The organism is Halorubrum marinum, from assembly GCF_048381195.1.
Classification (GTDB): domain Archaea; phylum Halobacteriota; class Halobacteria; order Halobacteriales; family Haloferacaceae; genus Halorubrum.
Genome location: NZ_JBLWMM010000001.1, coordinates 335577 through 447303, shown reverse-complemented (window position 1 = coordinate 447303; position 111727 = coordinate 335577). Strand labels below are relative to the sequence as shown.

General features: G+C 67.4%; 108 protein-coding genes, 2 tRNA genes and 3 pseudogenes (2 of these 113 only partly in view). 55 read left to right on the top strand and 58 right to left on the bottom strand.

The window, feature by feature from the left end; genetic code table 11:
* The 3 genes from ACNSN4_RS02225 to ACNSN4_RS02215 form a co-directional block, all read right to left on the bottom strand.
* Nucleotides 1-178, bottom strand: the 5' portion of a protein-coding gene (locus tag ACNSN4_RS02225) for an AbrB/MazE/SpoVT family DNA-binding domain-containing protein (RefSeq protein WP_418284129.1). It extends 95 nt beyond the left edge of the window; the window shows 178 of its 273 coding nt (coding positions 1-178); it begins with the start codon at nt 176-178; its stop codon lies beyond the left edge, outside the window.
* Between the two features lie 895 nt (nt 179-1073).
* Nucleotides 1074-3923: a BGTF surface domain-containing protein gene (locus ACNSN4_RS02220; protein WP_418284128.1), complete on the bottom strand. Its 2850-nt coding sequence runs from the start codon at nt 3921-3923 to the stop codon at nt 1074-1076.
* A 435-nt stretch (nt 3924-4358) separates the two neighbouring features.
* Nucleotides 4359-8942, bottom strand: a complete 4584-nt coding sequence (locus tag ACNSN4_RS02215; RefSeq protein ID WP_496923280.1) for an Ig-like domain-containing protein — start codon at nt 8940-8942, stop codon at nt 4359-4361.
* A 1052-nt stretch (nt 8943-9994) separates the two neighbouring features.
* On the opposite strand from ACNSN4_RS02215, the gene ACNSN4_RS02210 reads away from it, so the two are divergent.
* The gene (locus ACNSN4_RS02210; RefSeq protein ID WP_418284126.1) at nt 9995-10195 is read left to right on the top strand and encodes a ribbon-helix-helix domain-containing protein; all 201 of its coding nucleotides are present in this window, start codon (nt 9995-9997) and stop codon (nt 10193-10195) included.
* Nucleotides 10188-10907, top strand: coding sequence for a queuosine precursor transporter (locus ACNSN4_RS02205; protein WP_418284125.1), 720 nt, complete (start codon nt 10188-10190; stop codon nt 10905-10907). Before ACNSN4_RS02210 ends, ACNSN4_RS02205 begins: the two co-directional genes overlap by 8 nt.
* 61 nt (nt 10908-10968) lie before the next feature.
* Here ACNSN4_RS02205 and ACNSN4_RS02200 read toward each other — a convergent pair whose 3' ends face one another.
* Nucleotides 10969-12060 carry a beta propeller repeat protein gene (locus tag ACNSN4_RS02200; protein ID WP_418284124.1) on the bottom strand — a complete coding sequence of 364 codons (1092 nt, stop codon included), beginning with the start codon at nt 12058-12060 and terminating at the stop codon, nt 10969-10971.
* An 81-nt stretch (nt 12061-12141) separates the two neighbouring features.
* Here ACNSN4_RS02200 and ACNSN4_RS02195 point away from each other — a divergent pair, with 81 nt between their 5' ends.
* Nucleotides 12142-12873 carry a DUF5781 family protein gene (locus ACNSN4_RS02195; protein ID WP_418284123.1) on the top strand — a complete coding sequence of 244 codons (732 nt, stop codon included), beginning with the start codon at nt 12142-12144 and terminating at the stop codon, nt 12871-12873.
* Nucleotides 12874-13240: 367 nt separating this feature from the next.
* On the opposite strand, the pseudogene ACNSN4_RS02190 reads toward ACNSN4_RS02195, so the two are convergent.
* The 7 genes and pseudogenes from ACNSN4_RS02190 to ACNSN4_RS02160 all read right to left on the bottom strand — a co-directional run.
* Nucleotides 13241-13852: pseudogene (locus tag ACNSN4_RS02190) on the bottom strand (replication factor C small subunit); the annotation flags it as partial.
* A 3-nt stretch (nt 13853-13855) separates the two neighbouring features.
* Nucleotides 13856-15106: pseudogene (locus ACNSN4_RS02185) on the bottom strand (replication factor C small subunit); the annotation flags it as partial.
* Nucleotides 15107-15157: 51 nt separating this feature from the next.
* Nucleotides 15158-15529 (bottom strand): annotated as a pseudogene (locus ACNSN4_RS02180) (AAA family ATPase); the annotation flags it as partial.
* A gap of 119 nt (nt 15530-15648) precedes the next feature.
* Nucleotides 15649-16593: a DUF5995 family protein gene (locus ACNSN4_RS02175; protein WP_418284122.1), complete on the bottom strand. Its 945-nt coding sequence runs from the start codon at nt 16591-16593 to the stop codon at nt 15649-15651.
* 193 nt (nt 16594-16786) lie between these two features.
* Nucleotides 16787-17734 (bottom strand): electron transfer flavoprotein subunit alpha/FixB family protein, encoded by a 948-nt coding sequence (locus tag ACNSN4_RS02170; RefSeq protein ID WP_418284121.1) that lies wholly within the window; start codon nt 17732-17734, stop codon nt 16787-16789.
* Nucleotides 17734-18522: an electron transfer flavoprotein subunit beta/FixA family protein gene (locus tag ACNSN4_RS02165; protein ID WP_418284120.1), complete on the bottom strand. Its 789-nt coding sequence runs from the start codon at nt 18520-18522 to the stop codon at nt 17734-17736. Before ACNSN4_RS02165 ends, ACNSN4_RS02170 begins: the two co-directional genes overlap by 1 nt.
* Nucleotides 18523-18660: 138 nt before the next feature.
* Nucleotides 18661-19971, bottom strand: coding sequence for a helix-turn-helix transcriptional regulator (locus ACNSN4_RS02160; RefSeq protein ID WP_418284119.1), 1311 nt, complete (start codon nt 19969-19971; stop codon nt 18661-18663).
* Nucleotides 19972-20144: 173 nt separating this feature from the next.
* On the opposite strand from ACNSN4_RS02160, the gene ACNSN4_RS02155 reads away from it, so the two are divergent.
* Both ACNSN4_RS02155 and ACNSN4_RS02150 read left to right on the top strand, forming a co-directional pair.
* Nucleotides 20145-21521, top strand: coding sequence for a DUF7094 domain-containing protein (locus ACNSN4_RS02155; RefSeq protein ID WP_418284118.1), 1377 nt, complete (start codon nt 20145-20147; stop codon nt 21519-21521).
* 129 nt (nt 21522-21650) lie between these two features.
* Entirely contained in the window at nt 21651-22094 is a 444-nt protein-coding gene (locus ACNSN4_RS02150) for a type IV pilin domain-containing protein (protein WP_418284355.1), read from the top strand.
* A gap of 66 nt (nt 22095-22160) precedes the next feature.
* Here the strand turns inward: ACNSN4_RS02150 and ACNSN4_RS02145 are convergent, their stop codons facing one another.
* On the bottom strand, nt 22161-22784 hold the full coding sequence (locus ACNSN4_RS02145; RefSeq protein ID WP_418284117.1) for a methyltransferase domain-containing protein: 624 nt from the start codon (nt 22782-22784) through the stop codon (nt 22161-22163).
* A gap of 112 nt (nt 22785-22896) precedes the next feature.
* On the opposite strand from ACNSN4_RS02145, the gene ACNSN4_RS02140 reads away from it, so the two are divergent.
* Nucleotides 22897-23709, top strand: coding sequence for a DUF6663 family protein (locus tag ACNSN4_RS02140; protein ID WP_418284116.1), 813 nt, complete (start codon nt 22897-22899; stop codon nt 23707-23709).
* A 54-nt stretch (nt 23710-23763) separates the two neighbouring features.
* On the opposite strand, the gene ACNSN4_RS02135 is transcribed toward ACNSN4_RS02140, so the two are convergent.
* Nucleotides 23764-24738 (bottom strand): C-terminal binding protein, encoded by a 975-nt coding sequence (locus tag ACNSN4_RS02135; RefSeq protein ID WP_418284115.1) that lies wholly within the window; start codon nt 24736-24738, stop codon nt 23764-23766.
* A 75-nt stretch (nt 24739-24813) separates the two neighbouring features.
* On the opposite strand from ACNSN4_RS02135, the gene ACNSN4_RS02130 reads away from it, so the two are divergent.
* On the top strand, nt 24814-25254 hold the full coding sequence (locus ACNSN4_RS02130) for a DUF7536 family protein (protein ID WP_418284114.1): 441 nt from the start codon (nt 24814-24816) through the stop codon (nt 25252-25254).
* A gap of 56 nt (nt 25255-25310) precedes the next feature.
* Here the strand turns inward: ACNSN4_RS02130 and ACNSN4_RS02125 are convergent, their stop codons facing one another.
* Nucleotides 25311-25592, bottom strand: a complete 282-nt coding sequence (locus ACNSN4_RS02125) for an ArsR family transcriptional regulator (protein ID WP_418284113.1) — start codon at nt 25590-25592, stop codon at nt 25311-25313.
* A gap of 263 nt (nt 25593-25855) precedes the next feature.
* Here ACNSN4_RS02125 and ACNSN4_RS02120 point away from each other — a divergent pair, with 263 nt between their 5' ends.
* The 6 genes from ACNSN4_RS02120 (at nt 25856) to ACNSN4_RS02095 (ending at nt 32055) form a co-directional block, all read left to right on the top strand.
* The gene (locus ACNSN4_RS02120) at nt 25856-26164 is read left to right on the top strand and encodes an EMC6-like membrane protein (protein WP_418284112.1); all 309 of its coding nucleotides are present in this window, start codon (nt 25856-25858) and stop codon (nt 26162-26164) included.
* Nucleotide 26165: 1 nt separating this feature from the next.
* Nucleotides 26166-27986 (top strand): ribosome biogenesis/translation initiation ATPase RLI, encoded by a 1821-nt coding sequence (locus ACNSN4_RS02115; protein WP_418284111.1) that lies wholly within the window; start codon nt 26166-26168, stop codon nt 27984-27986.
* A gap of 214 nt (nt 27987-28200) precedes the next feature.
* Complete coding sequence (locus tag ACNSN4_RS02110) at nt 28201-28986, top strand: DUF4129 domain-containing protein (protein WP_418284110.1); 786 nt, start codon at nt 28201-28203, stop codon at nt 28984-28986.
* Nucleotides 28983-29795, top strand: a complete 813-nt coding sequence (locus tag ACNSN4_RS02105) for a DUF7269 family protein (RefSeq protein ID WP_418284109.1) — start codon at nt 28983-28985, stop codon at nt 29793-29795. Before ACNSN4_RS02110 ends, ACNSN4_RS02105 begins: the two co-directional genes overlap by 4 nt.
* Nucleotides 29792-31309, top strand: a complete 1518-nt coding sequence (locus ACNSN4_RS02100; protein ID WP_418284108.1) for a DUF58 domain-containing protein — start codon at nt 29792-29794, stop codon at nt 31307-31309. The genes ACNSN4_RS02105 and ACNSN4_RS02100 overlap by 4 nt, the downstream gene beginning before the upstream one ends.
* Nucleotides 31306-32055, top strand: coding sequence for a DUF7519 family protein (locus tag ACNSN4_RS02095; protein ID WP_418284107.1), 750 nt, complete (start codon nt 31306-31308; stop codon nt 32053-32055). Before ACNSN4_RS02100 ends, ACNSN4_RS02095 begins: the two co-directional genes overlap by 4 nt.
* 49 nt (nt 32056-32104) lie before the next feature.
* Here the strand turns inward: ACNSN4_RS02095 and ACNSN4_RS02090 are convergent, their stop codons facing one another.
* Nucleotides 32105-33058 carry an AAA family ATPase gene (locus ACNSN4_RS02090; RefSeq protein ID WP_418284106.1) on the bottom strand — a complete coding sequence of 318 codons (954 nt, stop codon included), beginning with the start codon at nt 33056-33058 and terminating at the stop codon, nt 32105-32107.
* Between the two features lie 201 nt (nt 33059-33259).
* Between ACNSN4_RS02090 and ACNSN4_RS02085 the strand changes: the two genes are divergently transcribed.
* On the top strand, nt 33260-33526 hold the full coding sequence (locus tag ACNSN4_RS02085; RefSeq protein WP_418284105.1) for an HAH_0734 family protein: 267 nt from the start codon (nt 33260-33262) through the stop codon (nt 33524-33526).
* A gap of 336 nt (nt 33527-33862) precedes the next feature.
* Nucleotides 33863-34093: a UPF0058 family protein gene (locus tag ACNSN4_RS02080; RefSeq protein ID WP_418284104.1), complete on the top strand. Its 231-nt coding sequence runs from the start codon at nt 33863-33865 to the stop codon at nt 34091-34093.
* A gap of 220 nt (nt 34094-34313) precedes the next feature.
* Here ACNSN4_RS02080 and ACNSN4_RS02075 read toward each other — a convergent pair whose 3' ends face one another.
* From ACNSN4_RS02075 to ACNSN4_RS02065, 3 genes are all read right to left on the bottom strand, one after another.
* Nucleotides 34314-34952, bottom strand: a complete 639-nt coding sequence (locus tag ACNSN4_RS02075) for an L-threonylcarbamoyladenylate synthase (RefSeq protein ID WP_418284103.1) — start codon at nt 34950-34952, stop codon at nt 34314-34316.
* A gap of 108 nt (nt 34953-35060) precedes the next feature.
* Nucleotides 35061-35570, bottom strand: coding sequence for a redoxin domain-containing protein (locus tag ACNSN4_RS02070; RefSeq protein ID WP_418284102.1), 510 nt, complete (start codon nt 35568-35570; stop codon nt 35061-35063).
* Between the two features lies 1 nt (nt 35571).
* A complete protein-coding gene (locus tag ACNSN4_RS02065; RefSeq protein WP_418284101.1) occupies nt 35572-35868 on the bottom strand; it encodes a glutathione S-transferase N-terminal domain-containing protein in 297 nt (98 codons plus the stop codon).
* A gap of 236 nt (nt 35869-36104) precedes the next feature.
* Between ACNSN4_RS02065 and ACNSN4_RS02060 the strand changes: the two genes are divergently transcribed.
* The 4 genes from ACNSN4_RS02060 to ACNSN4_RS02045 all read left to right on the top strand — a co-directional run bounded on the left by ACNSN4_RS02060 (nt 36105) and on the right by ACNSN4_RS02045 (nt 39640).
* Nucleotides 36105-37475: a hemolysin family protein gene (locus tag ACNSN4_RS02060; protein WP_418284100.1), complete on the top strand. Its 1371-nt coding sequence runs from the start codon at nt 36105-36107 to the stop codon at nt 37473-37475.
* A 64-nt stretch (nt 37476-37539) separates the two neighbouring features.
* A complete protein-coding gene (locus ACNSN4_RS02055) occupies nt 37540-38052 on the top strand; it encodes a metallophosphoesterase (protein ID WP_418284099.1) in 513 nt (170 codons plus the stop codon).
* A gap of 270 nt (nt 38053-38322) precedes the next feature.
* On the top strand, nt 38323-38451 hold the full coding sequence (locus ACNSN4_RS02050; RefSeq protein ID WP_008002631.1) for a DUF7859 family protein: 129 nt from the start codon (nt 38323-38325) through the stop codon (nt 38449-38451).
* Between the two features lies 1 nt (nt 38452).
* Nucleotides 38453-39640, top strand: a complete 1188-nt coding sequence (locus ACNSN4_RS02045; RefSeq protein WP_418284098.1) for an inorganic phosphate transporter — start codon at nt 38453-38455, stop codon at nt 39638-39640.
* 23 nt (nt 39641-39663) lie between these two features.
* Here ACNSN4_RS02045 and ygfZ read toward each other — a convergent pair whose 3' ends face one another.
* From ygfZ to ACNSN4_RS02030, 3 genes are all read right to left on the bottom strand, one after another.
* Nucleotides 39664-40815 (bottom strand): CAF17-like 4Fe-4S cluster assembly/insertion protein YgfZ, encoded by a 1152-nt coding sequence (gene ygfZ, locus ACNSN4_RS02040; protein ID WP_418284097.1) that lies wholly within the window; start codon nt 40813-40815, stop codon nt 39664-39666.
* A gap of 100 nt (nt 40816-40915) precedes the next feature.
* Nucleotides 40916-41215 carry a DUF6432 family protein gene (locus ACNSN4_RS02035; protein ID WP_418284096.1) on the bottom strand — a complete coding sequence of 100 codons (300 nt, stop codon included), beginning with the start codon at nt 41213-41215 and terminating at the stop codon, nt 40916-40918.
* An 80-nt stretch (nt 41216-41295) separates the two neighbouring features.
* Complete coding sequence (locus tag ACNSN4_RS02030) at nt 41296-41817, bottom strand: archaemetzincin family Zn-dependent metalloprotease (RefSeq protein WP_418284095.1); 522 nt, start codon at nt 41815-41817, stop codon at nt 41296-41298.
* 39 nt (nt 41818-41856) lie between these two features.
* Here ACNSN4_RS02030 and ACNSN4_RS02025 point away from each other — a divergent pair, with 39 nt between their 5' ends.
* Together ACNSN4_RS02025 and ACNSN4_RS02020 are read left to right on the top strand one after the other, a co-directional pair.
* On the top strand, nt 41857-42357 hold the full coding sequence (locus ACNSN4_RS02025; RefSeq protein WP_418284094.1) for a UPF0146 family protein: 501 nt from the start codon (nt 41857-41859) through the stop codon (nt 42355-42357).
* A 79-nt stretch (nt 42358-42436) separates the two neighbouring features.
* Entirely contained in the window at nt 42437-43300 is an 864-nt protein-coding gene (locus ACNSN4_RS02020) for a TIGR01548 family HAD-type hydrolase (RefSeq protein ID WP_418284093.1), read from the top strand.
* Nucleotides 43301-43305: 5 nt separating this feature from the next.
* On the opposite strand, the gene ACNSN4_RS02015 is transcribed toward ACNSN4_RS02020, so the two are convergent.
* Nucleotides 43306-43380: transfer RNA gene (locus ACNSN4_RS02015), tRNA-Ile, on the bottom strand.
* A 117-nt stretch (nt 43381-43497) separates the two neighbouring features.
* Nucleotides 43498-43570, bottom strand: a tRNA-Asn gene (locus ACNSN4_RS02010).
* Nucleotides 43571-43812: 242 nt separating this feature from the next.
* Here ACNSN4_RS02010 and cca point away from each other — a divergent pair.
* A complete protein-coding gene (gene cca / locus ACNSN4_RS02005) occupies nt 43813-45180 on the top strand; it encodes a CCA tRNA nucleotidyltransferase (RefSeq protein ID WP_418284092.1) in 1368 nt (455 codons plus the stop codon).
* 40 nt (nt 45181-45220) lie between these two features.
* Here cca and ACNSN4_RS02000 read toward each other — a convergent pair whose 3' ends face one another.
* The 4 genes from ACNSN4_RS02000 to ACNSN4_RS01985 all read right to left on the bottom strand — a co-directional run bounded on the left by ACNSN4_RS02000 (nt 45221) and on the right by ACNSN4_RS01985 (nt 47632).
* The gene (locus ACNSN4_RS02000) at nt 45221-45559 is read right to left on the bottom strand and encodes a hypothetical protein (RefSeq protein WP_418284091.1); all 339 of its coding nucleotides are present in this window, start codon (nt 45557-45559) and stop codon (nt 45221-45223) included.
* Between the two features lie 65 nt (nt 45560-45624).
* Nucleotides 45625-45981, bottom strand: coding sequence for a fluoride efflux transporter FluC (locus ACNSN4_RS01995; RefSeq protein ID WP_418284090.1), 357 nt, complete (start codon nt 45979-45981; stop codon nt 45625-45627).
* Nucleotides 45978-46325, bottom strand: coding sequence for a fluoride efflux transporter FluC (locus tag ACNSN4_RS01990; RefSeq protein WP_418284089.1), 348 nt, complete (start codon nt 46323-46325; stop codon nt 45978-45980). Before ACNSN4_RS01990 ends, ACNSN4_RS01995 begins: the two co-directional genes overlap by 4 nt.
* Before the next feature lie 20 nt (nt 46326-46345).
* Nucleotides 46346-47632: an ATP-binding protein gene (locus ACNSN4_RS01985; protein ID WP_418284088.1), complete on the bottom strand. Its 1287-nt coding sequence runs from the start codon at nt 47630-47632 to the stop codon at nt 46346-46348.
* Nucleotides 47633-47717: 85 nt separating this feature from the next.
* Here ACNSN4_RS01985 and ACNSN4_RS01980 point away from each other — a divergent pair, with 85 nt between their 5' ends.
* Nucleotides 47718-48194 (top strand): DUF7382 domain-containing protein, encoded by a 477-nt coding sequence (locus ACNSN4_RS01980; protein WP_418284087.1) that lies wholly within the window; start codon nt 47718-47720, stop codon nt 48192-48194.
* Here the strand turns inward: ACNSN4_RS01980 and ACNSN4_RS01975 are convergent, their stop codons facing one another.
* The 6 genes from ACNSN4_RS01975 to ACNSN4_RS01950 all read right to left on the bottom strand — a co-directional run bounded on the left by ACNSN4_RS01975 (nt 48195) and on the right by ACNSN4_RS01950 (nt 53989).
* Complete coding sequence (locus ACNSN4_RS01975; protein WP_418284086.1) at nt 48195-48980, bottom strand: protein-L-isoaspartate O-methyltransferase family protein; 786 nt, start codon at nt 48978-48980, stop codon at nt 48195-48197.
* A gap of 48 nt (nt 48981-49028) precedes the next feature.
* Nucleotides 49029-49664 carry a protein-L-isoaspartate(D-aspartate) O-methyltransferase gene (locus tag ACNSN4_RS01970; protein ID WP_418284085.1) on the bottom strand — a complete coding sequence of 212 codons (636 nt, stop codon included), beginning with the start codon at nt 49662-49664 and terminating at the stop codon, nt 49029-49031.
* A gap of 196 nt (nt 49665-49860) precedes the next feature.
* The gene (hsp14, locus tag ACNSN4_RS01965; RefSeq protein WP_418284084.1) at nt 49861-50277 is read right to left on the bottom strand and encodes an archaeal heat shock protein Hsp14; all 417 of its coding nucleotides are present in this window, start codon (nt 50275-50277) and stop codon (nt 49861-49863) included.
* A gap of 92 nt (nt 50278-50369) precedes the next feature.
* Nucleotides 50370-50900: an Hsp20/alpha crystallin family protein gene (locus tag ACNSN4_RS01960; RefSeq protein ID WP_418284083.1), complete on the bottom strand. Its 531-nt coding sequence runs from the start codon at nt 50898-50900 to the stop codon at nt 50370-50372.
* 81 nt (nt 50901-50981) lie between these two features.
* Nucleotides 50982-52490, bottom strand: coding sequence for a stage II sporulation protein M (locus ACNSN4_RS01955; RefSeq protein ID WP_418284082.1), 1509 nt, complete (start codon nt 52488-52490; stop codon nt 50982-50984).
* An 80-nt stretch (nt 52491-52570) separates the two neighbouring features.
* Nucleotides 52571-53989, bottom strand: a complete 1419-nt coding sequence (locus tag ACNSN4_RS01950; RefSeq protein WP_418284081.1) for an MATE family efflux transporter — start codon at nt 53987-53989, stop codon at nt 52571-52573.
* 144 nt (nt 53990-54133) lie between these two features.
* Here ACNSN4_RS01950 and ACNSN4_RS01945 point away from each other — a divergent pair, with 144 nt between their 5' ends.
* Together ACNSN4_RS01945 and ilvA are read left to right on the top strand one after the other, a co-directional pair.
* Nucleotides 54134-54610: a gamma-glutamylcyclotransferase family protein gene (locus ACNSN4_RS01945; RefSeq protein WP_418284080.1), complete on the top strand. Its 477-nt coding sequence runs from the start codon at nt 54134-54136 to the stop codon at nt 54608-54610.
* Nucleotides 54611-54865: 255 nt separating this feature from the next.
* Nucleotides 54866-56077 (top strand): threonine ammonia-lyase, encoded by a 1212-nt coding sequence (gene ilvA / locus ACNSN4_RS01940; RefSeq protein ID WP_418284079.1) that lies wholly within the window; start codon nt 54866-54868, stop codon nt 56075-56077.
* A gap of 343 nt (nt 56078-56420) precedes the next feature.
* On the opposite strand, the gene ACNSN4_RS01935 is transcribed toward ilvA, so the two are convergent.
* From ACNSN4_RS01935 to folP, 3 genes are all read right to left on the bottom strand, one after another.
* The gene (locus tag ACNSN4_RS01935) at nt 56421-57491 is read right to left on the bottom strand and encodes an NAD(P)/FAD-dependent oxidoreductase (RefSeq protein WP_418284078.1); all 1071 of its coding nucleotides are present in this window, start codon (nt 57489-57491) and stop codon (nt 56421-56423) included.
* 84 nt (nt 57492-57575) lie between these two features.
* Complete coding sequence (locus tag ACNSN4_RS01930) at nt 57576-59012, bottom strand: DHH family phosphoesterase (RefSeq protein WP_418284077.1); 1437 nt, start codon at nt 59010-59012, stop codon at nt 57576-57578.
* 36 nt (nt 59013-59048) lie between these two features.
* A complete protein-coding gene (gene folP, locus ACNSN4_RS01925; protein WP_418284076.1) occupies nt 59049-61679 on the bottom strand; it encodes a dihydropteroate synthase in 2631 nt (876 codons plus the stop codon).
* 138 nt (nt 61680-61817) lie between these two features.
* Between folP and ACNSN4_RS01920 the strand changes: the two genes are divergently transcribed.
* The 4 genes from ACNSN4_RS01920 (at nt 61818) to ACNSN4_RS01905 (ending at nt 64705) form a co-directional block, all read left to right on the top strand.
* The gene (locus ACNSN4_RS01920) at nt 61818-62885 is read left to right on the top strand and encodes an ABC transporter ATP-binding protein (protein ID WP_418284075.1); all 1068 of its coding nucleotides are present in this window, start codon (nt 61818-61820) and stop codon (nt 62883-62885) included.
* Nucleotides 62882-63637: an ABC transporter permease gene (locus ACNSN4_RS01915; protein ID WP_418284074.1), complete on the top strand. Its 756-nt coding sequence runs from the start codon at nt 62882-62884 to the stop codon at nt 63635-63637. Before ACNSN4_RS01920 ends, ACNSN4_RS01915 begins: the two co-directional genes overlap by 4 nt.
* 82 nt (nt 63638-63719) lie before the next feature.
* Nucleotides 63720-63860: a DUF7560 family zinc ribbon protein gene (locus tag ACNSN4_RS01910; protein WP_418284354.1), complete on the top strand. Its 141-nt coding sequence runs from the start codon at nt 63720-63722 to the stop codon at nt 63858-63860.
* Nucleotides 63861-63913: 53 nt separating this feature from the next.
* Entirely contained in the window at nt 63914-64705 is a 792-nt protein-coding gene (locus ACNSN4_RS01905; protein WP_418284073.1) for a creatininase family protein, read from the top strand.
* Nucleotides 64706-64734: 29 nt separating this feature from the next.
* Here ACNSN4_RS01905 and ACNSN4_RS01900 read toward each other — a convergent pair whose 3' ends face one another.
* The 3 genes from ACNSN4_RS01900 to ACNSN4_RS01890 form a co-directional block, all read right to left on the bottom strand.
* Nucleotides 64735-65190 carry a pyridoxamine 5'-phosphate oxidase family protein gene (locus ACNSN4_RS01900; protein ID WP_418284072.1) on the bottom strand — a complete coding sequence of 152 codons (456 nt, stop codon included), beginning with the start codon at nt 65188-65190 and terminating at the stop codon, nt 64735-64737.
* A gap of 180 nt (nt 65191-65370) precedes the next feature.
* Entirely contained in the window at nt 65371-65526 is a 156-nt protein-coding gene (locus tag ACNSN4_RS01895) for a DUF7560 family zinc ribbon protein (protein WP_418284071.1), read from the bottom strand.
* 131 nt (nt 65527-65657) lie between these two features.
* Nucleotides 65658-66293, bottom strand: coding sequence for a helix-turn-helix domain-containing protein (locus tag ACNSN4_RS01890; RefSeq protein WP_418284070.1), 636 nt, complete (start codon nt 66291-66293; stop codon nt 65658-65660).
* Nucleotides 66294-66463: 170 nt separating this feature from the next.
* Between ACNSN4_RS01890 and ACNSN4_RS01885 the strand changes: the two genes are divergently transcribed.
* The 5 genes from ACNSN4_RS01885 (at nt 66464) to ACNSN4_RS01865 (ending at nt 72985) form a co-directional block, all read left to right on the top strand.
* Nucleotides 66464-66850 carry a helix-turn-helix domain-containing protein gene (locus ACNSN4_RS01885; protein WP_418284069.1) on the top strand — a complete coding sequence of 129 codons (387 nt, stop codon included), beginning with the start codon at nt 66464-66466 and terminating at the stop codon, nt 66848-66850.
* Nucleotides 66851-66921: 71 nt separating this feature from the next.
* Nucleotides 66922-68451: a PAS domain-containing sensor histidine kinase gene (locus ACNSN4_RS01880; RefSeq protein ID WP_418284068.1), complete on the top strand. Its 1530-nt coding sequence runs from the start codon at nt 66922-66924 to the stop codon at nt 68449-68451.
* A 185-nt stretch (nt 68452-68636) separates the two neighbouring features.
* Nucleotides 68637-70751, top strand: coding sequence for an acetate--CoA ligase family protein (locus ACNSN4_RS01875; RefSeq protein ID WP_418284067.1), 2115 nt, complete (start codon nt 68637-68639; stop codon nt 70749-70751).
* On the top strand, nt 70748-71809 hold the full coding sequence (locus ACNSN4_RS01870) for a phosphotransacetylase family protein (RefSeq protein ID WP_418284066.1): 1062 nt from the start codon (nt 70748-70750) through the stop codon (nt 71807-71809). The genes ACNSN4_RS01875 and ACNSN4_RS01870 overlap by 4 nt, the downstream gene beginning before the upstream one ends.
* Before the next feature lie 153 nt (nt 71810-71962).
* Entirely contained in the window at nt 71963-72985 is a 1023-nt protein-coding gene (locus tag ACNSN4_RS01865) for a cell division protein CdpA domain-containing protein (protein ID WP_418284065.1), read from the top strand.
* 53 nt (nt 72986-73038) lie between these two features.
* On the opposite strand, the gene ACNSN4_RS01860 is transcribed toward ACNSN4_RS01865, so the two are convergent.
* The gene (locus tag ACNSN4_RS01860) at nt 73039-74142 is read right to left on the bottom strand and encodes a DUF373 family protein (protein ID WP_418284064.1); all 1104 of its coding nucleotides are present in this window, start codon (nt 74140-74142) and stop codon (nt 73039-73041) included.
* 118 nt (nt 74143-74260) lie between these two features.
* Nucleotides 74261-74959 carry a DUF6517 family protein gene (locus ACNSN4_RS01855; RefSeq protein ID WP_418284353.1) on the bottom strand — a complete coding sequence of 233 codons (699 nt, stop codon included), beginning with the start codon at nt 74957-74959 and terminating at the stop codon, nt 74261-74263.
* Between the two features lie 132 nt (nt 74960-75091).
* On the opposite strand from ACNSN4_RS01855, the gene ACNSN4_RS01850 reads away from it, so the two are divergent.
* Both ACNSN4_RS01850 and ACNSN4_RS01845 read left to right on the top strand, forming a co-directional pair.
* Nucleotides 75092-76090 carry a radical SAM protein gene (locus ACNSN4_RS01850; RefSeq protein ID WP_418284063.1) on the top strand — a complete coding sequence of 333 codons (999 nt, stop codon included), beginning with the start codon at nt 75092-75094 and terminating at the stop codon, nt 76088-76090.
* A 179-nt stretch (nt 76091-76269) separates the two neighbouring features.
* The gene (locus tag ACNSN4_RS01845) at nt 76270-76566 is read left to right on the top strand and encodes a DUF7130 family rubredoxin-like protein (RefSeq protein ID WP_418284062.1); all 297 of its coding nucleotides are present in this window, start codon (nt 76270-76272) and stop codon (nt 76564-76566) included.
* A gap of 127 nt (nt 76567-76693) precedes the next feature.
* Here ACNSN4_RS01845 and ACNSN4_RS01840 read toward each other — a convergent pair whose 3' ends face one another.
* The 3 genes from ACNSN4_RS01840 to ACNSN4_RS01830 form a co-directional block, all read right to left on the bottom strand.
* Entirely contained in the window at nt 76694-76957 is a 264-nt protein-coding gene (locus ACNSN4_RS01840; protein ID WP_418284061.1) for a preprotein translocase subunit TatA, read from the bottom strand.
* Between the two features lie 54 nt (nt 76958-77011).
* On the bottom strand, nt 77012-78334 hold the full coding sequence (gene nreA, locus ACNSN4_RS01835) for a DNA repair protein NreA (RefSeq protein ID WP_418284060.1): 1323 nt from the start codon (nt 78332-78334) through the stop codon (nt 77012-77014).
* Between the two features lie 67 nt (nt 78335-78401).
* Complete coding sequence (locus ACNSN4_RS01830; RefSeq protein WP_418284352.1) at nt 78402-79367, bottom strand: transcription initiation factor IIB; 966 nt, start codon at nt 79365-79367, stop codon at nt 78402-78404.
* A gap of 143 nt (nt 79368-79510) precedes the next feature.
* Between ACNSN4_RS01830 and ACNSN4_RS01825 the strand changes: the two genes are divergently transcribed.
* Genes ACNSN4_RS01825 through ACNSN4_RS01815 form a run of 3 tightly spaced genes read left to right on the top strand, consistent with a single transcriptional unit; the run spans nt 79511 to nt 81145 of the window.
* The gene (locus tag ACNSN4_RS01825; RefSeq protein WP_418284059.1) at nt 79511-79867 is read left to right on the top strand and encodes a hypothetical protein; all 357 of its coding nucleotides are present in this window, start codon (nt 79511-79513) and stop codon (nt 79865-79867) included.
* Between the two features lie 17 nt (nt 79868-79884).
* Complete coding sequence (rnhA, locus tag ACNSN4_RS01820; protein WP_418284058.1) at nt 79885-80481, top strand: ribonuclease HI; 597 nt, start codon at nt 79885-79887, stop codon at nt 80479-80481.
* Nucleotides 80468-81145: a DUF7108 domain-containing protein gene (locus ACNSN4_RS01815; RefSeq protein WP_418284057.1), complete on the top strand. Its 678-nt coding sequence runs from the start codon at nt 80468-80470 to the stop codon at nt 81143-81145. The genes rnhA and ACNSN4_RS01815 overlap by 14 nt, the downstream gene beginning before the upstream one ends.
* Before the next feature lie 124 nt (nt 81146-81269).
* On the opposite strand, the gene ACNSN4_RS01810 is transcribed toward ACNSN4_RS01815, so the two are convergent.
* Nucleotides 81270-81629, bottom strand: a complete 360-nt coding sequence (locus ACNSN4_RS01810; RefSeq protein WP_418284056.1) for a PadR family transcriptional regulator — start codon at nt 81627-81629, stop codon at nt 81270-81272.
* A 331-nt stretch (nt 81630-81960) separates the two neighbouring features.
* Here ACNSN4_RS01810 and ACNSN4_RS01805 point away from each other — a divergent pair, with 331 nt between their 5' ends.
* Together ACNSN4_RS01805 and ACNSN4_RS01800 are read left to right on the top strand one after the other, a co-directional pair.
* On the top strand, nt 81961-82494 hold the full coding sequence (locus tag ACNSN4_RS01805; RefSeq protein ID WP_418284055.1) for an inorganic diphosphatase: 534 nt from the start codon (nt 81961-81963) through the stop codon (nt 82492-82494).
* Between the two features lie 116 nt (nt 82495-82610).
* Complete coding sequence (locus ACNSN4_RS01800; protein ID WP_418284054.1) at nt 82611-82790, top strand: hypothetical protein; 180 nt, start codon at nt 82611-82613, stop codon at nt 82788-82790.
* 15 nt (nt 82791-82805) lie between these two features.
* Here the strand turns inward: ACNSN4_RS01800 and ACNSN4_RS01795 are convergent, their stop codons facing one another.
* The 3 genes from ACNSN4_RS01795 to ACNSN4_RS01785 all read right to left on the bottom strand — a co-directional run bounded on the left by ACNSN4_RS01795 (nt 82806) and on the right by ACNSN4_RS01785 (nt 85377).
* Complete coding sequence (locus ACNSN4_RS01795) at nt 82806-83603, bottom strand: helix-turn-helix transcriptional regulator (protein WP_418284053.1); 798 nt, start codon at nt 83601-83603, stop codon at nt 82806-82808.
* 103 nt (nt 83604-83706) lie between these two features.
* On the bottom strand, nt 83707-83955 hold the full coding sequence (locus tag ACNSN4_RS01790) for a hypothetical protein (RefSeq protein ID WP_418284052.1): 249 nt from the start codon (nt 83953-83955) through the stop codon (nt 83707-83709).
* Nucleotides 83956-84030: 75 nt separating this feature from the next.
* Entirely contained in the window at nt 84031-85377 is a 1347-nt protein-coding gene (locus tag ACNSN4_RS01785) for an MFS transporter (RefSeq protein WP_418284051.1), read from the bottom strand.
* A gap of 176 nt (nt 85378-85553) precedes the next feature.
* Here ACNSN4_RS01785 and ACNSN4_RS01780 point away from each other — a divergent pair, with 176 nt between their 5' ends.
* Nucleotides 85554-85685, top strand: coding sequence for a DUF7503 family protein (locus ACNSN4_RS01780; protein WP_418284050.1), 132 nt, complete (start codon nt 85554-85556; stop codon nt 85683-85685).
* Here ACNSN4_RS01780 and ACNSN4_RS01775 read toward each other — a convergent pair.
* Nucleotides 85682-87841: a caspase family protein gene (locus tag ACNSN4_RS01775; protein WP_418284049.1), complete on the bottom strand. Its 2160-nt coding sequence runs from the start codon at nt 87839-87841 to the stop codon at nt 85682-85684. The genes ACNSN4_RS01780 and ACNSN4_RS01775 overlap by 4 nt on opposite strands.
* Before the next feature lie 421 nt (nt 87842-88262).
* Here ACNSN4_RS01775 and ACNSN4_RS01770 point away from each other — a divergent pair, with 421 nt between their 5' ends.
* From ACNSN4_RS01770 to ACNSN4_RS01755, 4 genes are all read left to right on the top strand, one after another.
* On the top strand, nt 88263-89231 hold the full coding sequence (locus tag ACNSN4_RS01770; protein ID WP_418284048.1) for an alkaline phosphatase family protein: 969 nt from the start codon (nt 88263-88265) through the stop codon (nt 89229-89231).
* A gap of 158 nt (nt 89232-89389) precedes the next feature.
* Nucleotides 89390-90346, top strand: a complete 957-nt coding sequence (locus ACNSN4_RS01765; RefSeq protein WP_418284047.1) for a succinylglutamate desuccinylase/aspartoacylase family protein — start codon at nt 89390-89392, stop codon at nt 90344-90346.
* Complete coding sequence (locus ACNSN4_RS01760) at nt 90346-91599, top strand: pyridoxal-phosphate dependent enzyme (RefSeq protein ID WP_418284046.1); 1254 nt, start codon at nt 90346-90348, stop codon at nt 91597-91599. Before ACNSN4_RS01765 ends, ACNSN4_RS01760 begins: the two co-directional genes overlap by 1 nt.
* 88 nt (nt 91600-91687) lie before the next feature.
* A complete protein-coding gene (locus ACNSN4_RS01755) occupies nt 91688-92587 on the top strand; it encodes a ketopantoate reductase family protein (protein WP_418284045.1) in 900 nt (299 codons plus the stop codon).
* Nucleotides 92588-92676: 89 nt separating this feature from the next.
* Here ACNSN4_RS01755 and ACNSN4_RS01750 read toward each other — a convergent pair whose 3' ends face one another.
* A complete protein-coding gene (locus ACNSN4_RS01750) occupies nt 92677-92898 on the bottom strand; it encodes a DUF7556 family protein (protein ID WP_418284044.1) in 222 nt (73 codons plus the stop codon).
* A gap of 303 nt (nt 92899-93201) precedes the next feature.
* Here ACNSN4_RS01750 and ACNSN4_RS01745 point away from each other — a divergent pair, with 303 nt between their 5' ends.
* The 3 genes from ACNSN4_RS01745 to ACNSN4_RS01735 are packed head-to-tail and all read left to right on the top strand — an operon-like array spanning nt 93202 to nt 96471.
* Complete coding sequence (locus tag ACNSN4_RS01745; protein WP_418284043.1) at nt 93202-94050, top strand: CBS domain-containing protein; 849 nt, start codon at nt 93202-93204, stop codon at nt 94048-94050.
* On the top strand, nt 94051-95841 hold the full coding sequence (glyS, locus tag ACNSN4_RS01740) for a glycine--tRNA ligase (protein WP_418284042.1): 1791 nt from the start codon (nt 94051-94053) through the stop codon (nt 95839-95841). It begins immediately after the preceding gene.
* 6 nt (nt 95842-95847) lie between these two features.
* A complete protein-coding gene (locus tag ACNSN4_RS01735; RefSeq protein ID WP_418284041.1) occupies nt 95848-96471 on the top strand; it encodes a dolichol kinase in 624 nt (207 codons plus the stop codon).
* A gap of 273 nt (nt 96472-96744) precedes the next feature.
* Here the strand turns inward: ACNSN4_RS01735 and ACNSN4_RS01730 are convergent, their stop codons facing one another.
* The 4 genes from ACNSN4_RS01730 to ACNSN4_RS01715 form a co-directional block, all read right to left on the bottom strand.
* Complete coding sequence (locus tag ACNSN4_RS01730) at nt 96745-99669, bottom strand: DEAD/DEAH box helicase (RefSeq protein ID WP_418284040.1); 2925 nt, start codon at nt 99667-99669, stop codon at nt 96745-96747.
* 121 nt (nt 99670-99790) lie between these two features.
* Nucleotides 99791-101230 (bottom strand): kynureninase, encoded by a 1440-nt coding sequence (kynU, locus tag ACNSN4_RS01725; RefSeq protein WP_418284039.1) that lies wholly within the window; start codon nt 101228-101230, stop codon nt 99791-99793.
* Between the two features lie 73 nt (nt 101231-101303).
* On the bottom strand, nt 101304-104024 hold the full coding sequence (gene leuS / locus ACNSN4_RS01720) for a leucine--tRNA ligase (protein WP_418284038.1): 2721 nt from the start codon (nt 104022-104024) through the stop codon (nt 101304-101306).
* A 106-nt stretch (nt 104025-104130) separates the two neighbouring features.
* A complete protein-coding gene (locus ACNSN4_RS01715) occupies nt 104131-106368 on the bottom strand; it encodes a hypothetical protein (RefSeq protein ID WP_418284037.1) in 2238 nt (745 codons plus the stop codon).
* A 223-nt stretch (nt 106369-106591) separates the two neighbouring features.
* Between ACNSN4_RS01715 and ACNSN4_RS01710 the strand changes: the two genes are divergently transcribed.
* Entirely contained in the window at nt 106592-106972 is a 381-nt protein-coding gene (locus ACNSN4_RS01710; protein WP_418284036.1) for an SHOCT domain-containing protein, read from the top strand.
* Nucleotides 106973-107008: 36 nt separating this feature from the next.
* On the opposite strand, the gene hisE is transcribed toward ACNSN4_RS01710, so the two are convergent.
* The 3 genes from hisE to ACNSN4_RS01695 form a co-directional block, all read right to left on the bottom strand.
* Complete coding sequence (gene hisE / locus ACNSN4_RS01705) at nt 107009-107422, bottom strand: phosphoribosyl-ATP diphosphatase (protein WP_418284035.1); 414 nt, start codon at nt 107420-107422, stop codon at nt 107009-107011.
* On the bottom strand, nt 107419-108012 hold the full coding sequence (gene pdxT, locus ACNSN4_RS01700) for a pyridoxal 5'-phosphate synthase glutaminase subunit PdxT (RefSeq protein WP_418284034.1): 594 nt from the start codon (nt 108010-108012) through the stop codon (nt 107419-107421). Before pdxT ends, hisE begins: the two co-directional genes overlap by 4 nt.
* A 78-nt stretch (nt 108013-108090) precedes the next feature.
* Entirely contained in the window at nt 108091-108255 is a 165-nt protein-coding gene (locus tag ACNSN4_RS01695) for a preprotein translocase subunit Sec61beta (protein ID WP_418284033.1), read from the bottom strand.
* Nucleotides 108256-108448: 193 nt separating this feature from the next.
* Here ACNSN4_RS01695 and trxA point away from each other — a divergent pair, with 193 nt between their 5' ends.
* A complete protein-coding gene (gene trxA / locus ACNSN4_RS01690) occupies nt 108449-108718 on the top strand; it encodes a thioredoxin (RefSeq protein ID WP_418284032.1) in 270 nt (89 codons plus the stop codon).
* Nucleotides 108719-108816: 98 nt separating this feature from the next.
* A complete protein-coding gene (locus ACNSN4_RS01685; protein ID WP_418284031.1) occupies nt 108817-108966 on the top strand; it encodes a 50S ribosomal protein L40e in 150 nt (49 codons plus the stop codon).
* 89 nt (nt 108967-109055) lie between these two features.
* Here the strand turns inward: ACNSN4_RS01685 and ACNSN4_RS01680 are convergent, their stop codons facing one another.
* The gene (locus tag ACNSN4_RS01680; RefSeq protein WP_418284030.1) at nt 109056-109697 is read right to left on the bottom strand and encodes an MBL fold metallo-hydrolase; all 642 of its coding nucleotides are present in this window, start codon (nt 109695-109697) and stop codon (nt 109056-109058) included.
* A 123-nt stretch (nt 109698-109820) separates the two neighbouring features.
* On the opposite strand from ACNSN4_RS01680, the gene ACNSN4_RS01675 reads away from it, so the two are divergent.
* The 3 genes from ACNSN4_RS01675 to ACNSN4_RS01665 form a co-directional block, all read left to right on the top strand.
* On the top strand, nt 109821-110003 hold the full coding sequence (locus ACNSN4_RS01675; protein ID WP_418284029.1) for a DUF5786 family protein: 183 nt from the start codon (nt 109821-109823) through the stop codon (nt 110001-110003).
* Nucleotides 110004-110054: 51 nt separating this feature from the next.
* Nucleotides 110055-110705 carry an endonuclease dU gene (locus tag ACNSN4_RS01670; RefSeq protein WP_418284028.1) on the top strand — a complete coding sequence of 217 codons (651 nt, stop codon included), beginning with the start codon at nt 110055-110057 and terminating at the stop codon, nt 110703-110705.
* 109 nt (nt 110706-110814) lie between these two features.
* Nucleotides 110815-111727, top strand: partial view of a glycerate kinase type-2 family protein gene (locus tag ACNSN4_RS01665; RefSeq protein ID WP_418284027.1) — the 5' portion only. 503 nt of this gene lie beyond the right edge of the window; only the first 913 of its 1416 coding nucleotides appear in the window; the start codon lies at nt 110815-110817; its stop codon lies beyond the right edge, outside the window.

Sequence of the window (111727 nt, the reverse complement as noted above, 5' to 3'; positions counted from 1 at the left end):
CGTCGAACGCGCCGTATCGCTGCTTGACGACCTCCACGGAGAGGGTGCCCGCTTCATCGGTGTTCCACCGGAGTTTGTCGCCGGGCTCGATGTCGAGGCGTCGACGGAGCTCCGCCGGGATCGTGACCATACCCCGGTCGCTGACTGTGGTTTCTTGGGAGGTATCCTCAGTTGCCATACGCAGCGGTACACGCTCGCATGCAATACATGTTGCGCCGCATGTGTGAATACGGAAGACCAGTCAGTCCTCGATTCCCAACCGCTCACAGGCACCTTCAACGCCCATCCGAACGGGTTCGAGGCTGCGCTCACGAACAAACTCCTCCCTCAAAGCGTCGAAGGCGCTCGGGGTGAGGTAGTTGACACGAGATACGGAGCAGGTGATCGACCGAGTTTTTCCGTAGATCGATTCGAAGGCCCGCCGAGCCGTATCGAACGATCGCGGTCGCATTCGCGGTAATCGGTGACTGCAGCCGTCACCGTCTCCGTTTTCAGTCGTCGGAATCACGCGCGTCGTGGACCAGCCGTGTCACGTCGTCCAACGAGAGTGCGGTGTCGTCGGCTCGCTCGGAAATACACGTTCTCGGAACTCCGTGACAGATGAAAGCTCGGTTGTTTTCAACACGAGTCCGTACTCGATCGGTATCACCAGTGGTTTCGTGCCCCGTTCGAGGCCGAGCCGCGCGCGGAGGCGGCTCGGGGTCGTGATATGTTCGTACGTGACCGGTCGAAACGACCGGAGTCCCACCGAGCGGGCCGCACGGCTCACGGGCGCGGCACGGCGCAAAAACGTGGGGTCCTCTGTCGTCGGGCGGGCGGCGCACCGGTCTCGATGCCAAGTCGGGATAGTGGCGCGCTCGCGACTCCACCGTCCAACGACAGATCATGAACCGCGAGCAACCGGCTAATAGTTTCCGGGCGTGGCAAGCGTTACTGTCTGTAGTCATGTGGGTGACAGTACCTCGGAGCGCGGCGCCGTCGCTGGCCGAGCAGCCCGATAAAGAAAAACCGCAAGGAGTCGGCCCGTGAGGGCCGATGGTTAGTCGACGCGTGTCGCGTCCGTAGTAGCGACGTTAGTCGTTACGGCGGGTCGCGAGCAGCGCGGCGGCGATGAGCGCGACGAGTGCGACGATGGCACCGAAGCCAGGCGTCGTGTCGTCCGTCTCATCGTCGTCGGCCGTGTCGTCGTCCGCTGCGGTGTCGTCGTCGTCCGCGGCGGAGTCGTCATCGGTTGCGTCGTCATCGTCTGCTGCGTCGTCGTCGTCCGCTGCGTCATCGTCATCGGCAGCGTCGTCGTCGTCCACAGCGTCGTCGTCGTCGACGTCGTCATCGTCGTCGACGGTCGACTCGATGACAAGGCCGTCTTCTTCAGCGTCGAAGTTGGCTCCACGGACGCGGACCGTGAACGTGTCGTCCACGGAGGCGTCACTGAAGTCCATCTCGCCCGCGAACGTACCGTCACTGTCGACGGTCACGTCCTCAGCCGTGATGGTGAAGCGCGGCGAGACTCCGGTGTCGGAGCGGACGCGCAGGTTGAACTCGTTGCCGGGCGCAACGTTCGTGGTGCCCGAGATGACCTGACCCTCCTCAGGTGCGACTTCGACCGGCGTGTCGAATTCGCCGTCAGCCTCTTCGTACGTGAAGGTTGTCTCGATCGACTCGTAGAAGTCCGAGACATCGTTGTCTTCGAGTTCGTCCTCGTCAACGTTGAGGAGCTTCTCGTCCTTCAGGCGGAGGCGCACTTCGAATTCGTCACCGTCTTCGATGTCGCGGTCCGCAGCGTCACGGTTGTTGTCTGCGATGTTGGCCGTGAAGGCGTCAACGTCGAAGGCGATGAAGTACGCGTCCTCGCCCTCAACAACGGTCAGCTCGTCGGCGTTAGCCGAGACGTTGAACGTCTTGCGCGGCTGGTTCGGCGATGCGGAGGCAGACGTCTCGCGGATGCGGACGTCGATACCTTCCTCATCAACATTAAGGTTCGTGAGTGCACCAGCGAGGCCGTCATTGGCGCTCGAGATGCCCTCAAGACCGGACGCGTCAAGCTCGTGGATGATGACGTCACCGTCAGTGACGGTGTCCGTCTGAGTCACCGCACCAGCGTCGACGGCGTCGAGAACGGCGTCAGCCTGTTCATCTTCGTCTTCATCAGTAACGTCACTGAAGTTGTCGGACGAAGCGGTCCAGATGTTGAACTCGTTGAACGAGCGCTCTTCGAGCTCGAAGTCGCCGATGGCGTCACCGCGATCGTTCGCGATCGCCTCGTGGCTTTCAGAGTCGACTTCCATCGGGTAGTCACCAGTCGCGAGGAGCTGACCACCGAGGTCAGTCTGCGCATCTTGGTTACCACCGTCAGTGAAGAGTTCGACGCTCGGATCGATGTCGTCGTCGTCGTGCTCGCTCTCAACGGTCACGAGATCGTCTTCGTTGTCAACGTCGCCAGCAAGGTACGTGTTGAAGCCAATCGTGACTTCCTCAGCACCGTCGGATTCGACTGTGGCGTTGGCCTCGTAGCCAACCTCGTCAAATTCACCGAGGCGCAGGTACGCAGTCTCCTGTGCTTCGGAGAAGGTGATTGTAATCTCGACAACGTCACCCTGCTGGTCAGCGACGAAGCTGTCAGCGAAGCCGACGTCGCCTTCGCCAACGTCGATCACTTCGATCGAGTCAGTGTCCTCGCCGGTCGAGTCGAAGGCCGTCACTTCGAACTCGTAGTCGTCAGCATCGATGTCGTCGAAGTCAGCCTCTTCGAGGTTCTCCGCGTTGGAGAGGATGATGGACTCATCGTCCTCGTTGAGGATGTACTCGTTGTCGTTGGAGCGGAAGTTCTGGTGGATAGCGAAGCGGTCGAGGTCGCCCTCGGACGTTTCGAAGTCACCAGTGCGGTCCGTGTGGCTGACGTTGAAGATGCTTTCGAGATCTTCTTCGTCGAGGCCGTCCGCGGTTACCTCAACCGCGTACGTGTTACGGATGTCGGAGTTAACGTCGAACTCAACGGTGGTGTCGCCCTGGTTGTCGACACTGCTTTCGTCGAAGCTGAACTCAAGGTCCTGAACAACGTGCTCGAAGACGAGTTCGCTGTTAGTGTCCGCATCGTCGCCCCGCGTACCGTCCGTAATGGCCAGCTGGCCTTCCGCACGGTTCGTGGTGTCAACGAGGACGTGATCTTCGCCCTGGTAGGTCTCAATCGATAGGACCGGACCGGGGCCTTCAAGGTCACCGTCTTCGTCGACATTACGGATCTGAAGGTCGTCATCGTCGTAGGCCGAACCATCAACATTCAGAATGAACGACTGTCCCTGATAGACAGTCGGGTCCGACGCAGTGCTCAGATCGCGATCGAAGTCGCTCTCGTCGATCGTGTCACCAGACGTGTCTGCTCCGAGAGTGTATGCGTTGGTCAGCGTATCAGACGTCTTGGCAGCGGCAGGGGCACTGCTGCCATCGTCCTCGTGGAGTCCGAGAGTGACGTCGTAGTCACCAGCGGTGTCACCGTTTGTGACATCCTGGATGATCACGTCAAGGCTATTGGTACTCTCGAACGTCTGCGTACCGTCCAGTGCAACGATTACCGTATCACCAGCGGTGTCGTAGAGTGCGTTCGAGTCTGCCTCAACGTTCGTTCCATCGATATTGACTGAGACATCATCGTCATTGATGTTGCTCAGGTCGATGTTAGGCTGATCGCTAAGATCAACCGAAACGAACGCAACGTCACTTGTTGTCGAGTCTACACTAAATTCGGTTGTGTAGTCGACGTTGTCAGCATTTGCAGTATCATCACTGATGCTGACATCGTCGACAGACACGTTACCGGCTGCTGCGACAGGCGCAGCTGCGAAGCCGACTGCGACCATGGAGACGACCATGACCGCAGCGAAGAAGACCGCATTGGCCTTCTTGCGTGTTGTATTGTCGTTTGTCATTGTTGTTGTGTGTTGTCTGCATCGACCACAGCAGCTTTCCCGTCACCTTCGAGTCGCGCCCGATCGTCGTCGCCGCCAACATCATCATCAGAGTGCGACCGGACTCGGTTCTCGGTACTTAGTACTGCAGTCATTTGGGTAGGGGTTGCAAGCGAAACATGAGGCGGTCGATATAAATGCTTTGTGGGGTGTTCGGCGTGTGTGAACCCGTCTCAAAGCAGCGTTGCGGGCTGAGACGCCCGATCTGCGTCTGTCGGATGTCAGACGTACTCTCGAAGACGGATATATAAGTCGACAATCGTCGACAATGTAGGTCGACATGGAGGTCACGAGGTAACCTGGGGGTCGCGCGCGGATTGAATACTAACGTTAATACTGAAAGAAATTCAGGGAGTTATAGGAAACCCAAGCCGTACCGAGCCCCCGCCCTCCTACTCAGGGCCGACGGAGCAGTACGACTGCGGCCAGCAGTGCGATCACCGCGACGGGAACGCCGAAGCCCGGAATGTCCAGTCCGGTATCCCTGTCCTCAGACGCGGTGACCGTCTGAGATTCGGTGCCATTCGTCTCTTCATCGCTCGACTCTTCGCTCCCGTCTCCTGGAGCCTCCGCGGCGAGCGCGATCTGCTCGGCCGTCGTCGTCTCGAGCGTGGCGACGACCACATCCCCTTCCACCGCGGTGTCGAGCGTGATCCACTCACCATCGACGCGCTGATACGCCACAAATTCATCCACGGACGCACCTTCGGGGAAGGCGTCGTCACGAACCGAAAAGGAAACCCGCATCTCCGCGACCTTCCGCTCCTCGACGCCGATCACGTCCGCAGTGAGATACCCCACCGGAGTACCAGCGTCACTCGGCAGGGCAGACCCGGGCGCGTCGACCCGTGGATCAGTCGTCTCGATGCGGAAATCAGAAGGATCGAACAGGAAATCCATCCAAATCCCCGACACTTCGAAGGGCGTACCGCTGACGACCCCGTCGGTGTCGATGTCCGCCTCACTGCTCCGCGGGATATCCGACAACCGAATCGTAGCTCCGCCGTCGGACTCGAACATGTCGACCGTCAAAGACGCGTCGTCGCCACTCTGTCCACCACCGCCACCACCTCCGTCACCTCCACCGCTGGCGTGGGCCAGCGGCTCAGTGACGGTAACCGTCCACGTCTCATTCCGCTCGTTCCCGTACGCGTCGGAGACGCGCAACGAGATCGTGCGATTACCCGGGTCAACTGGCGTCGAGACGTCGAGTGAGGCGTTAGTGAGCGTCTCCGCGTCGTTCAGATCAACTGACTCTCCGTCTATCGTAAGCACCGTCGCGTTGGGATCGACGCCGATTCCCTCGTCCTCGAACGACGCGCGGATCCGAAGCTCGTTCGCTTCGACCTCGCCCGTGGTAGACGGCGAGTCGATGGTGACGTTGGGAGCCGTGTCGTCCACGTCCGAGCTGACGGCGAACGTCGAGTAGTGCGGCGTCTGAACGCGATACGCGAGCTCCCCGTCAGAACCGTTAAGCGCCTCGCCATCGATCGACCGCCACCCGTCCGTTGTCTCGTTGAACACCCAGAACTCGACCGACTCGGGGATCCCTCTCGCTTCGCGTAGGTCGGCAAGCGAGACGGTCGCGTTGAAGTTGCCCCCCTCGGTCTGATCACTAGAGACGTTGAAATCATGTTGCGGATAGTACACGACGTGATCATCGGGTACGGGCGTATCTTCCGGATTCTCCGTCGTGACTGCCGAGGTGAGTTCGATATGTGAACCGTTGATCGCTGTGCCGTTCTCGTCGGTCGCGATCTGGATCGTCACGTCGTCGACCGCATCGTCGGGCGATTCTCCAGTCGCGAGCCCGGACTCAGTGACTGGGACCGTCTGTTGAAGCCCGACGTACACCGACAGATTCTGCTGTTGGACATTGCCAGCCGCGTCGATAGCTCGGATCTCTATTGTCCTATTCCCAATGCGTAGGGGGGCAGACGTACTTCCGGTCCAGCTATCGCCGTCGGCCGCGAGTGTTGAATCCCGCGCGAGGACACTACCGACACCCGTTCGGTCGTCGGTGGCGTTGACGGTCACCGGGACCGGATCGGTTGGGAGCACAGTCCGGTTGTTGGCATCGTGGAGGTCGACGTCGTCTATCTCTGGGGAAACCGTGTCTACGACGAACGATTCGGTCACCTCCCGCGAGTTGCCCGCGCGATCCACCAATTCGACTGTGAGTTCGTGGGAGCCGTCGGCGAGACTTTCACCCTTGACGGAGAGTGTTCCGTCATCGTGATCTCCGTCTGCGGGTACCGATTGACCGTCGATCCGGGCCGTCGACGCGGTCGCCGTCTCGTTCATACCCGCGAGATTATCGGAGACGCTGAGAACGAGCATCGGATCCGTTTGGTTCGTCGCGCCCGGACCGTCACCTCCACCGACTCGCCCGGGCTCTGCGAGGCTACCGTTCGGAGGCATCTCGTCCCGTCCGATCGAAACGGCGAACTCCGCGGTGTTCCCGGCACGGTCCGTAGCCTCGATAATGATGCGGTTCGATCCGAGACTCAGATCGACCGTTTCGTCGTAGTTACCAGATGCGCTGAGCAGGTGCAATTGCCCGCTCTGGCTCGATCGGTTGGTCGTTAACGTTGCTGCGGTGAGGTTTCGGTCCGTGACCGTCCCGGAGACGTTGACCGCAGATGCGTTCGTGTACCGCGGTGCGATCGCGTTGACCGAGGGTGGTTGATTATCGACATCGTACGAAATGCTGGTCTGATTCACGTTGCCAGCGGCATCAGTGACAGTTATCAAGGCAGTGTGCGTGCCGTCGCTCGTGTCGGGATCGAAGGTCCCGTCCCACTCGTCGGAGTCGGCCGAGAGGGCGGCAGTACGGTCGGTATCGGCAGCGTCAACGACCTCTACATCAGCGACGCCGGACTGTATCGTACCAGTGTCCTCCGCGGCCACCGAGACCTCCAGTGGCGTCGAAGCGTTGACATACGTGTCCGCTACGGTCACGTCGTTGATATTCGGGAGAGTCGTGTCGACCACGATCTCCGCGTTAGTGCTCGTGTCCGCGCGACCAGACTCGTCCTCGACCGTGACCTGGATGTCGTACTCTCCGTCAGTGATGTCATTTGGAAGTCCGATCGAAACCGACTCTGACTGCGTCAGCTGTCCGCCCTGGACGTTCGACACTGTGCGGGAGGCGACCTCGGATCCGCCCTGATCGAGGACTGTCACGGTCGCCGATTCGGGGAAGCGGGTTTCGTGAGTGAATCCGACCACGATCTCCGTGCCGGGCGCACCGTACTCCGGTACCTGTGAGTTGTCCGTGTCGACGACCGGAGCCTCCGAACTGACGCGGACTTCGTGTTCGGTCTCGTTCGTGTTACCGTGGATGTCCTTCGTCCGGACCTGCACTATGTGCGTGCCGTCCTGAATCGTCCGTGTAGTCGACCAAGTCCCGTCCCCGGATGCGATGGTCTCGTAGGAAGAGCCGCCGACGCTGATCTCGACCGACTCCGTCTCCGTTTCGTCGTCAACGACGGATCCGTCCAGCGTGACCGAGTTCGACGTGTACGGCGTGGGGCCGAACGAGGTCTTCACTTTGGGTGGAAGTTTGTCGATTCCAAACTCGGTGTAGACGACGTCGAGTTCGGCTTCACCGCTGTCGTCCCACATCTGGTAGAAGTCGTCTATTCCCTGCGGGTTCCGTTCGATGATATCCGCGATTTTACTGAAGGAGTACGGAAGCGGCTCCTCGCCGTCACTGATCGCCCAGAGGATACTCGCGACGGATCCCTCGACCTGAAGTCCGTCGTAAGATCCGTCGCCGGGATTGTTCGCACATCGACCGTCGTAGTGTGTGTCATAGAATTCGTTCGATTCGATATTCTGTCCGCCCCAGTAGACGGCGTTTGGATTACCGGAGACCGCGGCTTCGTAGTAAGCAGCAAATCCCTCCATCAGTGCGTAAGATCTATCTGTTTTACTCACATAGGTGTGACATTCATACGTACCTGTGCTTAGGACACGGTAATTTATTAATTGGAAGTGGACGCTGTGCCCGTACTCGTGGTAGACCGTATGATCGTCCCAGTAGTAGTACGAGTGGTCCGGTAGGTCGATTCTCTCGTTACCGCTGGTGGTGTACCGGTAGTATGCCCAATCTCCAGTTGGGTATCTAATGGGAAGTTGTGTCTTCTGAACGCCGTTCGTGGACGTGAATTCGTATGCGTCGTACGCCCAGTCGGCCGCTTGATACGGCGCGTTATCACCGGCGGAGATGAGCTCTTTTGTCCCGTCGCCGTTCTGGTCCGAGCCAAGAGTGACTTCATCACCTGCGGTCAGGGTTCCGCTATCAGCGTAAAAGCTATACACTCCTGAGTTGGTCACGTAGACGGCATCATTCTCCGCGTATATGACGACTCTCGCAGTGATCTCTCCGTTACCGCTTGACGCTTCACTCGGATCAACCGAAAAAGAAAACGTGCCGTCGTCGTTGGTAGTCGATTCACGGAGAAGCTTCGTGGATCCGTCGATGTCGTAGAGCTCTATTCTTGCACTCGATAATTCGTGCACCGTACCCTCGTGGTCGTACGCGGCTTGACCGTTCACGAAGATGGTCGAATCCGCTGTTCCGATCGATTTATTCGTTGAATCGGAGTCCTCCGAGTCGCTCGTGTCATCGGAGTCCACGTCTGCGGGCGCGGAGGTCGTAGTTTCGTCATCGCTTCCGGTCGTCGGTATTTCAGAGCCCTCCGGCAAAGCGTCCACGGTGAATCCGATTCGTTGCGTCCGGATCGTGTCCTGACGCGTGCCCTCAACGACAACGGTTACTGTCCGAGTCACGGCTCGCTCAGCGGTTATCGTGACGTCGTACTCGATCGTTTCTCCGGGATGTATAGTATCGGCTTCGAACGATCTCGCGTCAACCGTTACTCCCGACGCACCGATTGCAGAGACTGTGACGTTTGAGACGTTCTTCTCCCCAGTAAGTTCAAACGTCACAGTTTTTCTCTCGCCAACGGACATATTCCCATCAAATGACGTGTTCGCGGTCACGAGCTCCGGAGGCCGCGACGCATCGATCTTCTGGCTTTGGGGGGAGTTATCTCCGCTACTCGTACTGCCAAGAGGTTCGCTTACCGTCGGGGGTTCATGTTGTAGGTCTTGAGAGTTCTGTGACACGGACGCGCCTCCCTCTGAGAGTTGAATTCCCGCTCCGAGAATGGCTACAGACAGTACGACAATGGCAAGCAGAAAACGGCCACGTTTTCCTACGGTCGACATGAAATATCGCTCACATAGGACATTCAAAAATGATTGGGATCATTACATTATCGAAAGACAAAATTACAACTTTGAGAAACATTCACGAATATATTAATGTTAGGATTTTTGTCTTTTGATACAAAATATCAATATTCATGTTTCATAATGCAGAACTTATTAAATTCCTGAGATTATTGGTACGGTTGAGGAATATTCAGTGGCGTTTTACAGTATCTGTCGACAACGACCTCGGCCCCCGGTCGGTCACACGCGGGTAGCGTGAGAGTGACGAGCGCGTCCCGAGACGCGCGATCGGTGACGAGCACCCCTCGACCAGTCCGGTGGCGTCGCCGACCACCGGCACCCGTTCGTACCGCCACGATCCCGATACCGATCGTCCCCTGGCAGCGCGGGCCTTTTTGCGTGCCCCCGGGCCCTGTGCGTCCGACTCGCCCACCCGCCGACGGTTTAGGCCGCTGGAGCGCGTACACTCGTCCGGCGCGAGGGCACGTCCACCGCCTCGGGTAGGGGGTCGTGCCCGCCCGCGCCTCCCCCGACCGGTCCCCGCTCCGCGCGCCGCCGCGCACTCGGATTGCCGCTGGCCCGTCGTCTACTCAGAGGCACACTCGCGTGCACCCGCACGCGACCCGCCAGACGACGCGGTCGAGGCGGGGCGGGACCGCGGAGCCGACCTCCGACCGGCGACGAATTCTCGACGGAGCCCCCGCACATCCGCTCCGGATGGAACCCGATACTCTTCGGCGAATACTCGGATATTAACGCTCTTATACGACCGTCGTCCACGGAGCGATATGCCAAAGATCAGCGTCGAGATCCCCGGCGAGCTCTTAGACGACCTCGACGAGCACGTCGGCGACGACGGGAAGTTCGTGAACCGCAGCGACGCCGTCCGCGCGTCCATCCGCAAGACCCTCGACGTGCTCGACGAGATCGACGCCCGCCACGACCGCCTCGACGACGAGTCCGACCGCGACGACACGAACGATGAGTAGCGGGTCCGAGACCGCCGACGGCCCCTTCGCCACCGACCCGCTTGACCGCACCGCGCTGGCCGCCGTCGGGCTCGTCACCCTGTTCGTCGTCGCGCTGGCGACCGCGCAGGTGACCGCCGCGAAGGTGATCGCCCTCCCGCTCCCGGTCGGCCTCCCCGTCGTCGGCCCCGAGATCGTCCTCCCGGGCGCGGCGCTCGCATACGCGCTCACGTTCCTTGCGTCCGACGCCTACGCCGAGCTGTACGGCCGCCGCGCCGCGCAGGTCGTCGTCAACGTCGCCTTCCTCGCGAACTTCCTCGTGCTCGCCCTCGTCTGGTCGACGCTCGCCGCCCCCGGGATCGACCCCGAGATCAGCGCCGCGTTCGACACCGCTCTCGGCCCCGCGACCAACATTGTCGCCGGGAGCCTGCTCGCGTACCTCGTGAGTCAGAACTGGGACGTGTTCGTCTTCCACGCGATCCGCGACCGCACCGGCCCCCAGATGCTCTGGCTGCGCAACCTCGCGTCCACCGCGACAAGCCAAGCGCTCGACACCGTGATCTTCGTCGGCGTCGCCTTCTTCCTCGCGCCGACCCTCTTCGGCGTCGGCGACCCCCTGCCGCCCGCCGTCCTCGTCTCGCTCGCGCTCGGCCAGTACCTCCTCAAGCTCGCGATCGCCGTCCTCGACACTCCCGTCGTCTACCTCATCGTGGGCGCGGTCCGCCGCGAGTAGACGGCCCGCCGCGAGTGGGCGGAACGGTCCGATCCAACCGTCGGCGCGGCCCGATTCAACCTTAGCGCGGCCCGACGGCCAGCGCTCGCGCGGACTCCGCGGGCAGGCTCGCGGGCACGCGCTCGAACGACTCAGCTCCGTCCCGAGTCCGGTACAGCCCTCGGTCGTTGAGCACCCACAACTCTCCACCGGTCTGCCCGCTCGCGAGGGCCGCCCGGTACGTCCCCTCGCCGGTGGGGATCCCCCTGTCGTCGAGCCGCTCGAAGCGCGCCCCGGGAGACCCCGCCGACGCCGACTCCGCCGAGACCGATCCCGAACCGTCGTCTTCCGCGTCGCCGCCCGCGTCGCCGCCCGCGACCCGTCGGTAGAGGTACGCCTCGCCGCGTCGATGCGCCGCGCTCGCGCCCGACGCCGCGCTGACGATCGCCCGCTCCGGGTCGCCGGGATCGACGGCGAGCCCCCAGACGTAGCCGTGGTCGAGCCCCTCGCGGACGACCCGCCACGAGGCCCCCCGGTCGTCGCTCTCCGCGAATCCGTCGCCCGCGGCCGCGTACACCCGATCGGACGCGTCCGGGTGCGTCGCGAGCGCGTGGGTGTCCCGCCGGGAGCCCTCCGGGCGGTCGATCCACGTCGCCCCGTCGTCGGGCGTGACCACCAGCGCGCCCGCCTCGATTCCGACGAACCACCGCGCGGGGTCCGCCGGACACGGCTCGATCCACCGGACGTGGTGCGTCTCCGGCCGCGGCGGAAACGACCACGACGACGCCGAGGGAACGTCGGTGAGCCCCGGGACGCGCTCGACGGTTCGGCCGCCGTCCGTCGACCGGTACACCCGCGAGGGCTCCGTGCCGACCCAGACGACCGACGGGTCGTGCGGGCTCGTCGCGACCGCGGTGACCGCGTCCGGCCCCGAGCCGCCCGGTCCGAGCGTGTCGCCGGCGACCCGCTCGAACGTCTCTCCGCCGTCGACGGAACGGAACAGCCCCGCGTCGAACGTCCCGGCGAGGACTCGGACGCCGACGGAGCCCCCGACCTCCGAGGAGACCGAGAGACACTCGACCGGGCGGTCCGCCAGCCGAATCGCGACGTCGCCGCTCCGCGGGTCGACGGTCCGGAGGCCGTCGTCGTACGCCGCAAAGACACGTGGACACATGCCACACGGTTCGACGCGCGGCGACAAAAGCCTTCGACGGGCGCAAGAGACTTACCGACCGCACCCGTGTGAGATGTACGCATGGATCTTCGCGTGCAGGGGGACGTTCCCCCCGACCCGTTTCTCGGCGCCGCCGACCTGTTCGAAACTGAGTGCTCTCTCGCCGACCCCGTCTACGTCAAGGTGCGCGAGGACCCCGACGAGCGAACGTGGGCCGGCCACTACGAGGGGTATCACGTCCTGAACGTCTCGAAGCGCGCCGCCACGAGCGCGATGGCCCGCGAGCTGGCCGTCCACGAGCTCTCGCACATGGCTCGCTACGAGGAGGGCCACGCCTCTCACATTCAGTCGACAGAAGAGGCGCTGTACCTCGGCCTCGCGGGCGAGCAGGTCGAGCGCCGCAAGCTCGCGCACTGTTACCAGATCGCGAATCACATGAAAGACATCTACGCCGACGACATCACCCTCTCCGTCGCGCCCGCCGACAAGCTGCTGGGCTTTCTCGAGTCCACGCTCGCGGCCGCCGTCGCCGACCGCCCCGCGATCTCCCGGGACGGCTCCCCGCCCGTCACCGCGGGCGCCGACCCGGAGATCACCGCGGTCAACGCCGCCTTCGCGCTCGCCCTCGTCGAACGACACGACATCGCCGGTACGGACCACCGCATCTACGACCTCGCGCGCGCGGCCGGAAGCGACACCGACGCGGTCGACGTCGACGCGTTCAAGGAGCGCTTCCTCGCGCTCGGCCCCGACCCCACGGAGAGCGACTACCGGAAGGCGCTCGTCGACGCCGCTCGCGCGTACGCCGTTTAAAAAGCTCAAAAGAAACCCGCGCGGAGTGTCGGCTATCGGACCCAACTTGGTGGAAGAGTAACCGATAGACAGCAGTAGGCACTTATAAGCTGAATTGCGGTGGCGCGCGCCTCCGAGCGCCCAAAGGGCGCGAGGAGCGTCGCGCGAGGTCGCCGGCGCTACGCGCCGGCTGCCAGAGAATCTTCGATTCTCGCTGGACGCGGCGACCGGAGGGAGCCGCGAGGCTGGGGAGGTGTGAGGCTGTGGTCGCGGCTGGGGCTTTGGAAGTGTTCACCGTCGATCCGCTATCAACAGCTTATAAGAATCCGATCGCAACCTCACAGCACCTATTCCTCCGATCCAACCGAAACTCCGAACCCTAACCGACTCACTCCTCCAGCGACAGCGCGGCCAACAGCGCCTCCAGCTGCACCTGCTCGTTCGCCCCCTCGGCGATCCGGTAGTCGGCCTCGCCGATCCGCTCCATCAGCTTCACCGCCTCGCGCTCGCTCAGGTCGAACTCCCAGACGGAGCGGTGCAGCTGGTCGATGACGTCGCCGCCGGCCATCCCCGTCTCCGTCAAGAGCGTGTCGAGCGTCGCCCGCGCCTTCGCGAAGTCGCCCGCGAGCGCGTCCGTCACCATCGACTCGATCTCCTCCGGGCGCGCGGTCGCCGTGATGGCGTACACCGCCTCCTCGTCGACGATCTCGCCGGTCGTCGCCGCCGCCTGCAGGGAGTTGATCGCGCGGCGCATGTCGCCGTCGGCCGCGTACACGAGCGCGTCCACGCCCGCGTCGGTCACCTCGATCCCCTCCGCGGCCGCGATCTCGCGGGTCTGTGCCGCGACCGCCTCGTCCGAGAGCGGCGCGAACCGGAAGACGGCACACCGCGACTGGATCGGATCGATGATCTTCGACGAGTAGTTACACGAGAGAATAAACCGGGTGTTGTCGGAGAACTGCTCCATCGTTCGGCGTAATGCTGACTGAGCGTCATCCGTGTTGTGCGTCAACACTCCGTTCGCGAGCATGAAGTTTGGAGTGTCCTCCATAGTAATGTTGTACGCCTTGCCGCGATGGCTGTACTCGATGCTGTCGATCGCGACCGTCTGAACGCTTTGCAGCCCACCGTCCGTGACGACCGCCGGTTCGAACTCCTCTTTCTCGTAGTGCTCGTGGTGAGGCATGGCGCCGTCGCCGACGACGACGTAGGTGTACTCGTCCCCGTACGTTTCGAGGAACTCCTCGACTTTCTCGGTCTGCCCCCACAGCTCCGCGACTCCCTTGACCTCAATTACCGTGTCTCCGAGTAGGAAATCGGGGTGGTATACGGAGTCAGACAGCTCGAATGCCGGTTCGTACTCGTACTCGATGCCCGCCTCCTGCAGCGCCTTCGCGACATCGTACTCCCAGTCGGATCGAACCAGGTGTCCGAGTTCGTCGCTGTGTCTGATGTTACCGCCGGTCGGTTCGTGGCCTTTTAGCGCTTCGGACACCTTCTGTGCGACTTCCGGATCACGCATCGGGTTATTGTCGCCGCTGATGTCGCAAACAGGGTAGTCACAGTTTTCGACGCTCTTTTCGATTACCGCTTGTCGCTCCTCGTCGTCCAAGCTTTCCCACCACTCGACCGTGGCCGCACCGATGTCTGCTTTCACCTCGTCGGGATCCGCGTCGACGACCCACTCCTCCCACGACGTTCCCGACCGCATCTCGCTGATCGTCTCGCGAAATTGTTCGACCGTCTCTTCGTCCATTTCCATGACGTGGACTCCGTGGAAATCCCCGCCGTAGTTCGGGTTGTTACGTCCGGCAAAGCGACCGTCTGAGAGCTTTTCGACGATCTGTTTCCGTCGCTCGTCGGACCACTCGGTCCCATACATCGGATTCCCGTCCCCGCGCATCTCCTGACTGTGGCCCTCATTTTTGCACTCAATGGAACAGAAGCGTCCCGCCGTCCACGACTCACAGATTTCGCACTGAGACACCGCTATCTCGTCTTTGAAGTCCGCGATTTCGTCCCCCGGCGACAATTCTCTGAGTTCCTTCTCTACGAGCCTCCCGTCTTCGCCGACCACGAAGAACGGGTGGGTTGGACTTGCGATCGTGGTTCGACCGTCCTGCAGTTCCAGTTCGAGGAAGTCCGCGGTACCAGAGTCGACGAGTTTCCCCTTGTCGGACTGTATCTCGTTGGTCTCGAAATCGACGGACGGAATCGGTTCGCCCTCCGCGCTCACTTCCTCGATGGGTTTCACTTCGGGCTTCGACGGATACCCCGTCACAACCTCGGTTCCCGGAGGCACGCACAACGAGTCTGCCTCATCAAGAAACACGATCCGGAAGTCGCCGCCGAACGACGACCGCGCGAACCCCTTGATCCGATCGCGCACCACGTCGATGCCGCGCTGATCGGAGGCGTTGAGTTCGAGGAAGTTCCCCCGCCAGTTGTCCTCGCCGTACACCTGGCGAGCGATGGCGGTGGCCGCGGTCGTCTTTCCTACTCCCGCAGGCCCACTGAAAAGAAGGTGCGGAATGTCGTCTTGCTCGATGTAGCTCTGGAGCCGTTCGACGATCGCCTCCTGGCCGTGGATGTCGTCGAGCGACTGCGGTCGGTACTTCTCGATCCAGATCTCCCGACCGGTCGCGGTCGCAGCCGTCTGCTCGTCGGCCTCGCTCATGTAACGATGGGAGGTGCGGCGGGGTCATAAACGCCCCGAGAACGGGCGGACGCACCCCTCGAGAACGGGACGAACGTGGACCCCGAGAACGAGGCGGACGCGGGGCGAACAGGAGACGTCTATTCGTGGCGGAGCTTCACCGCGCTCCGTCGGCGAAGCGTGTCGCGGAACAGCGACAGGATCGCTTCCTCGGCCTCCACCCGCCGGATGCGACGACGGGTCCGCTCGTCGATCCGCGGGGCTAACACCAGCGCGGCGGCACCGGTCGAAAGGGTCCGCACGCGCCAGCCGACGTATCGCTCGCCCGCCCACGCCGGCAGGTCGGCGAGCAGCACGGCGTTCCGCCACGCGAACTCCCGACTCCCCGCCAGCCCGAGGAGCGCGAGTCGGTCGTCCAGCGGGTCGACGAGCGCGTCGATCCCGCGCACGCCGATCGCGTCGTACACCTCGATCAGCGTCTCCTGAACGACCGCGGTGAGCCGTGCGAGAATCGCGTTGACGCGGTCGTGGTCCGCTCGCTTTACGTCGCGGTCGGGGTCGATTCGCACGTCCCGGAGCGTGTGCGTCAGGTCGTCGTTGATGTGCGCGTTGATCCCGAGCAGCGCGTCCTGCGCGACGAGCGTCTCGCCGCGCTCGGCGGCCCCGAACGCGAGCAGCCACGCCTGCGGCACCGACGCGAACGCCCGTCGCTCGAACGCGAGCAGCGCCCGTCGGTAGTACTCGGCGAACGTGACGAGGTACGCGGTCACCCACGCCGGGTCGTCGAAACCGCCCTCGTCGAGCGTCGCTGAGACGGCCGTGGTCATCCGGGCGTACACCGTGAGGAACACGGACCGACGGTCTCCGTCTCCTCGGAGGTGCGCCTCGATACGAGTCAGTCGGTCGGCGACGTCGGCGACCGAGTCGAACGGGGTGGACGCGAGGTCGATCAGGGTCGCGTCCGGCTCGTCGTCGGCCAGTTCGGCCGCGAGTACCGCCGTGTCGACCCGCGTTCGTCGTCGGTACGCGGCCAGCAGCGCTCTGGTCTCTGCGGGCGTCGGTGCGGCGAAACGAATCGGGATCATGGGTAATCGACAGTGCGTCGACCGTCAGATTCGGTCGGACGACAAGAAGGTATCGCGTCCGGCGGTTCGGCTCGCGGGGTCACCGGTCCGGATCGTTGGATCGCTAGGTCGATGGGTCGCTAGGTCGCTAGGTCGATGGGTCGCTAGGTCGCTGGATCGCCGATTCGGCTCACCAGCCAGTTCGACCGGCGACCTACGCGAACTCGTCGATGAGTTCGGGCACCACGTCGAAGAGGTCGCCGACGATCCCGTAGTCGGCGATGTCGAATATCGGCGCGTTCGGGTCGGTGTTGATAGCGACGATGATGTCCGACCCCTTCATCCCGGCGACGTGCTGAACCGCGCCCGAGATACCGACCGCGATGTACACGTCGGGAGTGACGACCTTCCCGCTCTGTCCGACCTGCCGGTTCTTCGGCAGCCAGCCGTTGTCGACGATCGGCCGCGACGCGGAGAGGGTCGCACCCAGCGCGTCCGCGAGCTCCTCGACCAGCTCTAGGTTCTCCTCCTCTTCGATCCCGCGACCGACCGAGACGAGCACGTCGGCGTCACCGATGTCGACGTCGCCGCCGCCGACCTCTTCGAAGCCGGTCACGCGTGCGCCGGACTCGGGGACGTCGATGTCGACGGTCTCGACCGGCGCGTCGCCCATCCCCCCCGCTGGCGACCACTCGCCGCCGCGGACCGTGAGGACGAAGCGGTCGCCCTCGACGTCGACGGTCGTCTCCACCTTCGAGCCGTACATCTCCCGAGTGACGGTCAGCCCGTCGTCGTACGCGAATCCGACGGCGTCGGTCACCAGCGGGAACCCCTGCGCCTCGGCGACGGCCGGGGCGTAGTCGAGCCCGTTGACCGAGTTCGGGATCAGGACCGTTCCCGCGTCCGTCCGGTCGAGCAGCGCCGCGACCGCCGCCTGGTAGACGTTGTGGTCGAACTCCTCGCCGTCGCCGACGGTGTAGAGCGCGTCGACGCCCTCGCGGTTCAGGTCCTCCGCGAACCGCTCGACGTTCCCGGCTATCACCGCGACGTGGAGGTCGCCGTCGCGCGCGTCGGCCAGCTCGCGGCCGGCCGTGATCGCCTCGTGAGACACGTCGCGCAGCTCTCCCCGGCGGTGTTCGGCGACGACGAGCACGTCGGACATCACGCGCCCACCCCCTTCTCCCGCAGGACCTCCGCAAGGCGACCCGCGGCCTCGCCCGCGTCGCCCTCGATGAGCTCCGCGTCCGACTCGCTCTCCGGCTCGTACATCGAGGTGATTGTGAGCGCGCTTGCGACGTCCTCGGGAGCGAGGCCCAAGTCGGAGAGGTCCATCGCGGCGATCTCCTTGCGCTGGGCCTGCCGAATGCCGCGCAGACTCGCGTATCGCGGCTCGTTGAGCCCCGTCTGGACGGTCAACACGGCCGGGAGGTCGACCTCGGTCAGCTCCTCGACGCCGCCCTCCAGCTCGCGGTGGACGTTCGCGATTCCGGCGTCCGCGTCGACCTCCAGGTCGTTGACGACGGCGGCGTGCTCGAACCCGATCCGCTCGGCGAGCGCGACCCCGGTCGCGCCGAACCCGGTGTCGGCCGCTTGGACGCCGCCGAGGATCAGGTCCGGGTCCTCGTCGTCGACGACCGCCTCGAACGTCGACACCTTCGCGGCGACGTCGGCGAACCCGTCCTCGAAGGCGTCGTCCCAGACGCGGACGGCTCGGTCGGCGCCCTTCGCGAGCGCCATCCGGATCGTCTCCTCGGTGCGCTCCGGACCGATGGTGACGGCCACGACCTCGTCGGCGACACCGGCCTCGGCCAGTTGGACGGCCGCCTCGATCGCGTAGTCGTCCCACTCGTTGAGATCGTACTCGAGGTCAGACGCCGCGATGTCGGTCCCTTCTATCGCGAAGTCGTCGTCGACTTCGCCGACTTCCTTGACGGTCACCAAAATCTTCATGATCGATACTCCGTCTCACCACCTGTAATGATTTTCGGAACGCGTCACCGCGAGCGCGCGGTTTCCTCGCTCGCTTCCGGCCGTGCGATCGCCGGTTCGGTCCACCGGCTCCCCGCCGCGGTCGATCCAGTTCGCCGACTATCGATCCGCGGTTGCGTTGTCGGCTTTCCCGCCATCTGGGCCTGAGCCGTCCGAGTCGTCCGATCCGCTAGAGTCGCCCGAGTCGCTCGCGTCGTCGGGCAGCGAGATGAGGTTCTCGCGGCCGAGTCGGAGCTTCTCGACGCGCCCCGCGTCCGCCATCGCCGAGAGGAGCTGTGAGACCTTCGCGTCGGACCAGCCGGTCTCCGAAACGATGTCTGCCTGCCGCATTCGGCCGCCGTTATCGACCAGCAGTCGCTCGACGCGCTCCTCATCAGAGAGCAGCGAGAGGTCTGGCTCCGTTTCCGGCTCCGAGCTGCCACCGTCGTCTGGACTCGCCCCGGTCGGCGCGTCGCCGTCGGCGTTCGCGCCGACGGCAGCGGCGCCGCCGACGCCCGCGCCACCGCCACCGCCCCCGTCGACGCCCCCGCCGTTCGTCGGCGCCCCGTCGTCATCCATGCGACGGTATCCGACGATGCTCCCGGCGATGAGCAGTGCCGCGAGCACGATGGCGGCGGTGAGCATCGTCCACGGCGGCCCCACGGCGCCCGTCGGCGCGTACACGACCGCGACTCGCTCGTCGTCACCGAAGGCGCGCGGCCCCTCGATGATCACGGCGTTGTCCCGAAGCGGGACCGTCGCACCGGGGGTTCCGGTGACGGTGTACCCATCCGGCGTCGCCACCTCGAGCGTCTGCCCCTCCTCCAGCGAGCGAAGCCAAGTCCCGTCGTTCGGCGTCGTCAGCGCGTCACCGAGCACGAGATTCTCGCCGTCCTCGGCGAGGAACCCCGTCCAGACGAACGTGAGTCGGAGTTCGCCGACGGCGACGGCCTCGTCGCCCGCGACGTCGAACGCCGAGGGGTTCTCGTGGACCGTCGTATCGCGGTCGACGGACTCGATCCGCATCGTTCGGTCGACGTTCCGGCTCGCCTCACGGGCGAATCCCTCGAACAGCGACGCGTCGGGACCGATTTCTCCCGCGAGGAACTGGTCGGCCGCCGTCTCGAACGCGGTGCGCTCATCCGAGTCGGTGAGCTCGTACCGAACCGAGACCTCCCATCGTGCGTCGCGGTCGGGTGACGGCTCGATCCGGATCCGCGTCTCCGTGTTCGGATCGAACCCGTCGTCGAGCTGTGGGGTCTCGGTCATCTGTGCGGCGAGCGACGGCGTTGCCGACGCGTCGGCCGTCGCTCCGTCGGGGGAGGAGAGCAGCGTCGAAACCGCGTCTCCAGCGACGGGTGCGCCGGCTCCGGCGACGAGCGCGACGGCGATCACCGCGACGAGGAGAACGCGGAGAGCGGGGTTCCGCATACAAACCACGCCTCTCGTGCGCCGCTCAAAACGCTTTCCATAGCCGGTTTCGACGGTGTCGTGGAACTGTATTGTCACTCCGGCCCGTCGTTGGGCGCTGCGTGGACGGCGGGTCGCTCGCGCACGTGGTCATTGAGGTGGATTTTTTATATCGGGAGGCGAACCGATGAGTGATGAGAGCCCTCCCGGTCGTCATCGTCGTGGTGCTGTTGATCGCGCCGATCGCCGGTGCGATCGGTCCCGTCGCCGCCGGTGGGGTTGGTACGGCGTCTACCGATGCCGGCGCACAGGACACGCACACGGCGACCGAGGACACCCCGACCGTCGTCTCCGCTGTCGGCGCTACCGCCACCGAGCGTGGCGCACTCGGCGAGCCGGACGAGTCGGCCGATCGACCGCAGGTCGACGAGGCGAACCTCACCTTCCGGACCCTGTCGACACCGGCTGACGCTGAGGCGCGCGTCGGCATCAGCCGCCACGGCGCGAACCTCGGATCGTCGGTCTCCTTCGCGGTCGACGAGACCGACGCGGCGATGGAGACCGCGGCGGTCGTCCGGCGGATCGAGAACGCCGAGACGAGCACCGCGCGCCAACAGGAGATACTCGCCGCGGTCAACCGCGTCGAGCGCAACGAGGTGAGCCTCAACAGCCGACAGACCGCGGCCTTTGACGCTCACGCAGCCGGCGACATTTCCGACCGGGAGCTGCTCGACGAGCTCGTACGCATCGCGGCGACCGCTCGGGAGTACGACGAGCGACTCGACGCCCTGAGCGAGCTCGCCGACGAGACGGACGGATTCAGCTCGCCGACCCGACTTGACGAGTTGCAGGTCGCACTCCAAGTGTACGAGGGCCCGGTCCGTGACCGCGCGCTCGCGGCCGCCCGCGGCGAGATTCCGGCCACCGACGTCCACGTCGAATCGAGCCGAGGCGCGCTCGTGCTCGCGACGATCGTCGACGACGAGTACGTCCGCGAGGCCTTCCGCACGGACCGATGGGACCGCGGCGGCGGCGCGATCAGCAACGACGAGGCGATCGAGTCGACGGCGGCCGCGTACCCGGAGACGGCGGCGCTCCGCGAGCCCGACGCGTTCGGTGCCGGGTCGGTCCAGCGGATCACCATCCCGCACGAGTTCGGCACGCTCCGGACGTTCGTCAGCGGCGGGACCGACCAAGTGTTCGTCGAACACCAGCGGATCGACCTCGACGCGTTCCCCGACACGGAGCCCGTCAACGCCAGCGGAGACGGATTCAACGTCACCGTCGACCGGAGCTATCCGGGGGGTCCGGTGACCGTCACCGTCCTCGACGAGGAGGAGCGCGAGCCGGTCGGTGGCGTCACCGTCACGAAGAGCGTCGGCGGCGACGACAGCGAGTTCATCGGCACCACCGACGGCGACGGGGTCGTCCGGACTCTCTCACCGGCCGAGACCTACCGGATCACGGTCGTGGACGAGCCGAACGTCGTCGTCGTCACGGGTCTGGAGCCGATCGCCACCCCGCGGCTCGCTGACGACGAGCAGGCCTCGCAGCCCGACGACGACGGGTAAGCCTCACAGCCCGACGGTTTCCGTCCGAGACCCTTTATTCGATAGCGCCGCAGTCGGCCCGTGCGCATCGACACGTTCGTTCGGCCGCAGCCGTCGCAGCTTTCCGCCTCCGAGCACTCAGCCCGCGCTATCGCCCCCGTTGCCGGCGTGCTGCTGCTCGCGATCACGGTCGTCCTCGCAGGCGGCGTGGTCACCGCGGCGCTCGACCGGCCAGCGGAGCCCGCGCCGTCGGCGTCGCTGTCGCTGTCCGCGGTCGACGACCGCATCGCGATCGACCACCGCGGCGGCGACGCACTCGACGCGGATGAGCTGACGGTCCGCGTCCGGGTCGACGGCGAGCCGCTCGCTCGACAGCCGTCGGTACCGTTCTTCTCGACGGCGGGGTTCCGTCCCGGACCCACCGGGCCGTTCAACGCCGCGAGTGACGACCGCTGGCGAGTCGGTGAGACGGCCTCGTTCCGCGTGGCGGGGACGAACGACCCGACGCTCGCACCGGGACGAACGGTCACGGTGTCGATTTCGGTGGACGATCGCCCGGTCGCGACGCTGGAGACGGTCGTCGAACCGGGGTGACGGTCGGGGATCGGCCCGGCTTTTGGGCGCTGAATTCCGCCCTCGACGTTCGACCCTCGGCGGTGACTACTCCTCGGGGACCTGTGCGACCGTCGTGATCGCGCGAGCGCTTCGCGGGCTCGCCTGCTGGATGTGGTGTTCGAACGTCTCGTAGCCGGCCGCCTCGAACATCCGATCGGCCTCGTCCTTGTCGTAGAAGAGCATGATCGCGTCCGCGACCCGCTGGAGGACGCGGTTGTGCGGGTAGTCGGGGCCGACGACGAGCACCTGCCCGCCGGGTTTCGCGACGCGACGGATCTCCCGGAGTCCCTCAACGGGGTTCGGCCAGTACTCGATCGAGCCGGACGACCAGACGATGTCAAAGGTGTCGTCGCGGAACGGGAGCCGCTCCGCGTCGCCCCGGTAGAAGTTCACTCGGTCGCGCTTCCCGAACTTCCCGAAGGCCTTCTCCATCTGATGGATGCTCTGGTCGAGGCCGTGCACGTCGTCGGCGTGGTCGAGCAGTCCCTCGGTACCGAATCCGGTGCCACAGCCCACGTCGAGCACTTTCGGGTCGTCGCCGAACTCCAGCCACGAGAGCGCCTCCGTGCGCATCTCCTCGGTCCAGGTGAACCGATTGACCTGGTCGTACACCTTCGAGAGGTACTTGTAGAACAGGCGGGCGTTCGACTTATTCTCGAGGATCCCCATTTACCGTTCCGTTGGGTCGCCCGCCCCATAACGACACGGATCCGCCGATGGCTTGGTCACGACGGGCGCCCGGTTCCGACCCGCTTATCCGCCCGCCGACCGATCTGCCGGTATGGATCCGACGACGAGCGGCCGGTTCCGCGTGCACGACCGCCGCCCGCGCCCGGATATCGGCGGGGACGGCGCGGACGGCGACGACGGTTCACGCAACGCCGCCGACGCGGACGGCAACACGCCCGAGGAGTTCGTTCTCGTCGAGCTCCCGGACGGTCCGGTCGACCCGACCGATCCGGACGCGGCGGATCAGTTCGATCCGCTGTACGCGACCGCCGAGGGATACGCGGACGACTCCGCGCTGGCCGAGCGCGTGGCCGGGCTAGAGCCCGGAAACGTCGTCGAGGCGACGCTCGCGTGGGCGGACGGATCGGCTCGGTTCGTCGACTTCGACGTGGTTCGCGAGAGCCGATTTCGCTTCGCGGACGACGTGGAAGGGATGTTCGAGGCGGCCGTCGAGACGTGGGACCAGATCCGCGCGTCGGGGGAAGCGGTCGGCTCGATCACGACCCGGTCGAACGACGGCGAGCCGAACGGGGCGCTGTACCTGTTCGCCGACGCGCCCGGCAACGACACCTTCGCGGAACTCCGCGCGGGCCGACTCCCGATCGAACCGCTCGTCGCCCGTGTGAACGACTCGCACGACGGCGACGAGCCGCGCGAGGTGTTCGTGCTCCGCCCCGCCGCCCACGAGTTCGTCGCCGTCTACGTGGTCTTCGATCGAGACGGCGTCCTCGCGCAGACGGTGCGGGACACGTACGGGCTCGGCCCCGGGCTCGCCGCGGGGCTGGAGACGGGAGCGTTCGAGGCAGGGGAGGACACGGCGAACGACGACTCACCCGACGACTTCGACCCCCTCGACCGGCTGTAGCCGTCCCCGGCTTGACCTCGCACGGTGGCCTCCTCCCACCTCGCGCGCGCCGGTTCAGAGCCAGTCCGCGTCGGGGTCGACGCGCCCCGCGGGCGTCTCGCCGTTCAACACGGCGGCGACGTCGGCGGCGCCGCTCCGGTTTAAGTCGTCGCGCGCCTCCTCGCTGTACCACGCCGCGTGCGGCGTGACGAGCGTGTCGTCGCGGCCGACGAGCGGGTCGTCCTCGGGCGGCTCCTCCGCGAGCACGTCCAGCCCGGCGCCCTTGATCGACCCCGACTCCAGCGCGTCGAGCAGCGCGTCGGCGTCGACGACCGGTCCGCGACTCACGTTGACGACCACCGAGTCCTCGTCGAGCCGGTCGAGCGCGTCCGCGTCGACCATCCCTCGGGTCGCGTCCGTCAGCGGCGCGTAGACGCCGACGTGGTCGGCGCGGTCGAACAGCTCGTCGAACTCGGCCTTCTCGACGCCGTACTCGGCCATCTGTTCGGCCTCGACGAACGGGTCGTAGGCGACGAGGTCCGCGTCGAACCCGGCGACCTGCTCGGCCGCGCGCCGCGCGATCGGGCCGAACGAGACGAAGCCGATCGTCGACGCGCTCACGCGGCGGATCGGTCGCCCGGCCTCCCAGCTCCAGCCGCCGTCGGCGACGTCGTCGTCGTACCCCTTCAGCGACCGGAGACAGGCGAGGAGCAGCGAGACGGAGTGGATCGCCACCTCGTCGGTGCAGTAGTCGGGGACGCGGGTCACGGTGACGCCGTTGTCGGCGGCGGCCCCGACGTCGACGTTGTCCACGCCGACCGCCGACCGAACGACCACCTGAAGGTCCAGTTCGTCGAGCGCCTCGGCCGTGACCGGCGTGTTGATGTCGGTCACGACGGCGTCGGCGCCGTCGGCCGCTTCGATCAGGTTCTCGGTCGAACCGAGCTCGGCGACCGCGATCTCGACGGGTTCGTCGACCGCCTCGTCGAGGACCTCGCGGTACGTCTCCGGGTCGATCATCGGGAACGCCGACAGCACGACTCTGTGCATGTCTCCCAGTTCGTTCTCTCACCACTTGATGGCTGGTACTAACACAGTTAGGGCCTGAAACAGTCATTTTCGATCGTGGAGATCGCTCTGAGTGCTGCCGATCCCGACCGACCCGACCGATCCCGATCGGTCCCGACCGACCCGACCGACCCGACCGATCCCGACCGATTCGATGGCTCTTTGCTCGCTCGCCCGCTACGCGGGGGCGTGAGCGACGACAGTTCGACGAAGCCGCCGATGCTCGTTCTCCTAGAGTCGCTGGCGTTCTACCGGAACGTGCGGATCGGCCTCGTCGCCGGCGCGGTGCTCGCCGTCTTCCTGTATCTCGTGCGGGTGCTGGAGCTGCTCGGCCCCGTGATCGACGCCCGGGAGTATCCGCTGTTCGGTCCCGACGTGTGGTTCCTGTTTCTCGCGTTCGTGCTGGCGGCGACGTTCGCGCTGTTGGTGGCGATCGGGCTCACGGTCGCCGAAGCGATTCGCGGGGCCCGCAGCGTCGCGCCCGAGCGGACGAAGTAGAAGCGGAACGTCGGAGAGCGGAAAATCGAAGACAGCCGTCAGTCAGCAGTCAGCAGTCAGTCGGCCGTACAGGAGGCGTCCTGCTCGTCGCTGGTGAACTCCTGTGCGGGCTCGGTGAGCTTGTAGAGGTTCTGACGAGCGTCAGCGAAGTAGACGTCCTCGTCGACGACGCCGATCCCTTCGAGGCGTTCGAGCGCGTATCGGACGGTCCGCGCGGACAGCATCGACTCTTGGACGATCCCCTTCTGCGTCAGTGGGCCGTTGTATTCGAGCACCTTGAAAACGAGTTTGGCGCTCGGCGGGAGGTCGTCGAGTCCCTCCGTTTGGGTTGCTTCCATCAGTACGAATCGAAACCGTACATCGCCATAAATGTTGATGGACGACCGGTCGTTTTCGGCCCATTTGTCGCGCTTACCGGTGATTTGTGCCGGTTGTCCCGGCATGTACCGGCAAGAATATCCTATTTTTGGCCGACAGACTGACCAGTCAGTCAGCGCCGCGGCTCGCGCGCGCTCCCCGAGCGGATTTCGCTCGCGAATCGATCGTCCCGCGTTGCGACCGGAACGAACGGCTTTTCACGGGCGCTCGCGGATCCGATGGTATGAGCGACGACTCGGGGATAACGGGTCATACCCGAAGCGTAGTCGTCACGACGATCACCTGTCTCGCAGGGATCGCCGCCGGCGTCGTGTCGGCCGTCTACGTCGGGACTGACCCGGTCGACACCGGGAGCACCACCGCCGTCCTCGTGATGGGCGCCTTCGTGCTCGCGCAGTACCCCCTATACAAGGTCATCGGCGTCGACGACTTCGGCGTCAAAGACAACCTCTACGTGGCGTTTCTGACGTTCACGCTTTGGTTCATCAGCTACACGATTCTGGCGACGTCCGCCGTCCAGCTGGGGGTCTAACATGGCGGATGACAGCATCGCCGTCGTCGACCTCGATCGATGTCAGCCCGACCGGTGTAACTACGAGTGTGCGAACTACTGCCCGCCGAACCGAACGGGCAAGGAGTGCATCACCAAGCGCGGCGAGGACACGGTCGAGGGCGACCCGGACCAGATCCACATCTCCGAGGAGATCTGTCTCGGCGAGACGTGTGGTATCTGCGTCGAGAAGTGCCCGTTCGACGCGATAGAGATCATCAACCTCCCCTCCGAGCTCGACGAGGAACCGGTCCACCGCTACGGGGAGAACGCCTTCTCGCTGTACGGGCTCCCGACGCCCGAGCCGGGCAACGTCACCGGGATCTTGGGACCGAACGGGATCGGGAAGTCGACGGCCGTTCACGGACTCGCCGGCGAGATGATCCCCAACCTCGGCGACCACGAGACCGAGGCCGACTGGGAACGCGTGCTCGACCGCTTCCGCGGGACCGGGCTACAGAACTACCTCAAATCGCTGAAAGACGGCGACGTCTCCGTCGCCCGCAAGCCGCAGTACGTCGATCAGATCCCCAAGCAGTTCGACGGCAACACCCGAGAGCTCTTGGAACGGACCGACGAGCGCGGCGCGCTCGACGAGCTGATCGACCGGCTCAACATCAGGCCGGTGATGGATCAGGACATCGACTCCATCTCCGGCGGCGAGCTGCAGCGCGTCGCCATCGCGGCGTGTCTCGCCCGCGACGCCGACTTCTACTTCCTCGACGAGATCACGCCGTACCTCGACATCGGCCAGCGGATGATCGTCGCGCGGCTCATCCGCGAGCTCGCGGACGACGACGACGCCGAGCGCTCGATGCTCGTCGTCGAGCACGACCTCGCCATTCTGGACCTGTTGGCCGACACCCTTCACGTCGCGTACGGAGAGCCGGGCGCGTACGGGGTCATCACCGATCCCAAGTCGGTCCGAAACGGGATCAACGAGTACCTGAAAGGGTACCTCAACAACGAGAACATGCGGATCCGCCCGTCGGCGATCACGTTCGAGGAACACGCGCCGCGGGTCACCTCGCGGAGCGAGACGCTGGTCGAGTACCCGGACCTCTCGAAGTCGTACGGCGAGGGGGAGTTCGAGCTGCACGTCGAGGGCGGCGCGATCAACCGCTCGGAGGTGCTCGGTATCGTCGGCCCGAACGGGATCGGGAAGTCCACGCTCGCGAAGCTGTTCGCGGGCTCGCTGGAGCCGGACGAGGGCGAGCTCGACTTCGCGCTCGACATCGCGTACAAGCCGCAGTACATCGAGATCGACCAGCCGATGCGGGTCGACGCGTTCCTCGCGTCGATCACCGACGAGTTCGGGAGCTCCTACTGGAACACGGAGATCGCCCAGCCGCTCCAGCTCGACCGGATCATGGAACAGAACCTCACCGACCTGTCGGGCGGGGAGCGCCAGCGCGTCGCCATCGCCGCGTGTCTCTCCGAGGACGCCGACCTGTACCTGCTCGACGAGCCCTCGGCGCACCTCGACGTCGAACAGCGGGTCCGCGCGACGACCGCTATCCGCCGGTACGCCGAGAACCACGACGCGACCGTGATGGTGATCGACCACGACATCTACATGATCGACCTCTTGGCCGACCGCCTGATGGTGTTCGACGGCGAACCGGCCAAGCGCGGCCGCGCGGCTCCGCCCCAGGACATGCGCGACGGCATGAACGAGTTCCTCGCGGACCTGGACATCACGTTCCGCCGCGACGAGCGGACCGGTCGCCCGCGGATCAACAAGCCGGAGTCGCAGCTCGACAGCCAACAGAAGCGGGACGGCGAGTACTACTACTCCGGCTAGTCGTTCGGATCGACCGGCTCCGATTGCGGCGGGTCGCTCACCGCTCAGCTCGTTATCTCGTCGTGCGGTCTAATCCCCGGATAGCGAGTGCCTCGCGGTCGTTACGGTGCGTATACTAAACCCACTCTAGCGTGTCCTATCCGCGAATGCAGTTGGTCCTCATCGAGTCGTTGCCGAGTAGCGGCTGTCAGTCCGTCGCGTCGTCCCTCGCGTTATGAATCGGTCACGACTCCTGCCGGCGCTGATAGCGCTGTTGGCTATCACGTCGTTGAGCGTCGCGTCGACGACGCTGGAGACGAGCCTGACGACCGATCCGGACGACGAGATAAACCCGGACTGGGACAGCCTGCCGATAGACCCGGGTGAGGCGGCCGCGATTCAGGAGTCTATCGAGGGCGGGGGCGAGGAGCGCGACGATCACGGAGACCCAACTACGGGAGACCCCGACGACGGAGACCCTGACGGTGAGGCCGGGGGCGACGACGGCGCCGCGGCCGGTGGCCCGGGAGGCGATGATTGGGCCGGTAGCGGTTCCGCCGACGGCACGGGCTCCGCGGGCGACGAACGCTCGCTCTTCGACCGCCTGATCGCGCTGTTGGGTCTGCTCTTGCGTTACCTCCTCCCGATCGTGGCGGTTCTGGCGGTGGCCGCGCTGGCGTATCGGTACCGAGCAGTTCTGGCCGACTTCTTCGGGCGCGACTCCCGAACGACCCCCGCCACCGAACCGCGATCGGCGGCCGGACGCTGGCCCGGGACGGCTCCCGAACACGACGTGGACCGGGCGTGGGTGGAGATGATACAACGGCTGGACCCGGATCGGCCCGAGACGACGACCCCGGACGAGGCCCGGGCGCTCGCTCGCGTTCGAGGCGTCGACCACGACGCCGTCGAGTCGATCGCCTCCGCGTTCGAGCGCGTGCACTACGGCGGACGCTCGGTCGACGCGGAGATCGACCGGGCTCGCGACGGGCTCCGCGCGCTGGAGGGTGGCGTGAGATGACCGACCCGAGCGACGCGGGGAGCGAGACGGAGACACGCCGAGTCGGCGGCGGAGGGCTGCTCTCTCGCCTCGGTCGGGTGGCTCGCGTCCTGCTCCTCCTGGTGGGGGTCACGACGCTCGGCCTCGGACTGCTCGTCGTCTTCGATCCGGAGACGGAGGACGTGCTCCGGGTCGACGCGGCGATCGAAGCCCTCGGGAGCGACTACGTGGTGCTGGCAGTGCTCGGCCTCGTGGCGGTCGGCCTCGCGTTGCTCCTCGTGGCGGCCCGACGCGTCCGCGGCGTCAGTGAGGCGACACCGCCGGCCGTCGAGGGCGTCCTGACGGCGACGTATCCCGGCGCGTCGTTCGACCGCGCCGGTGGTGGACGACTGAGTCGGTTCCGCTTCACTCGGGCGGCGACGGACCGTCGCGATCGGCTCCGAGAGGCGGCGGTCCGGGCGACGATGCGCGCGGAGGGCTGCTCGCGGACCGACGCCGGACGCCGTGTCGACGAGGGCGCCTGGACGAGCGACCCCGTCGCCGCGCCCTACCTGTCCGCCTCCCGACGCGGAGTCCTGAGCGGTACCCGCAGCGGCGATCCGGCCGACCGAACCGTCGACGCCATCCTGGCGAAGACGACCGGCGAGCGATCGGTGGTCCGGGACGGTGAGCGGGCCGGAGACGAGGGCCTGAATACGGCGACCGTTCGGAACTCGGATCGGGACGCGAACACCAACCCGGACACCGACCGGAACTCGAATCCGGGCACCGGCCGAGCGTCGGGCCGCCACTCGGACGGGCGGTCGGCGACTCAGGAGGGAGTCCGGTGACGCCCGGTCTCGCCGCGCTCCGTCGCTGGCTCGATCGCTCAGCGCGTCCCGAACGGACCGCGGTCGACGGGGGACTCCAACGGGGCTCCGTGGCCAGAACCGACGGCGGGATCGCGGCCGAACCGGCCTCTCGGACGGCCCGACCCTCGTCGGTTCGGTGGACCGGTCGCTGGCGAGGGATCGCCGCCGTCGCGCTGCTCGCGGTGGCGGTCGGCGTCCTCGCGAAACGACCCTCGCTGTTGCTGGTCGGCGCTCTCGCCGGCGCGTACGCCGCCTACCCGCGTCTCACCGCGGTTCCCGACCCCGACCTGTCCGTCCGACGGGACATCGATCCGGCGTCGCCGGCGGACGGGGAGCGGGTGTCCGTGCGGACGACGATCACGAACGAGGGGGACGGGGCGCTCGCCGACGTCCGGATCGTCGACGGAACCCCCGCGATGCTCTCGGTTTCGGACGGATCGCCGCGACGTGCGACGGCGTTGCTCCCGGGCGGCGAGGTGACGATACGCTACGAGCTCCGGGCGCGCCCGGGTCGCCACGTGTTCCAGCCGACGACCGTGCTCTGTCGCGATGCGAGCGGGTCGGTGGAGGTCGAGAGCTCACTCGCCGCGGCGGACTCCTTCGAGTGTGAAGCGGAGGTCCCGACCGTCCCGCTGCGGGCACAGAGCGGCCACCACCCGGGTCCCCTGGTCACCGACGACGGGGGCGAGGGGATCGAGTTCCACTCCGTCGAAAAATACCGACGCGGGGACCCCGCGAACCGGATCGACTGGCGCCGATACGCGCGGACGGGCGAACTCACCTCGATGACGTTCCGCACCGAACGGCTCGCGGAGGTGGTGGTGTGCGTGGACGCGCGACCGGAGTCGTATCGGGCCGCGGACGCGACCGAACCCCACGCGGTCGCGCTCGCCGTCGACGCCGCCGACCGCATCGGCGACGCGCTCTTCGACGCGAACCATCGGGTCGGTCTGGCCGGGTTCGGACGGCAGGTCAGCGTGCTTCCGACCCGAAGCGGCCGCGATCACGCCAGCCGGTACCACCGTCTGCTGGCGACGGATCCGGCCTTCGGTCTGAACCCACCGGAAACGGCGCTCACGGCCGGGCGTGAGGGCGGGGCGGCCCCGTCCCGACTCAGCACTGGAGACGCCTCGAACAGCGGTTGGGCACCGAGTGACGACGCGGGCGGCGCCGCCGACGGGGCCGTCCCGATCGACACCCAGCTGTCCAGGATTCGGACCGAGTTCGGGTCGAACACGCAGGTCGTGTTGATCACGCCGCTGTGTGACGACGAGGCCTCCCGCATCGCCCAGCGGTTCGAGAGCGGCGGGACCGCCGTCACGGTCGTGAGTCCGGACGTCACCACGGCGGAGACCGCGGGCGGGCGGCTCGCCCGACTGGAGCGGGCACATCGGCTGAGCGTGCTCCGGAACGCGGGTATCCCCGTCGTCGACTGGACGCCCACCCAGCCGCTGGGTGCGGCGATGACGGCCATCGAGAGGAGGGGCCGATGACGACGCCGGACGCGACGGAACCGAAGACGGTACCCGACGGGGCGGCCGCTCGGTTCGTTCGCCGACCGACGGTCGCGAGCGGCGTGGTCGCCCTCGCCGCTGGCAGCGTCGCCGTGGCGCTCGTCGCCGACGCGACCCTCCAGCGGGAGATCCTTCGGCTGGCCGTCGTCGGCGTCCTCGCCTTTGGGATCGGCGGGCGACTCGTTCGTCGCGGCGGGACGGCCCTCGGGGCGCTGGGCGCGCTGGTCGCGCTCGGCGGGGGTGTCGTCGTTCTCGTCGCGATGGGACAGGCGGCCACGCGGCCCCCGCAGGTCACCCACCGGATCGAGTTACTGCCCGGGATAGCGGGTCTGTGGACGCTCTCCGCGGCGCTTGCGCCGGTTCGGTTCCGGTGGAGCCGGGCCCTGATAGACGTCGGCGCCGGCTTCGTGTTCCTCGGCGTGCTCGTGACGGGAGTGACACAGGGAGCGGGCACCACCGCGCTCCTGCTCGCGACGCTCGCGACGATCCTCGCGTGGGACGCGGCCGAGAACGCGGTGTCCGTCGGCGGGCAGATCGGCGTTCAGCGCGGCGCGAGGACCGTTCGGGCCGAGCTCGCTCACGCGGGGGTCGCCGCGAGCGTCGGCGCGGGTGCCATCGCCGTCGTGATCGGGGTGGCTCGTCTCGGCATCGACGGCCTCCCGTTCGGCGCGCTCGTCGCGCTCATCGTCGGCAGCGTAATCCTCGTCCTCGGCTCCAACCGGTAGCCCGCGTTCGGCGGTCGGTGTCACGGTAGGGAGTGTCGGGTCGCGAAACTCAGGCACGCAGCTGCGGCACCGGCAGCTCCGAGAGGATATCGTCGACGATCTCCCTCGTCGAGACGCCCGAAACGCGCGCGTCGGGGGTCACCACTATGCGGTGGGACAACACGGGCGGCGCCATCGCCTTCACGTCGTCCGGCGTCGCGTAGGGCCGACCCATGAGCGCGGCGTGGGTTCGCACGACCTCGAAGAACCGCTGGATACCCCGCGGTGACACGCCCGTGTTCACGCGCTCGTCCGTTCGCGTCGCGCGGGCGACGTCGACGAGGTACTCTCGAACGCCGGTCCCCACGCGGATCGACTCCGGAACGCGTCGGAGCTGCGTGAGCGTGTCGAGCGAGCAGACCGTGCGGACCGACGGCGATGAGGCCTGGCGACCCGCGCGGCGGTCGATAAGTTCGAGCTCGCCGGCTCGGTCGGGGTAGCCGAGGCTGGTCTTGACTATGAACCGGTCCTTCTGGGCGGCCGGGAGCTCGAAGGTCCCGTCCATCTCGACGGGGTTCTGCGTGGCGATGACGACGAACGGGTCGGGAAGCGGGTAGGTCTCGCCGTCGACGGTGACTTGCCCCTCCTCCATCGCCTCCAAGAGCGCCGCCTGGGTCTTCGGCGGGGCCCGGTTGATCTCGTCCGCGAGCACGACGTTCGCGAACACCGGCCCGGGCTGGAACTCGAAGCTCCGAGTCTTCTCGTCGAAGACGTTCGAGCCGATGACGTCGGACGGCAGCAGGTCGGGGGTGAACTGGACGCGTGAAAAGGAGACGTCGACCGCGTCCGCGAACGACCGGGCGGTGAGCGTCTTTCCGGTTCCCGGAACGTCCTCGAGGAGCACGTGGCCGTCGGAGAGCAACCCGACGAGAACCGTCTTCAGCGTCGACCGCTCGGTGACCACGGCCGCGGCGATCCCGTCGAGGATCTCGTCGCTTCGTCGCTGCACAGTCGCAGGATCCATACCGGCCGAATGGGCGTCGACCCGTTGGTTATAGCCCTGATAAACGCGGGTTTGGTCAGCGTAACTCGCCGTGTCCGTCGAGCGCGTGGTCTCACACGGCCTCGCCTCGGACGGCGAGTCGGCGCGTAGTCTCAGCAGTTTCCACGGCCACGGATCCGCCGTACCGAAGCGATTAAGCACGGAACCCGCAAACGACGGAGTATGCAACACCTCATCATTCGCGGCGACCCCGGAATCCGGCGGGATGCGGTGATCGAGCACGACGGCGAGGAACTGGTGTGTTTCGGCATCAACGTCCAGGGCGGCTGGCACGGCCCGGACGAGCCCCAACTCTGGTGTACCGTCGGCACCGAAGACGAGCGCGAGGCGTACGACAAACGCGAGTACGTCCCCCACTGGCTCGACGTCGAGTCGGTCGACGCCGAGGCGGTCACCGTACTCAGCGAAAAGGGCGACCTCGCGGTCTGATTCCGTCGGAGTCGGCTCTGTTGAACCCCGCTTCTCCAGACAGATCAGCGTCCGAAATAGCTGGTCGCTGAAGCGTGCTTACTGAAGAAAAGGCTCGAGATCGTTGATGTTAGCGCTGTTTGTGATTATTAGAAGTATCGTGTGGATTGATACCAATCAACGTGCATAGGGGTCGTGGGTGGAAGTCGTCTCGTTCGCTACGACACTCGCTACCGACGAACGCCACCCGATCATCCCTCATACACACACCGATCACGAACGGTCGACGTCGGTACTGCTCGTTTTGAGCACCCGGACTGGAGTTTCAGGTATCCACCGTCCAGTGGCGTGAGTTCGATGCGAAAGAAAGAACTCATTCAGATGCACGCCCTGCTACTGGAAGTCACTCGGTATGTGATCGAGACTGAAAGCGTGCCAGTTGAGGAGATGTCCGCGTATTACGCACTTGGCGTGACTCCGTTGGGCGTTCACAAGTCGAAATCGGACCATTACGAAGCGATCACCGTTCTCTTCGACGTACTCGAAGGGGAGTTCGAACGGACGCAGATGCCTCCCGTTTCCCCTTGAGCTCCCTCCCGCGGATTCGGCTCACGACTAACGCCGGGGATTTTCGCCTCGCGTCTTCGGAATTCGCCAGACGTGGGGGTAAGCCGAGTCTCTCGGAGAACACGTCGGTCTCTTACCCCATCTGATGGCGCTGAGCCGATAGCTTCTCCGTCGGCAGTTCACCTGTGACGACTCAGACGGGTGACGACTCAGACGGGTGACGACTCAGACGGGTGACGGCTCAAACGGGTGAGTCCTCGAGCCACGCCTCGATCGCGCCCGCCATCGCGCCGCGGCGGTGGATCGTTCGCTGTTCGGGGTCGACCACGGTGCTCTCCGTGCCCGGCGTCTCGCCCCCGTCGACGATCGCGGCGACCCCGTCGCGGATCCGCCCGTCGAGGTCGGCGACGCGAGTGACGCTGCCCGACCCGGAGACGTTCGCGCTCGTCGCGGTGAGCGGGCCGGTCTCCGCGAGCAGCGCCCGGGCCACGGCGTGGTCCGGAACCCGGATCCCGACGCGGTCGCTGCCGGCGGTCAACGCGTCCGGGACCGCGTCGCCTCGCTCGACGATGACGGTCACCGGGCCGGGGAGGAACGCGCGGGCGAACGCGAGCGCGAACTCGGTCGGGCGGGTGTAGCGCAACGCGGCGTCGACGCTCGCGACGCCGAGGGAGAGCGGATTCTCTCGCGACCGGCGTTTCAGCTCGAACACGCGCTCGACGGTGTCGGAGTCGAGGGCGTCGCCGCCGAGCCCGTAGACGGTCTCCGTCGGATAGACGACGAGGCCGCCGCCGGCGACGGCCGCGGCGGCTCGGCGGACGTCGTCGCGGTCGGCGAGCGCATCGAACCCGCCGGACCGCTCGTCGCTGTCGTTCGTCACGCCTCCACCTTTGGAGTCAGTCTGAAAAAGGGTGACGAGTGGGTGCGTCGCGTGAGCCCACCCGTCGAATGGAGTCGAGCGGAGCGGAGAAGCGAATTCGGAGACGCGTCAGTCGACGAGCCGGTCGATCGCCGTGTTGATCGCTTCGGCGTCGGGGAACTCGGGGTGTTCGCTCGCGACCCACGCGAACTCGACGGTGCGATCGGCGTCGAGGAGGAACACGGCGGGACGGCTCTCCGTGATCCCGGTCATGCCGTCGATGTCGTGTGCGAGGCCGTACTCCTCGACGACGCCCGCGCCGGGGTCCGAGAAGAGTCGGACGCCCTCGCCGCGCTCGGCGAGCAGGCGCTTGTGGGCGTACGGCGAGGAGATCGAGAGGCCGAGCACCTGGACGTCGTCGGCCCAGCCGTGGTCGTCGACGGTGTTGTACAGGTACGTCGCCTGAAACGCGCCGTCCATCGGGTGGAACAGCAGGAGCGTGGGCTCGTCGACGACGTCGTCGAGCGCGCGGTCCTCCCAGAACTCCTCGTTGACGAGCGGGCGGGTGAAGTCGGGGGCGGTGTCGCCCTCGGCGACGTGGTCGGTCTCGGGCAGCGAGACGACGTCGAAGTCGACCATGTCAGGCACCTCCTTCCGCGTCAACTGCGCGGCCCCCATCGGTCGCCGCGTCGCCGTACGTCCCTTTTAAGTATTCGACGATGTTCGCGCTCTCGGACATCGTCACGCCGGTCTCGCGGTCGACGATGGCGGGGACGCTCCGGGCACCGGAGACGCGCTTAACCACGTTGCGCTCGGAGTGCATCGGCTCGACGTACCGCGACTGGTACTCGAGGTCGAACTCGTTCAGCGTTCGGACGACCCGCTCGCAGTACGGACACGCCTGGAGTCGATACAGGGTGATCTGTGGCTCGGCCATAGCGTTCGTTGTGTCGGGTGCCTCGTAACCGTGTCGCCGGCGGCGGTAGCCGCCGACAGCGTCCAGCAGTGTCCCGCGCCGCGCCAGTCGCTCACAGTGATCGTGCCGTGCCAGTCGCTCGCGGGTCTCGCGACGCGGTCGCCGCCCGTCGTACCGGACCTCGTCGCGGCCCGCACCACGCGCGGCCGCGAGCGGAGAGTAACGCTTTAACAGCCACCCGACAGAGACTGAAGGGTATGGGCTTGTGGTCGATCGCGTTGACAGCCGGGATTCCGCAGCTGCCGCCGATGGACGACCCGCTGGTCACAGTGCTCGGGATCGCGACGATAGTCGTGTTGATCGGACTGTCCGCGTTCTTCTCCTCGTCGGAGATCGCGATGTTCTCGATCCCGAAACACCGGGTCGACAGCCTCGTCGAGGAGGGCGCTCACGGCGCGACCCTTATCCGCCGGCTGAAAGAGAACCCGCACCGGCTGCTGGTGACGATCCTCGTCGGGAACAACCTCGTGAACATCGGGATGACCGCGATCGCGACGGCGCTTATCGGCGTGTACGTCGAGAGCGCGCTCGCGACCATCTTCCTCACCACGTTCGGGATCACGGCGATCGTGCTCCTGTTCGCGGAGACGGCACCGAAGTCGTACGCCGTCGAGAACACGGAGTCGTGGGCGCTGCGTATCGCCCGCCCGCTGAAGCTCTCCGAGAGCGTCCTCTACCCGCTCGTCGTCGTCTTCGATTACCTCACGCGCGCGGTGAACAAGGTCACCGGCGGCCGAGCGGCCATCGAGTCGACGTACGTCACCCGCGAAGAGATCCAGAACATCATCGAGACGGGCGAGCGCGAGGGCGTCATCGAAGAGGAGGAACGCGAGATGCTCGACCGCATCTTCCGGTTCAACAACACCATCGCGAAGGAGGTGATGACGCCTCGCCTCGACGTCACCGCCGTCGCGAAGGAGTCGTCGGTCGAGGAGGCGATCGAGACGTGCATTCAAGCTGACCACGAGCGCGTTCCCATCTATGAGGGGAACCTCGACAACATTATCGGCATCGTGACGGTCCGAGACCTGGTCCGCGAGCTTCGCTACTCCGAGGGCGAGCCGTCCTTGGAGCGCGTGGTCAAGCCGACCCTGCACGTTCCCGAGTCGAAGAACGCCGACGAGCTGCTCGCGGAGATGCAGGACAACCGCCTGCAGATGGTCACCGTCATCGACGAGTTCGGAACGACCGAGGGGATCATCACCCTCGAAGACATGGTCGAGGAGATCGTCGGCGAGATCTTAGAGGGCGACGAGTCCGCGCCCGTCGAGTTCATCGAGGAGAACATCGCCGTCGTGCAGGGCGAGGTGAACATCGACGAGGTCAACGAGATGCTCGACATCGACCTCCCCGAAGGCGAGGAGTTCGAGACGCTCGCCGGCTTCGTGTTCAACCGAGCCGGTCGACTGGTCTCCGAGGGCGAGGAGATCGAGTTCGACGGCGTCCGGATCCGGATCGAACGCGTCGACAACACGCGGATCATGTCGGCGCGGGTGACGGTCCTCGACGCCGAGGAGCTGGGCGACGAGAGCGGCGAGCCCGAGACGCCGACGGACGACGCGACGTGAGGCGGTCGGCGACGACGAGGGTCCGGAGCGCGGTTTTTAAGCCCAGTGCGTGCCGACGGCGGGTATGCTCGTCGTCGTCTCCGACACCCACTCGCGCGAGGAGTCGAAGCTACAGGGGCGGACCGCGGAGGCGGTCCGCGAGGCCGACCTCGTCGTCCACGTCGGCGATTTTTATCAGGAGCCCGTCTTGGACGCGTTCGAATCCGCCGCGCGGACGCTCCGCGCCGTGTACGGCAACAACGATGACGCCGCGATCCGCGATCGGCTCCCCGAGGTCCGGACGGTCGAGTACGAGGGCGTCCGGTTCGCGGTCACCCACCGCCACCGCAGCGGCGACACGGGCCTCGTGATGCTCGGTCGCGGACGCGACGCGGACGCCGTGATCTGCGGCCACAGCCATCGCCCCCGATTCGATGACTCGGCGGGGCTTCCCATCCTGAACCCCGGCAGCCACGCGCAGCCTCGGGGGAACCGACCGGCGCATGCAGAGCTGAAGCCGGCGGGAGACGGGAGTCTCGACGGCCGCCTCGTCACCCCGGACGGCGCGGCCTTCGAGGAGTTTCGGATCGACGCCTGAAAAATCGCGATGCCCCATACACCCCGCGTCGGTGCTCGGAAGCGCCGGTTAAGCGATGAGAAGGCCGTCGATGAGGTGATCGACACTGAGAGGGCCGAAGCGGGGACGCATCGAGACGTTGCGTCCGTGATAGCTTATATTCGACTTACGGACAAACGCCCGTTTTAGTTATCGAGCGGCGACGGTCTGATCGGGAAGTGAGTGAGGACACGAACCGGACGCGCGCCGTGCTGCCGAAACGCATAACCCCGTTCCGACGGATTCGAGTGTATGCTCCCGGTCCAGCCGCTGTTCGTCGTTCTCCTCGTCGGCCTACTTGGGCTGTTCTTCTTCGGATTTCTCCTCGTCCGTCGCACCCTGACTGGGCTGCGTGAAGGATACGAGGACGGACAGCAGTAACATGGTCGTCGTCACGGTCGCCACCCTCGTCGTCGCCGGCGTCGCGAGCCTCTTCATGGCGTGGTCGATCGGCGCCGGCTCCTCGGGATCGACTCCGTTCGCCCCGGCCGTCGGCGCGAACGCGATCTCCGTGATGCGCGCCGGGCTCGTCGTCGGCGTCCTCGGCCTGCTCGGCGCGGTGCTCCAAGGCGCGAACGTGACGGAGGCAGTCGGGACGGAGCTGATCGGCGGCGTCACCCTCACGGCCGGCGCGGCCATCGTCGCGTTGATCACCGCGGCCGTGCTCGTCGCGATCGGCGTGTTCGCCGGGTATCCGATCGCGACCGCGTTCACCGTCACCGGGGCGGTCGTCGGCGTCGGTATCGCGATGGGCGGCGACCCCGCGTGGGCGAAGTACACCGAGATACTCACGCTGTGGGTACTCACGCCCTTCGTCGGCGGCGGGATCGCCTACGTCGTCGCGCGCAGCCTGATCGGGGAGCGGTTTCCGGAACGGGCGCTCACTGCGGGGTTGGCGGGCGTCGTCGGCGCCATCATCGCGAACGTCGGGTTCGCGCTGCTCGGGCCGGACGGCGAGCAGGCGTCACTGGCGACGGCGATCGGGCCGGAGCTCGGCGTCGGAACCGCCGGTTCGGTCGCCGTCACGCTCGCTCTCGCCGGGGTCGTCGCCGTCGCGGTATACGCCGACCTCGGCCGGAATCGGGAGGGCGCTCAGCGGCGGTTCCTCCTCGCGATGGGCGGGCTCGTCGCGTTCTCCGCCGGGGGGTCACAGGTCGGCCTCGCGATCGGGCCGCTGGTGCCGATCTTCAGCGACGTCGGCGTCCCGCTGTGGGCGCTGCTCGTGGGCGGCGGCGTCGGGCTCTTGGCCGGCTCCTGGACCGGCGCGCCCCGCATGATAAAAGCGATCGCGCAGGACTACGCCTCGATGGGGCCGCGGCGCTCGATCGCCGCGCTCATCCCGTCGTTCGCGATCGCACAGACCGCCGTCGCGTTCGGGATCCCCGTCTCGTTCAACGAGATCATCGTCTCGGCGATCGTCGGGGCCGGGTACGCCGCCGGGGACGCGGGCGTGAGCCGAGCGAAGATGGGGTACACCGTCTTCGCGTGGATCGCGTCGCTCGTCGGTTCGTTCGTGCTCGGGTTCGGGGTGTACTCGGCGGTTCAGCTGGCGGTACAGTCGGCGACGTAGCTGTCCGGTCCAGAACCGGACGGCTAGCGCTCGGGGTACGTCGGAAGCCGCGCGGACCGCGCGCTCCCGTCGACGAACGGGAGCGCTTCGTGAGACGCGGCGACCTCCGCGCCGTCGACGCGCACGGAGACCGCGTCGAGGGCGGCGTCGAACCGAACGAGCGCTAAGGCGATCGGATCGCCGGACGCGGGACCGACCGCCGCACGCGTCACCTCGCCGACCGCCGCGTCGCCGTCGAACACGGCCGCGCCCGGCGTCGGGAGGACATCGTCGTATCGATCCGGCTCGGCGTCGCCGTCGATCTCTCCGATCGCGTCCGCGAGTCCGTCGAGTGCGAGCCCAACGAGTCGGCGGCTCGGTCGGCCCTGATTCTCGACGCGGGAGACGACCTCTTGACCGACGTAACAGCCCTTCTCGAAGTCCAGCGCGTTGCGGAGCCCGAGCACGTTCGGGACCGTTCCCGCCAGTTCGTACTCGAAGAGCGGCGTGCCGGCCTCGGCGGAGAGCGCGTCCCACGTCCGGTAGCCGAAGGTGGCCGCGTTGAGCCCGCGGTTGATCAGGGTGTCGAACACCTGCTCGGCGTCGTCAGCGGTACAGACGACCTCGTACCCCTCCTCGCCGAGCGGCGCGTCGGTCGCGATCACCGTGACCCCGGCGTCGACCATCGAGCCGCGGACGAACGAGAGCGGCTCCTCGGGGGCGCCGGGGCCGCCGAGTACTGAGGCGACCTTTTCGGTCGATTTCGGGCCGTGAACGCCGAACACGCCGAACTCGTCGGAGACGTCCTCGATTTCGACGTCTTGGATGAACACTTTGCTCGACCAGTCGTCGGCGACCGACTCGGTGCGCTCGGGCGGGAGGAAAACGAGCAGGCGCTCGTCGGCGTGGTACACGTACATGTCCGTCTCGATGCCGCCTTGCGGGTCGAGGAGGAGGGCGTACACGCCTCGTCCGTCGTCCGCGGGGATGCGGTTAGAGACGGCGTTGTCGACGAACGCGACCCGGTCGTCACCGGTCACCGACAGGATACCGTACCCCATCTCGATCGTGCCGACGACGTTGCGGACCGCCTTTCCGACGCGCTCTGGCTTGCCGTAGTGATCGACGACCTGTCGACCGCCGCGGTCGCGGTACGTCGCGCCGTGCGCGCCGTGGGTGCCGGAGACGAGCGTCATACCCGAACGGAGTCGGGGCAGCGGCAAAAGGTCGCTGGGTTCCGTCGGTCCGCGGACGGGGTCGGTCGCGAACGTCAAAGCTCGACTCAGTCGCGAACGGCTACAGTCCGAGTCGATCGCGAACGGCGTCGACGAGACTCTCCGGACCGGTATCCGTCTGTTCGTCGGGGTCGGGAACCACTCGGTCATGCGGGTAGACGCGAACCCGCTCGGTGCTCTCGACGGTGATGAGCGAGTCGGCCTTCAACGACGAGAGCGCCTCCTCGATGGCGTCGATATCGGCGTCGACGGCCGCCCGGAGTTCCAAGACGGTCATTCCTTCGTCGCCGCGGTCAACGAGCGCGTCGAGCAGCGCGACCTCAACATCGGGCCGGTCGCGGTATTCCGCCTTTGCGGCCATACTCGCTACTTGGACAGGCCGGGGTTTACTTCTACCGGCAGTTGAAGCGGTAAGGGGTCCGATCGCGGTGAAAAGCCGAGTCAGCGAACGAGACGAGAACAGGAGCCACAGAGGTTCTCTTCTTTCACGTCGACTTCGCGGACAGTGGGTGAAAAGGACATCACGCACTTGCTGTTGTCGCAGTGTTCGAGCCCGAGCGTGTGACCGATTTCGTGGACGACTTCCTTGCGGACGCGGTCGGCGAACACGTCGACCGCGGGCTTGGTGGAAACGCCTCCATCGGAGGAGGTACGAAGCCGATTCGTCGAGATGACGGAGCCGTTTCCGTTGAGGTACGCGAGGCCGAACACGTAGTTCCGACGGCGGTAGTACAGGTCTTTCGGCGTGATACCGATGTTTTTCTCGCCGCTGCCGACGCGGCTGACGGTCTCGATGAGGTCCTCGGCGCGGTACTGGTCACGCCCTTCGTCGTAAGCGGTTGCGGGGATCGGCTGGTCGTCGTGGACCGCGACATCGCAGTCGTATACCGATCGGAGCGCAGCGGAGGCCTCCCGTTTTACGCGGGGGGTGACCTCCCCGACGGGAACGATGTCCACGAGCATGAAACGGCTTTTGAACGCCGCGGTCATAAAGCCCGCGCCGTGGTATCATCCGTCCGTCGTGTCCTCGTCCCGGAACTTGCCCGCTACGATCGACTGCTCGAAGTCGGGGTCGGCGATCGACCGGGGGTTGCGAGCGCGCTCGCCGCGCGCGGCTGCGACGCGACCGCGATCGATGTCGACGTCGGCGAGCGCACGCGAGAGGCGGCAGACGAGACTGTCGCGTGCGAGACCGCCGAGTACGAACCCGCCACCGCCTCGGAGGCAGGTGTCGGCTCGCTTCGAGCGATCGAAGGGGACGTGTTCGACACCGACCTCGTCGAGCGGTTCGAGGATCGGTTCGACGCGGTGTACGGGTTGAACCTCCCGGCGGAGCTCCAGCGTCCGACGGTCGAACTCGCCGCGCGGCTCGACGCCGCCTGTCTGTTCACGACGCTCGGCTTCGAGGAGCCGATCGTGGCGGTTGAACGACGGTTTCTGGACGGCACGACGCTGTACGTCGCCCGCACACGAGGCGAGAGGGGAGGCGGCGGTCATCGGTGATCGCCGCTGGTTCGGAGCGGTGACGGCCGAAGCGGCGAGAAACCCGAACGTTCTTTCCCGCTGCCGTCGGGCTACGAGTATGCAGGTCGACGCAGTCGTTCTCGACATCGACGGGGTGGTAGTCGACGTCGCGGACTCGTACCGACGGGCGATCATCGAATCCGTCGACAGCGTGTGCGGGAAGACGATCGACCGCGAAGCCGTTCAGGCGTTCAAAAACGCCGGCGGGTTCAACAACGACTGGGAGCTGACCGACGCGGCCGCCCTCTTCGTGTTGGCGCGCCGCGAGGGGCTCCGGATGGACGTCGACGAGTTCACCGACCGTGTCGCCGAGGGCGGGGGCGGGCTCGACGCGGCGAAGGACGTCGTCGGTGACCTCCCCCGAGTCGCACAGGCGCGGGTGCGCGATCAGTGGGACACGGAGCGGCTCCGCGACACCTTTCAAGCCCTCTATCTCGGCGCGGAGCTGTACCGCGAACTGGAGGGCGGCGAGCCCCCGTTCGACGCCCCGGGGTATATCCACGACGAACCGACGCTCGTCACCCCCGAGACCATCACCGACCTGACCGAGCGGTTCGACGTCGGAGTGTTGACGGGGCGGCCCGCGGGCGAGGCCGAAATCGCGCTCGAGCGCGTCGGGCTCGACGTTCCCGACGAACATCGGTTCACGATGGACGACTGGGAGGAGGGGAAACCGCATCCGCGGGCGCTCGTGACGCTCGCCGAGCGGTTCGGCGCCGAGCGCGTCGCGTTCGCCGGCGACACCCTCGACGACGTGCGGACCGCGCGCAACGCCGACGACGAGGACGAGAGCCGCGTCTACTACGGAATCGGCGTGCTCACTGGCGGCCTGACCGGCGACGAGGGGCGCCAGAAGTTCGCCGAGAACGGCGCCGACGCGGTCATCGAGGACGTGAACGAGCTGGTCGACCTCCTGGAGTGAGAAGATGGGCCTTACCGGATTCGAACCGGTGATCAACTCGTTATGAGCGAGTCGCTTTAACCAGACTAAGCTAAAGGCCCGTACTTCGGGGTAGTCGAGACGAACCCTTTAGCGTACCGGATTCACGCGATCCGTCGAAGCGATTGACAGACGCTGTGACCCCGGCGGCAACGCTACGGAGCGTTAGAACGGAGAGGCGCCGAAGCCAGGACTCGAACCTGGGACCGCCTCGTTAACAGCGAGGCGCTCTACCAACTGAGCTACTTCGGCTCGATTCAGCGTACTCGATTCGTTTTGATAGGGCTTTCGTTTCCGCCCGACTCGGATGCGATCGGTTGGCGCGGTACACCGATCGTCTCGGCTCGCCACATCGCCAAGTTCGTGACGACGTCGAATTCGTCGCGCTTGACCGCAACGCAGGACCGCTGCGCTGGACCGCGCCGCCGCGTCCGGTGTCCGCCGGACGACGGGGGTACCGACACGTTTTCGGCCGGACCGCGAGAAGGGCGGCCATGGACGATCTCGAGGCCGTGTTGGCGCGCGTCCGCGACCGGTTCCTCCCGGAGCCGGACGAGCGCGACCGCCTGCGGACCGTCGCCGCGGAGCTCACGGCGCGGACCCGCGAGGCGATCGGCGACCTCCCCGTCGACGCCGACGTGGTACAGGTGGGCTCGACGGCCCGCGGCACCTGGGTCGCCGGCGACCGCGACATCGACCTGTTCGTCCGATTCGACGCCGACCTCGACAGGGAGGAACTGGAGGAGTACGGCTTGGCGGTCGGCCACGCGGTGCTCCCGGACGGCCACGAGGAGTACGCGGAACACCCGTACGTGAAGGGGACTCACGAGGGGTTCGACGTCGATCTCGTCCCCTGTCACGACGTCGAGACCGCGGGCGCATTGGTCTCCGCGGTCGACCGTACCCCGTTCCACGATGCGTACCTCTCCGCGCGGCTCGACGACGAGCTCGCCGACGACGTCGTGCTCGCGAAGGCCTTTCTGAAGGGGATCGGGGCGTACGGCAGCGATCTCCGAACCGAGGGCTTTTCGGGATATCTGACGGAGCTGCTCGTCTTGGAGCTCGGCGGCTTCGTCCCGCTCGTCGAGTCGGCTCGGAGCTGGCACCCGCCGGTCGAGTTCGACCTCGAGGGCCACGCCGAGCGGACCTTCGACGACCCGCTCGTCGTTATCGATCCCACCGACCCGACGCGGAACGTGGCCGCCGTCCTCTCGGCGGCGAACCTCGCACGCTTTCAGCACTACGCCCGGGAGCTGCTCGCCGCACCGAGCGAATCCCTGTTCGACCTCGCCGAGAGGGATCCCCTCGACGCCGACGACGTCCGGGACCACCTCGAACGGCGCGCGGCGACGCCGGTGGCCGTGGTGTTCGAGGCGCCCGACCTCGTCGATGACCAGCTGTGGCCGCAGCTCCGCCGCTCGCTGGACGGTATCGTCCGCGGGCTCGACGGCCACGGGTTCGACGTGCTCCGCGCGCAATCGATGATCGGGGGCGATGAGCCCGAACGCGCGGCGCTGTACGCCGAGCTGGAGGTCGCGGAGCGACCGGCCGTCGAGCGCCACGAGGGTCCACCGGTCGCCGTTCGGAAACACGCCGCGAGCTTCTACGAGTCGTACGCCGACGACGTCAGCCCCGACACGTACGGGCCGTTCATCGACGGCGACCGATACGTCGTCGAGCGAGAGCGTGAGTTCACGACCGTGCGAGCGTATCTCGAAAGCGACGCCGCGACCGACGTCGCGCTCGGAGCGCAGGTCGAGCGCGAGTTCGGCGAGCGCGACGTGCTGGTCGGCGACGCCGTCGCGACGCTCGCAGACGAGTTCGGACGGCCGCTTCGAGAGTTCTACGAGCCGTATCCCTGACCGGCAGTCGCTGCCCGTTCGCGCGATTGTACTCCCGTGCTCACCGCGAGAGCCGAGCCGAGAGAGCGTAGACGAGCGCGACGAGTGCGGCGAGAACCACGCCGATCACCGACAGAAACGCCGCAACCCGAGGAAAAACCATCCAGAGGGCCACGTAAAACGAGAACGCGAACGCGAACAGACCGACGATCACGACGCCGCGAGTGGGGTTTTGTACCGCCGCAACGAAGACGCGCTGCGGGAGCGAGAGATCACCGAACTCGGCGCGGGCGTCGACGTTCGAGGGAGATCCCGCCTCCGGATCGGGCGAGGCGTCCGAATCGACTGCCGCGTCGCCCTCGGTGCCGCCTTCGACCCGAGAGTCAGCTTCGTCCGTCACGGAGATACGTACGCCCCGGAGGTGCCTGTACCTGTCGTTCACGCGACGGGCGGCGGCGCCGTCGGTCACACGAGACGGCCGATGAGAACCGACCCGAGAAGGAACGCGCCCAGCGCGGTCACCAGGTTCGTCACCGCGAAAGCGATCGCGGGACCGGTCTCGCCGTCGAGCGCGGTCGAAACGGTTTCGACGGCGAACGAGGAGAACGTCGTGAACGCTCCACAGAGACCCACGGCGGCGAACAGGGTCACCTCCGTACTCATCGGAGCGGCGACGACCCCGCCGAGCGCGAGGCTTCCGAGGGCGTTAACCGCGACGACCGATCGGCGCCCGGCCACGCGGAGCCCCACCGCGTGACGAGCCGTCGCGCCGACCGCTCCGCCGAGGCCGACGAGGACGGCCGCGAGCAGCGGGTCGGTCACAGCCGCCTCCCGAGGAGGATCCCAACGAAGGCCGCGGCGAAGCCGACGAGGTAGCTCACGCCGACGTACGCGGTTCCGGCCGCCGTGCCGAGCGCGACCGCGTCAGCGGCGAACGTGCTGTACGTCGTGAACGACGAGAGCGCGCCCGTGCCGACGAACAGCTGCGTGCGGGTGGTCGTCGCCCGCGTGAGCAACACGCCGAGTGCGAACGAGCCGACGACGTTGACAGCGAACGTGCCCACGCCGGTCGCGTCCCCGAGCGCGACGTCGATTCCGTATCGCGCGACCGCCCCGACGACACCGCCGAGCGCCACGAGCAGGAATCCGAGCGGAGTCCGTTCCATGACCGAGCGGAACACCCGCGCTACGTTGTATCTTCGGGATCGGTCTCATCGGGGCCGGGAGCGCGACGGGCGGCGGGGGTCTCGCTCGCACGCGGACTTCCCCCCTCGTGCGGCGTCCGTCGCTCTCGGATCCGAACCGTGTGAGCCGTCTCGGTCGCGTCGTCGGCGACGAGCGCCTCGCCCGTGCCGGTCGGGAGTCGGGAGGCGAGGTCGCCCGCGAGATACGTGGCTTCGGCTTCGGCCAATCGGTCGACGTCGCGCTCGGCGGTGAGCCGGTGGGCTATCAGCAGGTCCGACTGCGAGACCGCCACGCTCGGAACCGCGCCGGGACGCTGAGTGGCGCAGACGAGCGAGACCCCCGGTGCCCGTCCGCGCGTGAGCAGCGTCCGGAGCGCCGGGTCGGCGACGGTGTCGAAGAACGCGTGCGCCTCGTCGACGAGCAGCCACGGCAACCGGTCGAGTTCGTCGGCGACGCAGGCGTCGTAGAGCCCCCGAGCGACGGCTTTGACAACGGCAGCCGCGGCGGATTCGGGCGCTTCCGCGAGATCGAGCACCGTCGGCGTTCCGTCCGAAGCGAGCGCCGAGACGGGCGTCGCGTCCGCCTCGAAGACGCCCCAGGAGCTCGCGAGTCGGAGGTGGTTCGCGACCGCTCGCTTGTCCTCGGTCGGCGCGTCGCTCTCCTCGACGCGATCCAGAAGCCCGGCGATCGAAGGCGAGTTCGTGGTGGCATCGGCGTCCGGAGACCTACCGGCCGTCAGCCCATCTGTCGCGTCGGTCGCGTCGGTCGCGTCGGTCGCATCTGTCGCGTCGGTCGCATCTGTCGCGTCGGTCGCATCTGTCGCGTCGGTCGCATCTGTCGCGTCGGTCGCATCTGTCGCGTCGGTCGCATCTGTCGCGTCGGCGACGATCCGCCAGAGCAGCCCTCCCGGCCCGTTCGTCGGGTCGAGACCGAGGAGGTCGGGCCACGCGGCGGGCGGGATAGCCGCCGGACGGACCGTCGGTTCGACCACGCGTCCGCCCGCGTCACGGAGCCCGTCGAACACACCCATCGGGTCCACCACGACGGGTGCGACTCCGGGGGCGCGAGCGAGTCCCTCCGCGATGACGCCGAGCGTGTACGACTTGCCGGTCCCCCGCTTGCCGAAGACGACGCCGGCGTGCGGCCCGTCGGCGTCGACGCCGACCGCGGCTCCGTCGCTCCCGTCACGGGCGAGAAACGAGCCGAGCCGGACGGTCGGAAACCGGTCCGCTGGCCTCGTGGTGCCAGAATCGTCCGCGCGCTCGCGACCGCGTCCGAGGACGTGCATGCCGGTCGTGGCCGCGGTATCGTACAAAAGGCTCGGGGGAGAAAGCGTCCGACTCTTTATCAGTGATACCGCGGCCAGGAGGCGTATGTTCGAGTCGACACGGGACGGACGCACCGCGAACCGCCGGTCCTTCCGCGCGGACCGCCGCGCGATCGAAGGGCTGCCGGTCAGACTAGTGATCGCCTTGGTCGTCGGCGTCGCGAGCCTCAGCGTGATGATGGGGATGATCGGCGATATCGAGGGGCTCGCGTCGACGGAGCTCGACGCGCAGCCGCAGCCCGAGGTGACGACGCCGGGACAGCAGTCGATCGACGTCGCCGTCGTCGATCCCGACGGGAGCCGCGTCGCGGACGCGACCGTGATCGTTCGGAGCGGCTCCGCACAGATCGACGGCGTCGCCACGGCGCGGACGAACGCGGACGGCGTCGCGAGCGTCGATGTCGCGCCCGAATTAGGGCCGAATCAGCCGGACGGGACGCTCTCGATCGACGTGAAACCGCCGGCGAGCGGCGACTACGTTGACGACCGCGAGAACACCGACGTGCTGGTCGTCGCGGAGTGATCAGATCCGGTCGTCCCAGTCGATCCACTCCTGCTCCCAACCGTGCCCGGCGAAGCGACCCTGTTCGGCGTACTCGGCCTCCTCTCTGCGCGTCCGATTCCGCTCGACACCGGCCTGCTCGCCGTCGACGAGCATCGGTCGGAGCGCAGCCGGTCCGGCCTTCTCCACGGTGACGAAGCCCGGCGGCGCGTCGTCGTCTCCATCGGCATCCAACGGAGACGCCCGGTCGTCGTCGGGCTCGATCGCGACGATCGTCTGCGTCGTCGTCCCGCGGGGGTAGACGATCCGGCCGTCGTCCGCGAGCTGTGTGCCGAGCGCTCGCGGCGGTTCGAGAACGGCGGCCTCGATCAGGATCCGATCGTACGGCGCGTACTCGGGGAGACCGTTGGCCCCGTCGCGCCGGTCGACGAGAGCCGCGTCGTAGCCGGCCGTCGAGAGGTTCGACCGCGCGATTGACACCGCCTCTCGGTCGATATCGACGGCGTGAACGTGCCGTGCCCCCGCGATTTCGGCGAGCATGGCGACCGAGTAGCCGACGCCCGCGCCGACGACGAGGACGTCGTCGCCCTCGTCGACGTCCAGCGCCGTGATCAGTCGCACGACCGTCTCCGGCGCGAGGACCCGCGTACCGGCGTCTTCGCTCGCGCCGTTCGCGTGCGGAGCGTCATCGACGAACGCGTCTCGCGGGACGCGCTGAAGGGCGGTGAGCACCGACGCACCCAAGGGCTCGCCGAGTTGGTGTTCGAGCCCCTCGATCATGTCCACTTGAATCGATGCCTCGTCCATGTCCACGTTCAGTGGTCGGACCTCTAAAACCGCGCGGTCGGTCGAGGGTCATCGCATTGGAACGAATCGAACGCCGCCGTGGTCCTCGCGTTCGATTCCGTCCTCGCGGAGCGTCAGCCTGACCAGCCGCTGTCGACCGCTACCGTCGTCGACCGGTGCGACGATCCGTCCCCCGGTTCGGACGCGCTCGACGACCGGCTTCGGGATTTCGCCGTCCGCCGCACACGTCAGGTAGGCGGCGTCGAACGGCGCCTCGCTGCGATACGCCGTTCGGCCATCCCCGGCGCGAACGGTGACATCGTAGCCGAGGCGGTCGAGGCGCTCGCGCGCGACATCGGCAAGCGCGGGGACGTACTCGACCGAGTACACGTTTCCGGGGCCGACGATCTCGGCGGCGACAGCGGCGTGGTACCCGCAGCCGGTGCCGACTTCGAACACGCGGTCGCCGTCCTCCAGGTCCAGAAGGTCGATCATGATCGCGACCATGTGCGGGGCACTGATCGTTTGGCCGTGCCCGATCGGCAGCGGACGGTCCGCGTACGCCTGCTCGCGACGAGCTTCGGGGACAAACTCGTGACGGGGCACCGAACCGATCGCCGACAGCGTCTGCTCGGTGACGTCGAGTCGTCGGCGGAGCGTCGCCACGAGATCGCGTCGGGCCGTCGCGTAGTCACGATCAGTCATGTGAAGTGCTAACAGGCGGGTGGTGGAGAAGGTATCGGCGGTCGAAAAATGGAGTATGTGAGAAGTCGGCGAATAACCTCATCAGACGGAGAGTCAGTAGGCTGAGACATGATAATATAAAACTAGGAGGGAGCGGACCGGCAGCTCGGGCGGCGTCCGCCTGATGTCGATCCGGTCTACTCGATGTCGATCCGGTCTACTCGATGTCGATCCGGTGGCCGTCGTCGTCCTCGCCGTCCGTTTCTTTGGGAAGCGTGACGGTCAGCACGCCGTTCTGGAACGTCGCGCTGGCGTCGGCTTCGACGACGGACGCGGGGAGGTCGACGGATCGGGTGACCGACTCGTGGCGGCGCTCGCGGCGGAGGTACCGTCGGTCGGCGTCCTCGTGTTCGGTGTCGTGTTCCGCGCTGATCGTGAGTCGGCCATCGGTGGTCCGCACGTCGATGTCGGCTCGGTCGTATCCGGGGAGGTCGGCCATCACGACGAGCTCGTCGTCGTACTCGGCGACATCGACGTCGGTCGTCCGCATGTCACGACCCCACGCGCGGTCGCCGCCGAAGGGAGTGCGGCCGAAAAACTGCTCGATCTCGTCGAATGGGTTCGATCTGTTCATAATACTCAGCCACTAGACGCTCGCTGAGCTATTAAATACAGTAGAATAGTTGTTATCTCGCGGCACGCTGGCTGTGGTGGCGCAGCGATCGATCAGCTCACGTCGATACGGTGACCGTCGTCGCCGGAGGATCGCTTCGGGAGGGTCACCGTGAGTACGCCGCCGTCGTACGACGCGCTCGCGCCCTCCGGATCGACGGGTGCGGGGAGCGGGACGCGCCGGGACACCGACCGGGTGCGTCGCTCGCGGCGGTGGTAGCGGACGTCGTCGTCGTTCACGGTTGCCACCTCGTGACCGGCGTCGTCGCTGTCAGCCTCCGCGGTGTCACCGTCGTCCGCCTCTTCGCCACCAACGCGCACGTCGGTCGTTTCCTCGCGAGTCGCCGCGATCGACAGCGCGTCGTCGTGGAGTTCGACCTCGATCTCGTCGTCGTCGAAGCCGGGGAGGTCCGCGAGCACCGTGATCGTCTCGTCGTCCTCGATCAGATCGACGGCGACATCGCGGCCGCCCGGGAGCGTCGGCGGCGTTCCGGGCGTGTCGAGCGTTCCGCCGAGCTCCTCGAACTCTCGGCCCATTCGTTCGATCAGCTCCTCGATCTCGGTGAAGGGATCGCGTCGGGTCATACGGGTCAGGATTCGCGGCGGAGCAACTTGAACGTACGGGCGGAAAACGGGAAGATCGTGGGGGCTACAGCGCGCTCAACCCTAGACGAACGGGCGCCAGTAGTACGGACTGACGAACCCCTCGATGAGTCCGGCGACCGCGAGCAGGACGCCGATCCCCATCAGTACCCAGAAGGCGGTTTCCAGGGCGTCGGCGAACGCCTCACGCGAGCGGCGACCGCGGAACGCCCCCCACGAAACGAGACCGAGGTGGACGCCGAGCGCTCCGGAGATAAACAACGCGGGAATCTCGAGGATCCCGTGGGGCGCGACGAACGCGAGCAGCGCGAGGAGGTTCTCTTCGAGGGCGGCGGTGGCGCCGAGTGCGAACCCGTTGAACGCGATCGACGACAGGGCCGGGATCACGAGGGCGACGCCGCTGAGTGACGTCGCGATCGCCACCGACCAGTTGTTTCCGAAGAAGTTCAGCGCGGCGGTGGGCGCGATGTGTCCGACCAGCCGCGATTCGATCGACGTGGTAACTGCGCCGACGAACGGCTCGACCGCGAGCCAGCCGAGTGCGCCGAAGCCGACGCCGATGACGACCGTGAGCGCGTGGAGCCCCGGCGCGCGGCGGACGAACGCGAGCAACTCGCGCCACCCGCGCCGGATCCCGCCGGTGAACTGGTCGCGAAGCCGGATCGACGGCGGATCGACCGGATCGACCGTACCACGGTAATCGCCGTACAGCACGGTCTTCAGGAGGTCGAGCGCGGGCGCGACGACGACCGCGCTCACGAGCGCCACGGCCGCGCCGCCGCCGAGGAACGCGAGCGCGGAGGCCGCGGAGGAGATGCCGACGAGCACGCCGACGGAGACGACGAGGTACGCGGCGGCGTCGGCGGGATTCGAACGAACGAACCCGACGGCACCGGAGAGCGATCCGGCCACGCCCGAGTCGTCGACGACGACCGCCGACGGCGCGAACGCGAAGAGGATCCGTACGGCGAGTAGCACGACGAAGCCGACGAGGAGCGTGACGAGCGCGACCGCGGCCCCGGCGAACGGATTGACGAGGAACGCGAGCGCGACGGCGACGGAGGCGAACACGAGCACGGCGATCCACAGCAGGAACTCGGCGAGGTACAGCCCGAGGAACGTGAGCCATCGTCGGCGGACGCCGGCTATCCCCGCCGTGAGGCCCCGCTCGTCTCGGAGGCGGGCGACGACGGCGGACATCTGACCGGCGGAGACGGCGGCGTACGCCAGCAGCGCGATGACGACGGTCGCGGCCGTCCCCGCGGTGATCAACAGCAGCGCGGTCGGCGACGCGAGGGGTTCGAGCGCCGGGGCCAGGCTCTCGCCCCACGCCTGTACCGCCTCGGGATCCTCGACGTCCGGAGGCGTCAGGTCCAGTTCAGCGAGGGCCTCGCGCGCGGTCGCGAGGCGGCCGGTCACCTCGAAGTGGAGGTACACGCCGGCGAGCGCGACGAGGAGTCCGAGGCGGGCGATAACGGGGACGGCCGTGCCGAGGAGGTAAAACGGGATCAGGTCGGCGGGACGCCGCCGGAGGGTCGACACCGTGGCGGTGACGGCGGATGACAGATCCATGCGAATCGGTTCGGTCGTCCGATACTTAATCGGTCCGAGTCATCGAGCGAGATCCCCTGACTCCGTCGGTAACGACGCAGTCACTCCGCAGCCTCGTCGGCGCCGCCACCGCTGCCGACTTCGCCGCTCCCTCGCTCGGCCATCATCGCCGCGGCCCTGTCGGCCCATCCCGAGTATCGGAAGCCGACCGCGACGACGAGCGCCATCCAGGCGTACGCGAGGAAGACGCCGACGTACGCCCCGTCCGGGCCGAGACCGGCGGTCCGCCCGAGCAGCCACGAAGCGCCGAGGAAGAGCCCGAACATCCCGGACACTCGCGCGACGAGCGGGATCCGCGTCTCGCTCGCGCCCTGTAGCGACCCCGAGAGCGCCGAGAAGCAGACGAGTGCGGCGCCGGCGACGCCGTACACGCGGGCGAAGTCGACGGCGTACCGGACCGTCGCCGCGTCGTCGGTGAAAATCGGGACGAGCCGCGGGGCGAGCGCGACCAGCGCGAGCCCGATCGTCCCGACGGTGAGTACGCCGAGTCCGGCGACCGCCCAGCCGTTGAACCGCGCCTCGTCCGGGTCGCTGGCGCCGAGCGCCTGTCCGACGAGCACCGAGGCGGCGACGTTGTAGCCGCGGGAGAGCGGCCCGGTCACCTGTTGGTACACCCGACGACCGATCTGGAATCCGGCGTTGACCGCCTCGCCGAAGCCCAAGAGGAGAGCGTTAAAGGGGAACTCCGCGAGCTCGGAGCCGAATCCCTCGACGACTCGAGGCGCGCTCACGCGGAGGAGCTGTTTCGCGATCGTGAGGTCTCGGGGGCGCGCGAAGTTCGCCTCCGTCCACGACCCCCAGATCGCCGCGCACAGGAGCCCGGCGGTGAGGACGTTCGCGCCCGCGGTGGCCAGCCCGACGCCGACGATCTCCAGCCGCGGAAGCCCGAACAGCCCGAGCCCGAGCGCGACCGACCCGGCGATGTTCACCGAGTTGGCGACGACGTTGACGTACATCGGCGTGCGGGTGTCCCCCGTCCCCTGTAGCGCGCGGGCGCCGACGAGCGCGACGTGACGCGCCGGCGCGGTCGCGAAGACGATCGCCAGGTACGTCGAGCCGAGCGCGACGACCGTAGACGGGGTCTCCTGCCCGACGAGTCGGCCGAACACGTCGATAGCGTACTCGCCGAACAGGAGCCCGAAGAACGCGAACGGGATACCGGTGAGGAGGCCGATGAGGATCGCTTGGGTCACGGCCTCGTCCCGCGTCTCCGTCGCCCCAGCGCCGGTGTCCTGCGAGGAGAGCGCGATCGCGCCGCCCCCGAGCCCGAGCCCGATCCGCAGCGGGAACCGCGCGTACAGGTCCGCGAGTCCGATCGCGACGACGGCGGCGGGCGAAAAGAGGGCGGTGACCAGAATGTCGGTCGTCCGCATCGCGGTGCGGAACGTCTGCTCGGCCATCACCGGCCACGCGAGCGCGAACACGCGCTTCCAGACGCGCCGCAGCCGCGGGAAGTCCATACGTCAGGTCACAGGAGCGCCCCGGGTTTTTACGTACCGGAGGCGGCCGGGCCCGCCGGAGCCGAGCGTGGATCGCGTAAACGGCCAGTGGCGGAGCGGGAGATCGAGGGGAACGTTAAAGCGTGTTAACAATCCACAGGAGGTATGGACGTGTTCGTGTACGGAACGCTCACCGAGCCCGAGCAGGTGGCTGAGGTACTCGACTCGTTCGTGTTCGTCGGGTCGGCGACGCTGACCGGGCTCCGACCCGTCGAGGGGCGGTATCCGACGCTCGCGCCGCCCGGACCGGACGACACAGAGATCGAGACGGCCGGTCGACTGCTTCGCACGAACGAGATCGCAGCCCTCGATGCGTACGAGCGCGTTGACGACGGGCTGTACCATCGCGTTTCGGTCCCGCTCGACGCGCCCACGGAGGCTACGGGTGCGAACGCTGCGGAGGCGAAGGCCGCGGACGCACCAGCGGATCACCCGGATGAGGCCGCGGTGTACCTCGGCGACCCCGAGCGACTCGGCGCGGCGGCGACCTGGCCGGGCGACGGCCCGTTCGGTGAGCGGGTCTCGGCGTTCCTCGACGAGGCGGACGTCCGGGTACGTGTGGCCCCGCAAGATCCCGTCTGACGGAGCGATGACGGCGCCGCAGTCGTGCGGTTTCACTTTCACTCCGCTAGCCCTACCTTTTTGTATGCAGCCCCTCTCATCTCATCTGCACGTCACACGCGTGCATTCCCCCTTTCACAGACGGCGAGCCGTCGGCTCGGCTCTGGCGCGTCACGAATCCGTGCTCCGCGCGTCGCGGGACCGGTCGTGGCGCGTCGCCGGTCCGCGGTGTCGTGGACCGGAACCGATTAGCGCTCGGCGCGGCGAAGTCGGCCCATGATAACCCTCTCCGACATTCGCGACGCGCGCGAGCGGGTCGACGGCGTGGCGCGACACACTCCCTTAGAGCGCTCGCGGACGTTTTCCGAGATGAGCGGCGCGGACGTCCACCTCAAGCTGGAGAACTTCCAGCGCACCGGTGCGTTCAAGATCCGCGGTGCGATGAACCGAATTTCGACGCTTTCGGCGGCCGAGCGGGACGCCGGAGTCGTTACCGCGAGCGCGGGCAACCACGCGCAGGGGGTTGCGCTGGCGGCCGACCGCGCCGGCGTCGACGCCACGGTCGTGATGCCGAAGTTCGCGCCCGTCTCGAAGGTGAAAGCCACCCGCGGCTACGGCGCGAGCGTCCGACTGGAGGGCGTCGACTACGACGAGGCGCAGGCGTACGCGCACCGGCTCGAACAGCAGGAGGGGCGGACCTACGTCCACGCGTTCGACGACCCGATGGTCATGGCGGGGCAAGGGACGCTCGGGTTGGAGATCGTCGACGACTGCCCCGAGCTCGACACGGTCGTCGTCCCGATCGGCGGCGGCGGGCTCATCTCGGGCGTCGCGGTCGCGATCAAAGAGCAGCTCCCGAACGTGCGCGTCGTCGGGGTACAGGCGGAGGGCGCCGCCTCCGCCGCGAAGTCGCTGGAGACTGGGGAAGTGCACGAGATCGACAGCGTCGACACGATCGCCGACGGGATCGCGACCCGATCGATCGGCGAGGAGACCCTCGAAGTGATGTCGGAGTACGTCGACGAGGTCGTCGCCGTCGACGACCGCGAGATCGCCTACGCGCTCACGCTCCTCTTGGAGCGGTCGAAGACGCTGGTCGAGGGCGCCGGCGCAGTTGCGCTCGCCGCGGTCCTCTCGGAGGCGTTTGCGTACGACGACGACGAGACGATCGTCGCCGCGCTCTGCGGCGGCAACATCGACCTCAACCGGCTCGGCACCGTGGTCCGGCGCGGTCTCGTCCAGATGGGCCGGTACCTCAAGATCACGATCGACTTAAAAGACCGGCCGGGCGAGCTGGAGCGCGTCTCCAGCATCGTCGCGCGCACCGGCGCGAACGTCTTCGCGGTCCACCACGACCGAACCTCCCGAGATGTGGCCGTCAACGCGGCGGAGCTCGAACTGGAACTAGAGACCGACGACGCCGAGCACGCCGCCGACATCGTCGACGCACTCGAAGCCGACGGGTACGTGGTCGAGATCCTGTCGTAGTGTTGGTGTGACAGCGACGACGCACGTTACTCATAAACGAAGAAGCGGTGCGGTCGGCGCGTGCCCGTGAGCGGGCTTCGGCCCGCGAACGGCACCGCGCGAGGGAGTCAGTCGCTCGGAGCGAAGCGGAGGGCGACTGACGAGGCTGGGGAGGTGTGAGGTGCGGGGCTGTGCGGAGCGGGGTTGGACTCAAGGCTGGGGCTTTGGAGGTGTTCGCCGTCGATCCAGTATCATAGAATTATAACCGAGCGGCTGGGGCTTTGGAGATCGTCACCTCGACGACAGTCAGTTATAACCCAACAATTGAAACACAAACCCCGAGACAGTCGGAAACGCCGCGATCCTAGTCGTCTGCGGCCGCGGCGTCGACCGCATCCTCATACAGCTCGCCGGCTCGTTCCCGCTCAGAGAGGTAGTCGTCGGCGTCGAGCGCGGCTTCCACGCCCATCCCGCCGGCGGTGACCGCCTGCTGATAGTGGTGGTCGACCACGTCGCCCGCGCCGAAGAGCCCCTCGACCGCGGTCGCGGTCTGTCCGCCGTCGCGGCCGCCCTGCGTGATGAGATAGCCGGCGTCGTCGAGTTCGACGCCCGTCTCGGCCAGATAGTCGGTGTTCGGCGTGTGGCCGATGGCGTAGAACACCGCGCCGACGTCGAACTCGTACTCGTCGACCTCGTCGGCGGTCGCGGGGTCGTCGAGCTTCTCCGTGGGGTGGCCCTCGGGGTGCTCGACGAGCGTCACGCTCGTGATCCCGTCTTCCGGCGTGCCGTGAATCTCGGTGAGCTCCGTGTTTTTGAGGATCTCGATCGCACCGTCGTCGACCTTGTCCATCACGCGGTCGATCCAGACGTCCTCTGCGCGGAACTCCTCGCGTCGGTGGGCGATGTAGACGGTGTCGGCGAACTTGGTGAGGAAGTTGGCCTCCTCCATCGCGGCGTCGCCGCCGCCGACGACGAGCATGTCCTCGTCGCGGAAGAACGCGCCGTCACACGTCGCACACGTCGAGAGTCCGTACCCCATCAGCTCGTCCTCACCCGGCACGCCGAGCGTTCTGGCGGAGGCGCCCGAGGCGGCGGTCACGGCGTCCGCGGTGTACACGTCGCCGTTCGTCAGCTCGACGCGGAAGTGACCCGCGGGCTGCTTCTGTACGTCGGCGACGATCCCGCTCTCGAACTCCGCGCCGAACTTCCCCGCCTGCTCGCGCATGTTGTTGATGAGCTCCGGACCGGAGATCCCGTCGGGAAAGCCGGGGTAGTTCTCGACGTCGGTCGTCAGGGTGAGCTGGCCGCCCGGCTCGTCGCCCTCGATCAACAGCGGCTCGTTGTTCGACCGGGCGGCGTAGATCGCCGCGCTCAGCGCGGCGATTCCGCTCCCGGCGATCAGGAGTCGTCGGTGGTCGAGTATTTCATCACTCATACTATACTGTTCGGCACGACAGGATATGTAGGTTGCGCCCTCGGGCGCGGAGAACGGAACGGGGGACGCGACTGGAGGCGAGCGTCAGTCAGTCGGGAACTCCGGCACCGTCCCGCTCGGAGCGGTCGGGGCGTCGGCGAGCGCCTCGAAGAAGCGCCCGGAGACGAACGCCTCGACGACCTCGGGTAGCGACTCCGACTCCGACACCTCCTCTAAGATTCCGAGCGGCACCTGCGCGCCCGCCATGGTCGCGTGACCGCCCGCAGAGCCGACCGGATCGAGCGCGTCACGGAGGAGTTCGCCGATGTCGAGATCCGCGCCGCGAGCGCGCGCAGAGCCGTATATCACGCCGTCCATGTAGCCGTACACGAAGGTCACCGTGATCCCGTCCAAGGCGAGGAGACGCTCGGCCGCCTGCGCCAGCGCGTCGCGGTCGGCGATCTCCCCGGCACAGGAGGCGACCGTCGACCCCCGCACGTCGCGTGCTTCGATGGCGCTCGCGAGCACGCGGAGCGTCTCCGGGCTCACGCTGGGGCTTTCGACGCGTTCGAGCGTCGACTCGTCGGCGCGGGACGACAGCGACGCCGCCGCCTCGAAGTCCGGGATCGCCGTCAAGCGCGTGAAATCCTTCGTGTCGATCCGAATCCCGTACAACAGCGCGGTCGCCAGTTCGCGCGTCGGCTCGATTCCGATCCGGTCGAGGTACTCCGTGATCAGCGTACTCGTCGACCCGATATCGGGGCGAATGTCGACGAACGACCCCGCGACCGGGCCGCGCGGGGGGTGGTGGTCGATGACGACGTCGACCGGGTATCCCTCCGGGAGGCTGTCGTTGATACCGGCTCGCGAGTGGTCAACGAGGGCGATTCCATCGTAGTCGTCGAGGTCGATCCCGTCGAACGTCACGAGATCGAGGTCGAGTACGTTCACCATCGCCCGGTTCTCTTGGTGGGCGATCTCGCCGCCGTAGCAGGGGTCCGCTGGGACACCGACGGACTCGGCGATGCGCGCCAGTCCGAGCGCGCTCGCGATGGCGTCGGGATCGGGGTTGTCGTGCGCGACGACGAGCAGCGGCCCGGACAGCTTTCGAAGCGTCGACAGCAGACGGGCCGGCCGCTCCTCGCCGTCGAGACCGGTCGCCTCGCGGACACGGTCGACGATCGCCGCAACGGGGTCGACGACGCGGTCGGCGACCGCGGCGACCGCGTCCTGTTGTGCCGCGGTCGGATTCGTTCCGACGTGTGCGACGATCATCGCGTCCGGGTATCTCCTCCGCGCCGCCTCCGCGGCGGCGACGTTGCGCGCCGGGTCGTCGCTCGCGACCAGCACGACTGCGGCGTTGTCGGGGTACACGGACGGATCTGTCGGGTCGGCCTCGATCGTGGCGATATTGCGATCGCGCAGCGTCGACACCCACCCGGTGTCGTCGCTGATCGCCGCGATCTCGTCGCGCTCCTCGCGGGTGCGCTCGACGAGCGTGTTCCCGACCGCGCTACAGCCGAGCAGCAGACGCCGGGCCATACCGACGCGAGGGGTCCACGGATGAAAACGCTGCCGTCATTCGTTGTCGCTGGGCTTCGGGCCGCTCGGGCGGGTCCCGTCGCCGACCGCTGTTCCGTCGCCGACCGCCGCCGCGACGTCGACCGCCGCCGCGACGTCGACCGCCGCACGGTTCGCCGCGATATCGTGGACGCGAACGATGTCGACCCCGCGATCGGCCGCGAGCGCGGTCGCGGCGACAGTTGCGTGCTCGCGATCGTCGGGGCCGCGGTCGACCGCGGCGAACATCGACTTGTGCGAGTGGCCGATCAGCACGGGGCAGTCCAGCGCCGCGAACTCGCCGATGCGGTCGATCAGTTCGAATCCCTCGTCGGCCGACTTACCGAAGCCGAGCCCGGGGTCGACGATCACCTTCTCGCGGTCGATCCCGGCGGTGTCGGCGAGCGCGAGCCGCTCGCGGAGGTCGCGGATCACGTCTGTGACGACGTCGTCGTACTCGGGATCGTTCGAGGGGTCCACCGGCGCGTCGAGGCTGTGCATCACGACGACCGGACAGCCCGCAGCGGCGACGACCTCGCGCATTGCCGGGTCCTCCAATCCGGTCACGTCGTTAATGACGTCCGCGCCCGCCTCCAGGGCCGCCTCCGCGACCTCGGGCTTGCGCGTGTCGATCGAGACGAGCACGTCGCCGTCGGCGACCGCCGACACCGACCGGATCGCCTCGACGGTCGGGACGACCCGATCGATCTCCTCTTCGACCGGGACCGGATCCGCGCCCGGTCGCGTCGACTCGCCGCCGACGTCGACGATATCGACCCCGGCCTCGACCATCCGCTCGACGCCGGCGACCGCGTCGTCGAGGCCCGCGTGGCGACCGCCGTCGTGGAACGAGTCGGGGGTGACGTTGAGCACGCCCATCACCGCGGTGCCGTCGGTCCACGGGTAGGCGGCGGCGCCGTCGTCTGCGGCGCCGTCGTCGGTCGTGCCGTCGGCGGCCGCATCGTCGTCGTTCTGAGGAGTCTCGCCACGGAACCCCAGCCGGTGAGCGATGTCCGCCGCGATTCCCACGAACCCGCCGTCGTCGAGGCCGCGGAGCCGACCGAGCAGCTCGCGGAACTCCGCGACCGTCGCCGCCAGCGTGACCGGAACGTCCTCGCCGCCTGGGACCTGACCGCGACCGGCGCCGAGCCCGCCGAGTGCGGCGTCGCCGCCGACAGCCCGGAGCTCGGCCGCGATCCGCTCCGCGCGATCGCCGCGGAGCCGGAGTGCGAGCACGCGGTGGTCGAACCCGTCGCGTCGGGCGGCGGACACGTCGCCGGTCCGAGCGGGCGACTTCGGGGTCACAGTCCGCATCCGGGCCGCCCGGGCCTCGGCGACCGCGAACAGCGACCCGACGAGCAGCACGCAGTCGTCTGGGGCCGCGCGGTCGACGGCGTCGTCGAGCGCCCGGGCCACGTCCTCTCCGGCGACCACCTCGTCGACGCCGGCGTCCCGAAGCGCGACCGCCAACACCTCCGGGTCCTCCGCGCGGTCGAGCGCCGGCCGACAGGTGACCGCCGAGGCGGCGTCGGGGAGCGCGGCCGCCGCGCCCGCGTGGTCCTTGTCGTGCATCGCGCCGTACACGAGGTGGAGGTCGTCGTACTCGTACTCCGCGAGGGTCCGCGCGAGCGTCCGGCAGGCCGCCGGGTTGTGCGCGCCGTCGAGGACGGTCAACGGCGCGGTGTCGAGCACCTCGAACCGCCCCGGCCACGTCGCCCGCGCGAGCCCGTCGCGGACCGCGGCGTCGGCGAGGGGGGCACCCTCGACCGCTGCGCCGTCGTCCGCGCCCACCGCGGCCGCCGTCCGCCGCGCCAACGCCACCGCGATACCGGCGTTCGTGGCCTGGTGCTCGCCGACGAGCGGGACCCGGTAGGTGCCCGTCACCTCGCCCGCGAGGGTCACCTCGGCGTCGGTCGGGCTCACGCGACCCTCGTAGGCGACGGAGAGGGCGGGGTCGGTCTCGCCGTTTCCGCTACTGTCGCTCGTTCCCGCCACCGTCGCGACCGGGGCTCCTGCGTCGTTGGCGACCTCGCGGACCACGTCCAGCGCCTCGCCCTCACAGGCCGTCACGAGGGGCGCGCCCGGGGAGGCGATCCGGGCCTTCGTCCGGGCGATCTCCGCGATCGTGTCGCCGAGCACCGCGGTGTGTTCGAGCGAGACGTTCGTGACCGCGGCGGCGACGGGGTCGACCGCGCTGGTCGCGTCGTACTCGCCGCCGAGCCCGACCTCCAAGACGGCCACGTCGACGTCCCGGCGGGCGAAGTCGCGGATCGCCATCGCCGTCACGACCTCGAAGAAGGTGAGCGGCTCGCCGGCGGCCGCGCGCTCCACGAGCCACGGTTTCACCTCGGCGACGAAGTCGGCGATCGCCGCCTCGGTCATCTGCCGCCCGTCGACGCGGACGCGCTCGGCGAGCGCGGAGAGGTGCGGCGAGGTGTAGAGCCCGACGGAGAGCCCGGCCTCGCGGAGGATCGACTCGGTCATGCGCACCGTGCTCCCCTTCCCGTTCGAGCCCGCGACCTGCACGAACGGCACGTCGTCCTCGGGGTTCCCGAGCCGGTCGAGCAGCGCCGCGATCCGTTCGGTCCCCGGCTTGACCGAGAAGCGGCGGAGGTCGAAGAGGAACGCCGCCGCCTCGTGGTAGTCCATACGCCGTGGGTCGGCGTCGTGTCGCTTAGGCGTGACGGACCGCGGCGAACTAAGCGACGAGTCCAGCGCGAAGCGAACTGAGCGACGACCCCGCCGCGAAGAGCAACCCTTACGCGCGCGGCAGCCCGACCCGTTCGCATGAACGAGACCGCGGCCGCGTCGGCGGTCGAGGAAGGGGAACGCGGACGCGACACCGCCGCGGACCCGGTCCTCGTCGGCGAGGGCGTCCGGAAGTCGTACGGCGACGTCGTCGCGCTCGACGGCGTCGACCTCGACGTGCCGTCCGGCGAGGTGTTCGGACTCATCGGCCCGAACGGCGCCGGGAAGACGACCCTCGTCCGCGCGCTGACGGGCACGACCGAGGCCGAAGGCGACCTGCGCGTGTTCGGCGTCCCGCCGCGCGAGGTCGACCCGCAGCGCATCGGGCTGCTCCCGCAGTCGTTCGACCCGCCGGAGCGACTCACCGCCCGCGAGCTGGTCGACTACTACGGCGGGCTGTACGACGAGGCGCGAGAGACGGGAAGCGTGCTCCGCGACGTGGGGATGGCCGACGACGCGGACGTGTGGTACGAGACGCTCTCGGGCGGGCAGAAGCGGCGGACCTGCGTCGCGACCGCCATCGTCAACGATCCCGACCTCCTCTTTTTAGACGAGCCGACCACCGGGATCGACCCGGCCGGGCGTCGCTCTATCCACCGCCTGATAGAGCGGCTCGCTGGCGGCGGGACGACCGTCTTCCTCACGAGTCACGCGATGGACGAGGTCGAGCGGCTGGCCGACCGCGTCGCCCTGCTTCGCGACGGCGCGGTCGTCGCGGTCGGCGCCCCCGATCGACTGATCGCCGAGCACGGCGGCGATCCGCGACTGGCGGTGACCCTCGACGAGGCCGCGAGCGACGAGGTGGTCGAGGCGGTCACGGAGCGGGTCCGGGACACGCTGTCAGCGGCTCCGACCGTCGAATCGACCGAGGACGGGCTCCGGATCCTCGGCGTTCGACCCGAAGGGATCGGCGCCGCGGTCGACGCCCTCGACGCGGCCGGAGTCGCGTTCGAGTCGCTCGCGTGGTCGGAACCCTCCCTGGAGGACGTGTACCTTCGGCTCACCGGGGAGGAGTACTCGCCGCGAGAGGGGCAGACCGCCCCGACCGGCGGAGGATCAACCGCCCCCGACGGAGGATCAACCGCCCCCGACGGAGGCGACCGATGACGCGGCTCGGTCGGATCGGAACGGAGACGACCGCGGCCGCGCGGTCGTTCCTCCGGCGTCGAACCGCGGTGTTCTTCACCTTCTTCTTCCCCGTGATCCTCGTCGTCATCTTCGGCGCGCTGGTCCGGACGCAGCCGACCGGCGGCGGTCTCTTCGCCGAGCCCGCGGGCTATTACATCCCCGGCTATCTCGCCGTCGTCGTCCTCTTTACCCCGCTCTCGCGGGTCGGCTCCGAGATCGCGCGCCACCGCGACGGCGGGAGATTCGAAAAGCTGGCGACGACGCCGCTCTCACGCGCTGAGTGGCTGTTCGCGCACACGCTCGTCAACGTCGCGATCATCGGCGCGGCGAGCCTCCTCATCCTGGGCCTCGTATTAGCGGTGACCGACGCCGAGCTCGTCGTCTCGCCCGCGCTGGCGGTTCTCCCCATATTTGTCGCCGTCGGCGTCGCGCTCTTCTGCGGGCTCGGAGCGATACTCGGCGCGCTCTCAGACTCGCAGGACGGCGTGATCGCCGCGAGCAACACGGTCGCGCTTCCGCTGTTATTCCTCTCGGAGACGTTCGTCCCGCCCGCGCTGCTGCCGGAGTGGTTCCTCCCCGCCGTCGCCGCCTCGCCGCTGACGTACTTCGCTCGCGGAACGCGGGCGATCACGTTCGACGGCGGCCCGTGGCTCGGCGACCTCGCGGTCCTCGCGGTCCTCGCGGTCGGGTTCCTCGCGGTCGGCGCGTACGCCGTCCCGCGAACGGACTGATCCGCTGATCCGCTGAATTCGGCGTGGAACCGGCCATTTATATTACCCGACACCCTCCTCGTGAGACGAGAGAGGGCCAGTGTTGACGACCGTCCAATTCACCTGTACTGATTGCGCACAGACCATCGAGGTCAACGACGAGATGCGAGAGACGATTCTCGAGACCGGCTGTCCGGTCTGTACGGCCGAAGCGAGCGACGACGATTTCGCCGACGGCGAGTAGGGAGGAGGAAGCGCGGCCGGTTCCGTTTTGTCTGCGCGCCGAGACGCCCGCCTATGGACGACACACCGAACGCAGGGCCACACCGCGTCGCCGAGATGACGTGGCGCGAGATCGACGCGGCGCTCGACCGAACGCGAACCCTTCTGATCCCCGTCGGGAGCACCGAGCAACACGGTCACCACCTCCCCCTCGGCGTCGACGCGCTCATGCCGGAAGCGATCGGCGAGCGCGTCGTCGAACGAACGCCGGCGCTGCTCGCACCGCCGATCTGGTACGGGGTCAGCCCGCATCACACGTTCAAGCCGGGGACGTTCACCGTTTCGACGGAGACGTTCCAGCGGTACGTCTTCGACATCTGCGACTCCGCGAGCGAGTGGGGGATCGAGAACGTCCTCCTGCTGAACGGCCACTACCTCGCACAGGACCCCGAGCTGGAGGTCGTCGTGCGCCGCCTCCGCACGGAGAGCGACGTGGACGCCTTTCACGTTCCGCTGGTCGAACTCTTCGCGGACGTCGCCGCGGAGATCCGGACCGGCGACGTGTCGTTTCACGCCTCGGAGTTCGAGACGAGCATCATGCTCGCGCTGTTCCCCGAACTCGTCGACATGGACGCGGCGACCGCGGTCGACCCGCCCGAGGAGTCGCTGCCGCTTACCGACTACGACGCGCTCGGCGACAACCGGGTCGGCTGGTCGCTCACCGCGGAGGACATGGAAGCGATCACCTCCAGCGGCAACATCGGCGATCCGACCGTCGCGACCGCGGAGAAGGGAGACGCGCTGGTCGAGGCGGCGGTGTCGGGGATAACGGAGCTCGTCGATGCGCTGGAGGAGCCGGAGGAGTAGTCAGAAAAACAAATTCGGCGAAGCGCTCCTCACTCCTCGTCGCGGTCGATAACGACGGTCCGTCCGGTGAGCCGCTCGGGCTCGAATCGGTAGAGTTCGATGTCGAGGTCGGATTTGCCTTCGGCCCAGATCTCGAAGAGCGGTCGGCGGGTCTGTCCGTACTGCGCGATCGATTCGGGCGTGAGGTCGTCGAGGTCGACGCGGTGAAGCGTCCCGACGCCGACGACGCTCGCGTACTCCTCACCGTCCTCCTCGTACACCACGATCCGCGCCTGCGGGTCCGACGCGAGGAATTTCCGTTTCTCGCTGTCGGGCGTCGACACCAGTCGGAGGTACGCCTCCCGCGACTCCTCGTCGAACCCGTAGGAGATCGGAATCGCGTACGGAGCCCCGTCGCGCGCGAGCGACAGAACGCCGGTCTCGTGTCGAGACAACAGCGCGTCGATCTCCGCATCAGTCATCTCGACCTCGCTTCTCGTCGCCATACGCAACGGTGCGGCGTACGCCCGGATAAAGGATACGAGAGCGATCGAACGGCGACTGCGAGGCGAGCGCGCAATCGAACGGCGGACGCGGGGCACGCGGGCGAGTGAAACCGACTCCGGAGCAATGTGGAGGACCGATCGAAACACCCGATAATCGACCGGAACCGACACGAGAACCCGCTACGCAGTCTGCGAGTCCACGATGTCGCCCTCTGTGACCGGCGCGCCGCAGACGACACAGCCGACATCGAGCAGCGTCGCTCGCATCGCGCCGTCCACCTCGATCATGCGATGACACTCCGAGCAGACGAAGGTGTGTATCCGTGGACTCGTCATAGCATCGAGTACGACACCAACCCACATGAAGGATGGATCGGATTCCAGCGGTTTCGGAATCCGACCGCGCGCCGGTCGGGACGGAATCACCCCGCCAACCGGGGGCGAACCGCCGTTTCCGGTCGGACGGCTCAGTCGATCAGCGTCGACAGCAGCTTCCGCTGGGCGGCCGCCATATGCTCTGAGAACGTCGACCGATCGATGCCGAGCGACGCCGCCACCTCGCCGGCGTTGGCCCCCTTCGGATGATCGAAGTACCCCGCCTCGTATGCGGCCGTGAGCACCTCGCGCTGACGCTCCGTCAACTCGCTTCGGTCGACGGTGACGAAGTCCGACTCCTCGGGCGTCGACGACGACTGCAGCAGCTGTAACACTCGCATATCGGGACACGACTCCCGAAACGCGTCGAGCACCGACCGGAGGGTCGGCAGGTCCGTCGCGTGGAACGTGACGATCAGCCGCCCGTCTCGGATCGTCGTCTCCGACACGGGAACGCCGTGGCGGTCGAGCACCGCAAAGGGCGACTCGTCGCAACACGGGACCGAGAACCGGTAGGCGGTCTTGCCGCCGTAGTCGAACACGACTTCCACTCCCTCGGGAACCGGCAGGTCGGCGTCGGCGATGAACTCGAAGACGACCTCGTCCGCGTCACCGTCCGCCGCACTGCGCGCGACGCTGTAAACCGGCGTCGAGCCGTCGAGCACGCCGTCGAACGGGGACGGCGCCGACGTCGGCAGCGAGACTTCCGCTCTGATGCCGGATCCCATCTTCATCCGTTCGTACCCGCCGCCGGGCAAAACGTTGGCGGGAGCCGGATCGTTGACAGCGGCTTCGGGGTCGGGTGAGGCCGACGACGCCCCGACCCGCCGGGATGGTTATAAAACACCCCACATATGCAGGGAGGGTGTTGGGGTGCACGGAGGGGGTATCTACGTCCATGAAGCGAAACGTGGCCCACACGACCGGCCCGACGACCGCGACGGAAGGAGACGAGACGCTCGACGCGACGTTCGAGGCGCTTGCAGATCCTGACTGCAGAGCGATTCTCGGTGCCGCGGACACGCCGATGACGACGGGCGAACTGGCCGACGTGTGCGACCTCGCACTGTCGACGGCCTACCGGAAGGTCGAGCGGTTGAGCGAGACGCCGCTCTTAGCGGAGGGCGTCCGCTTCGACCCGAACGGCGACCACGCGGCCGAGTACACGCGCGCCGCGACTGACGCCACGATCGCGCTCGCCGACGGCGAGATCAGCTTGACGGTCGAAACGGCAGCCGAATCGCCCCGGGCAAGCTTCGAGATGCCCGGCGTCTCCGCCGACTGAGCCGGACTCCCCGTTTCGCTGTTGATAATCCGACGGACACGTTTATGACATCCCCAAGAAGTCGGTCAGACATGTCTCGCGTGCCGGATCTCGATATTCTTCTGGATCTCACACAGGACAAGGTCGCCGTCATCGGCGCCGACGGGATCTACCGGCACCTCAACGCGACGGTCGCGGACCTCCTCGGCTTTGAGCCGGACGAACTCGTCGATAGCGACGCGTTCGCGCTCGTTCATCCCGATGACGAACTGCGGATCCGGACCGCCTTCGATGCGATCGTCGACGGCGACCGCGACACTGAAGCGCCGCTGGAGTACCGCTACGGCACCGCCGACGGGAATTGGGTCTGGCTGCGAACGCAGGTGTACACGCCCGCTGAAACCGACCTCGACGGCTACGCGATGTCCTCGCGGGACGTGACCGCGGAGGTCGAGACGCGCCGTCGGCTGGAGACGATCGCGGCCGCTTCCTCGGACGTGTTCTGGATGTACTCCGCCGACTGGAGCGAGTTGCTGTTCATCAACGACGCGATCGAAGACGTGTTCGGCATCACGCGGTCGGCGCTCAAACGGGACCCGACGATGTTCGTGGAGTCGATCCACTCCGACGACCGGGCGTACGTCGAGCGCGCGATGGAGCGGCTCTCAGCCGGCGAATCGATCCTGATCGATTATCGCGTCAAGACGGAGCAAGGGACGACGAAGTGGCTCCGTGTGCCGGCCGAACCGGTGATCGAGGACGGACGCGTCGTCGCCGTAACCGGGTTCTCGCGCGACGTGACCGACGAGTACCGGCGCGAACGACAGCTGACCGTGATGGACAATCTGCTCCGGCACACGATCCGCAACGACATGAACGTCGTCGACGGCACCGCAGAGCGGATCACCGACCGGGTGGCGGCGGCCGTCGACGACTCCGCGAGCGAGCAGGGCGACGGCCTCCCGAGCGACGCCCTCGACGCCCTCGCGGCGGACCTCCACGAGCAGACGGAGACGATCCGGCGCGTGGCCGACGACCTGTTGACGACGGCGGAAAAACAGCGCGGCGTGATCGAGCTGCTCCGTCAGCGAGGCGCTCCCGAGCCGGTCGAAATCACGCCACTCGTCGAGAGCGCCGTCGAAATCGCGATCGAGGGCAAGGCGACCGCCGACGATGTGCTCGTCTGCTGTCCGGACGGTCTCCGGGCGTTCACGCACGCGGAACTCGACTACGCGATAGCCGAGCTGATCGAGAACGCCGTCGAGCACGCGGAGTCGACGCCCTCCGTGCACGTCGTGGTCGAGACCGACGGCGACGCGGTCGATATCGCGGTCCGCGACAACTGTCCCCCGATTCCGACCGAAGAGCGGCACGTGATCACGGATCGCTGGGAGATGGACGACCTCCACCACACCGACGGTATGGGGCTGTGGCTCGTCTACTGGATCGCGGACCGGTCCGGCGGCAACGTCACGTTCGGCACCCACGCGGACGGCAACGTCGTGACGCTGTCCGTTCCGAGCGCCGACTGTGACCAAAGCGAGACGGAGTCGAGCCGCGCCGCTGTGGTCGATAGCCGTCAAACGGGACTGCGAAAGGGAGAACGCGCGGGCACGGACTGAGATCGGCCGATGACTTTCGGCCACAGATCGAGGGACAGAAAAGACACGATCAGCAGATGAATCCCCGTCGAGATAGCGACATGTGGACTGCAGACAGCGTGTTCAGATCGATCGTTTATTATTGACTCGGCTACCGAAAACGCTCCCACCGATCTTAAAACAGTGGTTTGCGTAGATACTCGTTGATGGGTACGCTCAACGAGCTGTTCGACCCGGATCGGGTCGCCGTCGTCGGCGCCACGGCCCGCGAGGGGGCCGTCGGTCGCGCCGTCACGTCGAACTTACTCGACGATTTCGACGGTGACACCGTTCCCGTCAACCCGAACTACGACGAGGTGCTCGGGACGCCCTGCGTCGACGAGGTGTCCGAGGCGGACGCCGACGTCGCCGTCATCGTCGTGCCACCGTCGATCGTGTTGGACGCGATCGAGGCCTGTGGCGCGGCCGGCGTCCGAAACGTCGTCGTGATCACCGCCGGATTCGGGGAGACGGGAGAAGACGGGGCCGCGAGGGAACGTCGCCTCGCGGAGATAGCCGACGAGTACGACCTGAACCTCGTCGGCCCAAACAGCCTGGGGATCATGTCGACGCCCTCGGGCATGAACGCGACGTTCGGCCCGGAGAACGCCTTACCCGGCGGGCTCTCCTTTATGAGTCAGTCGGGGGCGTTCGTCACCGCGGTCCTCGACTGGGCCAACGACAACGGGATCGGGTTCAAAGACGTCGTCTCGCTCGGCAACAAGGCGGTGTTGGACGAGACCGACTTCGTCGACCACTGGGGCGACGACGAGGAGACCGACGTGATCATCGGCTACCTCGAGGGGATCGAGGACGGCCGCGAGTTCATCGACACCGCCCGCGAGACCGCACGGGACACGCCGATCGTCGTCGTGAAGTCCGGGCGAACGAGCGCGGGCGCGCAGGCCGCCTCCTCGCACACCGGGACGCTCGCCGGTTCCGACAAGGCGTACGAGGCCGGTCTCGATCAGGCGGGCGTCATCCGCGCGGAGTCGGTCGACGAGCTGTTCGACTCCGCCGGTATCCTCGGGAGCCAACCGCTGCCCGACACCGACAGCGTCGCGATCGTCACGAACGCCGGCGGTCCCGGCGTGATGGCGACCGACGCCGTCGGCGACGCCGACCTCGACATGGCGTCGTTCACGAGCGAGACGAGCGGCGCGCTCGCCGAGTCGATGCCGGCGGAGGCGAACATCCACAACCCCGTCGACGTCATCGGCGACGCCGACGTGGAGCGGTTCCGCGAGGCCCTCGAAATTACCGTCGCCGACGACAACGTCGGGGCCGCGCTGGTGTTGGCCGCGCCGACGGCGACGATCGACTTCGCCGACTTGGCCGACGCGATCGAGGCGGTCAGCGAGGAGATGGACGCCCCCGTCGCCGCCTGTCTGATGGGCGGCGACCGGACTCGCGAGCCGAAACAGCAGCTCCAAGCGAAGGGAATCCCCTGTTACTTCGACCCGGCGCGGGGGATCGAGAGCCTCGCGACGCTGGCGGAGTACCGCGACATCAAGGAGCGCGAGTACGACGCCCCGATGTCGTACGACGTCGATCGCGATCGAGCCTACGATATCCTCTCGTCGGTCCGCGACCGCGACGACAACCGTCTGGGCGTCGAGGCGATGGACTTACTCGACGCGTACGGAATCCCGACGCCCGACGGCGAAATCGTCGACTCGCCGGAACGCGCCGCCGAGGTCGCCGAGGGAATCGACGGCGACGTCGTGATGAAGATCGTCTCGCCCGACATCCTCCACAAGTCCGACATCGGCGGCGTCGCCGTCGGCGTCGAGGACGGCGAGGTGGCCGACACGTACGAGGACCTGATCACTCGCGCGCGAAACTACCAGCCGGACGCGACGGTGTTGGGCGTGCAGGTGCAGGAGATGGTCGATCTCGACGACGGCGTCGAGACCATCGTCGGCATGAACCGCGACCCGCAGTTCGGTCCGCTCCTGATGTTCGGCCTCGGCGGGATCTTCGTGGAGGTGATGGAGGACACCACCTTCCGCGTCGCGCCCGTCTCGGAGCCGGAAGCCCGCGCGATGACCGAGGAGATTCAGTCGGCGCCGCTACTGCGTGGCGCCCGCGGCCGTGACCCGGTCGACATCGACGCCGTGATCGAGACGATCGGTCGGCTCTCGCAGCTCGTTACGGACTTCCCGGCCATCCTCGAACTCGACATCAATCCGCTCGTCGCACTGCCCGACGACGACGGCGGCACGAACGCCGCCGCCGTCGACGTGAGACTTACGGTTGACCCGGAGGAACTCGACCCATGACAGAAACCACCACGACACTCGTCACCGCGACCGGAGAACACACCGGCAAGACAGCGATCACCGTCGCCCTCGCTCGGCTGGCCGCCGACCGCGGCCGCAGCGTCGGCTACATGAAACCGAAGGGGACTCGCCTGCAGTCGAACGTCGGCAAGACGCTCGATCAGGACCCCATGCTCGCCCGCGAGGTGCTCGGGCTCGACGCGGAGATGCACCAGATGGAACCCGTCGTCTACTCCCCGACGTTCGTCGAGGGGGCGATCCGCGGCACCGAGGACCCGGCCGCCCTGCGCGACCGGATCCGCGAGGAGTTCGAGGAGTTGGCCGCCGACCGCGACCAGATGTTCATCGAGGGCGGCGGCCGCTGGACCACCGGCGGCGTCGTCGACCTCACCGACGTCGACGTCGCTGAGGCGCTCGACGCGCGGGTCGTGCTCGTCGCCGAGTACGGCTCGCCGAACGACCTCGACGAGGTGCTCGCGGCCGCCGACGACTTCGGCGACCGCCTCGAAGGCGTCGTGTTCAACAAGGTGTCCGACGACGCCTTCGAATCGCTCGATCAGGACGGGATCCCGTTCCTCGAATCGAAGGGAATCACCGTGCTGGGCGCCATCCCGCACGAGAAGGAGCTCGCGGGCGTCACCGTCGGCGAGCTCGCCGACGAGCTCGGCGCGGAACTCCTCACTGACGCCCCGACCGACGCCTTCGTCGAGCGGTTCCTCGTCGGCGCGATGGGCGGCGACGAGGCGCTTCGCTACTTCCGACGGGCCCGCGACGCCGCCGTCATCACCGGCGGCGACCGCGCCGACGTGCAGACGGCCGCCCTCGACGCCTCCGGCGTCGCGTGTCTCGTCCTGACCGGCGGCCACCGACCCTCCGGTGCCGTGCTCGGGAAGGCCGCCGACGCCGGCAAGCCCGTACTCGCCGTGAACACCGACACCGTCACCGCGATCGACCGCGCCGAGAACGTCGTCCGCGGCGGGCGGACTCGCGACGCGCGCACCGTCGATCAGATGGCGACGCTGCTGGAGGCGAACGTCGACATCGACGCGCTCATCTGAGCCGATAGACGGTCGCCGCCCGCTCGGACGCCGTTCGCGCGGCGACCGCCGCATCAACGGACCCGCGCGGCGACCACGAACTCGACCGCCGCACGGAGGGTCGAACGGGAGCGTCTGACATACTGTTTTCAGGGAGGACGACGTAGGCCACGTATGACCAGTCTCTCGGAGGCGTACGGTGGACGGGGACGCTCCGAGGTCGACCCGCGCCGACTCTATCTCGGCGTGGGGTCGTTCGTCGCCGGAACCCTGCTGCTCGTCGGCGGAATCCTCGTGGCCGCGGAGGTGCTCCTCCCGAACGGCTACAGCTCCGGCGCCGCCAGACGGCTCGGCGGGATCCTCGGCGGCGTCGCCGTTCCCCTCCTGTTGCTCGGCGTCATGACCGTTCTTCCGGCCGATCGGAACACCCGAGCGGCCGCCGTCGTCGGTGCAGCCGTCATGTGTCTCGGCGTCGCGTTGTTCGCACACGCGTACCCCCACCAGTGGGTGGGCGGCCCGAGTCCGGAACTCGCCGACCTCACGCTGCCGACCGCGGGACTGTACTTCCTCGGCGCCGCGACGACGCTGTGGAGCGTGTTCGTCGGCGTCGCCAACTTCAAAACACGCAACGACCCCGGCGGCACGGTCACGATGGAGGTGACGCACAAGGGCGAGACGAAGATCATCGAGGTCGAGCGCGACCAGCTCGGCGGAATGGGCGGCGTCGGCCTCCTCGGTGGCACCCCTGACGGCGAGGTGGAGACGCAGACGAACCGCCCGGGCGCGAGCGAGGCGACCGCGAGGGACCCCGCCCGCGACGGAACTGGTGGCACGGCCCGGTCGACGTCGACCGGCGCAGGGGCGAGCGACGAAGCGGGGACCGGAACCGCACCGAGCGGCGGGTTCGGCACCGCGGGCGTAAGCGACGGCGGAGAGACCGCGACGAACCTCCGTTCGCCGCTCGACGCGGAAACCGACACGTCCGGACCGGGCGGTTCGGATCGCACGTCCGCGCCGACCGACCCGTCGCCGGGGGCAGGGAACGCGGCGGCTCGCGACGGCCCCGGAGACACCTACTGCGGGAACTGCGCGAAGTTCGACTACGCCCGAACCGAACAGGGAATGCAGCCGTACTGCGGTCACTACGACGAGCTGATGGACGACATGGACGCCTGCGACGAGTGGACCCCGCGGTAGTCGGACGAAGACACGTTCATACCGGACTGTCGCCGCCCGCGACCGCTCGGTACTTACACCGGCTCCGCGGACGGCAGCTGCGACTCCGCGACCGCGAACGTCAACGTGCTCAACACGCCGATGAGCGTTCCGACCGCGAGCGCCATCGCCAGCTCCGGGAGGTCGAGCGTGGTCACGCCGGGCGCGGCCGGGAGGAAGAACCCGGACACGGCGTACAGCACGACGGCGATAGAGAGCACGTAGAACGGGGCGTTGAGGTATCGCCACCGGAACCGTCCGGCGAGGTACTCGTCGGTGATCTGTCCGAGACTGGAGGTGACGCCCGCGACCGCGAGCCACTGGACGAAGCCGTGGACGAACGCGGCGACGAGGGTGCCGACGCCGGCGACGCTGACGCCGCGAACGGTATCGACCGTGTCGAACCCCTGCACGACGCCGACGACGATCAGCGCGAGCGCCACGACGTAGGTCACGAGCGTCACCCGCCCGGTGTACAGCACGTTCCGGACGGTCGCCGCCGCGCCGTCGACCGTGTCCTCCAAGCCGAGCCCGCGGAACAGCGAGTAGAGCCCGACGATCCCCGAGAGGATTCCGAGGACGGCCGCACCGGCGATATCGAAGAGGTTCGCGACGACGACGAGCGGGTAAATGAGGAGGACGACGCCGAGGGGGACTAAGATTGTGCCGCGGGTCTCGGGGTCGGCGAGCACCTGCTTGATCGTGTAGTACAGCGATTCGAGGTCCTGCGCCTGTCGGACGACGACTCGGCGCATCCCGTCGATCGGCATCCGTGAGCGGATCACCGGGAGGACCGACTCGTCCTGTGCGCCGTCCGTGATGACGACCGCGGAGACCTCCTCACCGGTCGACAGCTCCGCGAGTACGCGGTCGACCTCCTTGCCGACCGCGCGGTTCGCTTTCACGTCGGAGCCGTCGACGCCGGTGACGGCCGCGACCTCGACCGTCTCGCCAGCGGCCGCCAGCTCGTCGTGGACGTTGACGCCCTGAAACAGGACGTTCACGTCGGAGTCCTCGGGGTCGGCCGTCGCGAGCGCGACCGCGGCCTCGGTGACGTCGTCGACGCCGATGACGGGCGTGGGGATCCCCGTCTTGCGGCCGAGGTCGTCGTCGAGGTCGACACAGAGGACGAGTAGCATCGTGGACTGCTACGCGATAGCGGGGCATATGTTTTCGGCTCGCGGCGGGCCGCTCCGCGCCACTCGCGACACGGGGTTTCGCCGCGCGCATCGCCGTGAATCGGACCAGAAGACGCGCCTACTCAACGCTGTGTTCGATCCCGTTTATCATCCGGCGGACGGACTCCCCGTCGCCGAACCCCTCCGGATACGCCGCCAGCGGGAGTACGAAGTCGTCCCCGGCCTCGACGGGCGCGCCGACGTGGAGCTCGATATCGACGTCGAGGCCCGTTCCGGCAATTTCGCCGCTCGCGGTGTAGACGGCCACGTCGACGTCGCCGTCGAGCATCGACGTGGTGTACTCGGAGCTACGTTCGAGGTCGTCGACGTCGTCGTAGCGGTTCAAGATGAGCTCCGCGCGCTCCTCGTCGTCGAGGTCGTCGATCGGGTTGAACGCCTGACCGAGCACTTCGACGCGAGGCGTCGCGAGGGCGGCGAACACCGCCGCCTGATAGCGCTCGCCGAAAATCTCGACCGCGCGGTCGTACTCGGCGACGCGGTTCGTCACGCGGACCTCGCGGGTCGACCCGGCCACCTCGAACTCCCGTGAAACGGTTTCGCTCGTGACCTCGTTCAGTTCGTAACCGGTGTCGGCGAGCGCCTCGTCGGAGACGGTGGCCGTTCCGGCGGCGAACTCGGCTGGCTCTCCGGTCGCGACGTCGAGGGCGGTACAGCCGGCGACGGCGGCGATTCCGGTCGCACCACCGATTGCGAGCGCTCGACGACGGGTGAGCGATTCGGCGGCAGGCGTCTTGTCAGCGGACGCTCGTCGATCCATGCCCGTGTTCGCGGAGCCGACGGTACATACTTTGTGCTCCTCGCTGCCGAGCTCGGCGGCGCGTGCCAACTAATCACCCGGGAACGCGGAGTTCGGACACTTTTTGAGGCCGGAGCGGGTATACAGGCATAGATGATCTCCAAGGGCTGTGAACAGTGCGCCAAGGGCGGGAAGATGGTGCTGTTCGTCTACGGGTACTGCGACCAGCGGGACTGCTTCTACTGCCCCCTCGGAGAGAACCGGAAGAACGTCACCGACGTGTACGCCAACGAGCGCAAAGTCGAGTCCGACGAGGACGTGATCACGGAGGCCAAGCGGATGAGCGCGCTCGGCACCTCGATCACCGGCGGCGAACCGCAAGAGGCGATGGCGAAGACGTGCCGGTACCTCGAACTCCTCAAAGACGAGTTCGGCGAGGACCACCACACTCACCTCTACACGGGGATCACGGGCGGTCGCGAGAACATGCGCCGGCTCTCGGAGGCCGGTCTCGACGAGATTCGCTTTCATCCGCCGGTGGAGCTGTGGGGCGACATGCACGGCACCGAGTGGGAGGAGATCCTGTACATCGCCCGTGAGGAGGGACTGACGCCGGCCTTCGAGATCCCCGGTATCCGCGCGGAGACCGAGTTCTTGGAGTTTTTAGACGAGGGCGCCGCCGAGTTCTGTAACGTCAACGAGTTCGAGATGAGCGACGGGAACTACCGGCGGATGCAGGAGGAGGGATTCGAGCTTCAGGACGGACACATGTCCGCCGTCGAGGGGTCGAAGGACGCCGCCATCGTCGAGGAGATGGCCAGCCACGAGAAGGTGTACTTCTGTACGTCCGTGTTCAAGGACGCCGCCCAGCACCGGAACCGCCTCAAGCGGATGGCGAAGAACATCCGCCGCGAGTTCGACGAGGTGACCGACGACGGGACCCTCGTCTACGGGAAGTCGTTCGCCGAACCGGAGCAGTTCGAGGCGCTCGGGGTGCCCGAGGAGTTCTACACGGTCAAATCGAACCACGTCGAGATCGCGTGGTGGCTCCTCGAAGAGATGATCGAGGACGGCGACCTCGATCGCGGCGAAATCGTGGAACAGTACCCGACCGTCGACGGGACCGTGGTCGAGCGGACGCCCGTCGCCTGAGTCGGCTCCGCCGCGTCGCGTTCATCGGTATGCGGTTCCGTCGCGGCGAACCCGCGAGTGTGCTGTTCCGCCGCACGTTTGTTCGGTCACGTTTCGGTCCGCCAGATGTCGACTGCTGCGTAGATAATGCTACGCCTTCTCATACCATACTTATCATGGATCGGCACGTATAGCCCCGCATGGTCGCCGAAGAACCCGTATTCGCCGACATGAGGATCGGCCAGCCGGTGTACGACGAGGACGGCGAACGGCTCGGGACCGTTCGGGGAATAGACGACGACGGATTCTACGTGTCGTCGCCGTCCGGATCGGAATCGCTGACGCTCACCAACGCCCGCGACGTGTTCGGTACCGCCTACGTGATGTGGCGGTGCTGGGAGTGCGGCGAGATGGGTGAGATTGGAAAAGAGCTCCCCGCGAACTGTCCGAACTGCGACGCGCCGCGGGAGGATCTGTACTACTGGGCGGAGGACTGATCGAGAGCGTCGGGGCGAGAGCGTCGGGGCGAGAGCGGGTAACGCGAGTCGACGGAACCCTGTGGAGAAGTGACCGATATCGCGGGAGCAATCTCCACCGACCCAGTCGCCAGCCGCCAGCGGCTACTTATAAAGAACCGTCGCCGTCGCGGTCGCTCGGTTGGTCGTCCACCTTCTCGCGGAGCCGCGCGACCTCGGCCTCTAACGCCGCGATCCGGTCGACGTCCGCTTCGTCATCATCTGTCTCCTCGCCGTCGGAGCGCAGTTTGAGGAACGCTACCACCGCCGCGATAACGATTACCGGGGCCGCGAGCAGCGCGAAGACGAGAAAGATGATCAGTAGCTCTGGACCGGCCGGGATACCGCCGAACGCGGGGACTGTCGGGACCATATGCGCACCACTCAACGCCGCGGTAAAAACGATCGGACGAGGCGGGAGCCCTTCTCACTCCGCGTCGACGAAGTCGCCGAGGTTCGCCTGCAGTCCGGCCGCCATAGTCGACTTTCGCCGCAGGCGACCGAGCGACACCGGGAGGTGACTCGCGACGCCGCGAACCGCCTCGCCGAACGTCTCCGCGGTGCCGTGTTCCCCGTCGAAGGCGTTCCGGACGGCCTCGCGCACCTGCCAGACGCCGACCGGGCCCCAGTAGTCGTCGGAGACGTGGCGGCAGACGAGCGCCTTCGCCTGCCGTCCGCGGTCGTCGAGGTGCTCCAAAACCCCCACCCGGGCGGCGTAGTAGGCCCCGGCGGTCTCCTCGACGTATCCGGTCCGACCCTCGCGGCCCTCGCTCGCGGACGCGAGATAGACGCCGGCCTCTGGGTCGGGGTTCCAGATCGATCCGGGCGATTTCATCTCGACGAGCTCGTACTCCCACCGCCCCGGCACGAGGATCACCCAGAAGGCGTTCCCGAGGTACTCGTTGCGGTGGACCTCGATGGTGTCGACGGTCGGGTTGTCGCGGATCGAGCCGCGGAGGAACCGGCCGACCGTGTCGTCGACGGCCGTGATCGACCAGCGCGTCGGGACGAGCCGACGGTTCTTCCCGCGGCCGAGCGCGCCCGCGGAGAGAATGGTGTTGATGTCGTACACGTCGAATCCGCGGCGGTAGAGGTACGTCATCGCGCCCTCGGCGCGCCAGTCGTCGTCTTCGAGCGTCTTCTGTACCGGCCGTGGAACGTACGGATTCTCGCCGAGCGTCGCCTTTCGGGCCGCGGCGCGGGGGCCGGTCGGCGTCTTGATGTCTTCCGTGCCGACCTCGAAGTCGAGGTCGGGCCTCCCGTCGAGTCCGATCTCGACGTCGACCGGTCGGTCCGCGATCGCGACCTCGCGTTGGACGCCGAGCCAGCCGTCCCACGCGTCGTGGACGGAGTCAGCGGGCGCGGGGTCGGTTCCGACGCTGACGCCGCTCCTCCCCGCGTCGGCCACGTCGACTCCGCGGGTCGAGTTGAGCAGGCTCGTCCGCCGGTCGAACACGTCGGTGATAGAGACGCCTTCGTCGTACCACGCCGCGGAGGTCTCGAACCGCTCGGCGCGTTCCTCGCGGCCGACGGGCGAGAGCAGACCGGTCGAGACGGTCGGGTAGTTCGCGCGACCGACGAAGATCGAGGGCGAGACGCTCCCGACGATGGCGTCGTCGGAGACGTGTTCGTCGAAGCGCCGCTCGAACGAGTCGAGGTGGTCGAGAATGGCGTAGTCCTTCTCGGCGGCGAGTCGCCGGCGCTCGGCGCGCTCGTTCGCCTCGAACTCGATGAACTCGTCGAGTCGCATTCAGGAAGACGTTGTCGACGCGACGGCTTGAACGTTGCTGGCGGCGAACGCGGGGGACCGATATCCCCTAGCTGTGAATGCCCATCGCCTCGATCTGCTCTTGATACCGGTTGCGAATGGTGACCTCGGTGACCTGTGCGACATCGGCGACCTCGCGCTGGGTCTTCTTCTCGTTACACAGGAGCGAGGCCGCGTAGATGGCGGCCGCGGCGTAGCCGGTCGGGGACTTTCCGGAGAGCAGTCCCTGCTCGGCCGTCGTCTCGATGATCTCGTTCGCCTTCGACTGGACCTCTTCGCTTAATTCGAGCTCGGACGAAAAGCGGGGAACGTACTTCTTCGGGTCGACGGGGCGCATCTCTAACCCGAGTTCTTGTGAGATGTAGCGATACGTCCGGCCGATCTCCTTGCGGTCGACGCGGGAGACCTCGGAGATCTCTTCGAGCGAGCGCGGAATGCCTTCCTTCCGACAGGCGGCGTAGAGCGCGGCGGTGGAGACGCCCTCGATCGAGCGTCCGCGAATGAGGTCCTCGTTCAGGGCGCGTCGGTAGATGACGGAGGCGACCTCTCGCACCGATCGGGGTACCCCGAGCGCCGAGGCCATCCGATCGATCTCCGAGAGCGCGAACTGGAGGTTCCGCTCGCCCGCGTCCTTCGTACGGATTCGCTCCTGCCACTTGCGCAGGCGGTGCATCTGCGACCGCTTCTTCGAGGAGATAGAGCGGCCGTACGCGTCCTTGTCCTTCCAGTCGATCGTCGTCGTCAGCCCCTTGTCGTGCATCGTCTTCGTCGTCGGCGCGCCGACGCGGGACTTCGACTGCCGTTCGGAGTGGTTGAACGCTCGCCACTCCGGGCCGGGATCGATCTGTTCGTCCTCGACGATGAGTCCGGTCTCCTCGTGAATCAGTTCGCCGTCAGCCGTTCGGGTGAGCTCTGCCGGGTCGAAGTCCTCGGGGTCTAGCGCTTCGGGGTCCGCCTCCTCGACATCGACCCCCTCAGCGTCGGTTTCGGTCTCATCGGCCTCCTCTTCGCGCATGCGCTGCCGGTCGTGATCCCGTTGCCGGGTTGGCCGTGTCATCGCATTTATATACTATCCCGGGGGATTGACTTAAAAGTTCGTGAGGGAGCGGGGTTGTCACACGAGTCGCCAGCCGGCGATCGCTCCGCTGCGGCTGCTCGGTGAGCGTACACCCCTCGAAGAGTCTCGAAGTACCCCGCGTCGACGGCCTCCGAGAGCAGGTCCCGCTGCGCATTGGTGAGCGTGCGGAGCGGCGACGATTCGTCGTCGACCGGTTCGACGGACTCGACGTCGACGCCAGCGGCCGAGAAGCGACGATCGAGAAGCGACGGCCGAGCGCGAGCGAGCCGTCGCCTCCACTCCCACTCACCCGTCGAGACGAATCCCGAATCGCCGGGATCGGCGCTCAGTTCCGTCACGGCGGTTCGACACACGGGAGCGTCTTCCCTGTCGACTGCGTCTCGCGTGTTCGGTCAGTTATATACGGCGGGACGGACGGACAGCCCTTTGCCCCGTGAGCGCGGAGCGCGATCGAATGCCGACGATCGACTGCGATCCGGCGACCGCGCGGGAGCGACTCGAAGCGTCCGGCGTCCGGATCGAAGACGGGAACACGGCCCATGAGCGGTGGCGCGCCGAGCGCGAGGGAGCCGTCGCCGTCGCCTACGACGACAAGGTCGTGGTGCAGGGGAGCGACCCGACCCGCCTGACCGCGCTGCTAACCGAGGGCGGCGGACGAGCCCACGTGTACTTCGACGGCGCCTCGCGGGGAAATCCCGGCCCCGGCGCAGTCGGGTGGTGTCTCGTCACCGCCGACGGGATCGTCGCCGAGGGCGGTGAGCGGATCGGGCGCGTCACGAACAACCAAGCGGAGTACGCCGCGCTGATTCGATCCCTGGAGGCGGCCGACGAGTACGGTTTCGACGAGATCGACGTGCGCGGCGACTCCGAGCTCATCGTCAAACAGGTGCGCGGCGAGTGGAACGCCAACGACCCGACCCTCCGCGAGAGGCGGGTTCGCGTCCGCGAACTGTTGGAGCGGTTCGATCGATGGTCGATCGGTCACGTTCCGCGAGAAATAAACGCGCGCGCGGACGATCTAGCGAACGAGGCACTCGATGACGCGAACTAACGACGAGCCGCCCGAATGGGCGAAAGAGCAGGCACGGGAACTGATGGCGGCCGAAGACGCCTCCGACGCGGGCGGGGACAATGGCGACGAGGGAGGCGACGGAGATCGGGTCCCGGACGTCCCGATCGACGTCGTCGACGAGGCGGAGCGGCTCACCCGGCTCGCGCGCGAGACGGCGGACGACGAGGCGGCGGCGTTCTACCGGGACCGGCGCGACGCGCTCGTGACGGAGCACGACTACGTCCCGCGACTGCGCGAAGACGATGACACCCTCGTGTTGTATCCCGACGAGTGGATGGACGACGGAACCGTTCAGCTCGACCAGATAGAGACGACCGAGCGGGCGGTCGAGGTGTCGCTGTCGGGACCGGGAGACGCCGATCGCTTCCGCGAGATCGCCGCCTACAACGACGCCGTCGCCGAGGCGGTCGCCGACGCTCACGGCGAGGTTCACGCGGACACCGCGCGAACGTTCGCGGCGTTCATGAGCAATCACTACGTGCGCGCCGTCGACGACGCGACACCCGACATGCGCGCGGAGTTCCGCGAGGAGTACCTCCCGCGGAACGGCTGGCCGACCGACGAACAGCTGGCGGTCCTCGACGAATCGCTCGCCGTGATCGAGGAAGTGGCAGCCGACGTCGATGGCCCGGAGTCGACGTAGTTCGGTCGATTCAGAATCGTCGGTGGCACAGAGCCGTCACTAGGCGGTGTAGAATGCGCGGTTTTCACCGCGCCGTGTGCCAAGATTGTGTCGTCTGTATGCCGGTGCGTCGTGCGGGGTCGCGTTACGCGTCGAGGAGCGCGCGGATCTCGTCTGCGCGCGTCTCATCGGTGACGAACCGATCGAGAACCCACTCGATCTGTCCGAGAACGGTATCGTGGCCGGCGTCGGTGAGCTCGTACTGATTCGTCCGTTTGTCGAGTTCGCTCTTCTCGACGAATCCGGCCTCAACGAGATCGTCGAGGTTCGGGTAGAGTCGACCGTGGTTCACTTCGGAGCCGTAGTAGCTCTCAAGCTCGCGCTTGATCGCCAGCCCGTACATGGGCTCCTCGGAGAGGATGGCGAGGATGTTCTGTTGGAACGCGGTAAGATCGGCCGCGGATCTGGTTACCTCATCATCAGTGACTGATTGTGCCTCTGACATAGTTGGGTGAAAGGAACCCGAACTTATAACCTTTCTCAAGATTCGTCGGTTTTTAAATACGTAATCGTCTGCGAATCCGGGTGAGCGGCCCGTAAATACAGGTGTCAAAGGCGGTTCCGCTCGTTTACGACCCAAAAACAGACCGAGTGATTACCAGTGGTTCCGGCTGAGGCGCGATGATCCGTCGGGAAAGCGGCGTACACAGACGGGATCCCTCATCCGATCCGTCGGCAATCGCTGCCGCAACCGCGGCGATGACGCGAACAATCGGACGCGGGAGTCATCGGGAACCCGAAAGGATTTTGCGAGGCATCCACGGAGTACAGCGCACATGACGAACCTCTGGGAGGATCTCGAGACGGGACCGGACGCGCCGGACGAGATTTACGCGGTCGTGGAGTGTCTCAAGGGCGAGCGGAACAAGTACGAATACGACAAGGACATTCCCGCGGTGGTCCTCGACCGCGTGCTCCACTCGAACGTTCACTACCCGTACGACTACGGCTTTATTCCGCAGTCGTACTACGACGACGGCGACCCGTTCGACGTGATGGTGCTCGTCGAGGACCAGACGTTCCCCGGGTGCGTGATCGAGGCCCGCCCCGTCGCGCTGATGAAGATGGACGACGACGGCGAACAGGACGACAAGGTCATCGCGGTACCCACCGAGGACCCGCGGTTCGACCACATCGAGGACCTGGAGGACATCCCGCAGCAGATCCGCGACGAGATAGACGAGTTCTTTTCGACGTATAAGAACCTCGAGGCCGGAAAGGAAGTCGAAACCCTCGGATGGGAAGACAAGGCGACCGCGAAAGAGGCGATCGAACACGCGCAGGACCTGTACGCCGACGAGTTCCAGTAGATCGGTCGTCTCTCGAACGCGCCGAATATAATCTCTGAACATCTCACCCACCGTCGGCATGCGTTATGCCCATGGGTAATTTTTAGACGGGCGAACGGGTACACTCACGTAGAGCAATGAGCGCGAAATCACCTGCGGTCGGGATCGACCACCACACGGTCGTCCCGGCGAACGTCGACCGCGAGAGCGACGATATCGAGAGCGACGATATCGAGAGCGACGACACAGAGAGCGACGATATCGAGACTACCGCGACCGGAACCGTCGGTGAGAGCGACGAGTCCACCGACGGCTGAGCAGACCGAGGCGCCTCAGGCGTTGTCCACGATTTCCGAGAGCCGGACCGCGTCAGCGGCGAACGACTCGAATTGCTCGTCGACCCATTCGAGAACCGTCGAGTCCGTCGATTCGAGCACGCACTGCGGGTTGTTTCTCCGATCATACGCGGTCACGCACGCGATCTCGTCGTACCGAAATACGCCGTACTCGATGGGTTCCGACGCCACGTAGACGGTCGCGTCGTCGTCTGTGAGCGCGCGCTCGGTCGCCGGACCGAACTCCGAGACCGACGTCTCGACCACGTCGCGGTCGATGATCAGCTCGATGGTCGCACCGGCGTCGAGCGCGTCGGCGGCGGCTTCGTTGAACTGCTGGATGACGACCGGCGAGACCGCCCGCATCTCGGCGCCACACCCTTCACGGAGGAGTTCTGTGAGGCGATCGACCGCCGCCAAGGGGTTTCGACCGGCCGCAACCGTTAGCTCCCCGGCGGCGAGCGCCTCCGGCGGGAAATCGACGCCGGCGCGTTCGAGGTCGGCGGCGAACTGCCCGTACCGATCCGCGCGCTCCACTTCCTCCAAAAGCGTCTCGTAGGCGTCGTGAACTCGCTTTCCGGTCGGTGTCACGCGGTAGACCGCACCCCGTTTGACGACCCAGTCGCGCTCGCCGAATCCGGCGAGGATCCGCTGGATCGTCGTGCGCGTGGCGTCGACCGTCGCCGTCAGATCGGCCGGACGACGGGGCTCCTCCCGGAGCGCTCGGAGCATCGCCACCCGAACCGGCGATCCGGCGAGGTACTGTGCGCCGTCGTGACCGCGATCGGACGTCATCGTGTGAGCGCGAAGTACGACCGTGTGGCTGTTAACCGTATCGCGTTACAGTCGTGGTACGCGAGTTCCAAACGAGACCGATTTCCGTCTCGACAGACCGCCCTCACGGTCGGTACTGGAACGAGACGACGGTCCCGATCGTGTCCTCACCGTCGAGGGTCTCGGTCGCGACCGTCGCGGCGACGACGGCGTCCGTACCGAGCGCTTCCTCGATCACGGCACGGAGCGCGTCGGGATCCGCGCCCTCCTGTAGCACCGGAACCCGGACCTGCTGACGGTTGACCGCGACGTCGCCGAGGTCGTAGTCGGTGTGCTCGAACGCGTCACGGAGTGCTGTTTTGACGTCAGTCATACGGTGGACTCACTCACGCGGGGGCAAAAAACGCCGGGGCGTGGATATCCCGCTGCGGTCACCGCAACGCTGAACTCAGGCGTACGCCTCGTACTCCCGCCCGAACGCCGCGAAGTACGCCACGCCGACGATTCCGATCGCGCTGGCGAGCCCGAACGCGAGGACGGGGCTCCCGGTGAACGCGAAGTCCGTCCCCGGCACCCCGAAGCCGCCGTAGAGAAGCCCGCCGAGCGCCGCGCTGGGAATAACGATCGCGTTACGCACGAGGTAGTAGGAGCCGGAAACGCGTCCGCCCGCGTCGCGCTCGGCGGGCCCGACGATAAGCGCCTTGTGCGCCGGGAGGCCCGCGAACCGGAGCCCGGAGAACGCGAAGAGGAGGACGACGAGCGGCGCGGTGAGCGCGGTGTCCGCGGGGACGCTGATGAGGAGGATCGGGAAGACCGCGTACACGAGGAAACCGAGCGCGACGACAGGCTTGAGCCCGACCGACTCGGCGGCACGCGCCGCGGGGGGCATCGAGACGAGCGCGACGAGCATCTCGATCGCCAGCAGTACGCCGAAGAAGGCCGCGGGGGACAGCGACACCGGGCCGACGTCGAGCCCGACCTCCAGGAACTGGGTGATAACGATGACGAAGAAGACGTACACCATCCCGTTCGCGAACCGGACGAGGACGTCGCCGACGAGCAGCGGACGGAGCTCCGGCGGGAGGTCTCGGAGGTCCTCGGCGACCTCGCGAACGCCCTCGAACCGCTTGCCGATGGTGTCCTCGCTGGCGTCGTAGAGGACGTGCTGGAGCGCCGTGGCGAGGACGCCGAACAGCAGCGCGATCGCGAGGACGTACTGGAAGCTCACGGCGAAATCTCCGACGTACTGGATCACGCCGGCCGCGATCAGCGGCCCGACCAGGAAGGCGGTCCGGCGGAACACCTCCGTGCTCGCGAACCCGCGCGCGAGGCGTTCCGGCGGCACCGACTGCTTGACGATGGCGAACGTCGCGCCGAGGCCGAACGACTTCCACGCCTGCGCTAAGAAGAGGCCGACGAAGATCCAGATCCACGGCTCGAAGACGACGCCGCCGACCGTCACCGTCCCGAGCTGCGGCGCGACGAGCCACACCGCGAACCCCAGACTAGACAACACGCCGAACAGCGTCAACGCGACGCGGGACCCGATCCGATCGGAGAGCCGACCCCCGGGGTACGGGTACACCGCGCCGATGACGTTGCCGACGGTCCCGAACATCCCGATGACGAACGCGCTCGCCCCCAGCGCGCTCAGGTACTCCGGGACGTACCGGTTCGTCATCTGGAAGCCCAGGCTGAACGCGAACATCGCCAGCGACAGCACGAGCACGTCCCGGCGCAGCGAGAAGAACTGTCGGAACGGGTCGAGGAGGTCGACGTCGTCGCCGGTGCCCATACGCGTCGCCACCGGCGAAAGGCGCTTTAACGTACCGGTCAAACGCTTCGGCGTGGCCGCGGGTCGCGTCGCCTGAACGCGAGGAATTTAGTTCACTCTATCTGAACATTCAAATAATATAAAATGATTACCGCACAACAATCTCTGATTTTATTACATGCGATTTCTTGTGTAATATGCACGAAAGTGTTGCAGATTACGTGGCACAGCACCCGAAGATGGCCGGCGTCCTGTTCACCGCGCTCCTCCTGCTGACGCAGGCGGCGCCCGCGGCGGCGGGCGCAGTTGCGTCCAATCCAGGTCCTTAATTGAGTGAAATACTGTCACTCCAATCTAACTCATCGTTAACGAATATCGGTAGAACTTCTAAATTAAAGAAATCGGTCAGTTCCTTTTTTGTAACATCAGTGGCATGAGCACTAGCTGGAACGTAATAATTTGACCTAGCAGAATCCAAATTTGGTGTCGTCAATGTGCCAGCGCCATATGGTCCGTTTGGATATATATTAGCAACAAAATTCCAGTCACCAGAACCGCCCGATTTAAGATTAATTACTACTGCGGAACCACTCCGACTCTGACAGATCGTCGTCCCTCCGTCCCCAACGACGATGTACTGCTGGCCGGTGAGTAACTCCCGCTTGGCGACGTGGAGCGCGGTTCGGAGGTTGAAGCCGCTGTTCATCAGGCGGGCGATGATCCGTCCGAGCTGGGTCGCCGGGGAGTTGGCCACGTCGGAGAGGGTGACGATGCCGCCGCGGGAGCCGCGGTGGACCAGCGCCTCGCCCTGCCGGTACGACTGGCAGGCGTTCAGGAGGAAGGCGCTGACGCCGACGTCGAGGTCGTCGTCCGTGAGATCGAGGTACTCGTCGGTACACTGCATCCCGCGCTCGTCGACGTGCCCGACGTAGTGGAGGAAGTCGACGTCGGACTGAAGCACCGCTCGCATCTCCTCGCGGGTGAGGTCGTGGCGCACCTCGATGTCGAACTGCACCATATCGCGGAGCCCGTATAAGTCGGCGACCTTGCCCTCCTCGCGCATCTGCTCGTCGTTGCAGACGACGAGCACGGAGATCCGCGACTGCTCGGCAGCGCCGGCCTCGAGCCGGCGGTGGTACGCGTCGAGGGTGGCCTTGTTGGCATCGAGCGGGACGCCGTCGCCGACCCACGCGTGCTCGACGGTGTCGACCGGCTCGGGCCGTACGAAGTCGGCGGCGGCGGGCACCGCATCGCGGTCGGCCGCGGCGTCGGCACCCCGAGAGACGCCGGCGTCGGTGGCGCCTCCGGGACAGGACCCGCCGGCGTCCGTCGCGCCCCGAACGAACTCGTCGGGACCGAGCAGCGCCGAGCGCGGGGTCGCGTCGGCGCCCGGACCGCGGAAGAACCCGACGCCGTCCCCCTCGCTCGCGGCCACCGGGGTGACCGTCTCGGGGGACCGGACGATCGACAGCTCCCCGGCGACGAACGGGAGCATCTCGACGTTGTCGGGGTCGGGCCGCACGTCGGTCGTCAGCGTCCACTGCGGGAGCTCGGGCTCGACGCGATCGAAGGGCACGTCGAGGTACTCGCCCAACCGCTCCGCGAGCGGGAGGTCGTACAGCCGCGCCCAGTCGAGGTCGACGTCGGTCGTTTCGTGCTCGTGGAGGTCAACCGGATAGAACCCCTCGGTGCGGGCGAGGCAGTCGAAGTGGAACGACTGCCGGAGCACCTCGGCGCACTGGCGCTCGAAGTCGGGCTCCAGCGGGTAGATCCAGCCGTCACCCTCAATCCGGGGCGCGTCCCCGGGGACGACCTCAGCGGCGAAGTAGTACGCGAGCGAGACGACCGTATAGAGGTAGCGGTATTCCGGGGGGACGACGATCCGGACCCCGGAGTCGAGCGGCTCGATCTGGTCCGGTACGCAGAACTCGTCGCCCGGTTCGATGAGCGGCGGATGTCCGCGGAGGGTGGGAAACGACCGTTCGGGACTCGTCGTCTGGAGCGCGGAGCCGAGCAGCGACACGGCCCGCATCAGCGACTCCGGGTCGGTGGGCGTCGTGATCGTCCCCGCCGGCACCTGGTGGAGCGACCGGAAGCCGAGCGTGACCTCGCTCGCCGCGTCGAGGTCGATCCGGGTGGTTCGGTCCGTCGTCGACACCGAAAACCCCGACTCGAAGGCGAGGTACAGCTTCGTCGGCGCGGGGTCGATCCCGACGTGATAGGTCCCGTCGGGCATCGCGTAGGAGTCGCCGCGCGTGAGCAGCGTTCCGTCACCGCAGCGCGTCTCGACGATGGTAACCCGCGGAATTTCGATCGAGCCGGTTTCGACCGTAACGCTCGCGTCGACGGGGAAGTAGTGGGCGGACTCGGGGCTCTGACGAGGGGCGACCGATCGGTCCGTGTACACCTCGAACTGCGTGTTCTCGATGTGGTCCGTGACGGTGAGTCCGGCCGCCTCGGAGAGGGGGTCGATGTCGATGCTCATGTGAGGTGACCGCGTTCGTCAGTCGTCGGACCCGCCGGAGAGGGGCCGACACGCGGTCGTCAGTATCCGTAGGTTGACCGATACAGCGATAAAGCTTGTGTCGGGGAGCGTCGGTAGTGTGTAGTCGGAGCAGTTTGAGAACGGCGACGCTCGACGCGTAGGCTGTCGAACGACTCGCTCGATGGCATCTCTGTTTCCCTTCCGTTCCGTTTGCAATTGGAGTGTTGCACCGGTCAGCGTAGTTTGGCGTGTTGAGCGCCGTCAATCGGAGAGACGGCAGATTCGACGTCGTGTTTCTGGCGGAGTTCACGCGGAAAGAGCACGCCAAACACCGGTCTCAGACGTTAATTAATAGATAACGATACCCTAGCCGAGAGAAGGCACGGGCATGCCGACCGATTTTACGCGTTGGGCCAGTGAGATGGGGTCTGCGGCAGTGAAAGGCGATGTGAGCGGTGTTGTTACGGGATTGTTCTTTCTCTATGCCGGAGCGTGGCTGTCGGTGACCTCCCGCTACCCGATTGGTACGAACGTGTTCGAACGCGAGTGGGACGCCCTGATAGTTCTCGACAGCGCTCGCGTGGACGCGATGCGAGAGGTGGCGCCCGAGTACGAGTTCATCGAGACCGTAGACAGCATCTGGAGCGTCGGGAGTAACTCACAGGAGTGGTACGTAAAGACGTTTGATGAGCGATACGCAGACAGCATCTCCGAGACCGCACTCATAAGCTCCAATCCGAACGCGAGGGCCGTGTTAGAAGAACACGACTTGGAGCCGAGAGGTACGACTCCCTTCCTCTTCGCGAACTGGAACACGGTTGACGTGGACCGTTTCGATTACGTGGAGTTCACGAGAGATCACAAACGACCGTTCGAGGACATCTCCGATCGTACGGAGACTGTCGGAACGATACAAGGACCGTCCTACGTCACCGAACGCGCGATCGCTGCGGGAAGAGGGGAGTCCGATCGGCTCATCGTACACTACTTTCAACCGCACAGGCCGTTCGTACACGGCCTCGTCGCCGAAGATCGAGACATGACGATTGCTGAGGAACGCCCGTACGAGACGATCGCTTCGGGAGGGGTAGATCGCGAGGAGCTGTACTCGATGTATCTCGATAACCTCAGAGTCGCCCTTGACTCGATCGAGGAGTTGCTCGAGAATCTCGACGCCGAGAAGGTAGTGATCACCTCAGATCACGCAGAACTGCTCGGAGAACTGGGACAGTACGGTCACTTTCTCGGCGTGCCACATCCCGCGTTGAAGAAGGTTCCGTGGGTCGAGACGACCGCCGAGGATCACGGCACCATACATCCGGACCCGGAACCAGAGATAACGCAGACGTCAGACGTGCGAGACCAATTAAAGGAACTCGGATACTTGTAACGCGGTCAACGGCGAGCTACAAACGAGAAGCAGGCGGTAGAGACTGCTCGAAGTGTCACGAATCGGGTCTCGTGCGAAACGATCACTTGCAGTAGGGCGAAACACGACCGGAGCGTCGGACCGAACGGATAAAGGGGCCGCCGACCCACGTTCGCGTAATGATTACGCTTGGAACGGCTCGCGCCCAGCCGGGTGAGACGGTGACGGGCCGTCTCGAAGTGGGCGAGACGCGGGACGGGAGCCCCGTGCGCTTGCCGGTCGCCGTCATCAACGGTGCGGCAGATGGGCAGACGCTGTACATGCAGGCGGTCAGCGACGGCGACGAACTCAACGGACTTGGAGTGATCAACCGCGTCGTCCCGCGGATCGACCCGATGGAGCTATCGGGCGCCGTCCTCGTCGTCGGCATCGTCAACTACTTCGGATTTCAGGTCGCGGAACACCGGAATCCGATCGACGACCGGAAGATGAATCGCGGCTACCCCGGTGACGAGAACGGGACGACCAGCGAGCGGATCGCTCATGCAACGTTTCAGGCAGCGAAGCGCGCCGATCTCATTCTCGATCTCCACCAAGGGTCGACGAGCCGAATGATAAACGAGACGCGGGTGCGGTGCGGCGTCCGCCACCACCTCCACAGCGACTGTCTGGAGCTCGCGAAAGTGTTCGGCTGCGGACACGTCCTCGACATCAAAGGGCCGGACGGCCAGCTGGCGCGGACCGGGCCGGAACACGGAATCCCGACGGTGGACCCCGAGCTCGGCGGCTGCGTCGGCTGGGACGAGGAGTCGATCCGGTACGGCGTCGAAGGGGTGTTCAACGTGCTCCGGTACTACGGCTTCCTCGACGGAGAGGTCGCCACCGAACAGCAGGTCAGGGCGCGCGGCTTCGACCAGTACGGCGCCCCGGCTGGCGGACTCGTCCGCTTCGAGCGCGACCTCGGCGAGCGCGTGTCGGCCGGTGACGCGCTGTTCGAGGTGACCGACGTGTTCGGCGAGCTGAAGGGCCGAGTGACCGCCGACGCCGACGGCATATTCTGGCGGACCCGACGGCTCCCGCAGGTCGCGGCGGGCGAGTACGTCTGCTCGGTCGGCACCAACGTCGACCGGTACTGATGCGCCCGGACCCCGACGGCGGAGACGAGCCGGGACGCCCCCGTTCGCTCGCTTGTCCCGACTGCGGGACAAGCTACCCGGACCGCTGGCGCTGCGAGTGCGGGTCGCCGCTCCGATTCGCCGATCCGCCGGTTCCGACGGATTCCCGCCCCGACGAGACGTTGGCCGACGCGGCGGCTCGCGACGGGCTTTGGGCGTTTTCGGCGTTTCTTCCGGTCGGCGACGACCCGACTGATCGGGTGACGCTCGGCGAGGGGATGACGCCGCTCGTCGACGCAGACGCACACATCGGTGCGAATAGGTGTACTGACCCGGTCGGCAGGCCCGACGATACGCGCTGGAACGCCGCGTTCAAGCTGGAGTACGTGTTCCCGACGGGATCGTTCAAGGACCGCGGCGCGACGGCGACGCTGACCCGCGCCCGAGAGCTCGGCGTCTTTCGCGTCGTCGAGGACTCATCGGGCAACGCCGGCGCGGCGATCGCGACGTACGCCGCCCGCGCGCGGATCGACGCCGAGGTGTACGTCCCGGCCGACGCGAAAGACGCCAAGCTCCGGGCGATCCGCCGCGCCGGAGCGGAGCCCGTCCGGATCGAGGGAACACGCGCGGACGTGACCGACGCCTGCGTGGCGGCGCTCAACGACGGGGGGAGCGAAGGTGGAGACCGCGGCGGCACGGAAGGCGGAGACGACCGTGCCGACGGCGCCTGGTACGCCAGCCACGCGTGGAACCCCGCCTTCTTCGAGGGAACCGCCACGTTCGCATACGAGACCGCGCTCCAGCGCGGCTGGAACGCTCCGGACGCCGTGGTGACGCCGCTCGGGCACGGCACGCTGTTTCTCGGCGCGTACTGGGGGTTCCGTCGGCTTGAGCGAGCCGGCTGGATCGACGAGGTGCCGCGGCTGTTCGGCGCGCAGGCGGCCGGCGTGGCACCGATCGTCCGCGAGCTACACGGTCCGGACGCCGCCGACCCGAACGGCCGGATCAACGAGGCCGCCGACGGGATCCAGATCGCCGAGCCGGTCCGGAAGGCCGAGATCATCGATGCAATTGCTACCAGCGGCGGCGACGCGGTCGCGATCGCCGAGTCGGCCGTCGACCGCGAGCTCGACCGGCTTCACCGTGCGGGATTCTACACCGAGCCGACCTGTGCGGTGGCTCCGGCCGCGCTCCGGGAGCTCCGCGATCGGGGGACGATCGCGCCCGATGACGATGTCGTCGTCCCGTTGACGGGAAGCGGTCTGAAGGGGTGACTGGCGGCGCGCGGGTCGGATGGAGCCGTCTCGCCGCTCGCACCGCCTCACCGCCATCCCTTTTCAGTCTCGACGCGTGTGAACGCGTATGGAAGTCCTCGTCTACGGCGCGGGCGCGCTCGGGAGCCTCGTCGGGGGGCTGCTGGCGCGGGTTCACGAGGTCACGCTCGTCGGCCGGGACCCGCACATGCGGGCGGTTCGACGGGACGGGCTCCGGATCGACGGCGAGCTCGACGTCCACGTCCGACCGCGGGCCTGTACCGACGGTGCCCACCGCTCCGCCGACCTCGCGTTGGTGACGACGAAGGCGTACGACACCGATGCGGCCGCGAGGACGCTCGCGACGGGCGAGTACGGGGCGGTCTGCTCGCTCCAGAACGGGCTGACCGAGGAGCGACTCGTCGCGGCCCTCGACTCGACCGTGCTCGCAGGTACCGCGAGCTACGGTGCGCAGTTCGCGGAGCCGGGGCGAGTGACCTGCACGGGAGTGGGAGAGATCACCGTCGGTGCGCTCGCCGGGGGGCCGGACCCGCTCGCCGGACGCGTCGGCGCCGTGTTCGACGAGGCGGGAATCGAGACGACCGTCGCCGAAGACATGCCCCGCCGCCGGTACGAGAAGCTGGCCGTCAACGCCGGAATCAACGGCCCGTCGGCGCTCTCTCGACTCTCGAACGGCGGGACGGTCGCCGGACCAGCCGGCGACGTCGCCCGGGAGGCGGCTCGCGAGGTGGCGGCGGTCGCTCGCGCCGACGGCGTCGCCCTCAGCGCTGAGCGGGCGGTCGACGCGCTCGACCGAGTTGCCGCTGACACGGCCGTCAACCGCTCATCGATGCACGAAGACGTCGCCGCCGGTCGGCGAACCGAGGTCGACGCCATTTACGGCGCCGCAATCGAGCGGGCAGACCGACTCGACGTGCCGGTTCCGACCTGCCGGACGCTCGCGTCGCTGATCCGGGCGTGGGAGCGGGGCGCTGGGGTGCGTAAATAACGGAGCAAGCGGCGGCGGCGGACGGTATCTACGAGCGGTATCTACGAGCGATATCTACGAGCGACGGTGACCTCGACACGACACCGATCTCAACACCACTCTTCGAGGACGGTCGCGTCGGTCTCGTCGACCGAGACCCACGCGTCCTCCCGGGAGACGTCCGCGATCACGAGTGCCGGTCGCGACGCCGAGGAATCGATCGACGCCATGATGTCCGACGATTCGCCCGCCTCGAGCGTCGGATCCGTCGGCAGCGCCGTCCGGCGGTGATCGGGGTCCGGGTCGTCCCAGGGAGTGGAACTCCGTGACATGGTTGTGAATAGTTCACAGTACGTATAAGCGTTCCGAACCGAACCCGACCGGTGTCGGCGGATCGGCGATCCGACGAGAGTATCGACGCCCGTGAGGCGCTTTTCCCGTCAATTGAACGGCGAGTATCGCTCGTGGGCGACGATCTGACGGAGTAGTCAGCGGGCTGTCCTCCGATCCCGAACGCGAACGCGGAGATCCCTCACCGGGCACCTCTGCCGCACGTCTCCGCCGACCCGCTTCTCGAAAGTCCCTCGCCGACCACCTTCGCAGTATACAAGAGGTGCCACGGTGAAAGACGGTGCATGAACGTATCTGACGCCATGACGCCGCGAGCGGATCTCGTCGTCGTCGAGATCCCCGGGAGCCGAAACGACGTGCTGGAGTACATCCAAGAGTACGGCTTCTCCTCGGTCCCGGTCGTGAAAGACGTCGACGGCGATGAGGTGTACCGCGGGCTCGTCTCCCGCGACGACCTCATCGACCAGCCGGACGAGGACCAGCTCGCGCTGTTGATGCGCGAGGTTCCGACGGTCGCCGCCGGCGACGACATCGTCGACGCGGCCGCGACGATGGTCACCGAGGACTCCCGGCGGCTCCCCGTCGTCGACGGCGACGAACTCATCGGCATCCTCACCGTCACCGACGTGGTGCGAGCGATCGCCCGCGGCGAGATCGACGGAGACACGGAGGTCGGCGGGCTCGCGACCCGCGCGGTCAACGCGACGCACACGGAGACGCCGCTGCCGGTCGCGGAACGCGAGATCGGACTGGCCAACGTCCCGTACGCGGTCGTGCTGGACGACGACGCCGCGATCGCCGGCATCCTCACCGAGGTCGACATCCTGGAGGTCGCCCGCGTCGTCGAGGGCGAGGCGAGCACGGGCGACTCGATCGCCGAGCAGGACTCCGAGTGGTCCTGGGAGGGGATCAAGGCCACGGGCGCGCGCTACCTCCCGACCCGAAACGTGGAGCTACCCGCGGAGGCGACGCGCCACTTCATGACCGAGGATCTCGTGACGGTCAACGCCACCCGGACGGCGAAGGAAGTCGCACAGGAGCTCATCAGCAACGACATCGAACAGGTTCCCCTCGTGAGCGGTACCGACCTCAACGGTATCGTCCGCGACGTCGACCTCTTGGAGGGGCTATAGATGGCGGCGGACGAACTCGCCGAGCTGGCGAAGCGACGCGGGTTCTTCTTCGGTTCGAACGGGGCGTACGGCGGCACCGCCGGCTTCTACACGTTCGGCCCGCAGGGCGCGGCCCTGAAAAAGAACGTCGAGGACGCGTGGCGCGACCGGTTCACCATCCGCGAGGGGAACCGCGAGATCGAGGCGCCGACGATCATGCCCGAGGCCGTCTTCGAGGCGTCCGGCCACTTGGAGGGGTTCGACGACATGCTCGTCGAGTGCCCCGAGTGCGGCGAGTCGCACCGCGCCGACCACCTCGTCGAGGCCGTCACCGATATCGAGGACGCCGAGGCGCTCCCCGGCGAAGAAGTCGAAGAACTCATCGCGGACAACGACATCGCCTGTCCCTCCTGCGGGACCGCGCTCGCCGGCGAGTCGGTCGAGGCGTTCAACCTGATGTTCGCGACCGACATCGGTCCCGGCGACGGCCAGCCCGGGTACCTCCGACCGGAGACGGCGCAGGGGATCTTCGTGGAGTTCCCGCGGCTCAAGGAGTACGCCCGCGGGAACCTCCCCTTCGGGATTACCCAGATCGGTCCGGCCTACCGCAACGAGATCTCGCCGCGCGGGGGCCTGCTCCGGCTCCGTGAGTTCACGCAGGCCGAGTTAGAGCAGTTCATCGACCCCGAGGAGGACGAGCCGCCGCTGGACCGCGTCCGCGACGTCGACGTTCGGCTCTATCCGGCGACGGCACAGGAGGCGGAGGACGGCGACTACCTCGACACGACGATCGGCGAGGCGGTCGACGACGGCGTCATCGGCTCCCCGTGGGTCGGCTACTACCTCGGCGTCGCCCAGGAGTGGTACGAGCGGATCGGCGTCGACCGCGACCGCTTCCGGTTCCGCCAGCACCTCGCGGGCGAGCGCGCCCATTACGCGGCCGACTGCTGGGACGCCGAGAGCGAGATCGACGGCGACTGGATCGAGATCGCCGGCTTCGCGTACCGCGGCGACTACGACCTCTCGAAACACGACGAGTACGGCGACGACGCGTTCACCGTCTTCAAGCGCTACGACGAGCCGAAGACCGTCGAGCGCGCGACCGTCGACCCCGACATGTCCGTCCTCGGTCCCGAGTTCGGCGGTGACGCCGCCGCGGTCGCCGACGCCCTCGAAACGCTCGCCGAGCGCGATCCGGAGGCGTTCGACGGCGAGACGGTGTCGGTCGAGGTGAACGGCGAGACTCACGCAGTCGACGCCGACGTGGCGGACTTCTCGGTGGAGGAGGTGACGGAGAGCGGCGAGCACATCACGCCGCACGTCGTCGAGCCCTCTTTCGGCGTCGGTCGGACCGTCCAGACCCTGCTCGTGCACGCCTACGAGACCGACGAAGTCGACGGCGAGGAGCGGACGTACCTCTCTCTCGAACCGGAGATCGCACCGCAGGACGCCGCCGTCTTCCCGCTCGTGACGAACGACGACCGGTTGGTCGCGCTCGCCGACGAGGTCGCCGCCGACCTCCGTGCCGCGGGACTCGCGGTCACGTACGACGACTCCGGCTCGATCGGGCGGCGCTACCGCCGCCAGGACGAGGTCGGCACGCCGTTCTGCGTCACCGTCGACCGCGACGGGATCGAGGGCGATGGCCCCGAGACGGTCACGGTACGCGAACGCGACTCCGCGGCGCAGGTCCGAGTCCCCGCCGACGGGCTGGCCGGGAAGCTGGCCGCGCTCCGCGCGGGCGAGGAGTTCGACGCGGTGTTCGACGGCTGCGAGCGCGTCGAGACCGACGTGGAGACGGACGCGGACTAACTCCCCGTGGCGCTTCCGGCGGCCGACTGGCGCGAGCGCGTCGAGTTCGAGCGGCGCGTGGTCCACGCGGGCGGAACGTTGTACCCGGTCCCGTACCTGCTCGGCTGGCTCTCGTGGACCGAGACCGGGTACCTCCTCGTCGCCGCGCTCGCCGTCGTCACCGCCTTGGAGACGTTCCGGCTCGTCGGCGCGGCCGGGCCGCTCACCCCGCTGTACGACGCCCTGGTCCGCGAGTACGAGGCCGACGGGGTCGCGGGGTACGCGCTGTATCAGATCAGCATGACCGGTGCCGCGCTCCTGTTGGAGCCCACCCTCGCGATCCCGGCGATGTGGATGCTGTCGCTCGGGGATCCGATAAGCGGCGCACTCGGAGATAACGAGGCGACGGAGCCGAAGCGACCGGTCGTCTGGGTCGTCATGTTCCTCGTCTGTAGCGCCATCGCGGCCCCGTTCACCGTGCCGGCGTACGGGACCGGCGTCGGTCTCGCCGCCGCCGTGGCGGGAGGCGCGTTCGCCGCGGTCGCGGACGGGCTCCCGCCGGTCGTTCGGGGCGTCGCTATCGACGACAACCTGACCATCCCGCCGGCCGGCGCGGTCGGAATGCTGCTCGCGCTGGCGGTGTTGGGGTAGGGCGCGAGCGGTGGGCGGGCGGAACAGTGGAGGGTGTGAAGACGGACGTGATACTCGATCATTTATAAGCGAGCAGCGGTGGCGCGAGGAGCATCGCGCGAGGGAGTCGGTGGTCCGAAGCGAAGCGAAGGATCACCGACGAGGCTGGGGAGGCGTGAGGCTGCGGTGCTGAGTGGGGTGGGACTCAAAGGGGCAGTCGCGAGACTGGGGCTTCGGGCGTGTTCACTCCGTCGACGACGACCGACATCCAACCGACTGATCCGCCGCACCGATCTAGTCCCAGAACGACTGCGTCCGCGCGTACTCCCGCTCCTGCCGGAGCACGTCGCGGTAGAACTCGTCTTCGTCCTCGCGGAGCTTGTTGATGATCCGCGCCGCGTTGTGCGGGCCCACGCCTCGCGCCGCGAGGGCGATCACCGCCCGCTTCCCGTGCGTCTGAACGAGGCTCGCGGCCCGGTGCGCGCGCTTCGTCCGGCGCTCCTGCTCGTCGTCTTTCTCGGTCGCCCGGACCGCGGCGACCGTCTCGTCGTCCCACGGGTTCAGCGCGGCGACTCGGGTCGAGCCGCACTCGGGACACTCCGGCTGGTCGCGGACGCGACGCACCTTGGTCGTGTGGTTCCAGTCGGCACAGTGGAGACAAAAGCAGATCACGCGGTCGTTCCGGATGCGCTCGCGTATCGTCTCGATCACGTCGGCGTCGGCGTTCTCGGGGACGAGGAACTCCGTGCCAGCGGAGCGTCCGGCCGTACCCAGTGGGGTCCGCTCCCGGGCGATCGCGAGGCCGAGCGAACCGTCCTGCACGGCTTCGAGCACCTCGGCGGTCTCCTCGACCGCGAGGTCGGCGTGGAACACCTCTCGGAGCGCCTCGTCGTAGACGGGCGTCCCCTCTAGTGCGGCGAGCAGGCGATCGCCGCCGAACCGCCCGCGGCCCTCGCGGTAGCGCTTGACGGAGCCGAACTTCGCGGCGACCTGCGCGAGCGTGAATTTGAGCGCGTCGGAGTTCTTCAAGGCGAGTTCGAGATACGCCTCCAGCCGGTCGGGATCGGTCGTCTCTAGCACCTCGCGAAAGGTGCCGGGGTCGACGCCGTGCGGCACCTCGAACTCGATCCGGTACGGGTCGACGTCCATCCCGATCGACGAGCCGGTGCGCTGGCCGACGAGCGCCGCGAGCAGGCGCGCGAGCGTCTCGTTCACCTCGTGGCCGAACGCGGCGTTGACCGCGACGGTGCGAGCGCTCCCCTCGATGACGATCCGCCGGTCAGTGGGGACCGGATGGCCGGCGTCGACGTGGTCGACGACCGGCGTGAGGGCGGCCGCGATCGTCCCCTCGTCGGCGGGGTACCGCGCGGCGAGGTCTCCCGCGACCGCTTCGGGCGTCGAGCCCGCGTCGAGCGCCGCGGCGGCCTCGCCCCGGATCCGTCCGACCTCCTCGGCGACGGGCTTCGGGACGGGGATCTCTCGGCCGATCCACGAGGGGACCTCTCCCGTCGGGTCCGGAATGGGCGTGACGTTCACGCGCTCTTCCTCCTCGTCGACCTCTGTGATCCGCCACAGCTCGCCGCGCTGGATGAACGTCTCACCGGGTCCGGCGAAGTTGACGACGAACCGCTCGTCGAGGGTGCCGATCTGCCGCCGCGAGGACATGTCGTACACCTCGTACGTCGACTGGTCGGGGATCATCGAGAGGTTCGCGTAGAAGTACTGCCACGTGCCGCCCGACTTTTCGAGGGTGTCCGTCTCCTCGTCGAGCCACAGCAGCCGGTTGCCGTCCAGTTCGCGGACGATCTCCTGAAACCGCGGCTCCGAGAGGTCGCGGAAGGGGTAGGCGTTCGTGATCGTCTCGTACGCCTCGCGGGCGTGGACCTCGCCCTCGTCCATCACGACCCCGACGATCTGGTTCGCGACCGTGTCGAGGCTGCCGTGGTGAATCGTCGCGGGCTCGACCAGTTCGGCGTCGGCGCGGCGGGCGATCGCCAGCGCTTCGAGGGTGTCGTCGCCGCCCTGCGTCACGACGGTCCCCTCCGACACGAGGTCGCGGCGGTGGCCCGCCCGGCCGACGCGCTGGAGGAGCCGAGCGACCTCGCGGGGGCTCCCGTACTGAACCACGTGGTCGACGCGCCCCACGTCGATCCCGAGCTCCATTGATGACGTGCAGACGAGTCCGTCGAGATCGCCCGATTTGAACCGGTCTTCGACGTCGATCCGCACGTCCTTCGAGAGCGAGCCGTGGTGAACCTCGATCTCGGTGGGATCAGGAGTCCCGTCGTCCGCAGGTCCCCGCTCCCGCTCCGCGAGCGTCTTGAATCGCGAGCCGAGCGCCTCCGCGGTCTGTCGCGTGTTGACGAAGATCAGCGTCGACTCGTGGGCGGCGACGATCTCGCGGATCGTCCGGACGTGGCTCGCCGTCGTCTCGTCGACCGCCAGTTCCCCGGCGAGAGTCGTGTCGCGGTCCGTGATCGGTGGATCGAGCACCCGCACGTCGGTCCGGCTGCCAGCCGCGACCTCGACGATCTCGAACTCGCGGTCGCCCTCGCGGGTCGGGTCGCGTCTCCCCGCACCGACGAGGAATCGACCGACCTCCTCGGGGGTCCCTACCGTCGCGGAGAGGCCGATCCGCTGGAACGGGCCCGCCACGCGGCGGAGGCGTTCGAGGCCGACGGTAAGCTGCGCGCCGCGCTTCGCGGAAGCGAGCTCGTGGACCTCGTCGATCACGACGTGCGCGACGTCTTCGAGACCGACCCGCATCTTCGAGCCGGTCAGGATCGCCTGGAGGCTCTCGGGCGTCGTGATCAACACGTCCGGCGGGTCGTCGGCCTGCTTGCTCCGCTGGTACTGGGTGGTGTCGCCGTGGCGGACCGCGACCTCGACGTCGAGCCGGTCGCCCCACCACTCCAACCGGTCCATCATGTCGCGGTTGAGCGCCCGGAGGGGCGTGATGTAGAGGGCCGAAATTCCGTCGCGGGGTTGGTCGCCGGGCGAGTCGCGGGCCGCGACGATGGCGTCGAAGACGGGTAACATCGCGGTCTCCGTCTTTCCGGTGCCTGTCGGGGCTAAGACGAGCGCGTTCTTGCCCGCGGCCAGCGGCGGGATCGCCTCTCGTTGGGGTTCCGTGGGCGTGGTGAAGCCCTGTTCGGAGAGGGCCGCACGGACCTCGCTCCCGAGGTGCGCGAACGCGTCCATGCCCAACGGTTCCGCCATTACCTGATCGTCGAACGTTGGGCGCTCAGCCGATTAAGGCCGTCGTTGTACGAAGTTCGTGTAGTAGAGAGTGTCACCGATTCGGACCGAACTGTCGCCAGATTCCCAGTCGCCGGCGTCCCTACGTCCCCCCGCCCTCGCTCGTCGCGTACCTCTCGTGAGCCCCGCTGTCGAGGATCGCCTCGATCTCGTCGACGACTTCCAGCACGTCGGCGAAAGCCGTGTATGGCGCAGCCGGGCAGACGCGAACCACGTTCGGCGGCCGGAAGTCGACGATCACGCCGCGGCTTTTTAAGGCCACACTCAGCCGCTCCGCCTCTGGGTGTTCGAGAGCGACGTGGCCGCCGCGGGCCGCGTGCTCGCGGGGCGTTCCGACCGCGACTGCGGGGAGGCGGTCGTCGACTAAAGCGATCAGGAAGTCGGTGAGCGCGAGCGATTTCGCGCGGAGCCGATCGATCCCGACCTCCCGCAGGAGTTCGACTGACCCCTCCAAGGGCGCGGCGGCGAGCAGCGGGGGCGTCCCGATCTGCCACGCACCCGCGGAGTCGGCGGGCGTATACTCCATATTCATCTCGAACTGCGTCGCCTTCTCGTGGCCCCACCACCCGGCGAGCGCGGGCGTGAGCCCGTGGTGGCGCTCGGCGACGAACAGCGCCCCGATCGAGCCCGGTCCGGCGTTGAGATACTTATAGGTGCACCAGACCGCGAAGTCGACGCCGGCCGCGCCGAACTCGTGCGGGACCGCCCCCGCGGAGTGGGCCGCGTCGAACCCCGCAAATGCGCCCGCCTCGTGAGCGGCCTCGGTGATTCGTTCGATGTCGAACAGCTGGCCGGAGCGGTAGAGCGCGGTCGGCATGAAGGCGATCCCGATGTCGTCGTGGGAGTCGAGCGCGGCCTCGATATCCCGCGGGTCGATCGTCCGCCCGTCCCTGCTTTCGACGACCCGGAGCTTCTCGTCCGGGTCGATCCCCCGCTGTCGGAGCTGTGCCCGGATCGCGTAGTGGTCGGAGGGGAAATCGAGGTCGTTGACGAGGACGGCGGGGGTCGTCGCCGTGTTCCAGTCTCCGTCTGCGGCCGCGGTCCCCGTACGCTCCGGCCCGTTCCCCGCCAGCAGCTCGTCGAGGAAGGTGCCGATCAGGGTGTGGAGGTTCACCGTGATCGAGTTGCCGACGACGACCTCCGCGGGGTCCGCGCCGACGAGGGGCGCGAGCGCGTCGCCGAGCCGCTCTCCCACCTCGAACCACGGCGGGTCGGCGTCGGTCCACCCGCCGATCAGCCGCTCGCGCCACTCCTCGACGACGCGGTCGAGGCTCGCGAGGGCGGCGTCGCTCGCCGGGCCGAGCGAGTTGCCGTCCATATACAAGACGTCGTCGGGGACGTGATACCGCTCTGCGAACGAAGAGAGGGGGTCGGCGTCGTCGAGGCGGGCGGCGAGGACGGCCGCGTCGGAATCGTCGAAGTCGGCCGGGTCGCCGTCGACCGGCCCGTCGCCGTCACCCGCGCCGCCGACCGGTCCGTCGGCGTCGAGGGCGTCGCGGGCGGGGGCGTAGGGGTCGTCCATACGCGATCCGGTGTCGCCGCCGACTAATCGCTTCCGGGCCGCCGATCCCGGTTTAAAAAGGAGCGTCGGGTCGCTACTCGACGATGTCGATCGCGGGACGGCCCGGCTCGGCCTTCCGGACCACCGAGTCGTCGGCGTCCGCGGCGCGCTCGACGCGCACCGGCGCGTCGAACTCGCGCTCGATCAGCCACGCCGCCGCCCGAAGCGCGTCGTACTCGTCGTCGCCCGACAGGGTCTCCCGGAGCGCCTCGCGGTTCGCCTGCAGGTCCTGCCCGTACGAGGCCGCGTCGTCGCCCCGCTCGCGGATGTGCGGCTCCCCCATCAGCTCCGAGATGAGGTTGTCGGCGTCGCTGTCGATAGCGATCGCCAGCGCGTCGTACTTCCAGTCGGGCGCGACGACGACGTCGATCCGCTCGGGGTCCTCGATGCCGGCGACCTCGACGATGTCGCGCACGTCCTCGCGGGTGTTTTCGACCAGCCGCCGCCGCTTCTCGACCGTCTCGCGGTCGACGGTCGCGGTCGGCCAGTCGGCCTCGACGACGAAGCCGTCGCGTTTCAGGGTGTTCCACAGCTCCTCGGCCAAGTGCGGAGCGACGGGGGCCAGCAGGCGAACGGCGACGTCCAGCCCGCGTTCGTACGTCTCTGGGTGCGGGTCGGCGTACTCGCGGTAGCTCCGGAGCGTCCCGACCAGGTCCTGCGCCTCTCGCAGGGCGACGTTGAACGTCAGGTCGTCGTACTCCGCGCCCGCGATAGCGACGGCGGCGTCGACCTCGTTCGCGACGTAGTCGTCGACCGTGTCGCGGTCGGCGTCCGAGTCAGCGGTTTCCGTCCCCCCCTTCGCGTACCCCTCGACGAGGTCGCTCAGGCGGGTCAAGAATCGGTGCGTCGACCTGACGCCCTCCTCCGACCAGTCGAAGTCGCGCTCGGGCTGGGCCGCCTGCATCATGAACAGGCGGGCCGTGTCGGCGCCGTACTCCTCGACGATGCGCTGCGGAGAGACCGTGTTCCCCTTCGATTTGGACATCTTCTCGCCCTCCAGTTGGACCATTCCCTGCGCCAACAGGTTCGTGAAGGGCTCGCGGTGCGCCAGCTCCTCTTCGTCGGCCAACACCTTGGTGACGAACCGCGAGTACAGCAGGTGCATCACGGCGTGTTCGATGCCGCCGACGTACTGGTCGACCGGCATCCAGTCGTTCGCGCGGTCCAGATCGAAGGGCGCGTCGTCGAGGCCGGGCGAGACGTACCGCAGGAAGTACCACGAGGAGTCGACGAACGTGTCCATCGTGTCCGTCTCGCGGGTGGCGGGCTCGCCGCACTCCGGACAGGTCGTCTGCTTCCACTCCCCGGCGGCGTCGAGCGGGTTTCCGGTCGTGTTGATGAACTCGGGCAGCTCGACGGGCAGGTCCTCCTCGGGGACCATCACCGAGCCGCAGTCGTCGCAGTGGACGACCGGGATCGGGGTGCCCCAGTAGCGCTGCCGGGAGATCCCCCAGTCGCGCAGCTGGTACTGGGTGCTCTCCTCGGCGCTCTCGATATCCGCCGTCAGGCGCTCGCGCGCCGTCTCGCTGTCGAGCCCGCTGTACTCGCCCGAGTTGATCAGAACGCCGTCGTCGGTGAACGCCTCCTCGCTCACGTCGGGTGCCTCGGGAACCGTCTCGCCGTCCCAGTCGTCAGGCACGGGGGCAATAACGGGGCGGATGTCGACGCCCATCTTCTGAGCGAAGGCGTGGTCGCGCTCGTCGTGAGCGGGCACCGCCATCAGCGCGCCCGTCCCCACGTCCGAGAGCACGAAGTCGGCGACGAAGACGGGTATCTCCTCGCCCGTGGCGGGGTTGGTCGCGGTGAGCCCGGTCTCGACGCCGTTCGGCTCGTCGCCCTCGGGGTCCGCCTCGTGGTGGACGAACTCGTGGACCGCGTCGTCCTCGGCGGCCAGATCCTCGCTGATCGGGTGGTCGGGCGCGAGCGCGAAGAACGTCGCCCCGTGGAGCGTGTCGACGCGGGTGGTGAACGCCTCGACGGGGCCGTACTCCCGCGGCTCGGTTCCCTCACCGCGTCCGTTCGAGGCGCTCCGCGCCTCGCTTATGTCGAAGTCCAGCGTCGTCCCGTACTGTCGGCCGATCCAGTTCCGCTGCATCTGCCTGACCGAGTTCGGCCACCCGTCCAGGTCGTCGATGGCCTCCAACAGCTCGTCGGCGTAGTCGGTGATCGACAGGAACCACTGGTCCAGCTCGCGGCCCTCGACGGGAGTGTCACACCGCCAGCACAGCTCGTCGTCGCCCTCGACCTGCTCGTCGGCGAGGACGGTCTCACAGGAGGGACACCAGTTCACCTCGGCGTCGCGGCGCTCGACGAGGCCCGCCTCGTGGAAGCGCGTGAACAGCCACTGGTTCCACCGGTAGTACTCGGGGGTACAGGTGGTGATCTCGCGGTCCCAGTCGTAACCGAACCCCATCGACTTCATCTGGCCGCGCATCGTGTCGATACAGTCGAACGTCCAGTCGCGGGGGTTGGTGTCGCGCTCCTTCGCGGCGTTCTCGGCCGGGAGGCCGAACGCGTCCCACCCCATCGGGTGGAGCACGTCGTCGCCGCGCATACGGCGGTACCGGGCGTACGCGTCCGTGATAGTGTAGTTCCGGACGTGGCCCATGTGGAGCTTCCCCGACGGGTACGGGTACATCCCCAGCACGTAGGTGGGGTCCGTAACCTCGTCCGGCGTGTGATACACGGAGGCGTCGTTCCACGCCTCCTGCCACCGTTCTTCGACCGCCGTGTGGTCGTAGCCCTCCTGAGACATCTGCTTATATACTCGTGGTCGGGTCGGCGTCGTATAGCTTTCCATCCAGTGGTGCGCCGTCTCACAGGAGCCGTGGTCGGCGGAGGCGGGCGAACAGCGGATCCAGCTACAGCGTCTCCGCGTCCTGCGCCTGCTCGGCTCGGCGCGTCGCCTGCTCGATCCGTCGGTCCGTCGCGTTCGCGAGACCGGGTGGGATCCCCTCGCGCGCCGCCCCGAGCCGCTCCTGGATCCGGGCTATCCGTTCGAGCACGGTCTCCAGTTGACGGTCTGTCCCCGCACCGTCGCCCGCTCGAGCCCGCTCCTCCGCCCGCTCCGCGGCCTCGACCGCGGCGGCGAGGGCGCGTTCGAGTCCGTTCACGGCGTTCGACGGGCCGCCCTCGGAGCCGCCTCCACCGCTCCCGTCGCCGGAGTCGTCGGTATCGTCATCGTCGGTGTCCACGTTTCCATCGCCGTCGCCCTCCGCTTCCGCCGCGGCCGCGACCTCGGCGCGGGTCTCCTCGGCGATATCCGCAACGAACCCGGCAAGCGAGGCCGCTCCCGTCTCGGGTCGCTCGATCCGGATCGGCCCCCTCGCCCCCGCGTCCTCCGAGGCCGGGTTGACCCGATAGGCGCCGACCTCGTCGGCGGCGTCGCGAACCTCGGTCGTGTACGCACCGCCTGCGTGGACGTACACGGCGTCGCTCCCGTCGACCGCCGAGTCGTATATCCGACCGGCGAAGTCGTCCTCGATCGCCGTCCGCGTCACGTCCGCGTCGCTCTCGGCGTCGGAGAGTTCGACCTTCCTCGCGTGCTCGCGGGCGACGAGCGGAATCTCGCCGTCGGCACCGGCGACCGTGACTGGCTCGTCCGCCGAGACCGCGAACCGCTCGCTGTGAGGGGCCTGTCCGGCACCGTTGACGGTGAGCCGGTGCTCGCCTTCGGGCACGCCCTGCGCCACCGCGATCCCCCCGCCGAACGTCGGGATCGCTTCCGGGTCGCTCTCGATCAGGACGAACGATTCGATGCTCGCGTCCGTCGTCGTCAGCCCTTCTCCGTCCGGGGCCTCGTCGCTCTCGGTCGCCTCGGTCACGCGAGCGACGACGCCGTCGAAGGCGTCGAGCGCGTCACCGTCGAGGCCCGCCGAGTCGGCGATCGCGTCGTAGCGCTCCGCGAGTTCGGCGCGGTGGTTCCCGGCCGTGATGTCGGACGCCGGATTGTCGTATCGAGGCTGTCCCCACGGGGTACCGGTCGTCGTGATATGCCCGGCCATGGCGTTCTCAGCGATCCCCGGAACGGTGAACTCGAAGCTCAGCTGTGGGCCGGTGAACGCCGCGATATCCTCCAGTTCGGCGCTCTCGACGAGGTCGTACTCCACCACCGACTCGACGGTCCCGTCGACCGCCGCGGGCCCCGGATCGCCCTCTCTACCGCGGTAACGAAACGCGAGTCCCGTCTCCCGCAGCGGGAGGTCGGTCGGCGGCGACTCCAGGGCGTCGAGCGAGCGGACGGTGAGCGCCCCGTCGACCAACGCGTCCGGGGTGACCGAAGGGAGTTCCGGGTGCTCGTACAGCGGTTCGCCCTCGTATTCCGGAACGACGAAGGGGAGTCGCATCCCCTCGTCGCGGGGGAGCCCGTACGCGAGCGGGATTCCGAGCAGGTCCTCGACGGTGTCGACGGTCGTGTTCGTGATGTCCGCGAGGAGTTCCTCCTCGCCGACCCGCTGGAACCGGTCGGGAGCGTCGTTGATCGAGAGCGTACTGGAGTGCGAGCCGAGCTCGGGGAGGATGCGGGGAACCACGTCGGGGTCCGGGTCGAGGAACTCGTTGTTCGGGACGCTGCGGGAGTGCGAACTGGCGACGTACAGCTGCGGATCGCCGGATTCGAGGTCGACGAAGACGTGGAGCACCTCCCAGTCGTGCCAGTGGAAGTTGGCGGTGAACTGGTCGAACGCCGAGTAAAACCAGAACTGCACCACGCCGAGCGACGAGTCCTCGTACCGAACCCCGTTGTAGAAGACCGTCGGGTCGGGGGGTTCGCCCGTCGCCTCGTAGCGCTCGTGGTAGCCGTCGAACGCGAGGAACCCGTCGACGACGGTCTCGCTGTCCTCCTCGGCCGTGTAGGGGCGCGGGTCGGTGGGAAACCACGGCTCGGCCGCGTCGAAGTACAGGGTGGGCGCGAACCGAGCCGCGAGGTCGTCGAGCGTTTCGCCGTCCATCGAGAGGGTCTCCGCGTCGTCGGGATCCGAGCCCGAACAGCCCGCGACCGCGACGCTCCCCGCGCCAGCGACCGCGCTGAGGACGGTTCGGCGATTGATTCCGGAGTCCGAGGTCCGGCGCTCGATACCGGAGTTCGAGCCGTCAGTCACGGGCCCACCTCGGGCCCGAGTGCTGTGCGAGCGCAACTCGGCTGTGACGACGGCTCGGGGCGCATTTCATTCGGTCACGGTCACAGCGCCGAATAAGTCTTCTGACGGAGAACGTCGGTTCCGTCGCGGTGCGGCTCAGTCACCTCGGCTCAGACACCTCGACGGAGTCACCTCCGGCGGCTCTGGGAGAAGGTATTTGCCGCCGGGAGCGCGATAGCGGACTATGAACGGGAAGAAGGCCCTCTACTACGCCGCGATCGCGATCGCGATCCTCATCGGAGTCAGTATCGTGGTGTCGGTGCTCTCGGCGATCGTGAGCCTCGCGTGGGCGGTTATCTCCGGTGTCATCACGCTCGCGGTCCTCGCCGGACTCGTCTACGTCGCGTACAAGGCCGGTACGTGGCTCCTCGGCAGCGACGATGATGACTACGCAACAGCCAGCACGAGCGCGTCGACCGGCGGCTCACGGAGTCGCCAAGACCGGCTCCGGCAGCAGTACGTCGAGGGACAGATCAGCGAAGCGGAGTTCGAGCAGCGCATCGCGAACGAGCTCGAAACGGAGGAGCTCGACGAGATCGATCGGGAGTTGGAGCGGGAGCGGTAGGTCCGATCACGCCGGAAGGAGACTGCGTCCGGTCGCTCAGAACCGCTCGCGGAGCTCCTCGCGCAGGTCGTCGAGGTCCAGGTCCTTCATCGCGAGCAACACCAACAGGTGGTAGACGAGATCCGCGCTCTCGTAGGTGAGCTCGTCGAGGTCGTCGTCTTTCGCCGCGAGGATCGTCTCCGTCGCCTCCTCGCCGATCTTCTCTAACACCTCGTTTTCGCCCTTCTCGTGAGTGAACAGCGAAGCGGTGTACGATCCCTCGGGGAGCTCCCTTTTGCGGGACTCGATGGTCGCGAACAGTTCGTCGAGGACGGCCTCGGGCGGGACGTCGGGATCCTCGGCTTCGAGCGGGACGTCAGGATCCTCGGCTTCGAGCGGGACGTCGGGATCCTCGGCCTCCGGGCTATCGGCGTCCGGGCCCTCGGCATTCGCCCCGTCCGAGTCGCTCACGCGATCACCTCGCGCTCGGGGAAAAACGCGAGGTCGTGGAGCCGCGAGTCGTCCGTGAGTTCGGGGTGGAACGCGGTGGCAATGACGGGACCGTCCCGCACCGCGACCGGCCGCCCGTCGACTCGCGCGAGCACCTCGACGCCGTCGCCGACCGCGTCGATAGCCGGGGCGCGGATGAAGACGGCGTGGAAGGGACTCTCAAGCCCCTCGATCGGGAGCTTCGCCTCGAAGGAGTCCTTCTGCCGGCCGAACGCGTTGCGGTCGACGGAGACGTCGACGAGCCCGAGCGGGTCGACCCGGTCGTCTTTCGCGTCCCGGGAGCAGACAATAAGTCCGGCGCACGTGGCGAGCACGGGTTTGCCGCTCGCGACGTGCTCGCGGATCTCGGTGGCGATCCCCTCCCGGTGGATGAGCCGCGAGATGGTCGTCGACTCCCCGCCCGGCATCAGTAGGACGTCGCAGTCGGGCACGACACCGGAGTCTCGCACCTCGACGACCTCCGCGGGCTCGTCATGGGCGGTCGCGGCGGCCTGGACGGCCCCGGCGTGCTCGGCCACGTCGCCCTGTACGGCGATAACGCCTGCTTGCATGGCTGTCGTTCGGACGGGGACGTGCAAAAAGGGCGCGCTACGGGACGGGGACGGACGAACTACCGACCGAAGGCGATCTTACGCGACCGTCAGCGAGAGGATCTGGACGAAGACGCCGAAGAGGACGCAGAACGCGAGGACGGTCTTCGGGTCCATCGAGATGGCGTTCCGGTCCTGGGCGTCGAAGTAGCGGACGAGGCCCGCGCTGGACATCAGTCCGCCGGAGTTGGAACCGCTGCTCATACGCACTTCTGCGCCGCGCGACATGCTAAACGTTTCGCTCTCGGTTCGCCGCCGGTCGGTCCGGGTAAGCGGCGAGACGCGTCTACGGCAGTCCACGCGAGCGGCTCGCGGCGACCTGCAGTCCGGTCTGGTTCCGCCGCGCGCACGAGTGGGAAACTCTTATGCGCCGCCCGACGGTAGATTGCGCCGGATAATGACTGTTCGACTGCTGGATTTCTACGCTGACTGGTGTGGCCCGTGCAAGACGCAGGACCCGATCCTGGAGGAGATCCAGGAGGAACTCGGCGACGCCTTCGAGCTGCAGAAGGTGGACGTCGACGAGGAGCAGGACGTCGCCAATCAGTACCAGGTGCGCTCGCTCCCGACGCTCATCGTCGAGAACGACGACGGCGTGGTGGACCGATTCGTCGGCGTCACGCAGCGCGAGGACATCGAGGCCGCGCTCTCGGAAGCCGGCGCGTAGAGCATCCGTCGCGACCGCGACCCGACCGCGCTGTTCAGCGAGGGCCCGCCCCCGCCGCGTCTCGCAACCTTTTACAGCGTCGCCCGTGCAGTACCCGTATGGCCAGTTTCGACGCCGCGGAACGCCGCAACCTCGACCGACAGATCTGTATGCGCTGTAACGCTCGCAACGCCCCCGGTGCGAAGCGCTGCCGTAAGTGCGGCTACAAGAACCTCCGCCCGAAGGCGAAGGAACGCCGCGCGACGTAATCGGTCGGTCTTTTTAAAAAGATCTCCCACGGCATGAGCGACGGGTGCGTCTCACTTGGTGAACGTGATCGAGCCGCGGATGTGACCCGTTACTCGTCCGGATATTTCGGCTCGCGGCGCTCGGCGCGCTCGGTGGCGCGCTCGATGACTTCGCGGACGGTGTCGTCGCCGTCGGCGGCGCGGTAGACGCCGCCGTGGCCCGGGTACATCGCCGTCACGGTGTCGGGCAGCTGGTTGAGTAGCGTGTGGAGGCTCTCGATCAGCTCCTCGCGCGACTGGCCCGCCATGTCGGTGCGGCCGAACGACCCGTCGTCGAACGCCCCGTCGTCGTAGACGACGACGTCGCCGGAGTAGAGCCGCTCCTCGCCGACGAACGCGACGTGGTCGTCGGCGTGGCCGGGAGTGTAGACGACCTCGCACGGCTCGTCGCCGATCAGGATCTCGTCGCCGTCGACGAGCGCGACGTCTCGACGCGGGTGAGACGCGTGGGCGTACAGCGTCGCGTCGAACCGGTCGAGCACCGCGTCGAGCTCGCCGACGTGGTCGTGGTGCTGGTGGGTCAGGACGACGCGATCGAGCGCGTCGACCCCGGCGTCGGCGAGCGCGTCGGCGATGACGTCGTCCACGCCGGGCATCGTTCCGGCGTCGACGAGCGTCGGCGCGTCGCCGGGCACGAGGTAGGCGTTACAGGTGAACTCCTCCGCGTCGGCGGTGACGGTGATCGGCTCCATACGCCAGGCGACGGCTCCATCGGGTAAAAACGTGTACGCCGACGCGACTCGTCCCGGCGGTGTCCTCGGACGCGGATCTCAGCCGGGGGTTTATTACAGATGGTCTGTTAGTCTTACACACATATGGGCTTCGGAAGCTACGATGAATCCGAACAGGAGAACCAGGACCTGGACGCGGATTTTGACGACGAAGACGGAGTCCAAGCCGCCGAAGAGGTACACGACGGCTCCGTCGACTACGAACCCGGCGCGTCGAACGACGAACTCCTCGACCGGCTCCAAGAGATCAAATCCGAAGAGAACTGAGTCGGCGACCACCGAAGAGAACTAAATCGGTGATCACCGAGGAGCGCTGAATTGGAGATTCCACCCAGCCGGACGCTCGGAGTCGCGTTTTCCGACAGTGACCGCGTCAGTCACGTAGCCGGTGCCGTCGTCACCGCCGACGGCGTCCTCGACGGGCTCGGCTTCGAGCGGTGTACGGTCGGCGGCACCGACGCGACCGACGCCGTGATCGACTTGGCGGAGGCGCTCGGTCGGGAGGACGTCCGTCACGTCGCCTGTGCCGGGATCGCACCAGCGTGGTTCAATCTGCTCGATCTGCACGCGATCCGCGCCGCGCTCGACCGGCCGGTGTACGCCGTGAGCTACGAGGCGAGTCCCGGGCTCGAACCCGCGCTCCGCGAAGCGTTCGACGGCGACGCCCTCGATGGGCGGCTCGAAACGTACCGGGCGCTGCCGCCGCGGGTTCGCGTGGATTCCGCCGACGTGATCGAGAGCGACGCAGCCGAGAGCGACGCAGCCGAGAGCGACGCAGCCGAGGGCGACTCGGGTAAGAGCGGTCCGCCCGCCGGCGGCCCCCTCTTCGTCCGAAGCGTCGGGATCGACGCCCCCGACGCCGCCGCGGCGGTTCGCGGGTCGGTACGAGAGGGGTTCCGTCGCCCCGAGCCGCTGCGTATCGCCGCCATCGCCGCAAGCGCCCACCGCGAAGCGATCGCGGGAGACTGACCTGACCGTTAGTCCCGCGTCGATGGCAGCCGCGCGCCGGATGACAGTCGCAGGCCAGAGGACAGTCGCGCGCGCCGGATATATGTCGTCGCGGGGAGACTGACCGGACATGACCGACGCCGAGCCCACTGTCGCCGTCCGCGACCGCGAGCGGATCGTCCGGACGCCGGCTCACGCCGTCGCGCTCGACTGCCTGACGGCCGGGATCGAGGCCGCACTCCCCGCGCACCTCGTCCCCGCCGCCGTTTCGGTGCGGGCGGAGAGCCGGACCCTCCGTGTCACGGATACGAGCGGTGAGACTGCCGAGTACGACCTCGACGACTACGAGCGGGTGATTCTGCTCGGTGCGGGCAAGGCCGCCGCAGAGACCGCCGACGCGCTCACGGCGGTGCTCGACGGTCACGCCGCGGTCGACGCGGGAGCCGTCGTCACCGACGAGACGACGGAGGGGGCGTCGCCAGTCGGCGTCGAGGTGCTCGCCGGCGACCACCCGCTACCGAGCGCGCGTGGCGCGGAAAGCGCACGGCGGGTCCGCGAGCTGGCCGCCACCGCCGGTCCAGACGATCTCGTGTTCGTCGTCATCACGGGAGGCGGGAGCGCGCTGCTCGCGGCGCCCGCTGACCCCCTCTCGACCGACGACCTCCGCGCGGTCACCGACGAGCTGCTCGCCTGCGGCGCGTCGATCGACGAGATCAACGCGGTCCGAAAACACTGCTCGGCGGTCAAGGGCGGGCAACTCGCGCGCGCCGCGGCCCCGGCGACGGTCGTCACGCTCGCGATCAGCGACGTGATCGGCGACCCGCTCGACGTGATCGCGAGCGGTCCGACGGTCCCCGACCCGTCGACGTACGGCGACGCGCTGGCCGTCTGCGACCGGTACGATCTCGACGTCCCCGCGGCGGTCCGCGAGCACCTGCACGCCGGAGAGGCGGGCGAGCGTCCGGAGACGCCGACCGCCGACGATCCGGCGTTCGAGCGGGCGCAGGCGTTCGTGATCGGGAACGGACGGACCGCGCTCGACG

Excerpts from the sequence above, each read along its gene's own strand:
- ACNSN4_RS02170 (WP_418284121.1), bottom strand. The coding sequence starts at position 17,734 with ATGTCCGACGTGCTCGTCGTCGCCGAACACCGCCGGGGAGAGCTGCGC.
- glyS (WP_418284042.1), top strand. The coding sequence starts at position 94,051 with ATGGCGGCGGACGAACTCGCCGAGCTGGCGAAGCGACGCGGGTTCTTC.
- ACNSN4_RS01905 (WP_418284073.1), top strand. The coding sequence starts at position 63,914 with ATGGACGACACACCGAACGCAGGGCCACACCGCGTCGCCGAGATGACG.
- ACNSN4_RS01760 (WP_418284046.1), top strand. The coding sequence starts at position 90,346 with ATGCGCCCGGACCCCGACGGCGGAGACGAGCCGGGACGCCCCCGTTCG.
- ACNSN4_RS01830 (WP_418284352.1), bottom strand. The coding sequence starts at position 79,367 with ATGCGCGAAGAGGAGGCCGATGAGACCGAAACCGACGCTGAGGGGGTC.
- cca (WP_418284092.1), top strand. The coding sequence starts at position 43,813 with ATGGACGATCTCGAGGCCGTGTTGGCGCGCGTCCGCGACCGGTTCCTC.
- ACNSN4_RS01875 (WP_418284067.1), top strand. The coding sequence starts at position 68,637 with ATGGGTACGCTCAACGAGCTGTTCGACCCGGATCGGGTCGCCGTCGTC.
- ACNSN4_RS01990 (WP_418284089.1), bottom strand. The coding sequence starts at position 46,325 with ATGGAACGGACTCCGCTCGGATTCCTGCTCGTGGCGCTCGGCGGTGTC.
- ACNSN4_RS02095 (WP_418284107.1), top strand. The coding sequence starts at position 31,306 with ATGACGACGCCGGACGCGACGGAACCGAAGACGGTACCCGACGGGGCG.
- ACNSN4_RS01920 (WP_418284075.1), top strand. The coding sequence starts at position 61,818 with ATGAACGAGACCGCGGCCGCGTCGGCGGTCGAGGAAGGGGAACGCGGA.
- ACNSN4_RS02030 (WP_418284095.1), bottom strand. The coding sequence starts at position 41,817 with ATGCTCGTGGACATCGTTCCCGTCGGGGAGGTCACCCCCCGCGTAAAA.
- ACNSN4_RS02215 (WP_496923280.1), bottom strand. The coding sequence starts at position 8,942 with ATGTCCGTTGGCGAGAGAAAAACTGTGACGTTTGAACTTACTGGGGAG.
- ACNSN4_RS01860 (WP_418284064.1), bottom strand. The coding sequence starts at position 74,142 with ATGCTACTCGTCCTCTGTGTCGACCTCGACGACGACCTCGGCCGCAAG.
- hsp14 (WP_418284084.1), bottom strand. The coding sequence starts at position 50,277 with ATGAACAGATCGAACCCATTCGACGAGATCGAGCAGTTTTTCGGCCGC.
- ACNSN4_RS02055 (WP_418284099.1), top strand. The coding sequence starts at position 37,540 with ATGCTCGTCGTCGTCTCCGACACCCACTCGCGCGAGGAGTCGAAGCTA.
- leuS (WP_418284038.1), bottom strand. The coding sequence starts at position 104,024 with ATGTCTCAGGAGGGCTACGACCACACGGCGGTCGAAGAACGGTGGCAG.
- ACNSN4_RS01900 (WP_418284072.1), bottom strand. The coding sequence starts at position 65,190 with ATGGCGACGAGAAGCGAGGTCGAGATGACTGATGCGGAGATCGACGCG.
- ACNSN4_RS01960 (WP_418284083.1), bottom strand. The coding sequence starts at position 50,900 with ATGACCCGACGCGATCCCTTCACCGAGATCGAGGAGCTGATCGAACGA.
- ACNSN4_RS02080 (WP_418284104.1), top strand. The coding sequence starts at position 33,863 with ATGCGAAAGAAAGAACTCATTCAGATGCACGCCCTGCTACTGGAAGTC.
- ACNSN4_RS01805 (WP_418284055.1), top strand. The coding sequence starts at position 81,961 with ATGACGAACCTCTGGGAGGATCTCGAGACGGGACCGGACGCGCCGGAC.
- ACNSN4_RS01985 (WP_418284088.1), bottom strand. The coding sequence starts at position 47,632 with ATGCACGTCCTCGGACGCGGTCGCGAGCGCGCGGACGATTCTGGCACC.
- ACNSN4_RS01980 (WP_418284087.1), top strand. The coding sequence starts at position 47,718 with ATGTTCGAGTCGACACGGGACGGACGCACCGCGAACCGCCGGTCCTTC.
- ACNSN4_RS02060 (WP_418284100.1), top strand. The coding sequence starts at position 36,105 with ATGGGCTTGTGGTCGATCGCGTTGACAGCCGGGATTCCGCAGCTGCCG.
- ilvA (WP_418284079.1), top strand. The coding sequence starts at position 54,866 with ATGATAACCCTCTCCGACATTCGCGACGCGCGCGAGCGGGTCGACGGC.
- rnhA (WP_418284058.1), top strand. The coding sequence starts at position 79,885 with ATGCCGACGATCGACTGCGATCCGGCGACCGCGCGGGAGCGACTCGAA.
- ACNSN4_RS01930 (WP_418284077.1), bottom strand. The coding sequence starts at position 59,012 with ATGGCCCGGCGTCTGCTGCTCGGCTGTAGCGCGGTCGGGAACACGCTC.
- ACNSN4_RS01755 (WP_418284045.1), top strand. The coding sequence starts at position 91,688 with ATGGAAGTCCTCGTCTACGGCGCGGGCGCGCTCGGGAGCCTCGTCGGG.
- ACNSN4_RS01810 (WP_418284056.1), bottom strand. The coding sequence starts at position 81,629 with ATGTCAGAGGCACAATCAGTCACTGATGATGAGGTAACCAGATCCGCG.
- nreA (WP_418284060.1), bottom strand. The coding sequence starts at position 78,334 with ATGCGACTCGACGAGTTCATCGAGTTCGAGGCGAACGAGCGCGCCGAG.
- ACNSN4_RS02155 (WP_418284118.1), top strand. The coding sequence starts at position 20,145 with ATGAGAGCCCTCCCGGTCGTCATCGTCGTGGTGCTGTTGATCGCGCCG.
- ACNSN4_RS01865 (WP_418284065.1), top strand. The coding sequence starts at position 71,963 with ATGACCAGTCTCTCGGAGGCGTACGGTGGACGGGGACGCTCCGAGGTC.
- ACNSN4_RS01870 (WP_418284066.1), top strand. The coding sequence starts at position 70,748 with ATGACAGAAACCACCACGACACTCGTCACCGCGACCGGAGAACACACC.
- ACNSN4_RS01785 (WP_418284051.1), bottom strand. The coding sequence starts at position 85,377 with ATGGGCACCGGCGACGACGTCGACCTCCTCGACCCGTTCCGACAGTTC.
- ACNSN4_RS02090 (WP_418284106.1), bottom strand. The coding sequence starts at position 33,058 with ATGGATCCTGCGACTGTGCAGCGACGAAGCGACGAGATCCTCGACGGG.
- ACNSN4_RS02145 (WP_418284117.1), bottom strand. The coding sequence starts at position 22,784 with ATGGGGATCCTCGAGAATAAGTCGAACGCCCGCCTGTTCTACAAGTAC.
- ACNSN4_RS02065 (WP_418284101.1), bottom strand. The coding sequence starts at position 35,868 with ATGGCCGAGCCACAGATCACCCTGTATCGACTCCAGGCGTGTCCGTAC.
- ACNSN4_RS02200 (WP_418284124.1), bottom strand. The coding sequence starts at position 12,060 with ATGTGTCCACGTGTCTTTGCGGCGTACGACGACGGCCTCCGGACCGTC.
- ACNSN4_RS01970 (WP_418284085.1), bottom strand. The coding sequence starts at position 49,664 with ATGACTGATCGTGACTACGCGACGGCCCGACGCGATCTCGTGGCGACG.
- ACNSN4_RS02125 (WP_418284113.1), bottom strand. The coding sequence starts at position 25,592 with ATGGAAGCAACCCAAACGGAGGGACTCGACGACCTCCCGCCGAGCGCC.
- ACNSN4_RS02210 (WP_418284126.1), top strand. The coding sequence starts at position 9,995 with ATGCCAAAGATCAGCGTCGAGATCCCCGGCGAGCTCTTAGACGACCTC.
- ACNSN4_RS02120 (WP_418284112.1), top strand. The coding sequence starts at position 25,856 with ATGAGCGACGACTCGGGGATAACGGGTCATACCCGAAGCGTAGTCGTC.
- ACNSN4_RS02115 (WP_418284111.1), top strand. The coding sequence starts at position 26,166 with ATGGCGGATGACAGCATCGCCGTCGTCGACCTCGATCGATGTCAGCCC.
- ACNSN4_RS02050 (WP_008002631.1), top strand. The coding sequence starts at position 38,323 with ATGCTCCCGGTCCAGCCGCTGTTCGTCGTTCTCCTCGTCGGCCTACTT.
- ACNSN4_RS01950 (WP_418284081.1), bottom strand. The coding sequence starts at position 53,989 with ATGGACTTCCCGCGGCTGCGGCGCGTCTGGAAGCGCGTGTTCGCGCTC.
- ACNSN4_RS01975 (WP_418284086.1), bottom strand. The coding sequence starts at position 48,980 with ATGGACGAGGCATCGATTCAAGTGGACATGATCGAGGGGCTCGAACAC.
- ACNSN4_RS01750 (WP_418284044.1), bottom strand. The coding sequence starts at position 92,898 with ATGTCACGGAGTTCCACTCCCTGGGACGACCCGGACCCCGATCACCGC.
- ACNSN4_RS02195 (WP_418284123.1), top strand. The coding sequence starts at position 12,142 with ATGGATCTTCGCGTGCAGGGGGACGTTCCCCCCGACCCGTTTCTCGGC.
- ACNSN4_RS01765 (WP_418284047.1), top strand. The coding sequence starts at position 89,390 with ATGATTACGCTTGGAACGGCTCGCGCCCAGCCGGGTGAGACGGTGACG.
- ACNSN4_RS01935 (WP_418284078.1), bottom strand. The coding sequence starts at position 57,491 with ATGAGTGATGAAATACTCGACCACCGACGACTCCTGATCGCCGGGAGC.
- kynU (WP_418284039.1), bottom strand. The coding sequence starts at position 101,230 with ATGGACGACCCCTACGCCCCCGCCCGCGACGCCCTCGACGCCGACGGA.
- ACNSN4_RS01815 (WP_418284057.1), top strand. The coding sequence starts at position 80,468 with ATGACGCGAACTAACGACGAGCCGCCCGAATGGGCGAAAGAGCAGGCA.
- ACNSN4_RS01800 (WP_418284054.1), top strand. The coding sequence starts at position 82,611 with ATGAGCGCGAAATCACCTGCGGTCGGGATCGACCACCACACGGTCGTC.
- ACNSN4_RS02175 (WP_418284122.1), bottom strand. The coding sequence starts at position 16,593 with ATGATCCCGATTCGTTTCGCCGCACCGACGCCCGCAGAGACCAGAGCG.
- ACNSN4_RS02020 (WP_418284093.1), top strand. The coding sequence starts at position 42,437 with ATGCAGGTCGACGCAGTCGTTCTCGACATCGACGGGGTGGTAGTCGAC.
- ACNSN4_RS02165 (WP_418284120.1), bottom strand. The coding sequence starts at position 18,522 with ATGAAGATTTTGGTGACCGTCAAGGAAGTCGGCGAAGTCGACGACGAC.
- ACNSN4_RS01880 (WP_418284068.1), top strand. The coding sequence starts at position 66,922 with ATGTCTCGCGTGCCGGATCTCGATATTCTTCTGGATCTCACACAGGAC.
- ACNSN4_RS01770 (WP_418284048.1), top strand. The coding sequence starts at position 88,263 with ATGGGGTCTGCGGCAGTGAAAGGCGATGTGAGCGGTGTTGTTACGGGA.
- ACNSN4_RS01955 (WP_418284082.1), bottom strand. The coding sequence starts at position 52,490 with ATGGATCTGTCATCCGCCGTCACCGCCACGGTGTCGACCCTCCGGCGG.
- ACNSN4_RS02085 (WP_418284105.1), top strand. The coding sequence starts at position 33,260 with ATGCAACACCTCATCATTCGCGGCGACCCCGGAATCCGGCGGGATGCG.
- ygfZ (WP_418284097.1), bottom strand. The coding sequence starts at position 40,815 with ATGACGCTCGTCTCCGGCACCCACGGCGCGCACGGCGCGACGTACCGC.
- ACNSN4_RS01790 (WP_418284052.1), bottom strand. The coding sequence starts at position 83,955 with ATGACTGACGTCAAAACAGCACTCCGTGACGCGTTCGAGCACACCGAC.
- ACNSN4_RS01775 (WP_418284049.1), bottom strand. The coding sequence starts at position 87,841 with ATGAGCATCGACATCGACCCCCTCTCCGAGGCGGCCGGACTCACCGTC.
- ACNSN4_RS01885 (WP_418284069.1), top strand. The coding sequence starts at position 66,464 with ATGAAGCGAAACGTGGCCCACACGACCGGCCCGACGACCGCGACGGAA.
- ACNSN4_RS01680 (WP_418284030.1), bottom strand. The coding sequence starts at position 109,697 with ATGGAGCCGATCACCGTCACCGCCGACGCGGAGGAGTTCACCTGTAAC.
- ACNSN4_RS01840 (WP_418284061.1), bottom strand. The coding sequence starts at position 76,957 with ATGGTCCCGACAGTCCCCGCGTTCGGCGGTATCCCGGCCGGTCCAGAG.
- ACNSN4_RS01675 (WP_418284029.1), top strand. The coding sequence starts at position 109,821 with ATGGGCTTCGGAAGCTACGATGAATCCGAACAGGAGAACCAGGACCTG.
- ACNSN4_RS02045 (WP_418284098.1), top strand. The coding sequence starts at position 38,453 with ATGGTCGTCGTCACGGTCGCCACCCTCGTCGTCGCCGGCGTCGCGAGC.
- ACNSN4_RS01795 (WP_418284053.1), bottom strand. The coding sequence starts at position 83,603 with ATGACGTCCGATCGCGGTCACGACGGCGCACAGTACCTCGCCGGATCG.
- ACNSN4_RS02220 (WP_418284128.1), bottom strand. The coding sequence starts at position 3,923 with ATGACAAACGACAATACAACACGCAAGAAGGCCAATGCGGTCTTCTTC.
- ACNSN4_RS02135 (WP_418284115.1), bottom strand. The coding sequence starts at position 24,738 with ATGCACAGAGTCGTGCTGTCGGCGTTCCCGATGATCGACCCGGAGACG.
- ACNSN4_RS02160 (WP_418284119.1), bottom strand. The coding sequence starts at position 19,971 with ATGCGGAACCCCGCTCTCCGCGTTCTCCTCGTCGCGGTGATCGCCGTC.
- ACNSN4_RS01745 (WP_418284043.1), top strand. The coding sequence starts at position 93,202 with ATGAACGTATCTGACGCCATGACGCCGCGAGCGGATCTCGTCGTCGTC.
- ACNSN4_RS02105 (WP_418284109.1), top strand. The coding sequence starts at position 28,983 with ATGACCGACCCGAGCGACGCGGGGAGCGAGACGGAGACACGCCGAGTC.
- ACNSN4_RS01855 (WP_418284353.1), bottom strand. The coding sequence starts at position 74,959 with ATGGATCGACGAGCGTCCGCTGACAAGACGCCTGCCGCCGAATCGCTC.
- ACNSN4_RS02070 (WP_418284102.1), bottom strand. The coding sequence starts at position 35,570 with ATGGTCGACTTCGACGTCGTCTCGCTGCCCGAGACCGACCACGTCGCC.
- folP (WP_418284076.1), bottom strand. The coding sequence starts at position 61,679 with ATGGACTACCACGAGGCGGCGGCGTTCCTCTTCGACCTCCGCCGCTTC.
- ACNSN4_RS02035 (WP_418284096.1), bottom strand. The coding sequence starts at position 41,215 with ATGGCCGCAAAGGCGGAATACCGCGACCGGCCCGATGTTGAGGTCGCG.
- ACNSN4_RS01895 (WP_418284071.1), bottom strand. The coding sequence starts at position 65,526 with ATGACGAGTCCACGGATACACACCTTCGTCTGCTCGGAGTGTCATCGC.
- pdxT (WP_418284034.1), bottom strand. The coding sequence starts at position 108,012 with ATGCAAGCAGGCGTTATCGCCGTACAGGGCGACGTGGCCGAGCACGCC.
- ACNSN4_RS02205 (WP_418284125.1), top strand. The coding sequence starts at position 10,188 with ATGAGTAGCGGGTCCGAGACCGCCGACGGCCCCTTCGCCACCGACCCG.
- ACNSN4_RS01915 (WP_418284074.1), top strand. The coding sequence starts at position 62,882 with ATGACGCGGCTCGGTCGGATCGGAACGGAGACGACCGCGGCCGCGCGG.
- ACNSN4_RS02110 (WP_418284110.1), top strand. The coding sequence starts at position 28,201 with ATGAATCGGTCACGACTCCTGCCGGCGCTGATAGCGCTGTTGGCTATC.
- ACNSN4_RS01730 (WP_418284040.1), bottom strand. The coding sequence starts at position 99,669 with ATGGCGGAACCGTTGGGCATGGACGCGTTCGCGCACCTCGGGAGCGAG.
- ACNSN4_RS01945 (WP_418284080.1), top strand. The coding sequence starts at position 54,134 with ATGGACGTGTTCGTGTACGGAACGCTCACCGAGCCCGAGCAGGTGGCT.
- ACNSN4_RS01850 (WP_418284063.1), top strand. The coding sequence starts at position 75,092 with ATGATCTCCAAGGGCTGTGAACAGTGCGCCAAGGGCGGGAAGATGGTG.
- ACNSN4_RS01780 (WP_418284050.1), top strand. The coding sequence starts at position 85,554 with ATGCACGAAAGTGTTGCAGATTACGTGGCACAGCACCCGAAGATGGCC.
- ACNSN4_RS01890 (WP_418284070.1), bottom strand. The coding sequence starts at position 66,293 with ATGGGATCCGGCATCAGAGCGGAAGTCTCGCTGCCGACGTCGGCGCCG.
- ACNSN4_RS01845 (WP_418284062.1), top strand. The coding sequence starts at position 76,270 with ATGGTCGCCGAAGAACCCGTATTCGCCGACATGAGGATCGGCCAGCCG.
- ACNSN4_RS01710 (WP_418284036.1), top strand. The coding sequence starts at position 106,592 with ATGAACGGGAAGAAGGCCCTCTACTACGCCGCGATCGCGATCGCGATC.
- trxA (WP_418284032.1), top strand. The coding sequence starts at position 108,449 with ATGACTGTTCGACTGCTGGATTTCTACGCTGACTGGTGTGGCCCGTGC.
- ACNSN4_RS02140 (WP_418284116.1), top strand. The coding sequence starts at position 22,897 with ATGGATCCGACGACGAGCGGCCGGTTCCGCGTGCACGACCGCCGCCCG.
- ACNSN4_RS01685 (WP_418284031.1), top strand. The coding sequence starts at position 108,817 with ATGGCCAGTTTCGACGCCGCGGAACGCCGCAACCTCGACCGACAGATC.
- ACNSN4_RS01695 (WP_418284033.1), bottom strand. The coding sequence starts at position 108,255 with ATGAGCAGCGGTTCCAACTCCGGCGGACTGATGTCCAGCGCGGGCCTC.